Source organism: Neorhizobium sp. 05N33, from assembly GCF_056397445.1.
In genome coordinates, this window is sequence record NZ_JBFTNK010000010.1 from 54251 (window position 1) to 167170 (window position 112920).

Here is a 112920-nt window from a genome sequence, read left to right on the forward strand (position 1 = left end):
TCTCGGCATTTCCCACCGCGGAACTGTTCGGGGCCATATCCACCCTGGCTTACGCGTCATAGGATTTGAACGCAGTGCCGCCATAGCGCTCGTCGTCGAGAAGGACACGGTCAATATCCTGCGTATTCTTCCGCGGGGCATGGATTTTCCCTCTGACTGGTCCGCAGATGAGTGACGCGCCTTTTCAAACCGTCCGCGCCAGAACCGCAAAAGCCTCATAGGGCTTCAGCGTCAGGCTCTCGCCAAGCGCATCCACCAATTCGTAGTTCGAAATCAGGCCTTGCCCCGACAGCCTCAATTCTCCCGGCAGCTCGACGGTCAGGTCGCTGGCCGTGAAATTGGCCACCACCACCAACCGCTCCCCGTCGAGCGTTCGCGAATAGACGAACACGTCCGGATGGCTGTCGAGCCAGCTTTGGTAGGTGCCGTAGACGATCACGTCATGGGCTTTGCGCAGCGCGATCAGCTCGCGGTAATGGTTCCAGATCGACGTCTCGTCGGTCATCTCCCGTTCCGCATTGATCGTCGGGTAATTGGGATTGACCTCGATCCACGGCACGCCGGTCGAGAAGCCGCCATAGGGCGCGGCGCTCCATTGCATCGGGGTGCGGGCGTTGTCGCGGGCGTTTTCGTTGGCGCCCTTGATGAATTCCTCGGGCGACAGGCCGGCCTCGATATGGAGGCGGTGCATGTTGAGCGTCTCGATGTCGCGATACTGCTCGATCGTGGTGAACGGCACGTTGGTCATGCCGATCTCCTCACCCTGATAGATGAAGGGCGTGCCCTTCATCAGGTGCAGCACGGTTGCCAGCATCTTGGCCGATTCTACCGGATGACCGGTCGCATCGCCATATTTGGAGACGGCGCGTGGCAGGTCGTGATTGCCCCAGAACAGCGAGTTCCAGCCGTCGTCGGACAGCGCATATTGCCATTTGCCGAGCACCGATTTCAGCTTCACCAGGTCGAACGGTTTCGAGCGCCATTTGCCGAACACCTCGTCCCATTGCTGGGTGACGTGCTCGAACTGGAAGACCATCGACAGCTCGTGGCGGTTGCGGCCGGAATAGAGGAGAGCCGAACCGGGCGTCGCGCTCCAGGTTTCGCCGACGGTCAGGATATCGCGATTTCCGAATGTTCTGCGGTTCATTTCCTGCAGGTAGTCGTGCAGATGCGGACCGTCGTGGACGATTTCCTGGTCCACCTGCTTGCCGATATAGTCGATGACATCCATGCGGAAGCCGGCAATGCCGCGCTCCAGCCACCAGTTCATCATCTTGTAGATCTCGCCCCGAACCGCCGGGTTTTCCCAGTTGAGATCCGGCTGGCGGGTCGAAAACAGATGCAGGTAATATTCGCCGCTCAAGGGATCGAGCGTCCAGGCCGGCCCGCCGAAGGAGGATTTGAGGCTGTTCGGCGGCCCGCCATCCGCAGCGGGTTTGCGCCAAATGTAGAAATCGCGGAACGGGTTGCCCGGGCCCTTGCGGCTCTCGACGAACCACGGATGTTCATCCGACGTGTGGTTGACGACGAGATCGAGGACGATGCCGATACCCCGGTTCCGCGCCTCCGATACCAGCCTGTCGAAATCGGCGAGCGTGCCGAATTCCGGGGCGATGTCCTGGTAATCGGAAATGTCGTAGCCGTTGTCGTCCATCGGCGACTTGTAGATCGGCGACAGCCAGATCACGTCGATGCCGAGGGATTTCAGATAGTCGAGCTTCGAGGTGATGCCGGGAATATCGCCCACACCATCGCCGTTGAGATCGCAGAAACTGCGCGGATAGACCTGGTAGACGGTGGCGGTGTGCCACCATTTGCGTTCTATCGGCAATGCAGCCTGCTTGATCGCGTCGGCAAGCTGATCCTGAAAGTCGTTCATCGATGCCCTCCCGGCCTCTTTAACCTGTTCGAACGCGAGAGCGCGGGCGGGGTTCCTCACCCCGGCGGCAACAACGCGTCGGATGGAACATCGTGACTCGCTGCGGGTTAGACCAGTGGGAAACCGCAAGAAAAGGAGACCCTTCATGAGCAGCAAACTTCCCCCGACGCCCCCGGAAAACCTGAGCCACAAGGGCTCCGGCGAACAGGTCCATACGTCCGACATCAAGCCCGGCAAGCTCCAGGCGGCGAATGACCCCGGCAAGCAGGGCCAGCAAGGCAATACCAAGGTCAACACGACCCATCAGGGTTATCAGCAGGACCGATAGGGAGTTCATCATGTCGACATCGCAGAAGACACCCGCAAGCATCCGCCAGGGCGGGCCAGGCGCGTCCCATGAAAATGCCCCCAATGCGAAAAAGGGTGTGCCGCTGGATGTGAAGAAGCCGCCGGCCGATGACGATCTGCGTTCCACCAGCCGCGTTTCGGGCGGCGGCGGCGAACGCGACAGCCACCATACCCATGATGCGAAGAAGAAGGGTGGTCAGGCGAACACGACGCATTGATTGGTCGAACCGGATTGGACGACGAGCGCCCTTCCGGGGGCAATGCCGGGAGGGCGGTGTGTTTTCAGCGTCAGGAGATCAGGCGGAGGGAACCACGCCCCGGCAGGCCCAGGCGACGGAGACGAACGACCGCGGACCGTCCGGCCTGCCCGCCTCGTAGGCGGCCCTGACCGCGGCGTCGGTTTTCGCCCGAAGCGCCGGGTCGAGTGCGGCCACATATTTGCCGAGCGGTCCTTCGCCGGCGGCGATCGGCGCCCAATAGTCGTCGAAGGATTGAAAATCCATCCGGATCATCAGCGAAACTTCCGCCACATCGACGAGGCCCTGGCGGATGAAGCTGTCCTTCATCTCGCCCGGTTGCATCATCGGCTGGAAGAAATGATGGCTCCGCATCTGCCGGGCCTGGTCGTCCAGCATCGAGACCGTGTCCCACATCATCCGCATGGCGGGCATGCCGCCGAGATGATCCCAGACGGTGGCAGCCACCACGCCGCCCGGCCGCACTACGCGCCGCATTTCGGCGACGGCCTTGTCCGCTTCCGGCACGAAATGCAGGACGAGAAGCGCCATCGCCCGGTCGAAATATCCGTCCTCGAAGGGCAGCGCACAGGCATCCGCCTGGCTGATCCTGATCCTCGGATCGGTGTTGCGGCGGATTGCCTCCTCGACGAAGACGGGCGAATAGTCGATTGCCGCGATCTCGGAAAGATTGGCTGCCTTCGGCAGCGCGAATGTCAGGCTTCCGGTGCCGCAGCCGACGTCGAGAACCTTTTCTCCGTCTTCAAGACCGGCGAAATCGATCAGCTGGGGTGCCAGCCTCTGGCTCCAGCGCCCCATGAGTTGCTCGTAACCGCCCGCGTTGCGGACATTGAAACTCGATGTCATGTCGCCCTCCAAGCTTCCGAAACCAAGGCTATTCCTGGTTTCTCCGGTTGCCAAGACCGCTGAACGGGGTACGTGAGTTAAAGGATGACGCCGCCACGCCGCGCCATTAAGACTTTGTTGACACCTGTCAACTCCCCGCCGAGGGCTCCGCCGCATCGAGCCCGCCGCAGATCATCGGGGGTCAGTTCATACCGGGCCGGTTCAATGCGCCGGCTTGAAACCTTCGTCGGTCAGCATCATCGAGGCGAGGTCGAGCCCCATGCCGCGTGCACCTTCGGCGGCGGCACGACCGATCGCCTTGGTCTGAGCGGCATTGCCCTTGGCCTGTTCGAGCCCGACGCCGAGCAGCAGCGCCTGCATGAACAGGGCTTCCGACATGGACTGCTTGAGGCTGTCAGTCGCGTTGGCGAATTCGGGAACCGAAGCCATGGTGCGCATCACCTGCTGCTTGACGGCAGCCGTTGCCGCCTGGCTCGGATCGTCGGTCGAACCGCGCGTCGCCTGCCACGCGCCGATCCACCAGACCGTATAGGCGTCGGCCAGGTTGTCGATCCGCAACCCGTATTTGGCGAGCGGCGTCCGCATTTCCTCGATGATGTCGCGGGAGGCGACCAGCTGGGCGAGGTCGTCCGCACCCTTCGGATCTGCAGCCCGGCTCTTGGCGACGAAACCGGCGAGATTGGCCGTGCGGCGGGCTTTCGAGGGGACGTAGCGGAAACTGTCCGGCCGCACCGGCCGGGCAGTCTCTGGGGTGGCGGATGCCGGGCCCTGGTTGCCCTTGCGCTGCATCTGCCGGCGCAGCGTCTCGGCGATCGGCCCCATGTTCAGCGTCGCTTCGAAGGCGCCGGGGCTGAGCGGGCCTGAAAAATCGGCCCGTGCCGGGACGTTTCCGGCACCAAGGACGGTAAGGCCCCCCAGTAGAATTGCCAGATACCTTGCGTTTGCCCGCATCGCCGAATCCCCCGAAATACGATGGGCACTATATGCGCCGCGCTCGTATCGGCAAGCCGAATGGCAGATATCAGCCGGCGTACTTGCGCGTCCTGACGGCTTCGCCAAAGGCCTCGAACAGCGCATGGTTGATGGGATTGATCTGCGGGTCGTATTCCGCATGCCACTGGACGCCCAGCGCAAACCCTTCCGCCTCCTTGAACCGGATCGCCTCGATGGTGCCGTCTTCCGCCACGCCTTCAACGACGATGCGGTTTCCCAGTTCGTCTATCCCCTGGCCGTGGAGGGAATTGACCCGGATCGTCTCGCGGCCGAGCAGGCGCGCGAACGTGCCGTCCGGGGTCAGCCGGACGTCGTGCCGGTCGGCAAAGACGACGCTCAGATCCGGGTGGATCTCGCCGTTTTCCAGGCGCGGCATGCGGTGGTTCATGCGGCCGGGCAGTTCGCGGATCTCCGGATGCAGCGAGCCGCCGGCCGCGACGTTCATTTCCTGAAAGCCGCGACAGATGCCGAACACCGGTATGCCGGCGGCAACGCAGGCATTGATCAGCGGCAGGGCGACCGCATCGCGGTTCTGGTCATAGGGTTCGTGGCGGGCGTGCGGCTCGGTGTTGAAGTGGCTCGGATGGACATTGGCGCGGCCTCCGGTCAGGAGGATGCCGTCGACGGTGTCGAGCAAAGTCGGAATGTCGGTGATATTAGGATTGCCGGCAAACATCAGCGGCAGGGCGCCGGTAACGTCCGCGATCGCTCTGAGATTCTGCTCACCCACGAGCTGCGCGGAAAAGCGGTTTTCGACACTATGGGTATTGCCGATCACGCCGATCACCGGTCTGGACATTGCTCAAATCCACTATTCAGCCGCAGCGCTTCGATCAGCGGCCTGCCGGCAATTTCAAATTTCACTTCGAATTTCACCTGGGGAACGGATTTCACTTGCGGACTGCCCCCACCCTCGCAAGCACCTCGCTCGGGATTGCATACCGCTTGATGATGTCGCGATTGTTCCGAAGACCGCAGATTTCGCGCTGGATGAACAGTCCCCAGACGGCATCCGCCGCATCGTCGCGAAGCCTCTCCCGCAGCACTTCGCTGTCGCGCTCCGGGTTCCAGGCATTCAACGCGGCGAGCGCTTCCTCTACCTTCAGCCCCTGCCGCCCCAGCGCTGCCGCGCGCTCGGACATCAACTCGTATTCGAGGACGTTGAAGCCGGTATTGGCGAAACCTGGCTGATGGAACGACTGAGGAGGGCGGACGCTCATGGGAAATACCTGGAATTTCCGCCAATGTTAGCCGATTGCTGCGGCGCGTCAAATGAGGAATGGGGTGGGTGGTGTGGATGGTGGTGCACCGGAGGACGCCTCGCCAGGGAAGCGGACGAACACGCAGGTCTTTTCGGCGTAGTCCACGGCGAATGCCGGTTTCCCCCGCCGCAGGGCTTCGACGGGCTGGGATTGAAGACTGTTGCGACGCCCGGCGGCGATGCGTGCGGTGCCGATAATGGCGCCATGTTGGAGCTCGAGTGTTCATGAGGCCCGCAGCATTACAGGCCGAAAGCGAGTGGCGCCCACCCGTTTCATGCGCGTCGGCGCAAAGATCCGGTCGGCTGACAACAAAACGCCCCGCGGCAAGAATACCGAACAGGCGCGCCCGCCTCACGCGAGGATATCGATGTCCTCCAGTTCGCTTATATTGGCGGTGATGCGCTCGAACAGTGCCACGGCGACATGCATCTGGTCGGGGTCGATGTTGCTGAAGATCTGCTCGCGCATCCGGTCGGCAATCGAGCGGACGAGTTCCGCCTGCTCTTGGCCATGGGCCGTCAGGAACAGAAGCTTGACGCGGCGGTCGTTGGGGTCCGGCCGGCGTTCGATCAGGCCGTTCTCCTCCATCCGGTCGAGGAGGCGCACCATGGTCGCCTGTTCGAGCTCAAGCTCGCAGGCGAGCTCGCTCTGCGTCATGTTCTGCTTCTTGGCAAGGCGGAACAGGGCGCGGGCGCGCGGATAGGTCAGCCCATGCGCCGTGACCTGCTGGTTGAAGGCAGTACGGATCTTGCGGCTGACCTTGGTCAGCGCTTCGAAGAATTCGGATGCGATCGGGTCAGGTTTCATCGCGAGCTTGACGTTTACGGGCTAAAGTTTCTGGTGCGAGACGTGGCATGTCGGCCGGTGGGTTTCAAGAGATGCAATGTAAGGCGCTGGTTTCGGAGAGAGATAGTCGAAAGGCTTACTTAGGCACGGCGCGCCCTCCATCATTAACGTCGCGTTAACCATGGTTGGCTAGAAATATCGGTGCGCGAATGACCTGCGCGCCTAACCTCTATGGGATCAACATGTACGTTGTATCGGTGCTCGACAATGGCGACCAAAGGACATTCGTGTCCGAAAGCCTGAAAATATTAGACCGGATCGTCTACGCGACCATTTGTGGTTCTCCGAAGCAGTTCCTGCTCTCCGAGGTCGTCGATATCGTCCCGGTCGACGCAAAGCCGACCAAAGCTCCAACGACACGAAACGCCGCCTCCCTCGTCCAATAGTCCGCTCGCGGACCGAAGGATCGAAGAGAGGAAACGATCGCGTTTTCGCAAACCGCCTGCCCGCGCATCCGTAACTGGACTGCCCGGCCGAGGGCTCGTTCGCGCGTCTGCTCACGCCGGCTGCAACCGATCACAAAACGGGGTCGCAGCCGCGGAGGGCTCGCCGGCATAAGTCGGCGAGCTTTAAACACAAGCCATGTCCGCGTCACGCCGGCGGCCTCTTACTCCGCCGCGTCGGCCTGTTCGGCGGCGATCGGCTCTTCCTTCACCTTCTTGTTCCGGCCCGAAAGCACGTCGCCCGCCGTCTCGGACAGGCGGAAGAACGAGAAACACGAAGAGGCGGAAATGATCGCGATGATGACGAAGGACATCGCGAAGGCAAAGTTGGTGAGCGTCCCGGAGCCGCCGGAAAAATAATGCAAGAGCATGGCCGACATTGCGACGCCGGTGCTCTGGGCAATGCGTTGCGCCATCTGCGACAGCGATGTCGCGTGGCTCATCTCGGAATCTTCCGTCTCCGCAAATGTCAGCGTGTTCAGTGATGTGAACTGCAAGGCCCTGAAGAAGCCGCCGAGCAGGATGATGGCGACCATGATGGCCGGCGCCGTGGCGGGTGTGAACGTGGCCAGCAGCGCCATCGACACGCTGGCGATCAGCGCGTTCCATAAGAGGACGTTGCGGAAGCCAAAACGGCGCAGGATACGTCTCGTCATGGTTCGCATGCCGAAGGCGCCGATCGTCGACACGAAGGTGATCGCGCCGGATTGCAGCGGCGTGTAGTGGAAAACCTCCTGCATCAGCAGCGGCAGCATGAACGGCAGGGCGCCCATGCTGATCCTGAACAGCGAACCGCCGGTGACGCTCGAGCGGAATGTCGGATACCGGAAGAGTTTCAGGTCGAGGATCGCGTTCGGCGTGTTGCGCGCATGCCGGATGTAAAGGCCGAGCAGCGAGAAGCCGACCACAGCCAGGGCCAACGCGCTCGAATTCATGCCGCGGGCGAAGGAATCGAAGCCGAAAATGACCGCGCCGATGCCGGCGCCGGTGAAGACGAAGCCCGGAAAATCGAAAGAGGTGCGTTCGGTCGGCGGGATATTGTCGATCAGCGCGAGCGTCAGGATGATCGCCACGATGCCGACGGGCAGGTTGATCCAGAAGATCCAGTGCCATGAACTGACGCCGGTGATGAAGCCGCCGAGCAGCGGCCCGATCGCCGGGCCGACCACGGCCGGCATACTCATCAGCACCATGGCGGACACCAATTCCTCGCGCGGCACCGAGCGCACCAGGATCAGCCGCGCCGTCGGCAGCATCAGCGCACCGCCGAACCCCTGCAGGGCGCGCGCCGCGATCAGCATGGTGAGGCTGGTCGAGGCGGCGCAGAGCAGCGAGGCGAAGGTGAACAGCGCGATCGCCGAACAGAACACCCGCCGGGCGCCGAAACGATCCGCAAGCCAGCCGCTCAAGGGGAGGAACACGCCGAGCGACAGCACGTAGACGGTGATCGTCGAATGCAGCGCCAACGGCGGTTCGCCGAGCGCGTCGGCAATCGTCGGCAGAGCCGTGGCGATCGCCGTCGAATCGATCTGCTGCATGATGAGGGCCGATGCGACGATCAGCGGTACGGTCTTGCGGGTATCCAATTTGGCAGTCTTTCGGTTCAAGCCCTTGTTCGGTAAGCCCGGTTCCTGGCGGGCCACCAAGCCGCGCGGCCACCGATGGTGTTTCCGCTTGCTTTAGTCGTCGTCATGTGTTCTTCTATATGGAACGCCGGTCCATAAACAGAATATTCCCTTGGATAAGGGGCTGTCAACGGCGCTTTTGCGGTTGCGGCGTTGACCGCGCCTGTTGTCCGGATGCAGGCCGGCTGATCGTCACGGGAGCGGCAATCGAGATGAAGACGGTGGGGACATGAAGATCACGGGTGTGCAGGACGAGGACCAGCAAAAGGGCCGCCTTTCTTCGGTCTCGATGGCGATCCGCATCCTCAAGGCTTTCGAAGGCGACGACGCGGAGATCGGCGTCACCGAGCTCGCCCGCCGTCTCGGCATTGCCAAGAGCACCGTCCATCGCCTGGTGGTGACGCTGATGGCCGAAGATTTTCTCGAACAGAATCGCGAGACCGGCCGCTATCGGCTCGGGCTCGAGCTTTTCAGGCTCGGTTCGCTGGTGCGCAACCGCATGGATCTTTCCACCGAAGCGCGCACGCTGCTGATGGACCTGCGCAGCGAAACGGACGAGACGGTGCTGCTAGGCGTGCCGGCCGGGCCGGAGATCATGTATATCCGCGTCCAGCCTTCCCGGCAGGCGGTGCGCATCAGCGCCGAGATCGGCATGCGCGCGCCTTATCATGCGACGGCCGCCGGCCGCGCAATTCTCGCCTTCCAGCCGGAAAGCCGCATTGCGGCCCTTGTCGGCGCGCCCCTGCCGCTCCGAACCCCGAAAACCGTCACCGATCCCGATAAGCTGCGCAAACTGCTCGGCACTATCCGTCGCCTCGGTTACGCGGTGGAAGACGAGGAGAACGAACTCGGCATGCGCGCCATCGCCGCCCCCATCCATGACGCCCAGTCGGACGTGGTCGGCGCCGTCGCGATCGCTGGCCCGGTCCAGCGCCTGTCGCTGAAAAATTTGAACGGTTTTGCTGAACCGCTGCTCGTCGCGGCACGGGCAATTTCCGCCCGCCTCGGACATCGCGGTTCGCTCGGTGCCGGCGATTTCTGACGAGCGGCAGCCGTGACGATTTAATGTTCCAGAAGGGTTGCCGCGGATTGGACGCGCTCTAGGTAAATCATTGAACCGCTCGGTTCGATCTCATCGGCGCACGTCGTTTCGGCGCGTCACCGACCTTTTCTCTCCGGGGAGGTCCTCTATGGAAACCCACTGTCTTAAGCGCCCCACGCGGCGCCAATTCCTTTCTTCCGTTGCTTTTACCATTCTCGCCGGCGGTGCCGCGCCCGTGATGGCGCGCAGCATTTCCGGCAGCCTTCCCTGGGAGGCGCGCTCCGCCGATCCGCCGGTACAGGTCAAGCCCGGCGGCTGGCTGTTCTTCACGCTCGAAGAGGCGCAGACAATGGAGGCGGTCGCCGACCGGCTGGTGCCGGCGGACGATCTGTCGCTCGGCGGCAAGGATGCCGGCTGCGTTCTTTATCTCGACCGGCAGCTGGTGGGATCCTACGGCACGTCGAGCCGGCTCTATACCAAGGGCCCGTTCATGCCCGGCCTGCCGACGCAGGGGTATCAGGCGTCCGACACGCCGGCCCAGCGATACCGCGCCGGCATTGCCGCGCTCAACGCGTTCACCCGCGAAACCAAGGGCGGCAAGCGCTTCGCCGAACTTGCGCCCGGCGACCAGGACGCGGTCCTCAAGGATCTCGAAGCCGGAAAGATCACCCTGCCGAACAAGGTGGATGCCAAGTCCTTCTTCAACCTGATGCTCGCCAACGTGATGGAAGGTTTCTTCGCCGACCCGATCTATGGCGGCAACAAGGACATGGCCTCGTGGAAGATGCTGGGCTTTCCCGGCGCGCGATACGACTACCGCGACCACGTTTCCAAACACAACCAACCCTATCCCCTGCCTCCGGTTTCGATCGCAGGCTCGACGGAATGGATGACCAGGTAGGGACTGAAAAATATGACCACTATTCTACCTCGCAAGGACGCCGTGATTGTCGGCCTTGGCTGGACAGGCGCGATCCTTGCTCATGAACTGACGGAGGACGGGCTCGACGTCGTGGCGATCGAACGCGGTCCGTGGCGCGATACGGCCACCGATTTCAACATCGGTTATGCCCAGGACGAACTTCGCTACGGCATCCGCCGCGATCTCTTCCTGCAGCCGGTCGTCGAAGCGATGACGATGCGCAACAACACCTCGCAGACGGCGCTGCCGATGCGCGATTACGGCTCCTTCCTGCCCGGCAACGGAGTGGGCGGCGCCGGCGTTCACTGGAACGGCCATACCTGGCGGTTCTGGGACAGCGACTTCCAGATCGCCGACCACCTGAGGGACCGCTACGGCGCAGCACGGATCCAGGACCTGCAATTGCAGAACTGGGGCGTGACCGGTGCCGAGATGGAAAAATCCTTCGACCGCTTCGAATATCTCGCCGGCATTTCCGGCAAGGCGGGCAATATCAACGGCCAGATCCAGGAGGGCGGCAATCCGTTCGAGGACCCGCGCTCGCGCGATTATCCGCTGCCGCCGCTGCAGATGACCTATGCGCCGACGCTGTTTGCACAGGTGACCAAGTCGTTGAACCTGCACCCGTTCCCGACGCCGGCCGCCAACCTTTCCAAGGACTATATCAACCCGCTCGGCATCGCCATGGGCCAGTGCACCATGTGCGGTTTCTGCGAACGGTTCGGCTGCGCCAACTACTCGAAATCCTCGGCACAGACGACCATTCTGCCGGTGTTGATGAAAAAGAAGAACTTCGAGGTCCGCACCGAGTCGGAAGTCCTGCACGTGGATCTCGATCCCTCGAAGAAACACGCCCGCGGCGTCACTTATGTGAACACCTCGGGCGAGGAGTTCTTCCAGCCGGCCGACATCGTGCTGCTCTGCGCCTATGGTCTCCACAACGTCCGGCTGATGATGCTCTCCGGCATCGGCCAGATCTACGATCCGAATACCGGGGAGGGGACTGTCGGGCGGAACTACTGCTATCAGACCAATGCCGGCGCGCAGGTGTTCTTCGACGACAAGAACTTCAATCCGTTCGTCGCCGCCGGCGCGCTCGGCCAGACGGTGGACGATTTTAACGGCGATGCCTTCGACCACGGGCCGCTCGATTTCGTCGGCGGGGCGGGCATCAACTGCATTCCCTCGAACGGCCGGCCGATCCAGACCCGCCCGACCCCGCCCGGCACGCCGCGCTGGGGCAGCGACTGGAAGAAGGCCACCGTCAAATCCTACAAGTCGACGCTCGGCTTTTCCTCCCAAGGATCGAGCTACCCGACCCGCGGCAACTATCTCGATCTCGATCCGACCTATACGGATCGGTTCGGGCGGCCGCTGCTGCGCTTCACGTTCGATTTCCCGGACAACGACATCCGCATGTCGAACTGGGTCTCGGACCGGATGGAGGAGATCGCCAAGGCCTTCGGTGGCAAGCAATACACCAATACCCGCCGCAAGAAGGGCTGGGATTCGGTGCCCTACCAGAGCACCCACAATACCGGCGGGGCGATCATGGGCACGGACCCCAAGACCAGCGCCGTCAACAAGTACCTGCAGAGCTGGGACGTCGCCAACGTCTTCGTCATCGGCGCTTCCGCCTTCGCCCACAATGCCGGCAAGAACCCGACCGGCACCGTCGGGGCGCTCGCATTCCACGCGGCGGATGCCATACGCCAGCAATATCTCCGCAACCCCGGCCAACCTCTGGTGTCGGCATGAGCAGGATCGTCTTTTCCCTCACCCTTGCCGCAACGGCCTTCTCGGCAGGCCTGGCGCTCGCCCAGGCTCCCGACCAGGCAGACGAGATCATCCGCGGTCGTTACCAGGCGATCCTCGGCGATTGCTCCGCCTGTCACACCGCGCCGGGAGCAAAACCGCTCTCCGGCGGGCTGCCGCTCGAAACGCCCTTCGGCCAGATCATTCCGCCGAACATCACGCCCGACAAGGCGACGGGCATCGGCAACTGGACGGAGGCGGATTTCCGCAGCGCCCTGAAAAAGGGTATCGGCCATGACGGCAAGCGGCTCTACCCCGCCATGCCCTATCCGGCCTATACCAGGATGACCGACAGGGATATCGGCAACCTCTGGTCCTATCTCCGGACCGTCGATCCGGTCTTCAACCCGGTCGAATCCAACCAACTGCCGTTCCCGTTCAACATCCGGCTGTCGATGATGGGCTGGAACATGCTGAACTTCACGCCGGGCGAATTCCAGCCCGATCCGTCGAAATCGGCCGAATGGAACCGCGGCGCCTATATCGTCCAGGGGCCGGGCCATTGCGGCACCTGCCATTCGCCGAAAACCGCGCTCGGTGCGGACGAGACAAGCGAGGCGTTGCAGGGTGGTTCGCTGCAGGGATGGTATGCACCCAACATCACCGGCAACAGCTATATCGGCATTGGCAGCTGGAGCGAGGATCAGATCGTCCGGTACCTGAAGACCGGCACCAACGGGCATACGATCGCGTCCGGCCCGATGGCGGAAGCGATCCAGGCCTCGACCTCGCTGATGACCGACGAGGACGTGCACGCGATCGCCACTTACCTGAAGAGCACCGAAGGCGGCCCGACGCAGAAACCGCAGCCGATCCCGGCGAGCGATGCGCGCATGAAGGTGGGGGCGGCGATCTATCACGACACCTGTTCCGCCTGCCATGGCGGCGACGGCAAGGGGGCGAGCCAGCTCTTCCCGGCACTCGCCGGCAGCTCGATCGTCCAGCAGCCGAGCGCGGAGACGCTGACGCGCCTCGTGTTGCAGGGCAGCCAGGCGGTGCATACGCCCGCGGCGAAAACGACACCCGCCATGCCGTCGCTGGGCTGGAAGCTGTCGGATGAGCAGGTCGCGGCGGTGCTCACCTATGTCCGCAACAGCTGGGGCAATGCAGCACCTTCGGTCGGGGCTTCGGATATCGGGGCGCAGCGGTAGAGAAGCCGAGGGACGTCGCACGGAGGCAAACTCAGCTGCCGAAGCGACACCCCCCTCTGCCCTGCCGGGCATCTCCCCCTCAAGGGGGGAGATCGGCCAGATGAGTGCTCATCGCTTCACGCCGAACGGATTTGGGCATTTGTCGGTATAATTTGTGGCAAGACGTCAGCTCCATCCAATCTCCCCACCCGTGGGGGAGATGTCCGGCAGGACAGAGGGGGGCGTTCTGGCTGGACGCTTGATCACGTCCAACCGCACATCTTCATTTCCCGCCTTCACGCACCCTCATCCTCCCGCTACAACTCCATTTTTCCGTTCACAATTTTGGATTTTCCCCCATGGCCGATAGCGTTACCGATCGTTTCCTCCGTTACGTCGTCATCGACACCCAGTCGGATGCCAAGTCGCCCTCCCAGCCGTCGACGATGAAGCAGAAGGATCTCGGCCGGCTGCTGGTCGAGGAAATGCTGGCGATCGGCGTTACCGATGCGCATCTCGACGAGCACGGCTATATCTACGGGACGATCCCGGCGACGACGTCGAAGAACAACGTGCCGGTCATCTGTTTCTGCGCCCATATGGACACCGCGCCCGATTTTTCCGGCACCAACGTCAAGCCGCAGATCGTTAGGAATTATCAGGGCGGCGACATCCAACTCACCGGTGACAAAAACCAGGTGATCCGGGTGTCCGAACATCCGGTGCTGAAGGACCAGATCGGCAACGACATCATCACCTCCGACGGCACCACGCTTTTAGGCGCAGACGACAAGGCGGGCATTGCCGAGATCATGTCGGCCGCCGAATTCTTCATCAACAACCCCGACGTCAGGCACGGCGCGATCCGCATCCTCTTCACCACCGATGAGGAGATCGGCCGCGGCGTCGACAAGGTGGACCTCGCAAAGCTCGGCGCCGATTTCGGCTATACGCTGGACGGCGAGACGGCCGGCACGATCGAGGACGAGACGTTTTCGGCCGATGCGGTGGAGATCGCCATTAAGGGCGTCGCCATGCATCCGGGCTTCGCCTTCGGCAAGATGGAAAACGCCATCAAGATCGCCGGCGGTATCGTCGCAAGACTGCCGAAGGACATGACGCCCGAGACCACCAAGGGCCGCGGCGGCTTCATCCACCCGACCGGCATGTCCGGCGTGATGGAAAAGGCGAACCTCTCCTTCATCATCCGCGATTTTACCGAAGAGGGCCTGAAGACCAAGGAGACGCTGCTCGACGAGATCACCAGGCAGGTGATCGCCGACTATCCGGGCTCGACCTACACCTTCACCGTCAAGGAACAGTACCGCAACATGAAGGTGGTGCTCGACCAGCATCCGGGCATCGTCGATTACGCGGTCGAGGCGATCAGCCGGGCCGGCATGATCCCGGTGCGCGGCAGTATCCGCGGCGGCACGGACGGTTCGCGCCTCTCCTTCATGGGCCTGCCCTGCGCCAACCTCTTCGCCGGCGGCCACGCTTTCCACTCCCCGCTGGAATTCGTCAGCAGCCAGGACATGGAACTGGCCGTGAAGACGGTGGTGGAGCTTGCGAAACTCTGGGAGGAGCGGGCCTGAGGGATCGCTAAAACCCGGCACGGCACTATTGTCCTCGACGGATGGAAGACCATTTTCCGCCAGACTGGTGTAATCAAGTCGGCGTGGAATTCCCATGGATCGCCCCTCGAAAACATCGCAAGCGCGACCCCGGCGGCCCCATGCCGCGCTCGCGACACTTTGCCTTGCCGTGATCACGGCGCAATTGGATACATCCGTCGTCAATCTCGCCCTGGATCCGATCGGCAAAGATCTGGATGCCACGGTGTCTCAACTGCAATGGGTGGTCGACGCCTATAATCTCGTCTACGCGGTGCTGCTGCTGACCGGCGGGCTGCTGGCCGATCTCGCCGGCCGCCGCAGGATCCTGATCTCCGGCGCCGTGGTATTCGGCATCGCCAGCATCGGATGCGCGGTCGCTCCCACGGCCCCGCTATTGATCGCCGCACGTGCATTGACGGGCGTTGGCGCGGCCCTCTTGCTTCCCGCCTCACTTTCGATCATTCGGGTGATCTATCCAGACCAGCAGGCCAGGCAGCGGGCGCTCGGCATCTGGGCCGGGTGCAACGGACTGGCGCTCGCCATCGGGCCAACGCTCGGCGGGCTGCTGATCCATGCCTTCGGTTGGCGTTCCGTCTTTTACGTCGTCGTACCGTTTTCGCTTGTCGGCGCCGTCAGTGCGCGCGCGACGATTGAGGAAAGCGCCGATCCGGCAGGTCGATCTTTCGACATCAGCGGCCAGGTGCTGGCGATCCTGTCGTTGGCGACGGTGACACTCGCCGCGATCGAATCACCACATTCCACCATGTCTCTCACGGCCGCCTTCGGGGTTACGGGTTTCGTGTTGTTTGGCCTGTTTCTCGCGGTCGAGCATAGGCAAGGGCAGGCGGCGCTCGTGCCGCTGACGATGTTCCGTTCGAGATCCTTTACCGGCGCCATGGCTGGCACGGCGGCCATGACTTTCGGCATGTACGGGACGCTGTTTCTGTTTCCACTCGCGACGCAATCGCTCGGTCGGCTCGATGCTACTTCGACCGGACTGGCGCTGCTGCCCATGGCGCTGAGCTTCGTGCTGGTTTCGCCCTTTTCGGACGCCGTGGTGCAGCGTTTCGGACAGCGTGTCACGATTGCCCTCGGATTGGGAACGATCGGAGTCGGCAACGGCATCCTGAGCGTTGCCTTCATGCTCGACCTCTTCATGATGAGTGAAATCGGGTTGCTGCTGACCGGGATCGGCATGGGACTTGCGACCGGGCCGCTGACCGCGGTCGCCGTGTCGGCGGTCGGGAGCAATCGCGGCGGAACGGCGGGTGCCCTCATCAACGTTGCGCGCATGGTGGGTGCGACGATCGGCGTTGCGGCCCTCGGGGCGATCTTTGCGGCGGTGGCCGGCGCGGAAAACGGCTTTTTCGCCGCGATGATCGTTGGCGCCGTTGTGCAGGTGATGGGCGCGACCGTGGCACTATTGGCGATCGGCCGATGAACGACGTGCCGGGATCGCCAGTCTTGAACGCGCCGCATTTTCCGCCTAGAGAGCCGCCATCTGCAGCACCAACAGGACGGTGACCCATGGACCTCAGCCGAAACGCAACGCCGCTTTGCCTTGCCATTCGGGGAACCGTCCATGCCTTCCATTACGCTTGCCAATCTTTCGTGGTCCACGCCTGACGGCCGGCCGCTTTTTTCCAATCTGAACCTCAGCTTCGGGCCCGAACGCGCTGGCCTTGTCGGGCGCAACGGCGTCGGCAAGACGACGCTCTTGAAGCTGATCACTGGCGAACTATCGCCCGCATCCGGCACGGTCTCCGTCTCCGGCAGCCTCGGCGTGTTGCGCCAGAGCGTGCAGGTCGCGCCGGATGAGACCATCGCCGACCTTTTTGGCACACGCGCTGCCTTGGCCATTCTTGCCCGCGCAGAAACGGGCGAGGCGTCCGCCGAGGAACTGGCCAATGCCGACTGGATGCTGGAGGCGCGCATGGCCGAGGCGCTGGCGCGGGCGGGCCTTGAGGCAGACGCGAACACGCCACTCGAAACGCTGTCGGGCGGCCAGCGCACCCGCGCGGGGCTGGCCGCGCTGATCTTCACCGGGCCGGATTTCCTGATCCTCGACGAACCCACCAACAATCTCGACCGGGACGGCCGCCAGGCGGTGATCGATCTGCTCGCCGGCTGGCGCGGTGGGGCGATCATCGTCAGCCACGACCGCGAACTGCTCGAAACCGTCGACGCGATCGTCGAACTGACCTCGCTCGGTGCCACCCGTTATGGCGGTAACTGGAGCCGATACCTTGAGCGCAAGGCGCTGGAATTGGCCGCTGTCGAGCACGATCTCGCTGACGCCGAAAAACGGATGGCGGAGGTCAACCGCGTGGCGCAGGAAACCACCGAACGCAAGGCGCGCAAGGACAGCACCGGCAAGAAGAAGGCCGCGCGGGGCGACATGCCGCGCATCGTCGCCGGCGGCATGAAGCGGCGGGCGGAAAACACCAGCGGCGACAATGCCCGGCTTTCCGAGCGGCTGCGGACCCAGGCGGCCAACGATATCTCCGCCGCGCGTGAAAAGATCGAGATCCTGCAGCCGCTCTCCGTGACGCTGCCGCCGACCGGCCTGCCGGCGAGCCGGGTCGTGCTCAGGATCGACAACGTCACCGCCGGTTACGAGGTGGAAAAGCCGGTCCTGCGCGATCTTTCCTTCGAGATCACCGGGCCGGAACGGATCGCCGTCACCGGTCCGAACGGCTCGGGAAAAACGACGCTGCTGTCGCTGGTTTCCGGCAGCCTGTCGCCCTTCTCGGGCACGGTGCGGGTGCCGGTCAGATCCGCGATGCTCGACCAGCGGGTGAGCCTGCTTGATCCGGCGGTGTCGATCCGCGACAATTTTCGGCGTCTCAATCCGCAGGCGGACGAAAATGCCGGTCGGGCGGCGCTTGCCCGCTTCATGTTCCGCGCCGATGCGGCGCTGCAGATGGTCGGCACGCTGTCGGGCGGACAGATGCTGCGGGCGGGGCTTGCCTGCGTGCTCGGCGGACCGGAACCGCCGTCGCTGCTCATCCTCGACGAGCCCACCAACCATCTGGATATCGATTCCATCGCCGCGGTCGAGGCAGGACTGCGCGCCTATGACGGCGCGCTACTGGTGGTCAGCCACGACGAGGTATTTCTCGAGGCAGTCGGCATCACCCGCCGGCTGGAGCTGGGTTAGAACCGGTCAGGCGGCCGGGGAACCGGTCAGCGCCTCGGTCGTCACTAGATTGACGCCGGCCTCGGCGAACTGGGCATTGTAGCGGCGGATGATGGCGGCGGCGCTCTCCTGCGGCTGATCGAGCGTGCTGTGGGCGTCGGAAACCACCGTCACCTTCAGCCCGGCCGCAATCGCCCCCTGCACCGTGCCGGCGACGCAGAAATCCGTCTGGGCGCCGAGGATCACCACTTCGGGCGCACCCTGGTTCTCGATCCATTGGCCGAGTTCCGGGTTGCTGAACGAGTCGCGGACGGTCTTCGAGAAGGTCGGCTCGTCGTCCCGCTGGCCAAGTGCCGGCCAGACGGGCCAGCCCGGCTCTCCCGGCGCCAGCGGATCGCCCTCCGGCCCGTCATGGCGCACGAAGGCAATCGCCCGGCCTTCACGCCGCGCCCAGTCGATCACCTTGCGGGCGCGGTCGGTGAGGAGATCCGCATCATGGAGAGGCGGCTCGACAAGACCGTCGAACATGTTGGTCTGCAGGTCGATGACGATGACTGGCGCTTTTTCCGCTGATGTGCTGGACATGGGCTTGCCTCCATTTCAGGAGAGGGAAATTGCCGGATTTTTGTGGCATTGCAACCGAATTTTGCGGTTATGCGCACGATCGATCGCAGGCATATTGAGATCTTCCGACGGCGCCTGTCGCCCGGAAAAAGGCGATCCTGAACCTCCGGTACTCGCCCGAATGGTTTCCCGAAAGAGAGGGCGCCGGCCCGATCGCCGCCGCCCTCTCTCATTTGCGATCCGGCGATCAGCGGCAGACGCGGGTGGTCCTGACGACGATCCGGCCGTGGTAGCGGGTCTTCACCTTCTTGACCATGCAGTCACGGTGGCGGGGACGATACGGACGGTAGACTTCGCGCACGGTATGACGCGGAGCGACCCGCTCATGGGTGGTGACGGTGACACTCGCGGCGTCGGACGGGCCGGCGACCGAGAGAATGGAAGAAATGGCCAGGGCCGATGCGAGAAGCAGTTTTTTCATTGGGTGTTTCCTCAATCTTTTGCGCGACATGAACGCGGATTGAGGAAGGGGGTTCCACGAAAGGGATTGGGACTGAAGTCCTATGTCCGCCCTTCAGCCAACCGTTCCAGGGCACAACTTCAGCGACGCCGCTCAAAGCGGAAAGCAATCCTACCTCAGCAGCCCCTGGCCGCCGTCCACGTAGATCGGGGTGCCGGTCACGTGCCGGGAGCGGTCGGAGGCGAGGAAGGCGATGACTTCGGCGACGTCCGCGCTTTTTCCCGGTCGGCCGTCGCTGATCGGGACCTGGCCCTCCGGCCATTCCACCGGGATTGCGGTTTCCTGCTCGTGGCGAAGCCTGGTATTGTCGTGGATATTGGTCTCGATCTCGCCGGGGCAGACGGCGTTGACGCGGATGTGGTGCTTGCCGAGTTCCAGCGCCAGCTGCTGCACCATCGCCACCTGCGCGGCCTTAGTGGCCGTATAGGCGGTGGCGCCGGGCGTCGTGAAGGTGCGGTTGCCGTTGATCGAGGAGACGACGACGATCGAGCCTGCACCCTGCGCCTTCAGATGCGGCACGGTAAGATGAAGCGTCAGATAGGTGCCGCGCAGGTTGACGGCGATCGTCCTGTCGAACTCTTCCGGCTTCAGGTCGTCGATCGGCGCCCACACGCCGTTGATGCCGGCATTGGCGACGACGATGTCGAGCCGGCCGAATTTTTCCGCAAGCCGGTCGATCGCTTCGCGCATCCGGTTTTCGTCGGAAACGTCGGCTTCGAGCACCAGCGCCTCTCCGCCGGCCTTCTCTATTTCCCGGGCAGCCTTTTCGATCTCCGTTCTCGTATGACCGAGCAGGCCGATCTTTGCGCCCTCCGCCGCGAGTTTCATCGCCGCCGCCTTGCCGATGCCCGAGCCTGACCCGGTTACCAGAGCCACCTGATTCTTGAGTTCCATGAGTCCATCCTGTCGCTGGATCGCGGCTTCTGCCGTGCGAAAACGAACGGCAAGGGATGGCGCAAGGTTCCGCCCGTCAGGTTGGATATCTCAGGATGGATATCGCTCGTTGAGGATACGCAGGCCTTCGGCGAATTTCGAGCCGTCGCCGCCCATCTGGCGCATCTGGGCAAGATTATCGGTGAGATCGGCGCGCTTGACCGGTCGGGCGAGCGGATTTTCGATCGAGCGGCGGACGAAAGCGAAATATTCCTCGCCGTCGCGTTTGCTCATCGCGTCGACGGCATCGACGACCGCTTTGGAAAAGCCTTCTTCGCGCAGCCGCTCGAACGTCCAGCCGGGGCCTTTCTCGACCACGTCATGCAGCCAGGCGACCTGTTTTTCGTCCTCGCCGGCGACGTTTTCGGCGACGCGCCGGACATGGTCGATGAACGGACCGCCGGTTTTCGACGACTGTCCTTGATGCGCCTCGGTCGCGATGACAATTGCCTTGTCGATCAGTTCCGACATCTGTCTGTCTCCCGTCCGCTCGGAGGCACTTTATAGGGTCCTCGCCTGGCGACAATGCGTCAATTGCGATCTTCTTCGAATTGAGGGACGGCAAGCGGGCTCAGCCAGTTCTCCCGCCGCTTCACCCAGATCTCATAGACCGGTTCGAGGTCGGTCGGCGCCATGTCGAGCGATCCGACCCGGATCTCGATCTCGTCGCCGTCGCTCTCATTGAAGACGCGCGAGCCGCATTCGGGGCAGAAACCGCGCCCATGGAAATATTTGACCTCGCCTGTGCTTTCAAAGCCGTGCCGCGGCCAGATGCCGAACGTGACGAAGCTCGATCCGCTTTCCTTGCGGCAATCGGCGCAATGGCAAAGCCCGATCCTGACCGGCGCATCCTTCACCGAATACCGCACGCTTCCGCAAAGGCAGCTTCCAGACCGGATGATCATCCTTTCTCCTCCTTCTTCCCCGCCCGGAAAATTCAGTTAGGGCAGGGGAGGATGAAGGAAAGAGATCAGGCGGGTTCAGGTGCCGGGTCGATGGCGCTGACCACGCGCGAGACGATTTCGTTCATGGTCGCCTCGTCCAGCGTCTCGATATATTGCGCGGTTTTCTGCTGGATGCGGGCGGGAATGTCGAAGCTGCGGACCTGGTTGCAAACGGCGACACCGGTCGTGTCGTGCCCGGAAATCGCCACCGCAAGACCGATATCGCGGATAAAAGCCCCACCGTTGGTGATGGGCACCGTCATGCTGACTCCCAGCCTGTTGATCTCGATCGGCGTGATGACGACGAAACGATGCCGGTTCTTCATTTCCCGGCCGGCGACCGGGTTTGGGTCGATCCAGTAGACATCGCCGCGCCTCGGCACGTTGCTGCGGATCATCAGATCTCGTGTCCTATCGGATCGCCTTCCTGCGCATCGGCGACAGCGGCATTGAGCATCGCCATGGCATCGCTTCCCTTCAGCAATTCGTTAAGGGTATAGCGCTTGCGGCCGCTCTCGACGGGACGGGCGATCAATTCACCGTTGGCGACGTCGAGCGTCAGCTGATCGCCGACTTCGGTATGCATCAGCTTCAACAGGGCCGGGGGGATGGTAATCACCGCGGCACCGCCTTGGCGTCTGATTTTGGTGGTGACCGGCATGGTTCGCTCCTGAAAGTGCTATATATGTAGCATGTTCCCGGGCGGCAGCAAGGTTGAAGTGGATTTACGCGGTGCTGGGCCCGTCGACGGTGGCTCGCGATGCCGGATGGAACGGAATGGCTCAACCGGCGTTCGATGCGAGCGTTCAGATGGATCGTCGCCATGCGCTTGCTTCTTGCCGCTGCTGCGTTTATCGCCTCCGCTTCTTCGCCGGGCTTCGTTTTGGCCGCCGAAAGCGATTTCCTGAAAACACTTTCCGGCAACTGGAGCGGCGAGGGCACGGTTCTGACCCGCATCGGGGCAACGCCCATCAACGTCACCTGCAGCTTCACCTCGACGGCCGGGGCGACCACCCTGTCGATGCAGGGAATCTGCCGTGGCCTGCTGGTCATCCGGCGCAGCATATCGGCCGACCTGCAGGCTTCGGAAAACGGTTATAGCGGCACCTATGTCGGGCCCTCCGGGCAGCCTTCGATGCTTTCCGGCAACCGCCGCGGCAATGCGATCAATCTTGGCGTCCGCTGGGCGAGGGTGATCAACGGGGATCGCGTCGCCAACATGACGATCGAGAAGATCGGCAACGACCGCCTCCGGCTTCAAACGGTCGACAAGGATCTTTCGAGCGGCAAATCGGTGGTGACCAGCCGCATCGATCTCAGCCGGTGATCATCTAAGGGCTCTGTCCGCCCTTACTCCACCTGACCCAGCTTGCCGGGGTTCATGATGCCTTTCGGGTCGATCGCCGCCTTGATGGCGTTCATCATGTCGACGGCGTCGCCATGTTCGCGGCGGAGATATTTCAGCTTCGAGATGCCGATGCCGTGTTCGCCGCTGAAGGTGCCGCCCATGTCCATGGCGCGCTGGTAGAGCCGTTCGGCGAGGCGCTCGGCTTCGGCGAGCTCTTCGGGGATTTCCGGCTTGATCAGGTAGCCGACATGGAAATTGCCGTCTCCCACATGGCCGATGATCTTGCCCATCAGGAAGGAGCCATCGATGTCCTCGCGGGCGGCGAGGACGGCTTCGGCAAGCCGCGAGATCGGTACGCAGACATCCGTCGTAAACGCCTTGCAGCCAGGGCGCAGCGTCTGGTTGGAATAGATCGTCTCGTGGCGGGCCTTCCACAGCCGCTCGCGGTCCTCGGTGCGGGTCGACCATTCGAAGTCCGAGCCGCCGAACTCGTTGGCGATCTCGCGCACGGTGTTCGACTGTTCCTCCACCCAGCGCGGGCTGCCGTGGAATTCGAGAAACAGGGTCGGCGCGAGCTTGAGGGTCAGGCCGGCATGCCGGTTCGCCGCTTCGACCGCTACTTCATCGAGGAATTCGATGCGCGCGACCGGGATGCCGCTCTGGATGGTCGCAACCACGGTTTCGACCGCGCCGCGCATGGTCTCGAAGGCGCAGACGGCAGACGCGATGGTTTCCGGGATCGGGTGCAGCTTGACGGTCACCTCGGTGATGACGCCGAGCGTGCCTTCGGCGCCGACATAAAGCTTGGTCAGGTCGTAGCCGGTGGAAGACTTCTTCGTGCGGCGGCCGGTGGTGATGATCTTGCCCTGCGGCGTGACGACACGCAGCGCCAGCACGTTTTCGCGCATCGTGCCGTAGCGCACGGCCGTGGTGCCGGAGGCCCGGGTCGAGGCCATGCCGCCGAGCGAGGCGTCGGCGCCGGGATCGATGGGGAAGAACAGGCCGGTGTCGCGGATATGGGCGTTGAGCTGCTTGCGGGTGACGCCGGCTTCCACCTGCACGTCGAAATCCTCATGGTTGACCTGAACTATTCTGTTCATGCGGGTGAGATCGAGCGAGATCCCGCCCTTCAGCGGGATCGTGTGACCCTCCATCGACGAGCCAGCCGCAAACGGCGTCACCGATATGCCGGCCTCGAAGCAGGCGGAGACGACGCGCGCCACCTCGTCCTCGTTTTCGGCATAGACCACTGCGTCCGGCAGCCTTGTGGGCTGCCGGGACATGTCATGGCCGTGATGTTCGCGCACCGCTCCTGTGGTCGAAAGCCGGTCGCCGAAGTGGAGCTTCAGGGCGTCGATCGTGGATTGCAGAGAGGTCATTTTTTCTCACCCGTCAGCATGCGGTGGTAGCGGGAACGGGCGATTTCCTGTGTCGTGATGAATTCGAGGAGGACCGGCACGCCCTTTTGTGTCTGTTCGATGCCGCGCTTGATCGCCGGGATGATTTCGGCCGGGTCGGTGACCCGTTCGCCGTAACCGCCGAGCGCGCGGGCAAAGGCGGCATAGTCGCCGGAAATGTCGGTCGAGCGGTATTTTTCCGTCGACACCTTCATGATCGGCAGTTCCATCGCCATCGAGAAATTGTTGAGCAGGATGGAGAGGATCGGCAGGCGCTCGCGCACCGCGGTCTCGAAATCCATGCCAGTAAAGCCGATCGCCGCATCGCCCCAGACGTTGATGCAAAGCTTGTCGGGGTGCATCAGCTTGGCGCCCATGGCGAGGCCCAGACCGTAACCGAGCTGGGTCGTCTTGCCCCAGCCGATATAGGTGAGCGGCTTTACCGACTTCCAGAACGGCGAAAGCTGGTCGCGCGGGCTGCCGGCATCGTGGGTGATGATGGTGTTTTCGATATCGACCGCGTGCTGCAGGTCCCAGAGCACGCGATAGGGCGACAGTGGCTTGCTGTCGGAGGTGAGCTTCGGCATCCATTCGGAAAGCCATTCCTCCTGCACCTTGGCGATCTCGGCGGCGATTTCTGTACTCTCGCGCGGAGAAACCTTGCGGGCTTCGAGCTCGGCAAGCACCGCGTCGAGCGTCAGCGCCGCATCGCCGACCAGCGCCACCTTGGCCTCGATATCCTTGTTGACGTGATCGGGATCGAGCGTCGCGTGGATGACCGTCTTGTCGAGCGGCATCTGCACGCCGAAGGCGGTTTCGGTAAACGAGCAGCCGATACCGAAGATCAGGTCGGAACTGTCGAGGAAATGGCGCAGCGTCTTGGAAATTGCCGCCCCGCCGGCGCCGACCGACAGCGGATGGGTTTCCGGAAACGCGCTCTTGCCTTCGAGACTGGTGGAAACCGGGATCGCCAGCAGTTCGGCGAGCTGTTTCAGCTGCGGCCAGGCCTGCGCGTAATGAATGCCCTGGCCGGCATAGAGGATCGGCCGCTTGGCGGCGAGCAGCAGGTCGACGGCGTCGCGCACGGCAATCGGGTCCGGACCGTAACGGGTGGAAAGAACCGGCCGGTAGTTCAGCGGCTCCGGCACCTCGTCCTGCCACATGTCGTTCGGGATCTCGACCAGAACCGGGCCGCCGCGGCCGTTGCGCAACTTGGAGAAAGCGCGTCGGAAAATGTTCGGGATCTCGGCGGCCGAGGTGATCGGCTCGGCGGACTTGGTGATGTCGCGCATCGAGCGGGTCGCATTGTAGTTCGGGTCGACATGCGCGACGCGGCGCTCGTAGCCCATCGGCAGCACCAGCAGCGGCACCGATTCGGAATAGGCCTGGGCGATGCCGCCATAGGCGTTTTCGGTGCCCGGTCCGAGCTGCATGGCAAAGACGCCGATCGTCTTGCCGGAGCTTAAGCGCGACATGGCGTCGGCCATATGCAGGCCGTGGCGCTCCTGGCGCACGATGATCGGGCGGATATCGCCCATGGCCGCATGTTCGAGAACGTGGTTCACGGGGTAACCGCAGATGACTTCGATCCCCTCGCGCTTCAGAATTTCCACGATGGCGTCGGCAACTTTCATGGGTTTCTCCTCCCCGGAGACATGGTCGATTAGAGGTGCGGTTGGAAGTCCTGTGCGGTCCAGGCGCCGGGATGGCGCACGGATGCGCGACGGGCCTGGTCGGTATTCAAAAGCCCGCTCTGGCCGAGCGTGATGCGGTATTCCTCGATGAAGGCCTGCGCCATATGGGCGGCGCCATGGTCTCCGAGTGCGGCAAGGCCGAGCATGAACGCGCGGCCGGCAAAGGAGGAATGGGCGCCGCAGGCGACTGCGCGCACCATGTCGACGCCGGAGACGACGCCGCTGTCGAACAGGACCGTACCACGGGTGCCGACCGTGCGGGCGATTTCGGGCAGGACGTCGATCGTTGCCGGTGCCGCATCGAACTGGCGGCCGCCATGGTTGGAGACGATCACGCCGTCGAGGCCAAGTTCGAGCGCCTTTTCCGCATCCGCCGGGTGCATGACGCCTTTGACCATCATCGGCCCCGGCCATCTGTCGCGCAACCGGGCGATCTGCTCCCAGGGGAAGCCGCCACCGATATGCTTTTGCACGAAGGCGGAGGTGGTGACGCGGTCCGGCGCGCCGGCAAAGGCTGCCATGTTGGCGAAGGTCGGCATGCCCTTGCGGCGGATCGCGTCCAGCCAGAACGGCGCCATCGCCGCCGCGATCATCGTCTTCGGCGTCAGCTTGAAGGGCATGGTGAGGCCGTTGCGAAGATCGCGCGGGCGCTTGGCGCGCACCGGCACGTCGAGTGTCGCGACCAGAACCTTCGCGCCGGCGATGCGGGCGCGATCAGTCATTTCCAGGCTGTATTGGTGGTTGTTCGGCGCCATCGGGTAGAGCTGGAACCAGGTGACATCGGGCGCCCACTCCACCACCTTCTCGATGGTTGCGCAGGCAAGCGTGCCGACCAGATAGGGAATGTTGTGGGCCTGGGCGGCCCTGGCGAACTGTTCGGTGGCGCCCGGCCACATCATACCGTCGAAGCCTATCGGCGAGATGCCGATCGGGGCCGCGTAACGATGGCCGAAGAGCTCGACCGAGGTGTCGACCTTGGACACGTCGATGCCATAGCGCGGCACGACCTCGACCGCCTGCAGCGCAGTTCGGTTTCGGTTGAGGCCGGTCTCGTCGCCGGCGCCGCCCTGGAGAAATTCGTAGGCAAAACGCGGTATGCGCCATTTCGCCCGTTTTTCCAGGTCGCCGACCATCGGATAACGCCGGCGGAGCTCCGCCAGCGTCTCGATCGTCCTTGCGTCGTTCCCGGCTCCCCCCATGACCGACGCCTCTTAGTACGAAACCATGACTTCGAGCATGGCCTGCTGCCCGCTCCTGGTCGCGGCCAATGCCCGCTGCAGCGCCGCCGGCAGATCGGCGCCGGTCTCGACGCGTTCGGCATGGGCGCCATGGGCGCGGGCGACGGCGGCATAGTCCGGAGCCGGATCGAGCGCGGTGATCGGCATGGTGTTGACGGTCGCCGCACTTCCATCCGGATACATGTAGAGCGTCGAGCGGCGCACCGCATTCCAGATGCCGTTGTTGAAAACGACCGTCAGCAGCGGCAGTTTCAGCGCGGTCGCGGTCTGGTGGCAAGCGACCGGGTTGGCGAACATGTAGGAACCGTCACCGATCGTGGCGATCACCTGGCGGCTGCGGTCGCCGAGCTGGGCGCCGAGCGCGGCGGTGAGGCCGAAGCCGAGGCCGCCGGACAGCGGGGTCGAGAAATAGGATTTTGGATATTTGAAGCTCATCACCGACGGATCGATGCCGAGTTCGTTCACGACAGTCGTCCTGTCGTCCAGGATATCGGAAATGCAGCGGCTGACATAGGCCGGTGTCATCGGCGAACCGTTGCCCATGGCGGCGCGCTTGTCGGCGGCCTCGACCTGGGCGGCCTTGATCTTCGCCCACTTTTCGCGGCGTTCGGAGAAGGTTTCGGATGCCGGCACGCGCTCGGCCATCGCAGTGGCAAGCGCTGCGATCGTCTTGTTGACGCCGCCCGCAAGCGCGATGTCGATCGGAAAACTGCGGATCGGTACGCGGCTATGCTGCGGGTCCGGACCGATGGCGATGACCTTGGCGCCGGCTGAAAGCTCCGTATGGTCTGAAATCCACGGAACCGCGGCATTGATCACGACCACGACATCGGCTTCCTTCAGGACCTGGGTCGAGTCGCGGCCGATCATCATTGGGTGGCCGCTCGGCAGTGCCAGGCGGGTTGCCCACATCTCGATTGTCGGCAGCGCGAACTTTTCGACGAAACCGGCGAGCGGCTCGAAATCCGCAGCGAGCTCCGGGCTCTGGGTAATGATCAGCGGATTTTTGGCCTTGGCGAGCAGGTCGGCAGCCTGAGCGACCAATTCCGGATCGGCCGGGCCGTAGGTGGTCGGGGTGACTGTCGAGCGGTGACTGATCTCGACCTTAGCACCTTCGGCCAGCGCCTCGCGCGGCAGGCTCAGATAAACGGGACCGCGGGGCTCGCTCATGGCGATGCTCATGGCGCGGTCGATGACGATGCCCGCCTGTTCCGGATAACGCAGTTCATAGTCCCACTTGACCACTTCGCGGACCATGCCGCCCTGGTCGAACATTTCCTGGCCCCAATGGATCGGCGAGGAACGCGAGCCGAAACGGCCGTGTTCGGTGATCGGCGTGCGGCCGGAAAACATCATGACAGGCACGTTTTCGGACCGGGCGTTGATCAGGCCCATGACCGAGTTGGCAAGTCCGACATTGACGTGAACGATGACGCCGGCCGGTTTTGACGTCATCAGATAATAGCCGTGCGCCATGCCGACAGCGACGCCCTCATGCGGGATGACCAGCGCTTCCGGCATTTTCAGACCGGTTTCCGGCTGGCGGGCAAACGCCTCGATGATCGACGGGAAGTCGGTGCCGCCATTGGCGAACAGGACATCGATGCCTGCGGCCTTCATGTGGGTCAGCACAGCTTCGGCGGCGAACGTGCCGGTGGGTTTTTCGTGTTTCATTCTCTTGTCCTCTTGGAAGCTCTCTGGACCCGAAGCTCTCAGGTGATGCTGACCGTCTTTGTGACCATGTAGGCATCGACGCCCTCGATCCCGACTTCGGATCCGTGGCCGCTCGCTTTCACCCCGCCGAACGGCGTTTCCGGCATGGAAATGTTGAAGGAATTGATGCCGACCATGCCCGCTTCCAGCGCGTCGGAAAGTTTTGCGATGGTCTTGTGCGAATTGGAGAAGGCATAGGCCGCAAGGCCGTAGGGCAGTTCGTTCGCCTTGGTGACCCCATCGTCGAAATCCGAGAAGCGGTTGAGCACGGCGACCGGGCCGAACGGTTCCTCGCTCATGATCCGCGCATCGCTCGGCACGTCGGCGAGAACGGTCGGGGCATAGAAAAAGCCTTCGTTGTAAACGCGATGGCCGCCGGCGAGCAGCTTGGCGCCCTTGGAGGTGGCGTCCTGCACCAGCGCCTCGATCGCATCGCGGCGGCGGCCGTGGACCAGCGGTCCCATGCCGGTCGCCGGATCGAGGCCGTCGCCGAGTTTGATTTTGGACGCGCGCTCGGCAAAACCGGCGCAGAAGGCGTCGTAGGACTTGTCCTGGACATAGAAGCGGGTCGGCGAAACGCAGACCTGGCCACCGTTGCGATACTTGCGCTGCACCGACATGTCGAGCGCCGCGGTCTGGTCGGCATCATCGAAGACGAGCACCGGCGCATGGCCGCCGAGCTCCATCGTGGTGCGCTTCAGGGTTTCCGAGGCAAGCCGGATGAGGTGCTGACCGACCGGGACCGAGCCGGTAAACGAGATCTTGCGGATGATCGGCGAGGCGAGCAGGTGGCGGGAGATGAAATCCGGCACGCCGTAGACGACGGCGATGACGCCGGCCGGAACGCCCGCATCGAGAAGGCATTGGGCGACAGCCGCGGCAGACGCCGGGGCCTCTTCGCCGGGCTTGTAGATCATCGTGCAGCCGGCGGCGAGCGCCGAGCCCATCTTGCGGGCGGCATTGCCGACCGGGAAGTTCCACGCCGAAAAACCGGCGGTCGGGCCGACCGGTTCCTTGACGACCTGAAAGCGGGTTTCGCCGATGCGGCCGGGAATGACGCGGCCATAAGTGCGGCGGCCTTCCTCGGCGAACCACTCCATTTCTTCGGTGGCGAAATGGGTTTCCAGCCGCGCTTCGGCGATCGGCTTGCCCATTTCGAGAGTGGCAAGGGTGGCGATCTCTTCCTGCCGGTCGTGCATCAACTGGGCTGCGCGCTTCAGGATGCGGCCACGCTCGCGCGGGCTCGTCGCGCGCCATAGCGGGAAGGCTCGGCTTGCGGCTTCGAGCGCCCGGTCGAGATCTTGCGCCGTCGCATGCGGCACAACGCCGATCGCTTTTTCGGTGGCCGGATTGATGAGAGGCTGCGTCTTGCGGTCGCCATTCTCCAGCCAGACCCCATCGATCAGGAGACGCGCGGACTGGTAAGCGTCGGACGAGCGGTCTGGGTTGGTCGCGATGTTCATGGTCGTCTCCTCCGTTTTCATCAGACGAGTGCGTCTGGCATTCGTCAATTTCGGGCTTTTCTCAGACCCGGCTTCCTCGTCCACTTCAAGGGGATAAAGCAGGGAGCCTGATATTGTCAATTCCGACATTCACGTCGGCTCAAATAGCGACCGTACCGCCGTCGATCGGGATTACCGCGCCAGTCATGAAACTCGAGGCCTTCGATGCCAAAAGCAGGGCGAGGCCCATGATCTCGTCCGTCTCGGCAATGCGGCCGAGCGGCACCGTGTCGGCAAAGGCCTTTTCCACCTCCGGTTCGCGGATGCGGCCGCCGGCGATATTGGTGCGGAAGGGGCCGGGGGCGATGCCGTTGACGAGGACGTTATAGGGCGCCAGCTCCCACGAGGCCTGCTTGACGAGGTTGACGACGGCGCCCTTGCTGGATGCATAGGCGTAACCGGTCATCGGATCGCCGCGCATGCCGGCGATCGAGGCGATTGCGACAATACGGCCTTGTCTCTGTTTCTTCATATGCCTGGCGGCGGACTGGATGGCGACGAAAGTGGCGGTGAGGTTCACATCCACCACCCGGTTCCACAGCTCGTCGCTGACATTTTCGATCGCGCCGGCTTCCGTGCGGGAATTCGGCCCACCGCTGATGCCGGCATTGGCGACGAGGATATCGAGATGCCCGTGTTTTTCGGCAATGCCATCGATGGTGTTGCGCAGGCTCGCGCTATCGGAGACGTCGACCTGATGGCTTTCGGCGGAAAAGCCCTGGCCGTTCAGCCATTGGTAAGCGGCGGCAAGCGTCTCGGGGTTGAGATCGAGCAGCGCCACATGCGCGCCATTGGCCGCCAGCGTCTTGGTGATGGCAAGGCCAAGGCCGCTCGCCGCACCGGTGACGACGGCGATTTGGCCTTTGAGATCAAACAGTTTTTCCGCCTGCATTTTTTTTCCTCCCTTAGTCTCCTGGGCGCCGTGACAGCCCCTCACCCCGCCTCCGCGACGCTCGGCGACCCTCTCCCCGCACGCGGGGCGAGGGGGAGCAGCGACGGTGCGGCATATCCCTTCTCCCCGTCAAGAACGGGGAGAAGGTGGCGGTAGCCGGATGAGGGGCGGACGGTGGACGCCCACGCCTGATCAAGCGAAATCACCCACCCAAGTGGCTCCAACCTTGTATGCAATTGCTGAAGATGCAAGTTAGAAATTTGCTATTATCAATCAAAATTTGACAGAGTCATATTGACCCTCCCCGAAAGGTTATACAGATTGCCGCCATTCGCGGGTGCCGAGGAGCGCCTGCCTTAACGGTCGTCAGGTCCCGGGGAGGGTGAAACACCGATGAGCTTTACCGAAAGCTTTGAAACCGTCACCGGAACGAAGATCCGGCTGATGCGGGGAGGCAAGGGCGCTCCGCTGCTCTTCCTGCACGGTGCGAGCGGCGCCTCGCGCTGGCTGCCCTTCATGGAGCAGCTTTCCGAAACCCACGAGGTGATCGTGCCGGAACATCCCGGTTTCGGCGCCTCCGACGATCCGGAATGGCTGGACAATATTTCCGACCTTGCCTTCTTTTATCTGGATGTCCTCGACCATCTCGGCCTGGAGAAGGTCAACCTGGTCGGCCAATCGATCGGCGGTTGGCTGGCGGCGGAGATCGCCGTCCGCAATGCGACGAAACTCGGCTCCCTGACTGTCGTGGCGCCGGCCGGTATCCGGGTGAAGGGCGTGCGCAAGGGCGACGTCTTCATGTGGAACCCGGAGGAGACCGCCCGCAACCTCTTCCACGACCAGGCGTTTGCGGAAGCGATGCTGGCGGCCCCGCCGCCGTCGAAGGAAGGGATGGAAATCCTTCTCAGGAACAAGCTCACTTCGGCCAAGCTCGCCTGGGAGCCGCGTTTCCTCAATCCGCACCTGCACAAGTGGCTGCATCGGATCCCGGTGCCGACACTGATCGTCTGGGGGGACGACGACAAGGCGATGCCGGTCGGTTACGCTCCGGCCTGGCGCGACCTCATTCCCAATTCGCGGCTTGAGATCATCAAGAACTGCGGACACGTGCCGCAGATCGAAAAGGCCGACCGTTTCGTCGAACTGGTCAATGGTTTCATTGGGGAGGTTACGCGATGAAATTCTACTTCATGCACCTGATGCCCTATGCGGATCTCGATCTTTCTTATGACGAGAAGCACAATTCCGCCTGGGTCACCCTGCCGAACACCTATTACGATCCGAAGAAGGGTCACCAACTCTACAATCGTTATCTGGACGAGCTCGAATATGCCGACCAGCTCGGCTTCGACGGCATCTGCGTCAACGAGCACCATTCGAACGCCTATGGCCTGATGCCGATCCCGGGCGTCATGGCCGGGGCGCTCGCCCGCCGCACCAAGAACGTCAAGATCGCCATTCTCGGCCGGGCGCTGCCGCTCTTGAACAACCCGCTGACCGTGGCGGAAGAATTCGCGATGGTCGACAACATTACTGGCGGCCGGCTGATCGCCGGCATGGTGCGCGGCATCGGTGCCGAATACCATTCCTGGGGCGTCAACCCGGCCTTTTCACACGAGCGGTTCCAGGAGGCCCATGATCTGATCCTGCAGGCCTGGACGCAACCCGGCCCGAGCGTCTTCGAAGGCAAGCACTACAATTTCGAATACGTGAACGTCTGGCCGCGGGTCTACCAGGACAATCCGCACCCGCCGATCTGGATCCCGAGCCAGGGTTCCAGCGAGACGATCGAATGGGCGGCCCATCCAGACCGCAAATACACCTATCTCCAGACCTTCGCCTCGGTCTCCACCGTCGCCCGCTACATGAAGATGTATAAGGACGTTGCGGCCGGCTACGGCTACGAGGCGACCGAAGATCAGCTCGGCTGGTCGCTGCCGCTTTATGTCGCCGAGACCGACGAGATCGCCCGCCGCGAAGCCAAGGAGCATATCGAGGCCTTCCTGCAGAAGTTCCTGCGCATGCCGATGGAGATGCTGCTGCCGCCGGGCTACACCTCAGTAAAGTCGATGGTCGGGGCGATGTCGGCCAAGGCCGGCCATGCCATGAAGCAGACGATCGACAGCGTCATCGAAGAGGGCAAATTCATCTGCGGCAGCCCGGCGACGGTGCGCGAGAAGCTGGAAGAGTACCAGGCCCAGATCGGCTTCGGTCATCTTTTGACGCTCCTGCAGTTCGGCACCCTACCGGCCGAGCTAACCCGTAAGAACATGGAGATCTATTCCAGGGAGGTCATGCCGTATCTGCGCAACGCGACATCCAGGACGGCGGCTTGAGGGGGGCGCCGATTTGATGAGTTTGGTAACGCTATGAAGCCTTTGGGCGTAGCCATATCACCCAAGGTTCAGCTTGATGTGCGGTTGTGAATGCCGTCATTTGAGGCGTAGGACCGCGCAATTGTCACCCCCCAGTCGATGCGGTCTCAGCGGCCGGCGCCCCAAAAAAGCCGGCCGCTACCCCCTCGGGGCTATACCCCTTGCGCTAGGTCCTTTGGACGAGTTGAGGACTTCGCAGTCGGGAGTACAATGACTGCATCCTAAGCCGAACGTAGAAGAGGTACCGGCTTAGGAGAGGCCCGCGCAGGGGGAAAAAGGCGCGGGCCTTTTTATTTTTGCAATACGACATCGAAAAGATGATGCTATTTGCCAAATTCCATGCATGTTCGCCGCGGGCTGGGGCGAGACATGATTCCAAAAAACGACGACGCGTGCTCGGATGATTTTCCGAACGGAGACGGTTATCCGGAGCTTACCGATGACGAACTTGAAAAGTTCGTCCCCGTGCTGATCGAGGCACTTACATTTCCACCTCCGCCGATCGGCTGGAAGCCGGGCGACGGAGGCTGAACGACCTCCCTTCAACGTGTCCATAGGCTCGATTTCCCTTTGGCTGTCCATTCGACGATGACCGAATGCATAGCTGTGTTTTTCGCATGAGGTCTGTGTTAGGAGGCCTCACGCAAGACAATGAGACATGCCGATGCTTCCCTGGATCCAGCTCGACCGTGCAACCATTCCCGGTGAGGGCGGCGAATTGCGCCTTAAGCAGCGCGGCGCCGAATTTTCGATCATGCTCGGCTCGACGGAGTTGATGAACAGCCGGCTGAGCGGTTCGGAAGAGGCGCTGGCGACACTCTCCTGCGAGCGGATTGCCGGGCGGAAGAATGCCCGGATGCTGATCGGGGGCCTCGGCATGGGGTTCACGCTGCGGGCAGCCCTGGGCGCTTTGCCGGAGGATACCAGGGTCACCGTTGCGGAACTCGTGCCGGCGGTGGTCGACTGGGCGCGCGGGCCGATGGCGGAATTTCACAAGGGCACGCTCGATGATCCGCGTGTCGATATTCATGTCGGCGATGTCGGGGCGCTGATCCGGTCGCGCAACGGCGCCTACGATGCGATCCTGCTCGATGTCGACAACGGCCCCGACGGGCTAACGCGGGCCTCCAACGACAGCCTTTATAATCACGCCGGGCTCCGGGCCGCCAAGGCTGCACTGCGCGAAAATGGCGTCCTGGCCGTCTGGTCGTCGGCGCCGGATGCCGCCTTTACCCGCCGGCTGCGGGATGCGGGTTTTGCCGCCGAGGAAATCTTTGTGCGCGCCAACGGCAAGCGCGGCGGCCGCCACGTCCTGTGGATGGCGACCAACCGGTAGCAGGTCGGCAACGGCCAGTCGGCGGGAGCTTCGAAGAGAGCGGCACTACCGCACTCATTTTGCCCCGTCTTCATGCTCAAGCGAGCCGGAGGCGGACGGCAAAAGCGAAAAGAGGTGGGCGTTCATCGCCGCCTGCGCCCATTCGGGGTTGCGGGCCTTGAGCGCCGCGAGGATTTCCCGGTGCTGGGCATGGGTGCGGCGGGTGCGCACCTCGACCGGCTCCGAGTAACGGTTGAAGATCGAGGCCGGCAGTTCCAGCGAAGAGGCCAGGATCTTTTCGAGCCGCGGGCTTTCGGCGGCGGCGGCGATCACCGCATGGAATTCGGCGTTGAGCCTGTCGAAACCTTCGAGATGTTCGTTCCAGCCGAGTTCCTCGAACTGGGTCTCCATCAGCCGTTCCAACTCCTGCAGCCGCTGCAGGTCGGCTTCCGAAATGCGTGTGGCGGCGCGGCTGGTCGCATGGCCTTCGAGAATGGCGCGTAACCGAAAGATCTCGATCGCGTCGTCGAGCGAGAAATCCGCGACGATCCCCCGCCGGTAACGTTCCAGCACCACCAGGCCCTCAGCGCTCAGCCGGTTCAACGCCTCGCGGATCGGCGTGCGGGACACCCCGATCGCGGCGGCAAGCTGGTTTTCGAGCAGCTTGTCGCCGGAGCGCATCTCGCCGGTGAGGATCAGATGCCGGATACGGTGATAGGCAGTTTCGACAGCGCTCTGCGTTGCCCCGTCCTTGGCATCGTCTCTGGTTATCTCCTTGGTCAAGCGGCCACCTTTTCCTTGTCGTGATGATGATGCGGGAAAATATGACAATCGTCTATCGTCAAAAAGTGTATACCAGACTAGCGTGGCAAGCTCTTATACGATGGTTATGCCTTGACTCTCGCATAAAAGGTATACAAGTATTTCTTCAGGAGGCCTGACAAGGCAATCGGCTACGGCCGAGGGAGGAGACCACCATGACTCAAGCCCGCAAACCTTTTATCGTCGGTATCGGCGGAACCCAGCGCCCCGGCTCGAGCTCCGAGCTCGCCCTGCGCCATTGCCTCGCCGCGGCCGAAAAGGCCGGCGCGGAAACCGACCTCATCTGCGGCACGGCGCTCGAACTGCCGCTCTTCGATCCGGGCGTGACGGACCGCACGCCGGCCGCCCTTAATCTTCTTCAGTCCCTTCGTCGCGCCGACGGCATCGTCATCGCAACGCCGAGCTATCACGGCGGCATGTCCGGCATGATCAAGAACGTCATCGACTATACGGAAGACATGCGCGAGGACGCCCGCTCCTATTTCGAGGGCCGCGCCGTTGGCTGCATTATCTGCGCTGCCGGCGACCAGGCGCTTGGCTCGACGCTGATCGGGCTGCGCTCGATCGTGCATGCGCTGCGCGGTTGGCCGACCCCTTACGCGGCGACTATCAAGTCCAACGAAAAACCTTTCGTCGACGGTAAACCGGCCCGCCGCGAGGTCGCCCAGCCGCTCGAAATCGTCGCCTCGCAGGTTGTCAGCTTTGCCGAAATGATGATGGCAAGCCGCGTCGGAGATGCCGCGCCGCGCCTCGTCGCCAGCAACTGATCCAATTTTCAATCCCCATCGTCGGATCCGTTGCCCTCATCCGGCGGCGGTCCCAGCGGAGCTTTCCATGAAGTTCAACTTCTTCCACCTGATGCCTTATCCCGATTACAACAAGCTGCCGCATGAATGGCCGGTCAGCACCCACGGGATCGACAGCACCCGAATCCAGGCGCTCTACAACGAATATATCGACGAGATGGTCGATGCCGAGAATTACGGTTTCGACTGGGTGGGCTGCAACGAGCACCATTTCAGCCCTTACGGCCTGATGTCGAACCCGAACCTGATCGCCGGCGCGCTCGCCCGCCAGACGTCCAAGGCGAAGATCGCCATCGTCGGTAACCTGCTGCCGCTGCTGAACCCGGTCCGCGTCGCTGAAGAATATGCGATGATCGACGTGATGTCGGGCGGCCGCCTCGTCGCCGGCTTCCTGCGCGGCATCCCGCACGAATACATCGCCTACAACATCCCCCCGAGCGAATCCCGCAGCCGGCTGCGGGAGGCGACCGAGCTGATCATCAAGTGCTGGACCGAGGACGAGCCCTTCGGCTGGGAAGGCGAGCACTATCAGTTCCCGGCTATCTCGATCTGGCCGAAGCCGATCCAGAAGCCGCATCCGCGCATCCTGATGTCCGCCAGCAACGCGGAATCGGCCGAATTCGTCGCCAAGATGCGCGCCATCATGGGCATCACGCTGATCCAGGACCTGTCGATCGCCAAGGCTGCTGTCGAGAATTTCAAGAAGACCGCCCGTTCCTACGGCTGGGAACCGACGCCGGACGATATCCTGGTCGGCCAGCAGATCTGCATTGCCGATACGGACGAGGCGGCCAGGCACCACATGGCCGCCGCCCAGACCTATTTCCACCAGACGCTGATGCGCCCGCAGCGCTCCGCCCAGCAGCTCGTGCTCGGGCAGAGCCGCTACTATACCGAGGCCGATGCCGGCGAGAATTTCCAGAAGCGCCTCGCAACGCTGCGCGGCCGCACGGTGGAAGAACAGATCGAAGCCGGTTCGATCATCTGCGGCAGCCCCCAATCGGTCATCAGGCAGATCAAGCGCCTGCGCCAGGAACTCGATTGCGGCCTGCTGAACCTGACGATCAAGGTCGGCAACATGCCGGGCAGCGTCGTTCGCCGCGGCATGGAACTGTTCCGCGACCGCGTCGCCCCCGAAGTCGCTGGCCTGTAAGAGGAGTTTGATCCATGAGCTTTGAATTGAAGACGATCGAGCTTTCCCGCGGCAGGCTCTCCTACCATGTCGGCGGCACGGGGCAGCCGGTTGTCTACCTGCATGCCGCCGGCGGCGTGATGCTGACCGAGCCGCTGAAGGCGCTGACCAGCAACCACACGGTCTATGCGCCGATCTGCCCGGGCTTCGACGGCACCGAGGGCAACGAAAGCCTGAAGACGGTGAGGGACTGGGCGGCCATGGTCGCCGAGTTCGCCGAAAAGCTGGTCGGCCCGCGGTTCGACGTGATCGGTTCCTCCTTCGGCAGCTGGTCGGCTTTGTGGCTTGCAGCCGAGCACCCGAAAATGGTCGACCACCTGATCCTCGGCGTGCCGGCCGGGTTCCGCTTCGGGGGCAAGGGCGGTTTGCCCGCCGATCCGGAAGATCGTTTCAAGGCGCTTTACGCCCATCCGCAGAAGATCAAGTCGACGCCGAAATCGCCTGAGGTCATGGCCAACAACGGCAAAACCTATGAGCGCCTCGCGAATGACATTCAGGTCGACGAGGCACTCAGTGCGCGCTTGCCCTCGATCGAGGCGGTGACGCTGATCCTGCTCGGCACCGAAGACAAGGTCGTGCCGGCGGAGGCCGGTGCGCACCTGAAGCGCAACATCCCGACCTCGCAGCGCGCCTTCATCTTCGACGCCGCCCATTCGATCGAGGTCGATCAGCCGGAACGTACACTGCGGCTCTGGACAGACTTCCTGAAGCGTGGCCCTGGCTACGTGCTCAACCAGGGACCGGAGGCCGCCTGACGCTATTCCCTTCCCAGGGGAAGCTTGGCCCAGACCTCGGTCTGGGCCTTTTTTCTTGTAGGGACATTGCGTTTTCCCTCATTCCGGTGGGCGCTCGGCTGTCGTCGAAAGAGAAAGGCTTTACAGGTCAATTTTCGCAAGCTGTAATTTTCAACATTGACGGATATAATGTGTCTATTATGAATTGATTTGCGTTTCGCTTCAGGAAGGCCCAAGAGCCGCATGCGGAATGCCATCGTCCGGGATATGTGGGACGATGTGAATGGGAGGAATGGCATGATCGGTGAAGACGTCAGGCGCAAGGAAGACAACCGGTTGATCACCGGCAAGGGCCAGTATGCCGACGACCTCAAATTCGAAAACACGGCCTATGCCGCCTTCGTCCGTTCGCCGCATGCTCATGCGAGCATCCGCAGCATCGACACGTCGGCCGCCCTCGACATGCCGGGCGTGCTCGCCGTGCTGACCGGCGAGGATATCGTTGCAGCAGGCATCGCGCCGATCCCGCATGCGATCGGCAGTTCGCAGTTCGGCTCCGACATCCGCATCAAGAACCATGACGGCACCGAGCGTGCCCGCACCCATCACCAGGCGCTGCCGACCGACCGTGCCCGTTTCGTCGGCGAGGCGGTGGCCATGGTGATCGCCGAAAGCACCAATCTCGCCAAGGATGCCGCCGAGGCAATCGAGATCGACTGGGAGGAGCTACCCTCCGTCGTGCGCGGCGTCGACGCTCTGGAAGAAGGTGCGCCGCAGCTCTGGGACCATGTGCCGGGCAACAAGGCGATGGATGGCGAAGTCGGCGACAGGGCCGGCACCGCAGAGGCTTTCGCCAAGGCAGCTCATGTCCTCGAATTTACCAGCTGGGCGCAGCGCGTCACCGGTGTCCACATGGAGCCGCGCTCCTCCGCCGCCGAATACGACCCGGAGACCGGCAGGTTCACCATCCACGCGTCCGGCGGCCATGGCGTGGTGATGATGCGCGAACAGATCGCTGCGTCTCTCGGCGTCGACATGGCCTTCGTGCGGGTCGTCGCGCCCCGCGATGTCGGCGGCAATTTCGGCACCCGCAACGCCACCTATCCGGAATTCGTGCTGTTGCCTTATGCCGCCAAGCTCACCGGCCGGCCGGTCAAACACCAGGCTGAGCGCATCGAGGCGTTCCTATCGGATTTCCAGGGCCGCGACCTGCATGTGAAGGCAAAGCTTGCGCTCGACGAAAACGGCAAATTCCTCGCTTTCCACTCGGTCAATACCAGCAATATCGGCGCCCATACGGTGTCCTATACGCCCCTCAACAAGGGCATCCAGCTGATGACCAGCCTTTACCGCGTGCCGGTCGCGCATGTGGAATTCCGCGCGGCGATGTCGAATACCGTGCCAACCATCCCCTATCGCAGCGCCGGCCGCCCCGAAGCCATGTACATCATCGAGCGGATGATCGACCTTGCCGCCCGCAAGTTCGGTTTCGACCGGGTGGAGCTACGGCGCATCAACATGATCCCGGAAGAGGCCTCTCCCTATTCCAACCCGATGGGCGTCACCTATGACAACGGCGACTATATCGGTTGTATGGACAAGGTACTCGAGATGGCCGACTGGAAGGGTTTTGAGGCGCGCCGCGCAGAAGCCCGCAGGCGCGGCATGTATCGTGGCATCGGCCTTTCCAACTATATCGAGGGCACCAGCGGCGTGCCGCGCGAGCGCGCCGAAATCACCATCGATCCGACCGCCGGCATCGTCGATGTCGTGATCGGCACCCAGAATACGGGGCAGGGGCATGAAACGGCATTCGCCCAGCTGGTCGGCTCCTTCCTCGGCATCTCCCACGAGGTCGTTCAGATCCGCGCCAGCGATACGGATTTCGTCTCGGCCGGCGGCGGTTCGCATTCCGGCCGGTCGCTGCGCTTTGCGAGCATCGTCATGCACAAGGCGACTGCCGAGATCATCGAGCGCGGCCGCAGGATCGCGGCCTTCATGCTGAATGTCGCCCCGGAAGAGATCGACTTCACCGACGGCCATTTTCGCGCCCGCGGATCGAATGGCGTCGTCAGCCTGTTCGAAGCGGCCCACGCTGCGGAAAACGATCTCGGCCTGCCGGACGAGCTGCGGGGCACGCTTGCGGCGATTTCCGACGAGACCACCCACGGGCTCGCCTATCCCTACGGTGCCGCGGTCTGCGAAATCGAGATCGATCCGGAAACCGGGTTCTTCCATATCCCGCGTTATTCGACGGTCGACGATGTCGGCAAGGCGCTGAACCCGATGATCGTCGATGGTCAGACCCATGGCGGCATCGTCCAGGGCGTCGGCCAGGCACTTTTCGAATGGTCGCATTACGACCAGGAGACAGGCCAGAACCTGTCGGCCACCTTCATGGACTATCAGGTGGCACGTGCTTCCGATTTCCCGAGCTTCGACACCCATATCAGCGAAGTGCCGGCCAAAAGCCATCCGCTCGGTTTCCGTCCGGGCGGCGAGGGTGGTACGACACCGTCGCTCGGCGTGACGATCAACTCCATCACCGATGCGCTCGCCGATCTCGGCGTCACCCATATCGAAATGCCGGCAACGCCCTCCCGTATCTGGGGAGCGATCCGGGCGGCAAAAGCCAAACAAGAAGCGTGAGGAGAAAACATTGTCCGACGTCCTGATCAATACCCGGGGGAACGTCCTCGAGATCACTCTCAACCGTCCCGACAAGGGCAATGCGCTGACGCCCGAGATGGCGCAGGCCATCACCGCTGCGCTGAAATCCCTGTCGCCGGAAACACGCGTCGTGCTGATGAACGCCAAGGGCGGCGATTTCTGCACCGGCCGCAGCGCCGCCATGCCGGCTGCCGGCAGTCGTGCCACGGCGCTCGACCTGCGCACCGCGATCTCCGATCCGGTCCTCGATTTTTATGAAGTGCTGCGCGAAATCCCGGTTCCGTTCATCACCGCCATCCGCGGCAGGGCCGCCGGCGTCGGCTGCGCCATCGCCGCGCTTGCGGACGTCGCGATCGCTGCCGAAAGCGCCACCTTCCAGGTGCCGGAAATGAACCACGACATCGCCCCGACGCTGGTCCTCAACGCGCTCGCTGACCGGGTTTCCCGCGCCACGCTGGCCCGGATGGTGTTCAGCCGCGACGTGATCCCCGCGACCGAAGCCAAGCTGCTCAGCATCGTCGGCATCACGGTCGCCGATGCCGGTATCGACGCCGAAGTCGAACGCGTGGTCGGCCAGCTCGAGAAGAACTCGGTGCCGACCGTGCGCGGCATCAAGGCATTTCTCTCGATGAGCCCGGAAACCTCCTTCGCCTCCCGCAAGGAACTGGCCGCACTGATCAACTGCGTTGCGACGGCGGAAAAGTTCCGCTGACATAGATCCGTAGCCAGGATCCCTTTCATCCACATGCCGGCACCTTCTCCCGTTGGGGAGAAGGGATGCGGAATAATGCTGTCATGTCTCGGGGAGTTAAGCCTTCTGATCGGCCACCTAGTCCGAATGCTTCATTGACCGGGTGCGGACCCGGCGTAGGATCGCTTTGGGTAAAACCCATTGGGCTGGGGGCTGACGGTATCTATGGAGGGTGCCATGCAGGAACCTGATATGCAGAAACTCGATGCACTTGTCGGTCGGCTGGTGGGCGATCTCGGCGCTGGCGTGTCCGGTGTTCTCGTCGTGCTCGGCGACCATCTCGGCCTGTTCCGGGCAATGATGGACGGACGGCTGCGATCCTCGATGGAAATAGCGGAAACGACGGGGCTGACCGAGCGCAATGTGCGCGAATGGCTCGCTGCCATGGCTGCGGCCGACTACGTCACGTTTGATGAAAAATCGAACAAGTTCGGCATGACGCCCGAGCAGGCGATGGTTTTTTCCAATGAGGACAGCCCGGCCTTTTTCGGGGGCGCTTTCGAAATCGTCCAGTCGATGTGGATGGACGAGCCGAAGGTGGAGGAAGCCTTCCGCACTGGCCGCGGGCTCGGATGGCACGAACACAGCACCTGCCTCTTCCGGGGCACCGAGCGCTTCTTCCGGCCCGGCTACAACAGCCATCTGGTCGACGAATGGATTCCGGCGCTTCAAGGCGTCAGGGAAAAGCTGGAGCGAGGGGCGGAGGTCGCCGACGTCGGCTGTGGCCATGGCGCCTCGACGATCCTCATGGCCAAGGCCTTTCCGAAGTCGCATTTCCACGGGTTCGACTACCACGCCCCTTCCATTGAGCGGGCGAAGCGCGCAGCACAGGAGGCTGGCGTCGACGACCGGGTGACGTTCCGCCAGGCGTCGGCGAAGGAATTCCCGGCGGGCAACTACGATCTCGTCGCCATGTTCGATTGCCTGCACGATATGGGCGATCCGGTCGGAGCGGGCCGTCATATCCGCGAGACGATGGCGAAGGGTGGCACCTGGATGATCGTCGAACCTTTCGCGCATGACGGTTTGAAGGACAATCTCAACCCGGTCGGGCGCGTTTATTACGGCGCCTCGACGATGATCTGCACCCCCGCCTCCATGGCGCAGGAGGTAGGCCTTGGCCTTGGAGCGCAGGCTGGGGAGATGAAGCTTCGCAAGGTGGTGCTCGACGCCGGCTATTCGCACTTCCGACGGTCGAGCGAAACTCCATTCAACATGATCTTCGAGGTGCGAGCCTGATTGCTTTGAAACTACGGTTCCGCACGCACAAGCGGATTGAAGCCCTGACGCCAGGAATTGCCGGCGGTGTCAGGGCTGCCGGCTAGTCTAAAGCGCCAGCCCTTCGGTCACCAGCGGAGCCAGCGCCTCCGTGGCCGCCGGCGAGATCTGCACGATCGCCCGCGCATCGAGATCGAACACGACGGCAACCGACTGCATCGTGCCGAATACCCGGCCGGTGAAGGGATCGACCATCCAGAAGATCAGCGACATGACCCGCTGGTCGGTTTTCTGCAACCCGCCCCAGATCTCGAAACAGTCGCCAAGACGCGGGGTTTCGCCATAAAGGATGCGGAATTCCAGCACCGCGCCGCCGACCTTGCCGGGCGGCGTTTCGGCATGTTTGCTGACGACTTCGCGGATCGGGCCGGTGAGCTGCTTCACCCCGCCGCCGACCGCGCCGATGAATTTCTGCGGGCCGAGGCGGTTGAAGGCGTCGCAGGCCTCCGGTTCGATCAGGCTCATCGCGGTGCGTTTCAGGCCGAGCGTGATTGCCCGGTCGCGGGAGGCGCTGATCGTCACCGGCTCATTGCCGGTGCCACGGGCGAGCGCTTCCTTGGGCGCCTCGACCAACGAGGCGGATGCGTTTTCGCGGAACGCCCATGGCCAGGGAAGGGGCGTCTTGAGGTCGGCCGTATCCACATGGGTCAGCCGCACCCTGAAGCTCGCGGCCAGCTGGCCGGAATGGCTGTTGTAAAGCATCAGCACCGCAAACGCCGTTCTCTCGCCGATCTCGAGGAAGCCGCCTGTCATATGCAGAGACGTACCGGCATGCGCTTCGCGATGGAAACGGATATGATGTTCGTTATAGGCGATCGTTGTGGCCGACGTCGGCGAGAACAGGCCCGTCAGGCCGTTGAGGCCGAACAGAACCGCCACGCCCTCATTGGCGCGGGCGACGTAATACTGGGTGTTCCAGTGGGCGTTCTCGTCCACTTCCCATTGGCGCACGCTGCCGCGCCAAACCTCGATCATTGGGGCTTCGGTCATTTCGCCCTCCCGTGCACTCACGCCGGCTCCTCCTGGAGAACGATGCGTCCCTTGACAGCGCCCTTGGAGAGCCGGCTCATCGCGTCGTTGATCGATGCTTTCGGGACGGCCTCATAGGGGATGGCGTCGAGCCTTCCGCTTTTGGCGAGTTCCACCAGATCCCGCAATTCCTGCAGCGAACCGGTGATGCTGCCGATCAGGCTCAGGCCCCCCTGCGCCATGCGCATGGTCGGGATGGTGAGCTGGCCGCCGAACATGCCGACCATGATGATGCGGCCGCCGCGCGCCAGCGCCGGGAAACAAAAGGCCGCCGTCTGGCTGTTGTTGACGAAATCGATGATGGTGCGCACCGGCCGGCCGACCGTATCGACGATCTTCTTCGTCACGTCGTCGCCGGTCGAAAGCACGGTTTTGTGGGCGCCGGCATCCGAGGCGATCTTCAGCTTCTCTTCGGAAACGTCGACCACGACGATGTTCTGGTGCCCGAGCGCCTTGAGGATGACGATGCCGCTGAGGCCGAGCCCGCCGGCCCCAACCACGACGATCGCCTCGTCTGGGCGAACCGGCATCGCCTTGCGGATGGCGGAATAGGCGGTGAGGCCGGAGCAGGCATAGGTGGCGGCAAGCGCCGGGTCGAGATCTCCGGTATCGATCAGGTAACGGCTGTGCGGCACCACTACATGGCTTCCGAACCCGCCGGGCCTGCGCATGCCGAGCGGCCGGCCTTGCATGCAGAGGTTCTCCTGTCCGGCACGGCAGGTTTCGCACGCGCCGCAACCGAGCCACGGATAAACGAGCCTGACATCGCCGACCTTCACGTCCGTCGCATCGGGGCCGATGGCGGTGACAGTGCCGAGGATTTCGTGGCCGAGGGTGAGCGGGCGCTTCATCCCGATACTGTCGATCGACACCTGTTTGTCGCCCATGTCGAAAATGCCCTTCCACAGGGTCAGGTCCGAATGGCAAAGCCCGCAATGGGATACCGAAACGACGACTTCCGAGCCCACCGGCTGCGGGTTCGCCTCCTCGACCTCCCGGAGCACTTCCGATGCTTCGAATACCTGCCATGACCGCATGATCCAGCTCCTCCCAGAGGTATGGAACATATCAGGGTGCCTGTTATGTGGCAATTGGGAAATGGCGTGATTGGTGGCTGGATGACGGAGGGGCCGGAGACCGCTACTCCACGTTCTCCTGCCCCTCGATCGCCGCCTCAGCGCCGGCAATCGCCTTGTCGAGCAGTTCCAGAAACGCTTGCCGCTCCTCGACGGACAAAAACCGCAGCAGGTCGGCCTCGTGCTGCGGCAGCGAGGTTTCCACCAGTGCGGCGGCGTCCAGCCCGGCCTTGGTGAGCCGCAGTTCGGAGACGCGGCCGTCATCGGCGGCGCGGTCGCGTTCGACGAGTTTGTGTTTGATGAGGGGACTAAGCGTCTGGACCAGGGTCGGCGGTTCGATGCGCAGCCGCCTTGCGAGCGCGATCTGGCTGATGCCGGGGTAACGGCGGATCAAGAGCAGCACACCGCCCTGGACCGGCGTGACGGCGAGCGAGCGGGCGCGAAACCAGTTCTGCCAGTGGATGCCGAACAGCGCCTGCAGGCGGCGGATGCGGATGCCGACGACACCGTCGAGAAGGACGGCATGGCCGTCCCTCTCTGCCGATGGGTTCGGCTCCGAACTCATGTCTTGTCCCAGTTGCCGTAGACCTTCACGTCCATCGCGCCGATGCCTTCGAACGCGCCGTGCAGCACGTCGCCGGGAGCGATCGGGGCTACACCTTCCGGCGTGCCGGTCATGATGATGTCGCCCGGATAAAGCGTGTAGGCCTTGCTGGCGAATTCGATCAGCTTCTGGACATTGAAGATCAGCATGTTGGTGTTCGATTTCTGCCGGCTCTCGCCGCCGATCGTCAGTTCGAAATCGAGATCGTTCGGGTTCGGGATCTCGTCGGCGGTCACCACATAAGGGCCGAGCACGCTGAACGTGTCGAGCGACTTGCGGTAGCTGCGCTCTTCCGGGCCGCGGATGGTGATGTCGTAACAGATCGCATAACCGGCGACGTAATCCAGCGCATCGGCTTCCGACACGCGAAAACCTTTTTTGCCGATGATCACGGCAAGTTCGATCTCGTGGTCGGTGCGCCGGTCCGCCCAGTCGACGACGACGCCTTCCGAGGGGCCGACCAGCGAGCTCACCGCCTTCAGGAATACGCCGGCCTCGGCGATCGGCTTGATCTTCATGCCGTGATGCAACTGGTCGCTGTCCAGCACTTCGTCGAGATGGAGCCGGTAGTTAACCGGCGCGCCGACGATCTTGCCGGGATTGGCGATCGGGCTGAGAAGCGCGACTTCGGACAGCGGCTTCGAAGCCGCGGTCTTCGCCATCTCCTCCATGACGGGGCGCAGCTCGGCGAAATGGGCCATGAACTGGTCGCCATGGGGAAAGGGGTAACGGTAATTCGGCAGGCGATCGAGGACGCTGGTGACATCCTTCACCTGATCGCCGACGACCACGCCGAGACGATTATCGTCGTAGCGGCAAAAACGCATGATTTCTCTCCCTGATCTCGTTCGCTCAGACGCGGGTGCGGTCTTCGCGGAAATAGCCCAGCTTCTCCTGCGCCACGCGGTCGGAGAAGCAGAATACGACGACGTCCTCGTTGGCTTTGAACGAGCGCCACGACCAGCCCGGCACGACGATCACGTCCTTGGGGCCGAAGTCGAAGGTTTTGGCGCCTATCGTGATCGAGCCGGTGCCTTCGGCGATGCACATGACGATGTGGTCCGTGGAGCGGATTTTCGCCGTTTCCATGCCCTTCGGGAAATGGCTGAGCCATGCGGACATGGTCGGCATCGTCCAGCCGCCGTCGATCGGGTTGGCATAGCGCAGCGTCGTGCCGATATGGGCGTCGATTTCTTCGCCACGCGAGGCGCGGTAGAGGGCTTCGCGGCTGCGCTCATAGGGATAGTTGAAGATCGGCGTCGTCTGGCCATAGGGGCTTGTGTCGCCAATCGGCATCATGCCGGAACCGAAACGGGCAAGCGAGTCGCCTTCGGGCCGAAGCAGTTCCTGTTCGGTGTCGTCGGAATCCTCGCGGAACACCGCCTCGAAAAAGGCGATCATCGGCACGTCGAGACCGTCCAGCCAGGCGGCCGGATCGGAACCGTCATTGCCGTGGTCGTGCCAGGCCCAGACGGGCGTGATGACGAAATCGCCAAACGCCATGCGGGTGCGCTCGCCGCCGACGGTCGTATAGGCGCCCGAACCTTCCAGCATGAAGCGCAGCGCCGACGGCGTGTGGCGATGAGCCGGCGCCACTTCGCCCGGCATGATGATCTGGATGCCGGCGTAAAGCGTCGAGGTGGCCCGCGACTGGGCCGGGAAGGCGGGGTTCTCGAGGATCAGCACCCGGCGCTCCGCCTCTTCGGCGGTCAGCAGACTGCCGGATTCGAGGATCAGGGGGCGGATGTCGTCATAACGCCAGCGATGCGCCTGTGCCTTCGAAGTCGGCTCGGGCGGCAGCATGCCCTTCATCACTTCCCAGAGGGGCGCCATGTTGTGCGGCTTGAGCCGCGCATAAAATTCTTCCCGCTTCGCAACGGTGGTGGCATCGATCTCGCGCATGAAATCCTCCTCCTTGGCTCCTCCAGCCGAAGATCGTAAGGTATACTAATTAATTTGAGGAGGTCAATTGGGATGGGGGCCTCTAGTCTTCATACCGCAGTCGCGAAACGCTCTTGCTTACGTAACACTATTTCAGCATGCTACCTTAACGCGTGAAGGGACGACGATGCGATCGATATTGCTGGCGGTGCTATGCGCCTCAGTCGCGGGTTGCAATAACGCCACGACATCTGAGCAATGGCGTGAGGTTGAGCCGACGACAAAGAATAGCAGATTTGAGAAAGCCAAAGCTATCTGTAATGGGCGTGCCGGCCAGACGCAGATCATAGCTGGAAGGTTATGGATCGCTGGGGCAATTGCTGCAGATAGTACGTTCAAGGGCTGTATGGCTGAGCAGGGGTTTGTGCAATGAGGGGAAAGCCGGTCCTCATAGCGAATGTCCCATATTATCAACTACAGGATCTTTCGGAGATTCTGGTGCGATTTGGTGGTTCGTACTCTATGGCGCCGCCTACTGCAGGAGCATTTAACGGAGTGGACGTGCGTTGCACTTTCTCCGACGCTTCTCAAAAACCGGCCTTCAAAAAAGCTTGGTCTCAATTCTTGGGCGATACCAGCAAGGACTTATAGCCTAACGCTTGTAGGGCGAAGTCCTAAACACCGCCCTCTAAACAAAATCACCGTCCCGCCGTGCTCTTCGCCCGGGTCGGCTTCGGCGGCGCGGGAGGCTTGATCTTGTCCTCGCCCTTTGCCCCGCGGCCGGGCGCGCCGAGCCGTTCGGAAAGCCGGTGGGCGGCGGCCATCAGGGCGTCGATCGTCGGTTTCTTGCGGGGGCCGGCGAGCTGTTTGTCGGAGCCGAGCACGGTCATGGTCGCGACGATCCGGCCGCTATAATCGAAGACCGGCGCGGCGATGGCGGCGAAGCTCGAATTTATGCTGTTGACCGTCATCGCGTAACCTTGGTGGCGCACGGTCTCGATGATCTTCTGGATTTCCTTGGTGCTGGTAACGCGCGGCGAGAGCGAGGCCGCGTCATCCGACGAATCCCGCTTGGCCGCGGCAATTTCGTCCTGCCGCACCGCCATGGTCTCGCTCTCGTCGAGATAGGTGAGGAAGACCTGGCCGGTCGCCGAGGTCAGGAGCGGCAGCACGTAGCCGAGGCGCACGGCAAGCGATCCCTGCCGCTCGCCGTCCACCTTGGAAACGATGCCCGGGCCGCGATCGCCCCAGAGCGAAAGATAGGTGGCGAAACCGGCGCTGCGCTGCAGCGCTGCGAGTTCTTCGCGGGCGAATTCCACCACGTCGAGCTGGCGGATGGCCGACAGGCCGAGCTGGATCGCGAAACGGCCAAGCCCGTAATGCCCGGTGACCGGATCCTGGAAGGCGACGCCCTCCTTGACGAAGCTGACGAGGTAGAGATGCGCCTTGCTTGGCGGCATGCCGGCGGCGGCGGCGATATCGCGCAGCGGCAGCGGGCCGTTCGCCGCCTCCATGGCGCGAATGACCTGGAAGCCGACCTCGATCGATTGAATGCGGCGCTGGGTCCATTCCACCGGCGCCTTGGTCTTATCTGACGGCATCCTAAATCCCCTGTGTTCCCAGTTGATTATATTTATATCTGTAGCAGGTCGAGCCCGCTTTAAACGTAGTTTTCCACAGCACGGAAGGCGGCGGCCAGATCATTCGCATCGAGCATCCGTTCCTGGTTGACCAGGAATGGGCTTTTCGCGCAGGCTGCGCCAAGATTTTCGATCGCCGTATCGCCGATATCGGGCATGCCGAGGTCGACAAGCCGGCGCGGCATGCCGATCTCGTCATAGAAGCCGAACAGCGTCGTCAGTTCGTCCTCGGGGCGGCCTTCCGCCATCGCCTGCACCAGCGTGCCGTAAGCGGCATGTTCGCCATGCAGCGACTGTTTTCGCACCGGCTCGATCGCGCCGAGTTCGGTCGCGACCGCATGGGCAATGGAGAGACCGGTATTTTCAAACGCAACGGCGCTGAGCCAGAGGATGGCCTCGACGACGGCTTCGAGATCCGGCGTCACCTCGCCGGTGCCGGCCACCCGCATGGCACCCGGTCCGTGTTCGAGCAGCATCCGGTAACAGACGTCGCCGAGCATCACGCCGGTCTTCAAGGGCCGCGTGCCCTGCTTGGAAAGGCCGGTGCCCTTCCAGGCGCCTTCCGTCTCGAACTTTGCGGTCAGCGCATCGCCGATGCCGCCGAGCAGCAGCCGGGCAGGGGCCTTGGCGATGATCGCGGTGTCGACGATCACGAAAGCCGGGTTCTGGTCCATCTGCTCGACGGCAATCATCCGGTGGTGGTCGTCATAGATGACGATGCCGCGGGTCGAGGGCGCATCGGTGGACGCGACCGTCGGTACGCTGACGAAGGGCAGGCCGGTGCGGCGAGAAACACCCTTGGCAACGTCGAGCGTGCGCCCGCCGCCGATGCCGACAACCACTTCGCCGCCCCTGGCGCGCACCATTTCGGCCAGGCGGTCCATTTCCCTGTGGGTGACGTCCGCGTCGAAGGGGATCACGGTTGGCGTGATGTCCTGCCGGTTCAGGGTCTCGGTGAGATCCGCCTCGATATGCGGAAGCACCACGGCGTCGCAGATCGCCACGACCGAACGGCCGAGCGTCGCGGCCTTTTCGCCGAGCTGGCTCAGGGCTCCCGGGCCTTGAATATAAAAGGCCAGCGCCCGGAATATACGTGTCATGCCTCCCCCCGGAATGCTGTAACGCCGAATGCTATACAACATTATCAAAGGAAATGGGAGCTTGGCTAAGGTCGTATTGACTTGGGGTCGATTACTCCGGTCGGCCTGGAGTTCACACGAGATCGGCGAGGTAGGTGTTTTCCGCCCGCGACCGGGTGTAGGCCGCCGGATCGACCTCGGCGATGATCAGGGCTTCGCCCTCGGCGGGTGCTTCGGCAATCAGCTTGCCGTCGGGCGCCGCGATCCGCGAAAGGCCGGCATAGGCGAACAGGGCGTCTGAACCAGAGTGGTTGATATAGGCGACAAAAACCTGGTTCTCGAAGGCGCGGACCTGGATCATGTGCTCGGCGATGAACTGACCGGACCAGCCGGTCGGCAGCGCCGTCGGCACGACCACGAGATCGGCGCCGCCTTTCGCGAGCTGGCGGATGTTTTCCGGAAATTCCACATCGTAGCAGATCAGGAAACCGAGCCTAATGCCGCCGAGCGTCACCAGAACCTGGCGGCGGTCCTCTTGGGCGAACCATTTGCGCTCATAGGGGCCGTAGAGATTGCATTTGCGGTAGACCGCCGTCTGCCCCATGCCGTCGGTGAAGAAGGCGCTGTTGAAGGTGTTTTCGAAGGTCTTTTCGGCAAAGCCGGCGACGATCGCCAGGCCATGTTTTGAAGCGATCTCCGACAGCCGGTCGGTCACCGGGCCATGGGCGGGCGTGGCGAGATCGGGGAATTTCTCCGCCGCGCCATATCCGGTCAGCGCCAGCTCCGGCGCGATCAGCAGCGCGGCGCCCATGGCGGCAGCTTCGTCAGCTGCCGCTTCGATCTTGGCGAGGTTCGCCTCGATGTCGCCGACGACGGGCTGCATCTGGAAACCGGCGATCTTCATGGGCTTTCCCCTTTAGCGCTCGTCCGACATGGCGCCGAGCAGTTTCGGCAGGTCGCCGAACCGGGCCACCAGACCGAAGACGACTGCCGCGATGACCAGGAACAGCACCGTCACGGCGGCCATGGTCGGCGTGTAGCCGTAGCGCAGCGCGTTGAAGATCTTGATCGGCAGGGTTTCCATGGTGAAGCCGACGGTCATGTAGGCGACGATATACTCGTTCAGCGACAGAACGAAGGCGAAGGCGTAACCGGAGACGAGATAGGGCAGGATCAGCGGCAGCACGACGGTGCGGAAAATCTTGCCGTCATCGGCGCCCATGGTGGCAGCGGCCTCCACCAGCGAACGGTCGATGGCCGAAAAGCCGAGCGACAGCGTGACAAGCGGCAGGGTGACGAAAAAGATGCCGTGGCTGATCACCGCCGTCCATGCCTGGCCGTAGAAACCGGTGGTCGCCCAGAAGGTGAGGAGGCCCAGCGCGGTAATGACCGGCGGCAGGGTGAAGGGTGCGACACCGAGAAGCTGGAAGATGTTGGCCCAGGGGGCGACCCGCCGCCACAGGAACCAGGCAAGCGGCAGGGCGATCAGCAGCGCCAGCAAAGCCGAGGAGGCGGCAAGCGTCAGCGAGGCGATCAGCGCATTGCGCCATTCGGCATTGCTGAAGATCTGGCCGTACCAGGAGAGCGAAAAGCCCTGCGGCGGAAAGGCGAGCGTCTGGCGCGCGTTGATCGAGACGCCGGCAACGACGATCAGCGGCAGGGCCAGGAACAGGCCGACGGCGAAGAAGAACAGGCGGCGCAGCGCGGTCATTTTGCCTCCCTCTGCTTTCCGGCGTAAAGCGCAAGGCCCACCAGCGCCAGCGACACGAGCACGAGGAAAACGGCCATGGCGGCGGCAAACGGCATGTTCGACTGGTAGATCGCCTGGTCAGTGATCAGCACCGACAGCGTCCACTGCTGCGGCCTTCCGAGCAGCTGGGGCAGCAGGTAGGAGCCGAGCGCAAAGATGAAGACCATGATCAGCGTTGCCAGAATGGTATTGCGCAGCGCCGGCACCACGACGGTGAAGAAGGCCTTGACCGGCGAGGCGCCGAGCGTGCGGGCCGCTTCCGTCAGCGTCGGGTCGAGCCGTACCAGCGCCGGATAGAGGACCAGGACCGTATAGGGGAAGGCCTGATAGGTCATGGCGGTCATGACCGCCCCGAAACTCGGGGTCAGCGCCTGGGCCTGGGCCATCAGCCCCAGCCAGGCGAACAGGTTGGTGATGCCGGCCGTGCGCGAAAACAGCGTCGACCAGGCAAAGCCGATCATCACTTCCGAGAGCGACAGGATGGACAAGAGCGCCACCAGCCAGACGATCTGGATTCTTCGAGGCGAGCGGGAGAGCAGATAGGTGAAGGGAATGCCGATCACCACGCAGGTGGCCGCAACTGCGATCGCCAGGAACAGCGAAAAGCCGAGGACCTTGCCGAAGAACAGGCTGAGGAAACGGGCGTAATTGTCGAACACGAAGGCCGGCGTATAAAAGCCGCCCTGTTCGCGCTGGAAAAAGGACACGGCGATCATCGTGGCGAACGGCACCACGAAGAACACGATCAGCATGCCCGCCGGGAAAAGGAGCGGTCCGTAATCGGCAAGACGCTGCGGCGGTTCGCGTCTCATCGGGCGAGCACCACGCTGGTGGCCGGATCGAGCCTGATGCCGACGCTCTGGCCGACCGAGACGTCCGGCCGGTTGCGCGGCGAAGATACCGCGATCACCTGGGTGCCGGCCGCTTCCACGAAAGTTTCGATGGCGCCGCCGAGATCGCGGATGAAGGTGACCGTGCCGGCGATCGCGCCGTGGCCGGGGGCGGTGAGCTGCACGTCTTCCGGCCGCACCGACAGCATGCCTTTTGCAGCGCCTGCGGGGAGCGCGATGCCCTCGACCAATTCGCCGAGCACGCTGGCGCGTCCGGCGCTGTCGGCTTCCAGGGGCAGGAGGTTGGTCTGGCCTATGAAGTCGGCGACGAAACTGTCGGCCGGGCGGCGGTAGATATCGACCGGGGCGGCCGCCTGGCGGATCTCGCCGCCATTCATGACGACGACCGTGTCGGCCATGGTCATCGCTTCGCGCTGGTCGTGGGTGACGACGATGGTGGTGATGCCGAGCCGCTGCTGCAGCTGGCGCAGTTCCACCTGCATCGCCTCGCGTAGTTTCGCATCGAGCGCCGACAGCGGTTCGTCGAGCAGGAAGAGCTTTGGCGAGATGGCCAGGGCGCGGGCGATCGCCACACGCTGCCTCTGGCCGCCGGAAAGTTTTGCCACGGAGCGATCCGCGAAGCCCGGCAGATGGATCATCGCCAAGAGCTCGTCGACGCGTTTCTTCTGCACATCCTTGGCCACGCCGCGGATGCGCAGCGAATAGGCGATGTTCTCGCCGACCGTCAGGTGCGGAAACAGCGCCAGCGACTGGAAGACCATGCCGAGATCGCGCTTGTGGGTGGGTACCGCAGTGATGTCGGCGCCGCCAAGCTCGATGGAGCCATTGGTCGGAAGATCCAGCCCGGCGATCATCCGCATCAGCGTGGTCTTGCCGCAGCCGGACGGCCCGAGCAGGCAGACGAACGTACCGTCCGGAACCGAAAGGCTCACGTCGTTGATGGCCGTGAAGTTGCCGAACTGCTTCGTCACATGGTTGAGGTTCAATCCGGACATTCGGTCTCCGTACGTCTTGGCAGGGCTAGTGCCCCTCATCCGGCTGCCGCCACCTTCTCCCCGCTCGCGGGGAGAAGGAATATGCCGCACCGCCTCGGCTATCGCAAACTTGAGCGTTGGGCACGTCCCCTCTCCCCGCAAGCGGGGAGAGGGCTAGGGTGAGGGGCTGCCCTGGAACGCGAGGCTGTGATCACCCTGCGATCATCTCCGTCCACTTCTGGTTCAGGAAGTCGGACTTGGTCTGGTAGAGATCGTAACGCGGGATGATCGGCTCGATATCGGAGGAGACCGAGGCGAATTCGGCGGCGGTGAGGTCGAGCAGGTCGCGCTTGACGGTCGGCGAGGTGCCGACTTTGCGCGACAGGGTCGCTTGGATCGCCGGCTGGCACATGTAGTTGATGAACGTATGTGCTTCCTCGGTCTTCTTCGAGGCACGCGACAGCGCCCAGCAGCCGCTGTCCTGGATGCCGCCTTCCTTCGGGAAGGTCGAGCGGACCGGGCTCCCTTGCGAGGCGGCAAGGCCGGTGACGTCGTGGTAATACTGACCCATCGGGATTTCGCCCGACTTCAGCGCCTGTTCGAACTGCGCCTCGTCGCGATACCAGAGGCGGACGTTCGGCTTCACTTCCGAGAGCTTCTCGAGCGCCTTGAGGATGCCCTCGTCGGTATCCAGCGCCTTGGTGCCGCCCATGAAGGTCTTCGCCGTCACTTCGAGCAGGAAGGAGTTGGAGACGAGCGCGAGCAGGCCGAGCTTGTCGGCATTCGCCTTGTCCCACAGGGCAGCCCAGGAGGTCGGGGCTTCCTTATAGGCCTGCGTATTGGTCACCAGCGTGATGTACCAGGAGACGGCGCCGATGCCGGCGATTTTGCCGTCCGGGTACTTGTTGACGAAGTGGTCGATGAGGTTCTTGGAATTCGGCAGCTTGGCAGCGTCGAGGGGCGCCCAGAGCTTGGTCGTCTGGCCCTTCAGCATCGCGACCTGCGACATCATCGAGACGTCGGCCGGAGCCGCACCCGCTTTGGCGGCCTGTTCAAGCTGAACCAGCCAGGCTTCGCCGGTCGGCTCGGCGACGGATTCAATCGCGATGCCGGTCGCCTTGGTGAAGTCCGGAAAGATGTTCTTGTCGAACGAATCCTTGAAGAAGCCGCCATAGACGCCGACCTTCAGCGACTTGTCCTGGGCGCGCAGCACCGAGGGCATGGCCAGCATGGAGGCGCCGGCGAGACCGGCACCGAGCACGCCGCGGCGTCCGAGTTTGGCGTTCAGAATGTCACGCATGATGTTCTCCTTTGTTTTTTGGGCCTGCCGGTGCTTTGCCGGCTGGCGAGTTCCCTTGTTGTCAGCAGTTTATGTCAGGCGCGGCCCTTCACGGAAGGGCTGAACACCATCAGGCTCAGGATTTCGAACAATATCTGGGCGCCTGCATGGGCGGTGTTGTTGGTCGCGTCATATTGCGGCGCCACCTCGACGACGTCGCCGCCGACGATATTGATGCCCTTGAGACCGCGGACGAGTTCCAGCACTTCGCGAGTGGTGAGCCCGCCGATTTCGGGCGTGCCGGTGCCGGGCGCAAAGCTCGGGTCGAGGCTGTCGATATCGAAGGAGAGATAGGTCGGGCCATCGCCGACGATTGTCTTGGCCTTTTCGATGATCGCCGGCAGCCCCATGCCGGTCACTTCCTCTGCGTGGATGACGGTCATGCCGGACTCGTAGGAGAACTCCCAGAGATATTCGGCTGCCCCGCGGATGCCGATCTGGATCGTCCGGGTGGGGTCGAGCACTCCGTCGAGCACCGCGTTGCGGAACGGGCCGCCGTGGTGAAACTTGGTCTCGTCGAAAAAGCCGCTCGTATCGCAATGGGCGTCGATATGGATCATGCCGACCGGCGCCTTTTTGCCGACCGCCTTCAGAATCGGATGGGTGATCGAATGATCGCCGCCGACCGAGAGCGGCAATACTCCGGCATCGACGATCTGGCCCACGCGCTTTTCGATGTCGTCGTGGCTCATTTCCAGCCGATAGCGGCTGCGGAAGGGCACGTCGCCGATATCGGCGACGTTCAGTTCATAGATCGGTGCGCATTCCAGCACGTGGTTATAGGGTCCGACGCGCTCGATCGTGCGTAATGCCCGAGGCCCGAAACGCGAGCCCGGCCGGTTGGTGACCCCGAGATCCATCGGCATGCCGAGCATCGCCACCTGCAGGTCGCCGAAATCGGGGTTCTCCGCATCGAGCGGCCTGTAGGGCGCATCGAGAAGCGTGGGAATACCCGCATAGGGCGCGACGCGAGTGCCGGCCTTGTCGAAGATCTTCTCTCCGACCTTTTTGAATTTCGGGTCAAATATCTCGCCACCCCGGCTGTCGAGGTATTTTGCGCGCAATTCGCCGAGCTTCTTCGCGTCGAATGTCATGATCGCCTCGCCTGTCTGCAGGGCCGCTTGTGCGCAGCCTAATTTTTGTTCCACCGGGCTTGCCGCCCTTGTTTTCATCATTATCCGTCAGGTGCGGGTGGAAAAGCAATTGAGATTGTTCTAGCAGTCAGTGTGAGAAAAACTAACACTTAGGTTCAATCCAAGGAATGAAATGACCAACCGGCTGCCGCCCCTCAACCCGCTGCGCGCCTTTGAGGCGACCGCCCGCCGCGGTTCGGTTTCGGCGGCGGCGCGCGAGCTCAACGTCACCCATGGGGCGGTCAGCCACCAGATCAAGGCGCTGGAAAGCTCGCTGCAGGTCTCGCTGTTCGAACGCGGCGCCAAGCGTCTGAAGCTCACCTCGGAGGGCGCTCTCTTGCTGCCCGCGGTGAGCCAGGCGTTCGGCGAGATCGCTGCCGCGACGGCGCTGATGAAGCGGCCGGCGACATCAGGCGAACTGTCGATCACCTGCGTGCCGGCGCTGCTGTCCTTCTGGATCGTGCCGCGCCTCAATTCCTTCACCGAGCAGTTTCCGGGCGTTAGGCTGAAGCTTGCCGCCTCCAACGACCCGGCCGTGCTGCATTCCTCGGATGTCGACGTCGCCGTCCTATATGGCGACGGCAACTGGCCGGACGCCTGGACGCGGCTCTGGAGCAACCTGCAGCTCTTTCCGGTCGCCAGCCCGACCCTGCTCAACAGCCGGCCGCTGCGTTCGATGCGTGATCTCGAAGATCATGTCCTGCTGCATGGCGATGCGGACGGGCGCGAATGGAACACCTGGCTTTCGGCCGCTGATGCCGTCGATCTGCCGCGCCGGCAGCAATATTTCATGGGCGACGCCCGGTTTTCGACGGAGGCCGCGCTGCACGGCCAGGGGATTGCGCTCGGCGACACGATCACTGCCAGCAAGCTGATTGCCCGCGGCGAACTGGTCGTACCTTTCGACTTGAGTGTGCCGGCCAACGACGCCTTCTACGTCGCCTGCCGGCCGGCCATGCGTTCGGCGCCGATCGTGCGGGTCTTTATCGACTGGCTGTTCGCCTCGCTGGAGGCCGATCAGCTCGCCGAACCGCATACCTCGGCCCGCACGCTGTTGCGCAGCCGCCGCGCCTGATATCTATCCCGCATCTATTGTCCGGGCGATCAGGCGAGCGGAGTTTACCTCGTCGGCGAACCCGGCTAAGCGGGTTTCAAAAACTTGCCCTTGTTGCTCATCTATCGATTTCAGAGTGTCCGATGCTTCGCCGTTTTTTCTCATATTACCGGCCCTATCGCGGCCTTTTCATCCTCGATTTCGGCTGTGCGATCATTTCCGGCGTGCTGGAACTGGGTTTTCCGATGGCGGTAAAGCTGTTCGTCGACCGGCTTCTTCTCAGCCAGGAATGGCTGCTGATCCTGCTCGCCTCGGCGGCGCTGCTGGTGATCTATGCGATCAATACCGGCCTGATGGCGATCGTCACCTATTGGGGCCACATGCTCGGCATTAATATCGAGACCGACATGCGCCGCGCCGCCTTCAATCATCTGCAGAAACTCTCGTTCAGCTATTTCGACAACCAGAAGACCGGCCATATCGTCGGGCGTCTCACCAAGGACCTGGAAGAGATCGGCGAGGTTGCCCATCACGGACCGGAAGACCTGTTCATCGCCATCATGACCTTTGCCGGCGCTCTCGCGCTGATGTTCTCGGTCAACCCGCAGCTGGCGATGATCACCGCTTTCGTCGTGCCGCTGACCGCCTGGGTCACCAGCCATTTCGGCGGCCGCATGACCCATAATTTTCGTAGGCTGTTTCAACGTGTGGGTGATTTTAATGCCCGCATCGAGGAGAATGTCGGCGGCATCCGCGTCGTGCAGGCCTTCGCCAACGAGCAACACGAACGGAAACTGTTCGAACAGGACAATCAGAATTACCGGCGCGTCAAGCTCGATGCCTATAAGCTGATGGCGGCGAGCAGCTCGCTCAGCTACATGAGCATGCGGCTGACCCAGATGGTGGTGATGATCGCCGGCGCCTATTTCGTGCTGTCGGGCGAACTGACCGCCGGCGGCTTCATCGGTTTCCTGCTGCTGGTGGGCGTGTTCTTCCGGCCGGTCGAGAAGATCAATTCGGTGATCGAGACCTATCCGAAGGGCATTGCCGGTTTCCGCCGCTTCACCGAACTGATCGATACCGAACCGGATATTGCCGATGCGCCCGATGCGGTCGATGTCGACCATCTCAAGGGCGAAATCGCCTATCAGAACGTCTCCTTCGGCTACAGCCCGCACAAGCCGGTGCTCGAAAACGTCAATCTTTCGATCCGCGCCGGCGAGACGATCGCCTTCGTCGGCCCTTCGGGCGCGGGCAAGACGACGATCTGCTCGCTGCTGCCACGCTTCTACGAGATTGGCGGCGGCAGCATCACCATCGACGGCATGGACATCCGCGCGATGACGAAAGTGTCGCTGCGCCAGCAGATCGGCATCGTCCAGCAGGACGTCTTCCTGTTCGGCGGGACGATCCGCGAAAACATCGCCTATGGCCGCCTCGGCGCCAGCGAAGCGGATATTATCGAGGCGGCGCGGCAGGCGCGGCTGGAAGAAATGCTCGCGGGCCTGCCGCAGGGGCTCGATACGGTGATCGGCGAGCGCGGCGTGAAACTCTCGGGCGGCCAGAAGCAGCGCGTCGCGATCGCCCGCATGTTCTTGAAAAACCCGCCGATCCTGATCCTCGACGAGGCCACCTCGGCGCTCGACACGGAGACGGAGCGCGCCATCCAGCGCTCGCTCGCCGAGCTCTCGCAAGGCCGCACGACGCTCATCATCGCCCACCGCCTCGCCACCATCCAGGGCGCCGACCGCATCGTCGTCATCGACGGCAACGGCATCCTCGAACAAGGCACGCACCAGGACCTGATCGCCAAACGCGGTGCCTACACCCGGCTGCATGCGGCTCAGGTGGGGATGATGTAACGCGCAGGACTGATAGTCGGTCCTTTCAACCGCATTGCAGGAATATCCGTTTTATCTATAATGGATAAAACGGAGCCATAAAATGAAAGTTACGTCCACCGAATTTCAGCAAAATGTCGGCCGCTATCAGGATGCGGCCCAGCGCTCGCCCGTTGCTATAACCAAGAACGGCCGGACCCATACGGTCCTGGTATCCGCAGAATTCTTCGATCTGGCGATCAAGGGCCGCATTGCTCGCAATGTGGAAGATCTGGATGAAGATACGCTGAAGGCCATCGCAAACAGCAGCGTGTCCGTCGACCATGCAGACCTCGATGATCTGCTGAAAGACTGGAAAGCGTGAGCCTTCCTGTCCCGCGACCAGGCCTCGTTATTTGTTACTCTTATCTTTGGGCAGTTGAAAGTCGACGCGGACTTGAGGAGGGCGCCAAGAACCGGCCCTGTGCCATCGTCGCGGCGCGCCAAGAACCGGCCCTGTGCCATCGTCGCGGCGCGCCAAGTCATCGAAGGTCGGGAAGTGGTGACGGTAGTACCGGTCACTCACGCTCCTCCGCACGATCCGGCCGATGCAGTCGAAATCCCGGTGGCACTCAAGGCGCATCTGGGGTTGGACGATATCCCATCTTGGATCGTGGTGACGGAAGCGAACGATTTTATCTGGCCAGGCCCGGACTTGAGGCCGGTGCCCGGTTCAAAACCTGCTCGCTACGAATTCGGAATTTTGCCACCGCGCTTCTTTGCACATCTCCGCGACAAGATTCTGGAAGCTCACCGGCGCCGTCGTTTCGGCCAGGTTGGGCGCACTGAGTAGTGCTATCGTATACAGACTGATTCACCGCCGCCGGACCGCATGGAAACTTCGCTTTATCTCCCCGTCAAAACCTTTCTCGAAAGCTTCGGATACGAGGTGAAGGGGGAAGTGGGCGGCTGCGATCTGGTGGGGTTGAGCGAGGCGGATCCGCCGGTTGTGGTGATCTGCGAGCTGAAGCTCACCTTCAATCTCGAACTGATCCTGCAGGCGGTCGACCGGGCAGGTGTTTCGGACGAGGTCTGGATCGCTGCGCGGATTTCCGCCAAGGGCCGGGGCCGGGAGGCGGACAAGCGGTATCGCGATCTCTGCCGCCGGCTGGGCATCGGCATGCTTGGTGTCTCCGATCAGGGCGAGGTCAGCGTGCTGGTCAGTTCGGTCTCGCCGATGCCGCGCACCAATCCGAAACGGCGCACGCGGCTCGTCAGGGAACATCGCAAGCGCCGCGGCGATCCGGCCGTCGGCGGCAGCACCAAGGTGCCGGTGATGACCGCCTATCGCCAGCAGGCGCTCGCCTGCGCTTCGGCGCTGAGCGGCGGACCGCTCCGCCCGCGCGACCTGAAGCAAGCGGCATCCACTGCCGGCGCGATCCTGCGCGCCAATTATTATGGCTGGTTCGAACGGATCGACAAGGGCGTCTACGGACTGACGGAGGTCGGGCGGCAGGCGCTGCAGCGGTGGCCGCAGGCGGTGCCTGGCGACGTCGAATTTTAATTGCACCAACGGAAAAGCCGCCCGCTTCGAACGCGGGCGGCTTTGATAATCTCTCGTGCGGGAGGCTTAAGGCCGTGTGCCGGTGCCGCCCGTTGCGCCGCCAGCCGGCGGAGTTGCCGGAGTGGCATTGTTAGCCGGCGGGGCTGCCGGGGTCATCGGAGCCGGTGCGGGAGACGACTTGGAGTTGTCGGTTACCGGCGGGTTGGTCGAAGACGTGGTCTGCTGGTCGGTCGAGGAGCCGCCCATCTGCGACCATACGAATGCGCCGACCAGAATGACGGCGATCACCGCCACCCACGGTACCCACGAAGAACTGCTGCTCCGAACTTCAGTGGTCCGGAGGTCCGGATCACGGGTCTCGAACTTTCTGTCATTGGGATCATAAGTCATGCTTGCTTCCTCCTTCTGCAGCCGGATAATGCCTCGATACGCCTTTGGTTCCCGATTTCGTGAACCGGGAAATCCAGGCTGTGCCGAATTAACGCGCAAATCTCTTGGCGCCCGCCACGCAGGCAACCACCGCAAGCGTCGCTGCGAACATGCCGAGATTGACCTTTTCGCCGAGGAGTGCGGCGGCCAGGACCAGGCCGAAAAAGGGTTGCAGAAGCTGCAGCTGGCTCACTCCGGCAATGCCGCCGAGCGCCAGGCCGCGATACCAGAAGATGAAGCCGATCAGCATGCTGAACAGCGACACATAGGCAAGACCGAACCAGGACGTGCTGTCGAGATCTGGCAGCGAGACCGGCATCACCGCAATCGACAGGGCCAGCATCACAGGCAGGGAAAGCGCCAGCGCCCAGGAGATGACCTGCCAGCCGCCGAGTTTGCGCGACAGGCTGGCGCCTTCCGCATAGCCGAGCCCGCAGGCGAGGATCGCTCCGAGCATCAGGAGATCGCCGACCGAGGAGGCGGCCTCTTCCTGAAACAGCGCGAAACCGGCAACGATGGCGCTGCCGAGGCAGGAGAACAACCAGAAGACGGCCTTCGGGCGCTCGCCGCCCCGGAGCACCCCAAAGATCGCCGTCGACAGCGGCAGCAGGCCGACGAACACGATGGAATGGGCCGAGGTGATGTGTTTCAGCGCCAGCGCCGTCAGCAGCGGGAAACCGATGACGACGCCCAACGAGACGATGGCGAGCGGCAGGAGATCGGAGCGCGCCGGGCGTCTTTCGCGAAAGGCGAGCAGCAGGCATATGGCGAGCAACCCGGCGATCGTGGCGCGGGCCACGGTCAGGAACAGCGGATCGAAATCCGCAACGGCAATGCGGGTCGCGGGAAGCGACCCGCTGAAGATCAGAACGCCAACGAAACCGCTGATCCAGCCGCTTGTCGTGTTGTTCATCGAAAGTCTCCTGTATTGGGCGAAGCATCGCCCTTGAACGTCTCCCTTGGACGTTCTTCGCAGACATTCCTTGGGTATTTTCCCGCTATCGGCCGGAAGCCATGGTGGCGCCAGAGACAATGCGATACAATTTCCAGAAACTGTTATGGTTTGTGGAGCAGTACGGTGGATGCAAGGGCGGATCAGAAGGGCGGTGGCCAGCGTATAGGCGCCGTCATGGCGGAGATCCGCAGTCGCATCGCCGGGCGCGGGCTGGTGCCCGGCGCGCGGCTTCCTTCGGTACGGGCCTTCGCCAAGGCGATGCATGTCTCCGCCTCGACGGTGGTGGAGGCGTATGAGCGGCTGGCCGCCGAGGGGCTGATCCGCTCGCGACCCGGATCGGGTTTCTACGTGTCGACGCCGCTGGCGCCGCTGTCGCTCTCCGAGATCGGCCCGAAGCTCGACAGGGCTGTCGATCCGTTCTGGGTGTCACGCCAGGCGCTGGAGGAGGGTGACCTGTTGAAGCCCGGCTGCGGCTGGCTGCCGTCCTCCTGGATGCCGGAGGCGGCGATCCGGAAGGCTTTGCGCAGCCTGTCGCGCAGCGAGGGCCGGGTCCTGTCCGACTACGGTACGCCGCTCGGCTCGCCGCAATTGCGGCAGCTCCTCTCCCGGCGAATGGGCGAACACGGCATACCGGCCGCTCCGGACCAGATCATCCTCACTGAATCCGGCACCCAGGCGATCGACCTTCTCTGCCGTTTCCTGATCGAGCCGGGCGATGCGGTCCTGGTCGACGATCCCTGTTATTTCAATTTCCATGCCCTGCTGCGTGCGCATCGCGCAAAAGTCGTCGGCGTGCCGATGACGTCGGCCGGGCCGGATGTCGAGGCTTTCGGAAACGCGATCGAGGAGCACAAGCCGCGGCTCTACATCACCAATTCGGCAATCCACAATCCGACCGGCGCCACGCTTTCGCCGGTCGTGGCGCACCGGCTGCTGAAACTCGCCGACCGCGCCGGCCTGACGATCATCGAGGACGATATCTTCGCCGACCTGGAACACGAGCCGGCGCCGCGGCTCGCGGCCTTCGACGGGCTCGACCGGGTGGTGCATATCGGCAGCTTTTCGAAGACGCTGTCGGCTTCGGTGCGCTGCGGCTTCATCGCCGCCAGGCCGGAATGGATCGAGGGCCTGGTCGACCTGAAGATCGCCACCAGCTTCGCGGCGGGCCGGTTGTCCTCGGAGCTCGTCTTGCTGCTGCTGACCGACGGCAGCTACCGGAAACATCTGGAAGAACTGCGTGTCCGGCTGTCGCGGGCAATGGACGCGACGACGGGCCGGCTGGCAACGCTCGGCATCACCCCCTGGCTTCAGCCGCGCGCCGGTCTGTTTCTCTGGTGCAGGCTTCCGAACGGGATAGAGGCCGCGGATGTGGCGCGCGCCTGCCTTGCCGACAATATCGTGCTCGCCCCCGGCAACGCATTCAGCCTCTCCCAGAATGCCGGAAGTTTCCTGCGCTTCAACGTCGCGCAGTCGGAGGATGAGAGGATATTCCGGAGTCTCGGACGGGCGCTCGGCCGTTGTGGTTAACAATGAGTTGACAGCTGTCAACCGGGCTCAGGGGGCCGCCTGCCGTCGTGCTCAGTTCTGCGCCAGCGTCGTGCGCGGCCCGATCCAGCTGTGCCACTGCTCTTCCGAGCCATGGAAGACGTTGAGGTCGATCTTGCCGGCGACGCCGTGCGACAGGCCGGAGCCGGAATATTGCCAGAATAGCCATTTGCGGCCCGGATAGACCTTGGAGGGATGCTGCGCAACGGCACGCAGCCAGAAGGGATAGTTGAGAAGCTCGCCCGACAGGTTGTCCTCGTAGAAATCCGGCGCCGTATAGATGATCGGCCGCTGGCCGTAATAGCGCTCCAGCTTGTCCATGAAGACCTGCATCTTGTCGAGCACCCGGGCGCGCGAAAGCTTTGCCTTGCAGTTCGACTCGCCATTCCATTCGACGTCGATGACCGGCGGCAGCGCGTCCGGATCGCGCGGCACGTTTCGGATGAACCAGTCGGCCTGTTCGCCGGCGGTGCGGCACCAGTAGAAGAAGTGGTAGGCGCCGCGCTTGATGCCGGCTTCCTTGGCCCCGCGCCAATTGGTCTTGAACATCGGATCGAGATGGTCGCCGCCGTCGGTCGCCTTGATATAGGCGAAGTTGGCCCCTTGCGTCCTCAGCTTCGCCCAGTCGATATCGCCCTGCCAGCGCGACACGTCGACGCCGTGGACGGCATAACTTCTCGGCGACACTCTGCCGAAATTGATCGGCTTGGCATCGCGGAACTGGCGGCTGTAGATCTGCATGCGACCGCGGCGGGGGGCGGGTTCCGCCTCCGGACTGTCGGGCATCAGCATGGCGACCGGTCGCTCGGCGGGAAGCGGCATGCCGACCGTCGTTTCCCGCACGAAGGCTTGCGGCTCCGGCATCGGACCGGTCCAGGCGATATCCTGCTGTGGCGGTGCCTGCCGCTGGGGTGTTTGCGGTGGGCTGATCCGGGAGGTCTTGCCTACACCGACCGATGGAACGGGGGCGGCGGGCAGGTCGACGGAGCCTGTCTTCTCCTGCGTCGCGACGCCGGCCACCAGCTCTTCCGGTCCGGATGTCGAGGCGCAGCCCGCCAAGGCGAAGCAGGTGACGAGGAGTGCTGGCACAGCCGATAAACGCATTTGATAACCCGTACGCAAAACAACGAAGACGGCCGCCCCTTGCCGTCAAAAACCCCTGACAGGAATTGCTAACGGAAAATTACCAAAAAATGCTGAATCCAATCTTTACGCGCGGCGATGTTCTGAAATCAGACGCGCGGCGTGATCAACCGGGCTGGATTTCCCGCAACCGTGGCGCCCGCCGGCACGTCCCGCGTCACCACCGAGCCGGCGCCGACGATCGCCCCGTCGCCGATCGTGATGCCGCCGAGGATGATCGCGCTGCCGCCGATCCAGACGTCGGCGCCGATGTCGATCGGACGGGCAATCTCGTGGCCCTCGGCGCGCAGGGTGGGGTCGCGGTGGTGATCGGCGCAATAGATCTGCACGCCAGGTCCCAGCATCGAGCGGGCACCGATCCTGACCGGTGCGCTATCGAGGATCGTGCAGCCGGCATTCAGATAGACGCCTTGCCCAAGAAAGACGTTGAAGCCGTAGGCGCAGTGGAAGGGGGCTTCCAGAAAAGCGTCCGGGGCTGCGCCGAACAGCGCCCGCAGGGCAGGCGCCATCGCGCCGCGTTCAGTGGGCGGCATGGTGTTGTGCGCATGGACGGCAATACGCGCCTTGTTCCTCAACCCGTCGAGTTCCGGGTCCAAACAGCAATACCACTCGCCGGCCGCCATCTTTTCGCGCTCGCTCGCCATACCGTCTTCCCCGCTGGCTTCTCGTGCTTCACCGTTCCGCGCCGGCCTTGATCCGGGCCGTCTCACGCCGCGCGACGCTTTCCGCCGGCCACATCGCCTTGGAGCTGTAATAGTTCTCGAACACATTGGCGCCTTCCGGCAGGCCCACCCAGGCGACTTTCGAACGCGTGAAGATATGCACGTCCGGTGAGAATTCGTCGCGCCTTTCGAGCGTCTGGACCCGGATGAACAACATCCATCTGCGTCGGCCATAATCGCTCCAGACCGCTGTCTGGCACTCTGGGCAGCGGTAGATGTCGTGGGGCAGGCCGCTATCGGTCTTCATGGCGATAGCAACCGGCTCCGTGCCGGTCACCTCCACGCGATCGGCCTCGATGAGGGCGTTGATCGCAAAGGCGCCGCCCGTCTGCTGCTGACAGTCGGTGCAATGGCAGCAATGGATGAACATCGGCCGCCCATGCATGCGATAACGCACGTTGCCGCAGAAGCAGCCGCCCTTGAATAGTTCGCTCATCTTCCGTCCGGGCTCCCTTCGGATTACGCATGCCGAATATGAAATATTCTTCAGCCCTCCCGCAATGCAAAATGAAGAAGACGAGACCGGCATGTTCTGCTTTAACTCCGGCAGCAACGACATGAGCAGGATCAACGCATGACGAAAGAGCGGGTTGGTATCGTCGGCCTCGGCCGGATGGGCAGTGCCATGGCCGAGCGCCTTGCAACGCAGGGCTTTTCGGTGACGGGCTGGACACGCAGCGGGCTTTCCGGAGAAAAGGCCTCGGCGCTCGGGATTGCTGCCTCGGCCGGCCTGGCTTCGCTTTTCGACGCCTCGGATATCGTCATCCTTGCCCTGCTCGACGATGCCGCCGTGCACGCCGTGCTCGATGAACTGGCCGCCGCCGCGCCGGCTGGCAAGCTGGTCGTCGATACCAGCACCGTCAGCCCCGAGACGCTGCGTGTCCATCAAGATGCGATGGGCAAGGCAGGTGCGGCACTTCTCGACGCACCGATTTCCGGCGGGCCGGAAATGCTCCTGGCAGGCACGGCCGGTCTTTATATCGGAGGCGCGGAAAAGGACTTTCAGCGGTTCCTGCCGGTGGCCGAGGTGCTTTCGAACCGTATCCATCACGTCGGCGGACTGGGCGACGGGGCATCGGCGAAACTCGTCAACAACATGATGCTGATGGGGCTGTGGCAGATCATGAAGGAAGCCGTCGAGCTCGGCGGCAAGGCTGGGCTCGGGCGCGGCAAGATGATCGAGATCCTGTCCGGCAGTCCGGCTGCAAGCCCGGCCATGCGGTCGCGGCTTCCGGTCATCCTCGGCGAGACCGAGGCGGTCGGGTTTCCGGTCTCCGGCGTGCTGAAGGATATGGGCGTGGTTCTTGATCTTGCCCGCGGTCTTGGCGTCGCGACACCGGCCATCGAGGCGGCGCGCGCCAGTTTCGAGAATGCCGCGGCGCTCGGATATGGCGACGCCGATCTCGCCACCGTGGTGCGGCTGGCACTCGAAGGCAAAGGCTGAGCCCGGGGCGGCCCAGCCTTTCCTGAAGTTCAGAGCGTCCGGCCGAGGCGGGCGTCGACCGAGTGGCTATTGCCGCCGCGCAGAGCGAAGAACAGGAAGATCGCTGCCCAGAGGATAGACTTTTCGGCGCCGGCGAGACCCTGGTTCTGGACGATGCCGTGGAAATAGACGGTGACCAGAAGCACGATCATCGCCGCGAAGGAGGCGGGACGGGTGAAGAGGCCGATGGTGACGAGAATGCCGCCGAAGAATTCCGTGGCGGAAAGCAGCGGCGACCAGAAGACGCCCGGATAAAAACCGAGGCTTTCGACCATGCCGACCGCGCCGAACGGGTTGGTGATCTTGCCGAAACCGTGGGTGACCAGCAGCACGCCGGCTGCGACGCGCAGGATCGTCTCGACGATCTCGTGGCCGGAGGTATAGACAGGAGCGAGCGCCGGAATGATCAGCCGGGAGCGGGTGGTGGATTGAAGAGCCATGGGACCTCTTTCTTTGAAAACGACGCGACCGTCGTCGCAGGAGCTTCAAATTGACGTTCGCACCCTTTCTGTCGAGGTCCGCGCGTTCAAAAACTTGACCGTTCCGGTTGACAATATCGTGAGACCGAATTGACTTGGGTAGAAGGCGAAACATCATGGAAAAACCGCGCATTACGATTCTTTATTGCACCCAGTGCAACTGGCTGCTGCGGGCCGGCTGGATGGCGCAGGAGCTTTTGCAGACCTTTGGCGATGCGCTCGGCGAGGTGGCGCTGATCCCCGGCACCGGCGGCAATTTCGAGATCCAGGTGAACGGGACGCTCATCTGGGAGCGCAAGCGCGACGGCGGGTTTCCTGGCCCCAAGGAATTGAAGCAGCGGGTGCGCGATATGATCGACCCCGACCGCGATCTCGGCCACCTGGACCGCAAGGCGACCGAAGACGGCGGCAGTTGAGACCGCCCGTGACAGATCCGTGAAGGTTTTTTGGCGACGGGCGCGGAAACTTCAAAAAGCCAGTTGACAGGGGAAGGTCACACCCGTACATGGCTCTCCGTCGCCCAGATGGCGGAATTGGTAGACGCGCCAGCTTCAGGTGCTGGTACCCGAAAGGGTGTGGAGGTTCGAGTCCTCTTCTGGGCACCATTCCGATTTGATCCCTACCAAGATCAAATACTTAAGCCTTTCCAAACTATTGCGCATTGGCTGCCTTGTAACAAAGGCCTGTAACAATGCGCTTCAGGCTCGTCCGCCCGATGGTTACGAAAGGCTCATCGAATCCGCATTTCGTAAAGCGGATATCCGTCAGATATCCGAGACGTCCTCGTCGGCCGAAAGCTGGTCATTCCGCTGGGCGAGGAGGTTGTGGAATTCGCCGTTACCGCCTTTGCCTATGCTCGGATTTGCAACGGAGGGGCAGTATTAGGAACGGCTCCTCGCCCTCATAGAAGGCGACAATCCGATGCTTTGCTCGCCATTTTTCTATGTGGTCGCGCCCAGGGTCTCGCACTGTGCTCATGCTTGATTTTGCCGTCGTCCTCCTGCGCGGGACAAAACCACCCGCGTGAAACCTATCCTTCGGTATGGGCATGTCCCATCCTTGGCTTGATCGATCCCAACCCTGCCATCCCTTAGGTTGTGCTGCATTGCTGACCGATTTTGGGCTTGTTCCGCGCCCATGGAGGATCTCATGTCGCATACCGAAATAGGCCTACAAGCCCAAAAAGGCTTTCCACCTTCTGTTGCCGGTGCCGCGGCTACGGGTCGCCTGCCGGATTCCATGCCTGGCACGGTTCATGATCTGGGCAATCTCATACAGGTTGCGGTATCCGCATTGAACATCCTCTCCCGCAACGCTCATCTGGCAGCGGACCCGAGTCTGCCGCCCATCGTTGCCAGTGCGAGAATGTCTCTCGGACGCGCCGGAGCGCTTGTGGAGCAGACCCTCCGCCGGGCACGCGAGGGAGAGACCTCGGTGGAAGCCGTCAGCGTCGCTGGCTGCCTGACGGAGCTTAGGGAGTTGGTCGAAACCATCTGGCAGCCCGAAATCCGGCTCGACCTGCAGGTGGAGCCGAATCTGCCGCCCCTGACCTGCAGTCGGATCAACTTGCAGGGCGCCGTCATGAACCTGCTGACGAATGCGCGCGATGCCATGCCGGATGGAGGGACTATCGCACTTGCCGCGCGAAGCGCGGGAAAAGGCGGATATGCGGCGGCCGTCGAGATAGAGATCGTGGACAACGGCCTCGGCATGAGCCCGGATACGCTGCTGCGTGCCTTCGAGCCCTTCTTCACAACAAGAGCGACGGGGCTTGGCGGCTTCGGCTTGCCGGTGGTCAAGCGGTTCGTCGAGGACGTGGGAGGACATATCGCCGTCGAAAGCAAACTCAATGCCGGCACGCAAGTCACCCTGTATCTGCCGATTGCCGAACGCCGATGACGGCTTAAGCGGAAGTGAAAGACGTTACCGTCTCCGGCGGCGGCTGATTTCCGTGCAGCGAATGTTGCGCTTCGCCGGCCAGTTCAAATTAGTGCTTGCCAGCCATAACGCGGACAACTATAGTCCGAGTTATGGCGCATATGACGGCAGGTGTGGAATACGGACTGCATTGTCTCCTGTGGTTGGCGAGTTCGCCCGGAACGCCGCTCAGCAGCCGCGACCTGGCGGATTTTCAGGGAGTTTCCCGGAGTTTTCTGGCGAAGGTATTTCCGAAGCTGGAAAAGGCGGGGATCGTGTCCGCCTCCGAGGGCATCAACGGGGGATATCTGCTCGCAAGGCAGCCCGGAGATATCACGGTTCTGGAGGTTGTCGATGCGATCGAAGGTAAGAAACCCTTGTTCGACTGCCAGGAGATCCGCGGCCGCTGCGCCGTATATCGGGAGCGGCCGCCGTCATGGGCAACGAAAGGCGTATGCGCAATCCACGCGGTGATGTTGCGCGCGGAGAAGGCGATGCGGGATTCGCTTGCGAGCCAGACGCTGGCCGATATTGCCGGCGACCTCGGTGGAAAGGCGCCGCCGGAATTCTCTGACGACGTCCGCAAATGGCTTGCGGATAGAACAAAGGGCCGGACCCGAAGCGGTGCAACAGAAGACAGAGCGTTGTCCTGACGGGCTGGGGACGCGTGACATGGATTGCGGCTGGCAATTGCAGCCAGGCGGAGTTGAGATGCTGCCGCTCCGGCAGATAGGGGACCCAGATTGATGAAGGATATATTTATCTTGGCCGGCAACGGCGCCCTTCACTTGTCGGGGTGCGTTCGGTCGCAGGGCGGTAAGGCGAGCGCGCTGCGCATAGTAGCACCTATAATCTGCCTTCTCGGGAGATGATCAGATGGCAACCTCAGCTGTCGTTGCAGATAATCCGCTGGTTCTCGTCGTCGATGATGATGAAGACGTTCGTAACTCCCTTCAGGAACTCATGGAATCTGTCGGGCTTGATGTCGCCTGTTTCCCGTCGCCCAGGGAACTGTTGAGCGCCGGTCTCCCCGATCGGCCCGGCTGCCTGGTGCTGGATGTCAGAATGCCCGGCGCGAGTGGTCTTGACTTGCAGCATCAACTCTCGGCGCGCGGAATTACGAAACCCATCGTCTTTCTCACGGGATACGGCGACATTCCGATGACGGTGCAAGCCATGAAGGCCGGCGCCGTCGATTTCCTGACGAAACCGGTGCGCGACCAGACGTTGTTGGACGCCGTGATTGCAGGCATTCAGCGGGACGTGGAGCAGAGGGCGCAGGCGGAGAACATCCATCAGCATTCCAGCCGGTTCGCGACGCTGACGCCGCGCGAACGTCAGGTACTTCGTGAAGTTGCGCGCGGCCGCCTCAACAAACAGATCGCTTTCGAACTCGGGATCAGCGAGATCACCGTTAAACTCCACCGCAGCAATGTAATGCGCAAGATGCGGGCTATTTCCATCGGCGAACTCATTCGCGCCTGGGATTCATTGCCCTCCAGTCTTCGCGAGACGCCGCAGGCTTGAGTCTGCGCAATACTATCCTCACAACCAAAAGCTGCCCCCCGAAGCGACTAGTCTTGGCGCATAAGCGCCGGACGCCTCTTCCTTCGCCACAGGGCCCTGAAGGCTGGGGAATGTCTTCGAGCTTTAGCCGCCGATCATCGGCGAAGCATGAGCCCCTCGCTCGCCGCGGGAGCGATTGCCCTGAGTTCAGGCAGGATAATCTAATCACCCGATCTATCCTACCTGTACTCTGGGACTAGATGGTCGATGCCTCTGTTCGATAGGCTGGCGGCCCGCCGTGACGCATTCTCCTGACCGGTCGAAGAGGCTCTAACAGGAGACATAAGATGCGCGATATCATCAAAACTCTGACGCTCGCCGCAACGGTGGGCACGGCAGTTGCGGCATTCGCACAGGCCGCGGAACCGCGAGCCAAGCCGACGATCGTGCTGGTGCACGGCGCATTCGCCGAGTCGTCGAGCTGGAACGGCGTGATCGGTGCGCTCGCCAAGGACGGCTATACGGCGATCGCCGCTGCCAATCCGCTCCGCAGCGTTGCCAGCGATGCCGCGACTGTCGCAAGCGTCCTCCGCTCGATTTCGGGACCGGTCGTGCTGGTCGGTCATTCCTACGGTGGCCCGGTCATCACCGAAGCGGCGAACGGAAATTCGAATGTGAAGGCCTTGGTCTACGTCGCCGCCTTTGCTCCGGAGACCGGTGAATCCAGCGCGAGCCTTTCGGGAAAATTTCCCGGCAGCACGCTGGGGGACGCGTTGACGACGACTGCGCTGCCGGGCGGCGGCCAAGATCTTTACATCCGGCCGGACCGGTTCCACGATCAGTTTGCCGCCGACGTGCCCGAAGACGCGGCGCGGCTGATGGCGGCCACCCAGCGCCCAATCGCGCAGGCCGCATTGGCCGAACCGTCGGGCGCCGCCTCTTGGAAGACGCTGCCTTCCTACGCGATTTACGGTTCCGCCGATCGCAACATCCCGCCAGCCGTGATGAGCTTCATGGCGAAGCGAGCGCATGCGGTGAAGACCATCGTCATCGAGGGCGGTTCGCATGCCCTGACGGTCTCGCATCCCAAGGAAATAGCCTCTCTGATCGAGGAAGCAGCCTCGGCGGAATAACGCCGGCAGCAGACCCGCAACTCAATATCAAACTTGAAACCAGGAGATAGGACATGAAGATCGTCGTTATTGGAGGCACGGGCCTCATTGGTTCGAAAACCGTCGAACGGCTTCGCAAGAAGGGACATGAGGTGCTTGCTGCATCTCCAAATTCGGGCGTGAACACAGTGACTGGAGAAGGTCTTGCTGGAGCTCTGACCGGTGCCGAGGTGGTTATCGACCTGGCGAACTCGCCGTCCTTCGACGAGAAAGCCGCCATGGAATTTTTCGATGCAGCTGGTCGCAACCTCTTTGCGGCGGAAAAGACCGCAGGCGTTCGTCATCATGTCGCGTTGTCAGTCGTCGGCACGGACCGTATGCAGGCGATGGGATATTTCCGCGCCAAGCTGCGTCAGGAAGAGCATATCCGCAGCTCAGGAGTGCCTTACACAATCGTCCATGCCACCCAGTTCTTCGAGTTCGTGGGTGCCATCGCCCAGTCGGCAACCGAAGGAACGAATGTTCGCGTGCCGACGGGCGCTTTTCAGCCGATCGCAGCAGACAACGTTGCCGACGCCATGGCTGATGCCGCTCTAGCCGAACCGGCGAACGGTATGATCGAGATCGCCGGCCCCGAGCGCGCACCGATGAATGAATTCATCGGGCGTTACCTCAAGGCCACCCACGATCCGCGTACCATCCTCGCCGATCCGCATGCCCGTTATTTCGAGGTCGAGATCGACGACCGGACACTGGTTCCGGATGCCGGCGCCCGCCTTGGCGCGATTCGCTTCGAGGACTGGCTCCAGTCCCCTGCCGCCCAGAAAAAGTAAGCGACTCCCTCGCAAATTCCTCCCGGCTTCACCGGTCTTTCGGGTTGGCAAGCCTTATTTACCAGGAGACGAAGATGATCAGGATACTTCTTTGCGCGGCGGCTCTCGTATTTGCCTCCGCGGCTGCGGTTTCGGCGGATGATGACCACAGCGATGAAAAGGTAACGGTGGTCTACGACCAGCCACTGCCCAACGTGCCCGGTAAGAGCATGAAGGGCGTGCTCGTCGAATATGCGCCTGGCGGCACCTCGCCCGCTCACACGCATCCCAAATCCGCCTTCATTTATGCGACGGTTCTGGAAGGAGCGATAACCAGCAAGGTCAATGGCGGGCCGGTGACCGTCTACCATGTCGGCGAGAACTTTTCCGAGTTTCCCGGCGACCATCACGCCGTGAGCGAAAATGCAAGCAAGACGGAGCGCGCTCGCCTCCTTGCCGTGTTCGTGGTCGACACGAATGAAACCAATCTGACGACCTACGAAAAGTAAGCTCGAACGGGAAAGGCGGTTCTCGCCTGACATCAATGACGGAATGGCGCCCTCTGGCCGGCGCCATTCCGGTTCCGATTGCAATCAATACCGACATGCCCGGCCGTGCCCGCGAGCGCCGTCAGGAGGAAAACCATGCGCATCGAAAAACTCTATCCCATGACATCGGCCCGCCTGATGGTGATCGATGTCGCCGCTACACTGCAGGCCGCCGCCCTAACACTTTCCAATCCGGGCATTGGACTTGTCGTCGTCAGCGAGCGACACGGAAAGGCAGCCGGGGTACTCAGCAAATCCGATCTTATTCGCCATCTGGCTGACCGCGAGGCGAATGCAAGCGTCGAGGCGCTGATGAGCCGCAACATCATTTCCTGCAGCCCGGCAGATGAACTACAGGCGACATGGCAGGTCATGGTGGAAAACCGCATCCAGAACATGCCGGTCCTCGGCGCGGATGCAAAGCCTCTCGGCGTTCTCGATATCCGCGACGCCCTAAAGGTTCTCTTCGAGCAGGAGCAGTTGCAGGAACACATGCTGGCGAACTACGTCGCCGGCATCGGCTACTGACCTCCGAACACCGGGACGATCATCATGTTTCAGGCATATCTGGGTGAAATCGCCGCCGAACCGCTCGCATGGCTGATCATTCTAGGTTTGACCGGGATGGCCGTTTGGAAGCTCATCGGCCCATTGCGCTCCAATCTGCGGCTCGTGGTGCAGATCGTCTTTTTCACGGCCATGACCTCCGTCCTCGTTTTCGAAGATATTCCGCTCGGTCAATCCCAAGGCCTGCGGATCGGCGACGAGCGTGCCGTATTCATCGTCTTCGGCCAATTGTTGTGGTGGCTCCATCTCTCCTGGGCCGTCATCGGGTTCGTGCGTATCTATCTGGTTTTGGAAGGTAGGCCTCGCGAGGCCCGCCTGCTGCAGGATATTGTCGTCGGCGTCGTCTATATGTGCGTCACGCTCGCCGCCCTGGCTTTCGTTTTCGGCGCTCCTGTCGGAACGCTGATCGCGACGTCCGGCGTCATCGCCATTGCGCTTGGTCTTGCCCTTCAGAATACACTCGGCGACGTCTTCTCCGGTGTCGCCCTCAATCTCGGGCATACTTATGCGCTAGGCGACTGGATTCTCCTTGAGGACGGCACGGAAGGACGAGTTACCGCAAGCACCTGGCGTTCGACGCAAATTCTGACGGGCGCCAACAATATCGTCGTGCTGCCTAACAGTGTCCTTGCCAAGCTGAAGCTGACCAATGTCAGCCGGCCCGACGAAACGCATCTCCTGAAGATGACGGTACGGCTGGTCCCGACGCACGCACCCTCGATTGTCGAGGAGGCCATGTTGACGGTTCTGGCCGGCTGCAATTCGATCATGCGCGAGCCACCGCCACTGGTCTCGTTCAGCGGCCTCGATGCCACCGCGCTGGAAATCCGTCTGTTTTTCCGCGTGAGCAATCCACTGCTGAGAATAACGGCTCAGAACGAGGTGATCGATCGATTCTACCGTCATTGCCGATCGTCCGGGCTGCACCTTGCGATGCCACCCTCGGCGATCGCCATCGCGGACGGAACTTACTTGAAAGAAACACCTCGACCGCCTGAAGCGATGCTGCAGGAGGTTATCGATGAGAACCCGATCCTCTCCGGGCTGACGCAATCCGAAAGAGAAAAATTGGCTCAGTCTGGCATCGAGCGCGAATATCGCAAGGGTGACGTCATCGTCGCCCAGGGGCAGGCGCTACCTTGGATGATGATCATCCGCACCGGCGTCGTATCGATGCAGCACGACGAACAGGAAAAAAGACGCCTTTCCTCGGGCGACTTCTTTGGGGGAACCGGCCTTCTGGCGGGAATGGAGGAAGCCTACACGCTGCAAGCCCTGACGCGAGTCACTGCTTACGAGATCGACCAGAAAAGTTTTGCGCAGCTGATCGCCGAACGACCGGCAATAGCCGAGGAGATCGCGGCAATGCTGTCCTCGGGCTCTGGCGACATCCGCGATCTACGACTTGCAGAAGAGAAACACGAGCGGACTGCCACCGCTTTTCTGAAGTCGATCCGGACGATCTTCAGCAGCTGAATATGGAGGGCAAAGCGAGCCGCACGATCCCGGCATTGCCTCTTTGCGCCGCGCTTGGATCGGATATCTGCTGGCACTTGCTACGATCGAAAGCTGAATTGCCTCGCGAATCTTCGCCCTATCCTTCGGAACAGGTGTTTTTGTCGCAAGCTCCCGTATACCGTCTTTTGTGGAGAGGCCGTGGCGTAGTTTCGATTTAAGCGCACCATGGCGATCTCAAATGAAATGGGATCGGGTTGAGGCATGTCGAAGTCCGCCGGAGCTTCGGGGATGGGTAGTGGTGGGGGATCGGTAAGGTCACCCGATATTGATGCCGTACAGGCGGCAAAGGTCGTCGAGCGGATCACCGGCAATGGCTGGGCAACCGATGCGGGCGGCAATTTTATCTATGTGACGCCGGCCGCACTCGCCTTTTTCGGTCTCGCTTTGGAAGACCTCAACTCGCCACTGGACGACAATACTTTGGGCTGGAGCCGGGTCGTCCATCCGGAGGACTACGAAGGCGCGGCCGCCATGTGGCAGCGTTGCCTGCAGACTGGCGAACATTACAACGTGGAACATCGCATGCTGCGTGCGGACGGTATGTGGGGCTGGACGCGCAGCACCGGGCATCCGGTACGCAACGACGACGGTACCATTACCGGGTGGTATGGTACGGTGATCGATACCGATACCCCGTCGCCGCGGCGCGACCGTATTGTCGGCGTCGCCCGCGCGCTCAACAACACCACACCCGAAGCGTTCTTGTCGATGGACGCCGTTCACCCGCACGACCGACCCACCGTGGAGCAGGCAACTGCGCGGGCGTTCTTTCACGGCGTTCCTCAGGTCAGCAGCTACCGGCAGCTTCAAGCCGATGGGAACTACCGCTGGGTCGAGTTTCGGGTGGAACCCGAATACGGCATCAGCGTCGATGTGGATCCGGCGGTGGCAAGGCAGGATAAGCGGTGGACGACCGCGAGCTCTTTCGGTGAGACCGGTGAAGCGGTGCGGGCTGCGCTTGCCATCGAGAACCTCTATGGCGGCGCATGGGCGATGGACGCGTCCGGGCAGTTCACCTACGCAACGCCGACTGCGCAGACCTCTATAGCGATGACGCTCGAGGACCTGAACGAGCTGCTGGAGGGCAAACCATTCCTGGAAGGCGGCGAGCAGGGTTGGCAGCGAGGTACGCATCCGGAGGATCGCAAACGGGTCGGCGAGTCGTTGCGCCAGGCCCTGAGGACGGGTGAACACTGGAATGTCGAATATCGGGTATTACGCGCCAATGGAGCCTATGTCTGGCATCGCGCCGCGGCCCGGCCGACACGCGACAGTCAGGAACGCATCACAGGATGGTACGGTGCGACACTGGATATCGACGTCTACAAAAGAACGGAAGCGGCCCTACGCGAGCGTGAAAGGCAACTGCAACAACTTATTGACACCGTGCCCGCGCTGATCTGGAGCACAACGGCCGACGGAACGCCGACTTATGTCAACAAACCTTTTACCGAAGTGACGGGCGCTACTCTCAAGGATATCACAGCACCGGATGGGTCGCCTTCACTGAGCGTCGTACACCCGGATAGTCGGGAATTGGTGCGCCAGGCCGTCCGGCATTCATTCGCCACGGGCGCTCCGTATATCCAGAGATATCGTCAGCGCCGTGCCGATGGCAGTTATCGCTGGACGGAGACCCGGGCGGAACCCTTACGGGACGAGACCGGCATCATCCTCCAATGGTACGGCGTGAGTTCCGACATCCACGATCTGGTGATGGCCGAGGAGGCGGTGCGCGTGAGCGAACGGCATCTTCAACAGCTCGTCGAAACGCTGCCCGCATTGATTTATTGCGCCATGCCGGACGGCAAACCGATATATCGCAGTCAAAAACTTCGCGAATACCTCGGATTCAATCTCGAAGACAAGGATGAGGCAGGAAAGCCTCGGCTGGATGGCACACTCGAAGCCGTAATCCACCCCGATGACCTGCCGACCATCAAAGAACGATATGGCCATTCGCTATCGACCGGCGAACCCTATGCACAGAGGCATCGCCTGAGGCGGTTCGACGGCGTGTATCGCTGGGTGGAAACGCGCGCAGCGGCGATGCGCAACGGTGAGGGCACGATCGTGCAGTGGAATGGCATTTGCTTCGATATCGAGGATCAAGTGCGTGCGCAGGAGGAACTGCGCCTGGCCCAGGAGAACCTTGCGCGCGCAAGCCAGGCTGCCAGTCTTGCCGAGCTTTCGGCATCCATTGCCCACGAGGTCAATCAACCTCTGTCGGCGGTGATGAACTATTCGAGTGCCTGCCAGCGCTGGCTCAATGCTGAACCGCCGAATATCGAAAGGGCGCAGAAAACGCTGGATCGTATCGTCCATAGCGCGAACTCTGCTGCCGACGTCGTCGGCCGCATCCGTGCCCTGTTCAAGCAAACCCCTGCCAAGAGGGATTGCGTGGCGCTTGGCGGCGTCGTGTTCGAGGCCCGCGATCTGCTTGCCGAAGAGGCATCGCGGCGCCGCATCCGCATTGATGTCGAGGGCGAAAGCGGCATTAGGCTCGTCCCGTTCGATCGGGTCCAGATCCAGCAGGTCCTGGTCAATCTCATGCGCAATGGCATGGACGCCATGGCTTCCGTTCCGAAAGACAGGATCCTTCAGGTTCGGGCCCATCGAATGGGCGACATGGCTCGCATCGAGGTTAGCGACCGGGGACGCGGCATCCAGTTCCCCGACAAGATATTCGAGCCTTTCTTCACGACAAAAGATCAGGGAATGGGCATGGGGCTCGCGATCTCGCGCTCGATCGTCGAGGCACATGGGGGGCAGCTTTGGGCGGAAGGGAACGAACCGCGAGGCACCAAGTTCATATTCACGCTACCGGCGGATGGAGGTGCAGGTTCATGATCGCGGGTTGTCGGATATGTCGGAAACTAACTCGCACCGGCCAGGAGGAAGCATAACATGAGCAAGCCCGTGGTGGCGGTTGTCGATGACGATCCAAGGGTTCTTGCATCACTGGAAGAATTGCTGGAGTCGGCCGGATATTTGATCCGCAGCTTCTCTTCCGCAGAATTGCTGCTCGCCCGCGGGCTTGCGGGCGTCGATGTGTTGATCACCGATATCGGCATGCCTGGGGTCGATGGGTTTGAGCTTCGCGACCTTGCCAGGCGGGAGAACCCGCAACTTCCCGTATTCCTGATCACCGGGCGGCATGAGATAGCCGATCAGGACCGAGCCCGTGGCGCCGGCGGTTTTCTGCGAAAACCCTTTGACGGACATGCTCTGCTTGCGGCCGTTCGTGATGCGCTAGGCAAGCGGCAAGACTGAGCGCCCCTGAGTTTCCATCGCTTTTCCTGGTCACGAGATCACGGCTGTTTCATCGCAGACGTGGCCGGTTCGATTGGCCAAGCATCGGCTTGGAGCGCCTGTATTGATGAACCAGCGATTCACCGCTCGTCCAGGACCTATCCTCAAGATATCAGCGTCTCCATCCTCAATAATGGCGGGGCCATAACTTAATCCTCGTTCTCGTAAACGAACGGGAGAACCTACCTGTTCTTGGGTGTAGCCCTCCCTCTCCCTCGGCCCAATCGACCGCCAAAAAGCGCGCCAATACACTCCGTCGCATGGTTCGTGCCCCGCACGTTCCAATCCCGCAGAACAGGAGCGCGTTATGACGCAGGCAGAAGCAAATCCCCCCATGATGGGTCAGCAGGAGACAAAAATGAATATCGAGAACACTTCACGCTCCGGCAGGCCGGCAACTGAAGAACTGGTTCCGTCGCGTTATGCGGTGAACATTGGCGAGATCGAAGTGTTGGTAATCAGCGATGGCGTGCTGCCCCTTCCGACCAAGATGTTGGGCCACAATGCCGATGCGGCAGAACGTGCCACCTGGCTGGACAGTATGTTCCTGCCGCAGGAAGCTTTCGACTGGGCGCTGAACGCGGTTGTTGTGCGTAGCGGCGCACAGGTTATCCTGATCGACGCCGGTCTGGGGCTGGATCCGGAATTGAACCTCCCGCGGGCCGGCCAGCTGGTCAAGCGATTGGAGAGCGCCGGCATCGATCTCGGATCGGTGACCGACGTGGTGCTGACCCATATGCACATGGACCACGTCGGCGGGCTGATCGTCGATGGCGTGAAGGAGCGGCTACGTCCCGACCTGCGGATTCACGTTGCCGCAGCCGAGGTTAAATTCTGGGAAGCGCCTGATTTCACGCGTGTAAACATGCCTCCCGGTTTCCCGGATGCGCTTCGGGCGGCGGCCAAACGGTTCGCCGAGGAATACCACAACCAGCTGCGCCTTTTCGACGAGGAACAAGAGGTGGCTCCGGGCGTCGTCGTCTCCCGCACCGGTGGCCATACGCCCGGACATAGCGTGGTCCGCGTCGCTTCCGGAAAAGACCGGCTGATGTTTGCAGGCGACGCCGTCTTTGCGGTCGGCTTCGAGCATCCCGGCTGGTTCAATGGTTTTGAGCATGACCCCGAGGAAGCTGCCCGCGTTCGGGTTCGGCTTTTGCGGGAGCTGGCGGCGACAGGCGAACTGCTGGTCGCCACCCACATGCCGTTCCCTTCGGTCGGGCATGTCGCAGTCGACGGCGACGCCTTCCGTTGGGTTCCGGTTTTCTGGGACTACTGACGATCTATAGGCGACTGCATGCGGTCTGACATTCAGAAGATCGCATGCAGTTTTTTCGCGGCAATTTCGCGTCAGCGGATTTCTGCTCGCGCGATCGACAATACTAGCGCTAAAGCCCCAGAAAAGGTGATGACATGACTGCGACGGAAATGCGCATAGTCGCCGGTATTTCGGTTCCTCACAACCGGCTCATAGACCGCGCGATAGAGCACGCGCACCATGCCTACGAGCCCTATCTCTTCAATCATGTCATGCGTTCCTGGCTTTTTGCGGTAAAGCTCGCTGAGCTGCAGAACATAGCCCATGACGCCGAAGTGCTTGCCATCGGCGCGCTGCTGCATGACATAACCCTCAACGATCGATTTGCGGGGCCTCGCCGCTTCGAAGTGGAAGCAGCCGACCTTGCCCGAGATTTCGCGACGGAAGCGGGGCTCAACGGACGGCGCGCCCAGTTGATCTGGGACAGCGTTGCGCTCAATTCGACGCCGTCGATCGGGCTCTACAAGGAGGCTGAAGTGGCCCTTTGTACTACCGGCATTTGTTTTGATGTGGTCGGTCTGAAATATAGCTTCATCCCATCATCTGACGTGCGGGCGATCGTTGCCGAATTCCCGCGGCTCGGAATGAAGCGAGAAATGACCTCGTGTTTCTGCCATATCGCGAAAACGCAGCCGGAAACCACCTATGACAATTTCGTGCGGGACTTCGGCGAGCGTTTCGTTCCGGGCTATACGGTTCCTTCCTCGGTCGATCTCGTTGCCGCCGCTCCCTTCGACGAATGATGGGCATACTTTACGGCCTGGTGCAGAACGGTACCTCGCCCATCTGGGACGGCGACGAAGAACCAGGCAGGATATCGGTTGTCACCCACCCAAGTTACAGGTCGGCGAGGGTTCTGGCCTCGCCGGCCATGTAATCGCAAAATAGTCTTACACGTGCCGGAACAGTCCGCCCATAAGCATGCAGTATATTAAGGGGGAGCTTCGGAAGTGCGATTTCCGGCGCGAGATCGACGAGCGTGCCGGCTCGCACGTCGTCTGCGACGAGGCATCGCAGAAGAAAGGCCGCGCCAAGCCCGCTCAATGCAGCCTGGATCAGGGCCGAGCCCGTGTCGCAATCGACCCGTCCCCTCGGAATGAACGTCGTGCCGTCCGCAAGCCTGACAGGTTGTACGGCACCATCCATGGTGTAGCGCGCAAAAGGTAAACCTGGGAGGTCATCCACTGATCTTAGACGTCCGGTTAATTCAAGAAGAGCCGGGGAGGCGACGATCGCCATCGGTAGATCCGCCAGGCGGCGGACGATCAGATCCTCCTGCATTGGCGAGCCGGCGCGCAGGACGACGTCATAGTCCTCACGAACTAGATTGACGAAACGATCGGTCAGCCCGATATCGAGCTGGAGGTCCGGATAATCCTTCGCAAACGTACCGAACAGGCGGGGGAGTAGCAGCGGTGCAAGCTCGCCGGGCATGCTGATCCGCAGCCTGCCGGAGGGAGCCGCTTCTGGCCGGATGGCTTCATCGCTCGCATCGAGTTCGCGCAGCAGCGGAGCGACGCGCTCGAAAAATGCCTGCCCGTCCTGCGTCAGGGTCAGCGCTCGAGTCGAGCGCAGGAAAAGCCGTGTACCGATCTTCTTCTCCAGCCGTGCCACGCTTTTCGAAACCGCCGATGGTGTCGTGCTGAGATCGCGCGCCGCCGCCGTGAACGATCCCGCTTCCACGGTCCTCACGAACGCCATCAAACCTGACGTTTCATCCAGCAGGTTCGGCATTTACATCTCCATGGCACAGATCATGTGCCCGACAGGGGGCTAATAGCTCGCACCGCTAGCATTTATCTCATCCTCGAAAGAAAAGGAGATAAACAAAATGCAGCATCTTGCAGACAAGGTCGCCGTAATCACAGGCGGCAATAGCGGTATCGGTAAGGCAACCGCCCGACTGTTCGCAGAGGAAGGCGCTCAGGTCGTTATCACCGGCCGGCGTCAGGACATCGTTGATCGGGCGGTTAGCGAGATCGGCCATGGCGCACTTGGCCTCGTCGGCGACGTCGCCGATCCGGAGCATCATCAAAAGCTTGCGGACGTGGTGAAGACGCGCTTTGGCGGGCTGGACATCTATCTGGCTAATGCCGGCGTCATCAACCTTACCGCCTCTGACACCGTTACACTGGAGGACTACGACCGGCACTTTGCCACCAATACCCGCGGTGTTTTCCTTGGCGTGCAGGCGATCGCCCCGCTGATCCGGGTCGGCGGCAACATCATCGTTACGAGCTCGCTCGCCGCCACCAAGGTCCTGCCAAATCACATCGTTTATGCCGGCTCCAAAGCGGCTGTTGCCGCGTTCGCGAAGAACTGGGCGATCGAGTTCAAGCCGCGGAAGATCCGCGTCAATATCCTCAGCCCCGGACCGGTGGAAACCGCCATCCTCGGCAAGCTGGGCGTTTCGGAGGCCGATCGCCCGGCGTTCGAGGACTACATGGCATCCCTTATCCCTGCTGGGCGGATGGGGCGTCCGGAGGAAGTCGCCCGCGCGGCCCTGTTTCTTGCTTCGGCAGCGGGAAGCTTCGTCAACGGTGTCGAATTGCATGTCGATGGCGGCATGACGCTGGCCTAAAGGATCGAAGCAGCCAACCCCTACGGGTTGGCTGCTTCGGACGAATATACTTCGTCAGTTTGGACGCTGGATTCCTTCATAGTAATCGCCGCTATCGATGGCCTTCTCATCCAGGAGACGGCCGTACGCGGGAGCTGTGTGCGACACCGAACCGGTATAGTCCCGGCTAACCGGCGGGCGGGACTGTTGCCTGACGGTATTCTTCTGGGCACCTTCGTAATAATCTCCCTCTGCATAGGTAACGCTGGCAGAGCCTGCTGCGGCAATCAGTACGAGAGCGAAAGCGGTCTTGATGTTTGTCATGGTTGATCTCCTTCAGAGTTGTCCGAGGTGCTGGGTTGCGACCTCACCTGCGGAATGTTTCGGTGGATTGCATGAACTGCGGGACGGAGTTAGTTGATGTCTTCGTCGCCCGGTTTTCGGTTGTCGCGAGACGTGCGAGGACGAATTACGTCTGGTTTTCCAGAGTTATAAGCGACTGCAGCGGTCGTGAGCGCCGACCGTCCAGAAGGTTCACGATGCTCCTTTCCGAAATCGACCGGCGTTCCGACGAGAGCCGACGAAACAAGCAGTCCGGACAGAGCGTAGAGAGTGGCTTCTCTCAGCATGTCATTCTCCTTATGGGTTTACATTCGTATTCCAGTGACGGGGTCCATTCCTGATCATGATGTTACATCGGTAATAGAAGTAACGTCTGATCACTTTCTGAAATAAATAGCATAGACGCCTTCACGAAAGGTATATCATTGACTTAAACAATCGCTACTGGGTCACTAACGTTTCTTGATCATTGCTTCTCCTTAACTTTGACTGTCGATTTTCAAAGAATATCGCAAAGGAGACGCTGAAGACATTTCAGAGTTGCTCGGAATGTTGAGGGATTGCGGTCTATAGGGCCGCCCGCCGCCATTCGCCGGGGGTCAGGCCCGTATGGCGCTTGAAGGCCACACAGAAGGCGGTGAGGGTCCCGTAGCCCAGCACGCCTGCGATATCCGTGATCTGCATCATGGGATCCCGCAGCATGGCCATGGCCTGTTCCATCCGCCTCTGGCGCAACCATTCGTAGGGTGTCATGCCGGTGCTTTTCTTAAACGCGCGGCAGAAGTGAAAGCGGGAAAGGTTGGCCGCTTCGGCGAGCGCGCCGAGCGAAAGATCCTCCTCCTTTTCAGACGACAGCCGCTCGAGCGACATCCGCAAAATCCCCGGCGCCAGGCCGCCCGAGGCTTTTTCTAACGCCTCGCAAACGCCGGCATGGGTTTTCACCAGATGGATGGCGATCAGGCTTGCAAGCTGCTGGCGATAGAGCCCGTCCAGGCTGCTGATACCATTGGACGACTGATGCGCCATCGTAAGCAGGGTCGCCATCACGTTGTCCTGTTGCGCTGTACTCTCGACCAACGATCGACCTTCCCCGGGGCATTCCCGGGCAACCCGATCCAGGAGATCCGGGGAGAGATAGAGTTGCACGATGTCCATCGGGCCGTGAATATCCCAACGTGACGTCGATCCTGCCGGGATGAAGGTTATGCTGCCTTGGCGTCCCATACCTGTCGCATATGCCTTCCCGGACCGGCGCTCCAGCCGCTGCATAGCGCCGAGATAGGTCATGATCACGTGATCCGACATGGGGTGCACGACGTCGTGGAACGGGTTGTGTTTCCATCGGGCGAGCCGGGTATCAAAGGGATCGTCGATACGAAAGGATTCCACCGGGGCAGTGCGCAGGACGCGCTCCATTTCGCGGTCCGGTGACACATGTCCCTCCTGCGGTCTGGCATTTGCCATCACATCAGGAGGAAGCGCCTGAAATTTGAGAGGAGCCATGCTTCAATCCCTCCAGCGAACTCGTCGTCGAGAACGTGAAAGGAAGATAGAATGCAGCTACCGCTGACGATATTGGCCACTGGAGTATGCCGATCTGTTCCGGCGAATGGACAGTCCTTAGCAAATGCCGTGCTTAACGCCGACTATCTGAGGAAACATCCTGTGCTCAGGGATAGCGTTCACAATCAAAGCATTTGCTGGCGCCAATATCGGCATTGGCCGCGTCAGCTCGGGAATTATAATGTCACTCTTTCAACTGGAGTCGCTGCCCGCTTGCTTTTGAAAATGTCATAAAAGAACCGGGAAGCGGCGCTGGCGGCGGATAGCACCGCTTCCCAGCCGACTACCGCTCGATGAAGGCGAGCAGGTCGGCGTTGATGATTTCGGCATGCGTCGTGCACATCCCGTGCGGCAGGTTGGGATAGATCTTAAGGGTGGAGTCCTTTAGAAGCTTGGCCGAGAGCGGCGCGGAGTCGGCGATCGGCACGATCTGGTCGTCATCGCCATGCATCACAAGCGTCGGCACGGTGATCTTTTTGAGATCTTCGGTGAAATCCGTTTCCGAAAACGCCCTGATGCCGAGATATTGCGCGTTGGCACCACCCATCATCGACTGGCGCCACCAGTTCTGGACGATCGTTTCGATCTTTTTGGTGCCTTCCCGATTGAAGCCATAGAAGGGACCGCTTGCGAGATCATGGTAAAATTGTCCGCGGTTTGCGGCAAGTTGTGAGCGCAGGCCGTCGAAGACTTCGATCGGCAATCCGCCGGGATTTGCCTTGGTCTTGACCATGATCGGCGGCACGGCGCCGATCAGTACCAGCTTTGCGACGCGTCCGTCAGGCTGGCCGTGCCTGGCGACATAGCGCGTGGCCTCACCGCCACCGGTCGAGTGCCCGATATGAATGGCGTTGCGAAGATCGAGGTGCTTGGCGACTGCAGCAAAATCGGCCGCATAATGATCCATATCGTGGCCGTCGCTGACCTGGCTCGAGCGGCCGTGGCCCCGCCGGTCGTGAGCGATCACGCGATATCCCTTACCGAGGAAGAAAAGCATCTGGGTGTCCCAGTCGTCGGCGGAAAGCGGCCAGCCATGATGAAAGACGAGCGGCTGAGCGGTCTTTGGGCCCCAGTCCTTGTAGAAGATCTCGACGCCATCGGGAGTGGTTACGTAGTTCATGTCACTGCTTTCCTTGTCGGTCTGACGGCTTTTGGAGGCGGTGCTCTTGGCTGCGGCGCCGGCGGGCATTGCCGCCAGAACCGAAGCGGAAAGACCGGCAATCAGCACGTTGCGCCGGAACGCTTGCGGTGGCGCGAGAAGATGTTCGCTTGTATTCGATGAGTCTGGGAAAGAGTTTCCGATCATGATTTTCTCCGTGTTTAATGCATCCACGAGAGAGGTTTTACCCAATTGCGAAAACCCATGACCTTTCAGAATTGCGCTGCGTGTAGCGGAGTTGCTGTCCTTTTCACGGCGCGGCTCCAGAAGGTTTTGAACTCTCTTCGGGCGACGTGACGCATCCCAAGCCAAGGCCAGTTGATGCCTCTTCTCGATGATGTCCCGGGGCGGCCGATATGGACGGACGACGTGCTCTCGTGCTTGATCCTCAACCGGCCGACGTTCAGAATCGCGATCGTGCTATCCCGGTTCTGCGACGGTCTCGGAAGATCTTACCGTTCGTGGCATCCTATCTTGCGACCTATCCTCTCGACCGCTATACTGTTTTTGAAAAACAGTATAACATCGGAGTCGCGCTTATGAAGTCTATCGACCTCATGTATCAGACGATGCTCGCCGAGCTAGGTCAGCGCTCGCTCGACGCCGCTTGGACGGCCGATTTCCCTCCGGAGGGTCGGTTCACCCCGGCGAACATCAAGGGGCGCAAATACTGGTACTTCGACATTCCAGATGGACATGGTGGTACGAAACGTCGTTACGTCGGTTCTGCTGATGATCCGGATATCGCGCAGCGCGTAGCTGATCATAAGCGGGACAAGGACGATCTACGCGCTCGCAGGCGTTTGGTAAATACCCTGACCCGCGAAGGCGGGATGGTCGCCCCTGACGCCATGTCGGGCGACATCGTTGAGGCTCTTGCCGATGGCGGTCTCTTCCGGCTCCGGGGTATTCTCATCGGCACGGTGGCCTTTCAGTGCTATTCAGGACTGCTGGGCGTCCGCCTTCCTATGGCTGCGATTCTGACCGGCGATGCGGACATCGCCCAGGACTATGCCATCAGTCAGGAGGTTGAAGACAGTCTGCCTCCGATCGTTGAGCTGTTGCAGGGCGTCGACGCCAGCTTCCGGCCAATTCCACATCGATCGGGATCCGCGGCCTCGTCGGCGTTTCAGAATGCCGACGGCTACAGGGTTGAATTCCTGACGTCGAACCGCGGTTCGGATGACTACGTCGACCAGCCGGCGAAGATGCCCGCCCTTGGTGGCGCCAGCGCGGATCCATTACGCTTTCTCGACTTCCTCATAAGGGAACCCGTCAGGACAATGCTGCTCCACCGAAGCGGCGTCCCAGTCGTCGTCCCCGATCCGTCCCGGTATGCGGTCCACAAGCTCATAGTCGCTAGCCGCCGACACACTGACGGGCAGGGCCCGGCGAAGCGAGAGAAGGACGTTCGTCAAGCTGCGCTGCTCCTTGAGGCTCTGCAGCAGACAAGGCGATCTGCCGACTTGGCGCTCGTCTACAACGAAGCATGGGAGCGCGGGCCTGCGTGGCAAGAAGCTATTCGAACCGGGGCGGGAATGCTGCTTCCACAAGATGCCGAGCGGCTCCGCACCGTCCTGATCGAGGGCGCGAAAAAGAACCGCGAAGAAATTGAACTTCCGTTTGGAGAGTAGGCTGTCTTCCACCTCGAAAGCCAAGCAGTTGATTTAATTCGAAAGTGGCGAAGACAAATATGGCGTCGAGAGTTCATATCCACTCAATAGCACCGACTTCCACTGATCGACCGCCCCAAGCATACTTCATCTGGTATTGTTGATAGCACACATCATATCCTGCATCCGCCTTACGATGTCGTCCAGCACTGCAATGCGCTGCCCGCCTGATGGACGGATGGCGAAATAGGAGACTTCGATCTTCGGCTCGAACGGAATGGCGATGATGTCGGCGCTGGCGGACCGAAGGCTGGTGTGATCGACGATGCCGACACCCATTCCCGATGCCGCGAAATAGCAGCAGTTCAGCATCGAGGTTTCCATCGTGCTGATCGGTTGATGGTCTTCATTCGAAAAGGCGCGGTCCAGCGCCAGCCTGAGCGGCGAATTGCGGCCCGGGATCAGGACGCGCTCGTCCAGAAGGTCGGCGGGCGTGATAACCTTGCGAGACGCCAGCCGGTGGCCGGGCGCCATGGCGGCGACCGCATGCGAACCGTGCAGCAGGACGGCATTCTTGTCGGCCATGCGCGGCGAGCTGAAGACGAAGCCGAGATCATAGCGGTTTTTCTCGACCATGTCCCAGATATGGCGGCTGTTTTCGACATCGATCACCAGTGGGATGTCCAAACGTTTGCCGACAACATCGATGATCGCCTGATGCAGGTAGGGCCGGACCAGTGAGGTGACGCTGGCGATCCTCAGCACGATGTTCTTGTGCCGGCGGATATCGTCGGCGGCCTGGGCGATCTGGTCGAGGCCGAGATAAAGCCGCTCGACCTCCCGGAAGAGCTGCGTCGCCTCGGCTGTCGGCATCAACCGGGTTCCGACCCGTTCGAACAGCCTGATCTCAACGATTTCCTCCAAGTCGCGGATGAGGCGGCTGACGGCAGGCTGAGTGACGTTCATCGCCTCGGCGGCGGCGGTAATGCCGCCCGTCATCATCACGCTTCTGAAGGCTTCGACCTGCCGTGGTTTCAATCGCATGCGCTTGGCTCTCCCATAACATTAGGACATGAACGGAATACCAAATGCAATTTTTCTTTTCTGGCCCGAGGCTTTAATGCCATCTCTAATCCGCTGGGAGAGCGCGGATTTCGGAAACCCCGGAGGAGCTCCATCATGAAATTCCTTACGATCGCAGCCGCACTGGCAGCGTCAGTTTTTGCCGCACCGCTCGCAGCCCATGCGAAGGATCTCACCGTTGGTCTGGCCGCCTCGACCACATCTATGGATCCGCAGTTCTATGTCGTCGGCCCGAACAGCGCCATGGCGCGCAACATCTTCGACGGTCTCGTCAATCAGGATGCCAAGCAGCAGATTCAGCCGGCACTCGCCGCGTCTTGGAAGACGATCGACGATACGACCTGGGAGTTCAAGCTGCGGCCGAACGTCAAGTTTCACGACGGCAGCGACTTCACGGCTGACGACGTCGTAGCCAGCATCAAACGCGTGCCGCTCGCCTCGAAGAACAGTCCAAGCTCGTTCGCAGCCTATGTGAAGGCGATCACCGATGTCACCGCCGTCGATCCGCTCACGGTGCGCATCAAAACGGATGGTCCGACGCCGCTCCTTCTGAACAACCTCAGCCGCATTGCCATCCTGCCGGCCGAGATGGAAAAGACGACCACCGAAGACATGAACTCGGGCAAGGGCGTCATCGGCACCGGTCCGTTCAAGTTCGTCTCCTGGACGCCGGACGATAACGTTGTCGTCGCGCGCAACGACGGTTACTGGGGCGAGAAGGCTGCCTGGGACAAGGTGACGTTCCGGGTGTTCAAGAACAGCAGCGCCCGTGTCGCCGCCATGCTTTCCGGCGATGTCGACATGATCGAGAGCATTCCGACTGCCGACACGCGCAAGCTCCAGGCGTCCGACAAGCTGAAGGTCGTCAACGTTGCGGGCAACCGCATCATGTATCTGCACATGGATCAGGGCCGCGAGGAATCGCCCTTCACCAAGGGTCCGGACGGCAAGAACCCGCTGCTGAAGCTGGAAGTACGTCGCGCGCTTTCTCTCTCGATCAACCGTGAGGCGCTCGTCGACCGCATCATGGACGGCCAGGGCGTGCCGGCCGGGCAGGTCGTTCCGGAAGGTTATTTCGGTTATGACCCGGCCATCAAGGTCGATGCCTACGACCCGAACAAGGCTAAGGAAATGCTGGCCAAGGCGGGTTATCCAGACGGTTTCTCGTTGACCTTCCACGCATCGAACGACCGTTATCCGAACGACTCCAAGGTGGCGCAGGCGATTGGCCAGTTCTTCAGCCGCATCGGCATCAAGACGGAGGTCGTGACGCTGCCGGGCAGCGTCTACTTCACCCGCGCTTCCAATCTGGAGTTCAGCTTCATCATGGGCGGTGCCGCTGTCGAAACCGGCGAAGCCTCCGGCGTGCTTGGCCCCATCCTCGAGACTTATGGTGAGAAGGCAGGGCAGGGCAATCGCGGCCGCTACTCCAATCCGGAGTTCGACAAGGCGCTGAGCGAAGCCCGTGGTACGCTCGATGATGCCAAGCGTGAGGCGCTCCTGAAGAAGGCGACCGAGATCGCCATGACCGATCTCGGTGTCATCCCGGTCTTTTACCTCGCCAACACCTGGGCTCTCAAGAACGGCCTTTCCTATGAAGGCCGGTCGGATGCCTACACGCTTCCCTACTATGTGAAGCCGAACTGATCCGGAAAGCGGTGATCCGTCATGTCTTTCAGCGGTGTTTTCCCCTACCTTGTTTCGCCGATCGACCAGTCGGGCGCGGTCATGGAAGGCGTGCTGACGGATCTCGTGGATCACCTGATCGACGCCGGCGTCCATGGATTGACGCCGCTCGGCAGCACCGGTGAATTTGCCTATCTCTCCCAAGAGCAGCGGCGTCACGTCGTCGACACCGTAATCTCGGCCAATCGTGGCCGGGTGCCCGTTGTCGCCGGCGTGGCGTCTACGTCGACCAGCGATGCCGTTGCTCAGACGGAATACATGGTCGAGGCGGGAGCCGACGGCATATTGGCTATTCTTGAGGCCTATTTCCCGGTCAGCGATGAGGGCGTCGAAGCCTATTTCACGGCGATCGCCAGGGCGGCCAGGGGGCGGCCGGTCGTTCTCTACACCAATCCGCAGTTCCAGCGTTCCGATCTCACTCTCCCCGTGATCGAGCGTCTGAGCCATGTCGAGAACATCCGCTACATCAAGGATGCCTCGACCAATACCGGGCGGCTGCTCTCCATCATCGAGCGGACCCGCGGCCGGATGGAGGTGTTCGCCGCCTCCGCGCATATTCCGGTCTGCGTGATGATGATCGGCGGGGTCGGCTGGATGGCAGGTCCGGCCTGCATCGTGCCGCGCCAGAGCATTTCCCTTTACGAAGCGGCGAAGGCGGGCGACTGGGCAAAGGCGATGGAACTGCAGCGTCCGCTTTGGCGCGTCAACGAGATCTTCGCGAAATATTCGATCGCCGCCTGCATCAAGACGGCGCTCGAGCTTCAGGGCTTTCCGGTCGGCGCGCCGATGGCGCCGCAGGCGCCGCTCGCAGACGCGGCTCGTGCCGAGATCGGTGCGGTTCTGCGTGATGTCGGCGCGCTCTGAGCGCCGGCATTCAACCGACAATTCAAGGGCAAATTCGAAATGATACCAATTCCGATCATCGTGGATTGCGATCCGGGGATAGACGACACGATCGCGCTTCTGACTGCTTTCGTTTCGCCGGAACTCGACATCCTCGGCATCACGCCCGTCTGCGGCAACCAGCCGCTCGAACGCACGGTGCGCAATGCCCTGCAGATCTGCGAACTGGGCCGGAGAACGGATATTCCGGTCTATGCCGGCTGCTTCCGGCCGATGCTGCGCGAGCCGATCTATGGCCAGTTCCATGGCAAGACCGGGCTGGGCAATACGGTGCTGCCGGAACCGGTGAAGACGGTCGAGCCCAAGTCCGCAGTCGATTTCCTGATCGACACCTTGACCGCCGCAGCTCTGGAAAAAAAACCAATCACCGTCTGTTGCCTCGGTCCGATGACCAATCTCGCTGTGGCGCTGCGGATGAACCCGCAGGTCGCCGAGGGCATCGAGCGTATCGTGATGATGGGTGGCGCCTATCGCGAGCCCGGCAACCGGACGATGACCGCGGAATTCAACGTGCTGGCCGATCCGCATGCCGCGCATGTCGTGTTTTCAAGCGGCATCCCGATCGTCGCACTGGCACTCGATGCGACGCATCAGGTCATGCTGAAGCCGGAGCACGTCGCGGAGTTTTCGAATGTCAGCGGCCGCATTTCGCAGACGCTTGCCGAACTCATGGCTTTCTGGGATCGCAACGACGTGCGCCGCTACGGTTCGCGCGGCGGGCCTCTCCATGATCCACTGGTGATCGCGTACCTTCTGGCGCCGCATCTCTTTACGACCGAGCGCGCCCGGGTGTTCGTCGAGCACGAGAGCGAACTTTGCATGGGCCAGACCGTCGCCGACTGGTACGGAAAGAGCGGCCTCGAACCCAATGCGGATATCGTGACCAAGGTGGATGCGGAGGGCATTATCGCCTTCTTCCTCGATCGCCTTTCGCGTTACGCCGAAAAGGTCGTCGCATGAGCCGCCAACGGGTCATCATCGATGCGGACCCTGGCTTGGATGACGCGGCGGCCATCCTCATGGCTCTGGCATCGCCGGAGCTCGACGTGCTCGGCCTGTCGATCGTCGCTGGAAATGTCCCTTTGCAGGATACGGTGGCGAACGCCTGCAAGATCGTCGGCGTCTCAGGCCGCACCGATGTGCCCGTCTACGCGGGCGCGGCCGGACCGCTGGTCCGGGAGCAGGTGTTCGGAAAATATGCGAGGATCGGCGCGTTCAGCGATGACCTCGTCGCACGCAGCGGCATTGAGCCGTCGGAAGAACATGCTGTGCGGTTCATCGTGAGGTCGGCGCGCGAAGCAGCCAGGGCCGGTGAGCCGGTGACCATCTGCGCCATCGGGCCGATGACCAATCTTGCGCTTGCCCTCATCCAGCACCCTGATGTGGCGCGCGGCATACGGCAGATCGTGTCGATGGGCGGCGCCTTCACTGCGCTCGGCCATCGCACCCCCTGGGCCGAGTTCAACGTGCTTGCGGACCCGCACGCGGCAGAGATCGTCTATCGTTCCGGCGTCCCGATCGTGGTGATGCCGCTCGACATGACCTTCCAGGCACTGTTCACGGCGGAACACTTCAAGAGCTTTAGCGCTCGCGGCGGGGCCGCGGGCGGCGCGCTCTACAATCTCTTCTCGACCTTCGATCGCAGCGACGTGGCGCGCTTCGGACGGCCGGGCGGGCCGATCCACGACGCGACGACGATCGCGTGGCTGATCAGGCCGGAGCTTTTCACCAGCCGCAAAGCAACCGTCGGCACGCAGGTCACCGGGCTCACGATGGGCTATACCTATGCCGACTTCTACCAAAAGATGGACCGCACCCCAAACGCCACCGTGGTGACCGATGTGGACGAGGCGGGGTTCATCAATCTGTTGATCGAGCGCATTTCGCTTTACGGAAGCGCTGCGCCCGGTCCCAAAACGCCGGGAGGCTGAAATCTATGAGCGGTTATCTCTTAAGCCGGTCGATCCAGACGGTTCTGACGCTATTCGTGATGTCGGTTCTGGTTTTCGTGGGCCTTTATCTCGTCGGCAATCCGGTCGATGTGCTCTTGAGCTCCACGGCGACGCCGACCGAACGCCTGCAGGTCATCCAGGCCTTCGGGCTCGATAGGCCTGTGTGGGAGCAATATTGGTTGTTCCTCACCCGCGCCTTGTCTGGCGACCTCGGCAATTCCTTCGTCTTTAACCAGCCGGCGCTGACGCTGATCCTCAAACGCATGCCGGCGACACTTGAACTTGCCTTCGTGGCGCTCGTCCTCGGTCTCGTCTTCGGAATTCCGCTCGGCGTCTACGCGGGCCTGAAGCCGAAGAGCCTAATCTCGAAGTCGGTGATGACCTTCTCGATCCTCGGCTTCAGCCTGCCGACCTTCTGGATCGGCCTGGTGATGGTCATGCTGTTCAGCGTCCAGCTGGGATGGCTGCCGGCATCCGGGCGAGGTGATACAGTGCCGGTTTTCGGCGTGCCCATCAGCCTCTTCACGCTGGATGGCCTGTCTCATCTTCTTTTGCCGGCGCTGAACCTGGCGCTGTTCAAGATTTCCCTCATCATCCGTCTCACGCGGGCGGGTGTGCTCGAAACAATGCAGCTCGATTTCGTTCGTTTCGCGCGTGCCAAGGGCCTGCCGGAAAGCCGGATCGTCACCGTACATGTGCTGAAGAACACGCTCATTCCGCTGATCACGGTCATCGGCCTCGAACTCGGTTCGCTGATCGCGTTCGCGGTCGTCACCGAAACGATCTTCGCCTGGCCGGGAATGGGCAAGCTCATCATCGACGCCATCGCCGTTCTCGATCGCCCGCTAATCCTCGCATACCTGATGATCACCGTCGTGATGTTCAGCGTCATCAACCTCCTCGTCGATATCCTCTACTCGATCGTCGACCCGCGCGTTCGTCTTGAAGGGAATTCGTGATGAGCCAGGACACCAATGCTGCCGGTTCAGTCCATGTCCGCAACGCCGACGGTCAGGCACGCCGCTCGCGCTCGCCGTTCCGTCAGATGATTGTCGCCCTCCTGCACGACAAGCTGGCGCTTGTCGGCATCTTTCTGGTGCTGGTCTTCATTCTGGCTGCCGTTCTTGCGCCCCTGATCGCGCCGCAGAACCCGTATGATCTGTCGCAGCTTGACATCCTCGACGGGCGGCTGCCTCCCGGCTCGCAGAGCATGAACGGGATGGTATACCTGATCGGCACCGACGACCAGGGCCGTGACCTCCTGAGCGCCATCCTTTACGGGCTGAGGACCAGTATCCTGGTCGGTATATCGAGTGCGGCGATCGCATTGGTGATCGGCGCCTCCCTCGGTCTCGTCAGCGCCTATGCCGGGGGCCGGCTGGATTCGTTCCTGATGCGCGTCGTCGACATCCAGCTCAGCTTCCCGGCGATCCTGATCGCGCTGATCTTCCTCGCCGTCCTGGGGCAAGGGGTCGACAAGATCATCCTGGCGCTGATCGTCACCCAATGGGCCTATTACGCCCGCACGATTCGAGGCTCGGCACTGGTGGAGCGCAAACGCGCCTACGTGGATGCGGCCCGGTCCATGGCACTTCCCGGCCGGCACATCCTCTTCAGGCACATCCTGCCGAACTGCCTGCCGCCACTGATCGTCGTCGCGACCATGCGCGTCGCCTATGCGATCATGCTGGAGGCGACGCTTTCTTTCCTTGGCATCGGCCTGCCGGTGACCGAGCCGTCGCTCGGCCTGCTGATCTCGAACGGGTTCGAATACCTGCTCTCAGGCGACTACTGGATCAGCTTCTTCCCCGGTCTGGTCCTTCTGTTGCTCATCGTCGGCATCAACCTGATCGGTGATAGCCTGCGCGACATTCTTAATCCCCGGCGGGAAGGCTGAGACATGACCCATCCGATCCTTTCGATTTCAAACCTCAACACTGCATTCCGTGTCGGCGGCGAATGGCGCAATGTCGTGAACGACGTCAGCTTCGACATAGGCGCGAAGGAGACCGTCGCCGTGGTCGGCGAATCCGGCTCCGGCAAGAGCGTCACGGCCATGTCGATCATGCGGCTTCTGTCGCCCGGCAATTCGCGCGTCACCGGTCGCATCGATTTCGAGGGCAGGAACCTGCTCGACCTGCCACTCGACGAAATGCAGTCCATCCGGGGCAACCGCATCGGCATGATCTTTCAGGAGCCGATGACCAGCCTCAATCCGGTGCTGAAAATCGGTCAGCAGATCACCGAAGTCCTCGTCCATCATCGCGGCATGTCGAATACGCAGGCCGAGGCGGAGGCCGTCCGGCTCCTGGATAAGGTGCGTATCCCATCGGCGAGGTCACGCCTCAACGAATATCCCATGAACTTCTCCGGTGGCATGCGGCAGCGCGTCGTCATCGCCATTGCGCTTGCCTGCGATCCGAAGCTCTTGATCGCCGACGAGCCGACGACGGCGCTGGACGTCACCATCCAGGCGCAGATCCTGGAACTCATCAAGGCCCTGCAGGAAGAGGAAGGCATGTCCGTCCTCTTCATCACCCATGACATGGGCGTGGTGGCGGAAATCTCCGACCGCACCGTGGTCATGTATCGCGGCGATGCTGTCGAGACCGGCACGACGCGTGAGATTTTCGCCGGGGCAAAGCATCCTTATACGCGGGCGCTTCTCGCCGCCGTGCCGCAGCTCGGTTCCATGACCGGGCTTGACCGGCCGCTGCGTTTTCCCCAGGTCGATATGGTGACCGGCGATATCCAGCCCCCCGAACCCACAGCGGATACGGTGAGGCGCGATGCCACGCCGATCCTGAAGGTCAACGACCTGGTGACCCGGTTCGACATCAAGAAGGGCTTCCTGCGCAAGACAGTCGGCCGCATTCACGCCGTCGAAGGTGTTTCACTGCAGTTGCAGCAGGGCGAGACGCTTTCGCTCGTCGGCGAATCCGGCTGCGGCAAGTCCACAACCGGCCGTTCGATCATCCGGCTGACGGATGCGAAGTCCGGCATGATCGAGATCGACGGCCAGAACGTCCTGGGAGCCGGAAAATCCCAACTGGCGGACATCCGCCGGGAAGCGCAGATGATCTTCCAGGATCCGTTCGAAAGCCTCAATCCGCGCATCCGCATCGGCAATGCGATCGCCGAGCCGATCGTCACCCATGGGCTGGCCGGTGCGGCTGAAGCGAAGGAACGGGTGGCCGAGCTGCTCGAACGCGTCGGCCTTTCAGCATCGATGGCAGACCGCTTCCCGCATGAATTCTCCGGCGGCCAGCGTCAGCGCGTCTGCATCGCCCGCGCCCTTGCTCTGGAGCCGAAGCTGATCATCGCGGACGAATCCGTTTCTGCACTCGACGTTTCAGTCAAGGCGCAGGTGATCAACCTGATGCTCGACCTGCAGGAGAAATACGGTCTCGGCTACCTGTTCATCAGCCACGACATGGCGGTGGTGGAGCGGATCAGTCACCGCGTCGCGGTCATGTATCTGGGCGAGATCGTCGAGATCGGCCCGCGCCAGGCCGTGTTCGAAAACCCGCAGCATGAATATACGAAACGGCTGATGGCGGCGGTCCCGATCGCAGATCCGTCGCGTCGTCAGACGCGCCGGATATCGAACGACGAGATCAAGAGCCCGTTCCGTGCTGCGGATTACGTGCCGCCGAAGCGGTCCTACAGCCAGGCCGGCGAAGGCCACTTCGTACAGGTCGCATAAGGTCAGGCCTGATAAGGCACTTTGAAACCGTTCCGCCAAGCTATGATGATCGGTTCCAGGTCGGTGGCGGCGTGCTCAGGCGGTTTATTTAATGGGCAGGGATGCACTTCCTAGGCCCACTCAACCTGCTTCTCGACCTGACCGGATTGATATGCCCGGTCCGCCGCCAGCAGTTTCTGCGAGGCTGCCGTTATGGCGGAGAGCACCTTGGCGTCGGTGATATTCTCCAGGAACGGCAGCATCGGGCCGGTATCCGCAATGCCGGCTGTCGCAACCGCTTCATGCAGGACGCGGAGCGGCGATACGCCGTCGCGCAGGTCTTCCAGCCCCATGAAGAAGGCCCGCAGCCGTTCCGCCTCGGCGACGTTGCCGGCCTTCAGTGCTTTCAGGATACCGGTGGACATGGCGGGTGCGACGCAGACGGAGCCAGACGTGAAGCCCTGCAGACCGAAATCCATCAGGTGGCTGATCGCCGGCCGCTCGCCGATGCCGGAGATGATGATCTTGCGTTCGACCTTCTGGACGAGTTCGGAGAGGTAGGTATCTTCCTTCGGGTTCTGCCGGACGACCGCGTATTTGATCGTGCAGATCGCCCCATCCGCAACGACGGCCGCGAGATCGGCCGCCGAAATGTAGTCGAGCGATTTCACATAGGCGATGATCGGCCGCCCGTAGGCGTCGGCGATACGGCGAAGGCCGGTTGCGACGCCAGCCGAAGTCACCGGGAAATTCAGGGGCAGGACCATCGCTGTCGGCAGGTCGTGGCCCTTGAGAATTGCGATCTGGTCCAGCGACTTGCCGTAGTCCGGACCGACCGAAGGGATAAGCCAGGTGCCGGAGGGGGCGATCTCCTTCAGCATGTCGACCATCTCCGCGAATTCGCGGACGGAGATGTTGTAGAGGTTGGCGTTGCCGCCATAAAGCGCTGTCGTCACGCCGCCTTGCGCCAGATGCGCCAGAATCTGGCGGTTGCCTTCGCGGTCGAGCGTGTAGTCGGCCTTGCGTGCCAGGGGCGGCACGGAGAGGACCGATTTCGCAAGCATTTCTGGTGTCACGGAAAAATTGGGCATGGCTTCAGGCTCCCGGTTCAGGGGTGAGTGGAAAAGCATTGAGGAACGGTCTTGCCCAGCGTCCAGGCGCTGGGCGCTCGTTGGAATCAGGCCGAGTTCATGACCTCGACCGGGCGCATTTCCTGCTTGCCGTAAGCGCGGCTGGCGGAAAGAAGCCGTTGGGAATAGGGATGCTGGACATGGCCCGAGCGGATCTGCTCGATGCCGGTTTCCTCGACGATCTCGCCGCCGTTCATGATCGCGACGCGGCTGCAGAGATGCGCGATGACGGCCATGTCGTGGCTCACCAGCAGGTAGGTCAACCCGCGTTCCTTCTGCAGGTCGGCGAGCAGGTTGAGGATCTCCGCCTGCACGGAAACGTCGAGCGCCGAGGTCGGCTCGTCGAGCAGCAGAACAGGCGGGTCGAGGATCAATGCGCGGGCGATCGCGACGCGCTGCCGCTGGCCGCCGGAAAGCTGATGCGGGAACCGATAGCCGAGGCCGGGATCGAGACCGACTGCTTTCAGCACGTCGGAAACAGCGTTTTCCTTGATCGGCAGGTTCTGATTGCGCAGTGGTTCGATCAACTGCGAGCGAACTGTCTTGCGCGGATGCAGCGAGCCGTAGGGGTCCTGGAAGACCATCTGGACGTCGCGGAAGAAGGCTTTGCTCCGTTCCGGCTCCAGCGGCTTGCCATCCAGCGAAATCCGTCCGCCGTAATTGCGGTTGAGGCCGGAAATCGCCCGGAGCACGGTGGATTTGCCGCAGCCGGATTCGCCGACGAGGCCGAAGGATTTCCCGCGTTCGACGGTGAAGCTGATGCCCTTCACAACGAGCGGCGTGCGCGGGCCAAACCGGACGGTGAGATTTTCGACGTCGATCATGACGGCACTCCGATCGTGGGTTGCGTCAGCCAGGACGGATCGCGCGTCAGCGTCGGCAGGCGTGCCGGCGGGTTTTCGATGGACGGCAGCGAGGCGAGCAGCCCTTGGGTATAGGGGTGCTGGGCATTGTCGAGTTCGGACGCCTTCAGCACTTCGACGACGCGTCCCGCATACATGATCAGCACCCGGTCGCAGAATTTACGGATCAGGTTCAAATCGTGGCTGATGAAGATCAGGCCGAGGTTGCGCCGGGCGATCAGTTCGTCGAGCAGCGCCAGAACGTCGAGGCGCACGGTCACGTCGAGCGCCGACGTGGGTTCGTCGGCGATCAGCACTTCCGGCTCGGCGATCAGCATCATGGCGATCATGATGCGCTGACCCATGCCGCCGGAGACTTCGTGCGGATAGAGCCGGAAGACGCGCTGCGGATCGCGGATCTTTACCGCTTCCAGCATTTCCAGCACCTTCTTCTCAGCGGCTTTCCTGCCGGCTTTCGGATAATGCAGGCGATAGGTCTCGGCGATCTGCTCGCCGACGCGCATCACCGGGTTTAGCGAATATTTCGGATCCTGCAGGATGAGGCCGATCTGCTTGCCGCGGATATCCATCATCTGCTTTTCACTGGCGGCCAGAATATCGGTGCCTTTGAACGTCATCCGGTCGGCGGTGACCGTTGCGGTCGGCGGCAGGAGCCGCATGATGGCCCGGCCGACGGTCGATTTGCCGGAGCCGGATTCGCCGACGATGCCGAGCTTTTCGCGGCCGAGTTGGAAGCTCACGCCGCGCACGGCTTTCACGAAGCCGTGGGCGAAGGAGATTTCCATATTTCTGACATCGATGAGCGGTTCGGTCATTCGCCACCTCTGGGGTCGAGTACGTCGCGCAGGGCATCGCCGACGAGATTGAAGGCAAGGCTGACGACCGCGATTGCAATGCCGGGTGCGGCGATAACCCATGGGCTGTCGAGCATGAACTCGCGGCCGGTGGCGGCCATCGCGCCCCATTCCGGCCATGGCGGCTGGGCGCCAAGGCCGAGGAAGCCGAGGCCGGCGGCGGTCAGGATGATGCCGGCCATGTTGAGCGTCACGCGGACGATGACCGAGGGTACGCACATCGGCAGGATATGGCGCGTGATCACGGCGGCCGAGGATGCGCCTTGCAGCCGCACCGCGGCGATATAGTCCATTTGCCTGAGGCTCAGCGTTTCGGCGCGGGCGAGGCGGGCGATCGGCGGCCAGGCAGTCAGCGAGATCGCGATGATCGCATTGGTGATGCCGGGGCCGAGAGCTGCCGCAAAGCCGAGCGCCAATACGAGACCGGGGAAGGAGAGGAAGATATCCGTGATGCGCATCAGCACCTCATCGACAATGCCGCCGAAATAACCGGAGCAGGTGCCGATCAAGAGCCCGATCGGTGCGACGATGATCGTCACGAGGATGATGATGTCGAGCGTCGTGCGTGCGCCGTAAATGATGCGGGCGAAGACGTCGCGACCGAAATTGTCGGTTCCGAGAATGTGGTCCCAGGAGGGGGGCGACAGGCGGATCGCCATGTTCTGAGCGATCGGATCGTATTGCGTCAGAAGCGGTGCGCCGGCCGCGGTGAAGATCAGGATCAGGATAACCACCAGGCCGACGACGCCGAGCGGATGTTCCCGGAATTTCAGCCAGCCCTGGTAGAATTGCTGCAGAGACGCATGCAGCGTGCCCTTGGGTTCAGGGGCGAGAAGCCAGCCGCGAATGCCCGGAGGCGTGGGGCGAGATTGGGAAACGGGTATCGCCATATCTGTCACCGTGTTCTCGGGTCGAGGATGCGGTAGAGCACATCCGACGTGATGTTGATGATCAGGAAGACGATCCCGATGGTGAGAACCGCGCCCATGACGACATTCATGTCGTTCATCTGTAGGCCGCGGGTGAGATACTGGCCGAGCCCCGGCCAGGCGAAGACGGTCTCGATCAGCACCGCGCCCTCAAGCAGGCCGCCGAGCGTCAGCGCTATGATGGTCAGGAGCTGGACGCGGATGTTGCGGAAGGCATGGCGCCAGATCACCTGGCGGGAGGCCAGCCCCTTGGCGCGCGCCGTGATGATGTATTCCTGGCTGAGCTGCTCCAGCATGAAGCTGCGCGACATGCGGCTGATATAGGCGACGGAATAATAACCGAGGATCGAGCCGGGCAGGATGATGTGGCCGAGCGCATTCTGGAAGACGTCCCAATTGGCTTCCATGGCGGAGTCGAGCAGCAGGAAGCCGGTCACCGGCGTGACGATGCCTTCGTAATAGACATCGACGCGCCCCGATGCGCCGACCCATTGCAGCTTGGCATAGAAGATGAAGAGCGCCATCAGACCCATCCAGAAGGTCGGGATCGAATGGCCTGCAAGACCGACGATACGGGCGACATGGTCGATCGGCTTGCCGCGATGAACCGCAGCCGTGATGCCGAGTGGCACGCCAACGATAGTGCCGACGATCATCGCCACCAGGGTCAGTTCGATCGTCGCCGGAAAGATCGACAGCAGATCGGTGACGATGGGCTGGCCGGTGATCGCGGAGACGCCGAGATCGCCGGTCAGCACTCTTTTCACATAGCTGAGGAACTGGATGTAGACGGGCTGGTCGAGCCCGAGTTGCTTGAAAACCCGGTCGTAGACTTCCTTGCTGACCTCGGGTCCGGTGATCGCCAGAACCGGATCGGCCGGCAGCAGGCGTCCCATCGAGAAGGTCAGGAAGAGCAGCCCCAGCAGCGTCGTCACCACAGCGACGACGCGACCGATGAAGTGACGGACGGCAAGCTTGATGCCATCGTCCGGCATGTCATCGACCGGGCCATTGGTGGCGGGACCAGTCGTGGTCGGTACGGGCGAGTTGTCTCGTGTCGTCATGTCCACGCTGGCCACGTCAATCCTACTCCTTGGTTTTCGTCACGTCGTGCCAACGGGTCGACCAGGTCGTATGCCCCTGATAACCCTTGACATTGGCGCGAATGACATAGGGGTCGGTGCGCTGGAAGAAGACGATCAGCGGCGGGTTCATGCCCTTGTAGATCGCATCGATCTTCTTGAATATTTCCGTGCGCTTGGTCGTATCGTGTTCCTTCATCGACTGATCGACAAGGGTGTTCAGCTCTGGAACCTGCATGGCGGTGCGCCACAGGTAATAGCTGCCGAGACGGGCCTCGTCGCGATTGTCCGGGTTGTAGGCATATTGGGTGGCGACCGCGAACGGATCGGGCAGGCGGGCACCGGAATTGCCGAGCAGGATTTCGTATTTGCGCTCGCGGAAGGCTGGTGTGTATTCGCCGGGCACGAGGTTAAGGTCGAAGCCGGCCGCACGGGCGCTTGCCTGCAGGGCCTCAGTGAACGGCAATGTTGCGGCACCCGACGGGTTCAGCACCTTCTTGAGGCCATTCGGATAACCGGCCTGCGCCAGCAAGGCCTTGGCCTTGGCCGGGTCATAGTCGTAACGGGATGTAGTGTCGGTCGGTGCACCGATCATGCCCTTCGGCACGACGGACTGCCACGGGAAGCCGGTATAGCGCATGATATTGCCGGAGATCGCCTTCCAGTCGAAAGCATGCTGGAATGCTTCGCGGACCAGAGGCTTCTGCAGATCGGGGTCCTTCTGGTTCAGCGCGATATAATAGAAGCCGAGACCCGGAACATTGTCGATCACCATCTTCTTGTCGTTCGCCAGCGCGTCGAGATCGCCGCTTGCGAGATACTGGCCGACATCCACGTCGCCGGCCTGCAGCTGAAGACGCAGGTTACCGGATTCGGGAATATGCCGAGTGATGACGCGGACCATGGCCGGGACACCGCCCCAGTATTTCTTGTTGGCTTCGAAGACGGCGATGTCGTTCGGGCGCCATTGCGAAAGCGTGAAAGGACCGCTGCCGGCCGAGTTGGCGGCAAGCCAGGCGGCGCCGAAATCGCCGTTCGCCTCATGCGACATGGCGGTCTTCTTGTCGACGATGCCAAGCGAGGAGCTGGCGAGCGAATAAAGCACGAGATCGGTGCTGACCTGGATCGGCAGCTCGATTTCCAGCGTCTGCGCATCCTTGGCGCGCACCAGCTTTTCGACATTGTCGGCTGTAAAGCCCCAGAGGGCGATATCGGTCGAGCCGACCTGACCACGCTTGATGACGCGCTGGATCGACCAGGCGGCATCTTCGGCGGTCACCGGATTGCCGCTCTGGAACGTGGCGTCGCTGCGCAGCGTGATGGTGATCAGCTTGCCGTCGGCCGAGGCGCTCCACTTGGTCGCGAGCATCGGCTGCAGCTTCTGCAGATCGTTCTGCGGCAGCTGGACGAGGTTGTCGTAGATATTGGAAATCAGCTCCGAAACCGTGCGGGCATTGTTGTCCGCCGGGTCCAGAGTACGGATGCCGGTCAGGTTCGTGCCGATCACCAGCATGTTCGGCGGCGATGCGGCGAGCGCTGCGCCCTGCGGGACCGTCAGCGCTGCAGCGACCAGAAATGTCGCCGCCATAAGATGTTTCATCATGTTCAACCTCCCAATTGAAATCTTCGAGCTCTTCAGTTCGTTCTGCTTGTCGTGTTCAGCATCAGGAATTCGATCCGTCGCGGGTCCTCGCCTTTGATCTGTTCGTAGAAATATTCGAGGATGTGCGGCAATGTTCCTCTGTCGGAAAAGGCATGAATGAGCCAGCCGACGCGCTGGCGTGCCGGGCTTGAAGAAATGTACTGTCGACCGATGCCTGAAGCGGGCAAAAACTCGCTGTTGCCGAAGCTTCGTGGCTTACGGCCCGGGGTGCGACAGAAATGACGTTGAAGTTTGGCTTTGCGACCTCAGCTGCGTTTCCCGCGGCAGCGATGATGGTCGATTCGCGCCGTGTGCTGCATCTGAATATCTCCTCCCTGAGACGCCGAATGCACTTCGACAATTTCGAATACGCTAACACGGTCACCTAAGTTGTCAACTCTCATTTCAAATTTTGTAAAAAAAGCCGCAAAAGAAGTAATTTTTGATGACATCTTTGAAATTGCGCCTATCGATAGATATGCAGGCCCGCGCCATGGTCGGGACTGCCATATCGCGCGCCGGGAGGGCCGCCGGGACGAGAGTTTTGGGAGCTAGGGGGAGATGTTGAATGGCGGAACTGCAATTGACGCCGCCGCGCAAGGAGAGGCTGGCGGACAAACTATACGGCCAGATCCTGGAGCAGATTCTGAACGGCGCCTTCAAGGAAGGCGATCGGCTGCCGGCGGAGAACGATATCTGCTCTGCTTTCTCCGTATCGCGCCCGGTGGTTCGCCAGGCCTTGATCCGGTTGCAGGCTGATGGCCTTGTCTATTCGCGGCGCGGTTCAGGCACATTCGTGCGCGCCGTGCCGCCCTCGGCCATCACCCGCTTCGTGCTGCCGTCCAATGTCGCGGGTTATCTGAAGTCCTTTGAGGTTCGTTTCGCGCTGGAGGCTGCGGCAGCGTCGCTGGCGGCGGAGCGCCGCTCCAGCCAGAACCTTCACAATCTCGACGAAGCCAACGAGCTGCTGCGCGAAAAAATCATGAACGGCCAGTCTCCCAGCGAGGCGGATTTCAATTTTCACCGCGAGGTCGCCGTCGCGAGCGGCAACGACCTGTTCGTATCGCTCTTCGAGCACCTGCGCGGAGAGATCAGCGGCTCCATGGGCGTGGCGCTCAACCTGACGAAACTGGGCTCGGACGAGCGACGCATCGCCGTGCTGCGCGAGCACCAGCAGATCGTCGAAGCGATCCGGGCGAGAAACGGGGAGCACGCGGCGCTCTATATGCGCTACCATCTGGTGCGCGCCCGCGAGCGGATTACCGACGCGCAACGCGATCCCTGACGAGGGCGATATGTTGCCACGACAGCGGGAGGAGAGCGACGTCGTTGAAGGGAAGGAACGTGACCATTCGGAAATCGGCATAAGACACTGCCTCGCCGGATATGGTCGGCGTGGACAGTTTTCTAGGTGGACATGATGTATGTCGGCTTTCCGGTGATTTCGCTGCCGGGCCTTCTTTTCTCTTATCTTCTCGAGGCCTGCGAGAGACTTTTGGTACCTTGCCGGCAGACATTTCGCGGGTCAAAGCTATTCATCCGTTTTCATTGATTGTCCCGAAGCATCGCGACGCCACCGCAGATCTTCAAAATCAGCCCTCAATCCTTACTTTGGCATCCTTAAACCGTTAAATTGTCATTAGGAGCCAGCGTATCCGTCAGTGCGGTTTGTTCGATTCGCATCCCAGCGCTATCGAAAAAGCGCAGGTGCGGGCCGTCCCACGAAAAATGGACGGTATCGCCGGCGTCAACAGGAACCGGTGACCGGTGTTCTGCGATGATGGCCTGCCCTTCGTCCGTCTGGCAGTAAAGAAATTGGGTCCCGCCTAGATATTCCGAGAAATCCACCCTGGCCTGCAGCATCGCTTCGCCGGCGGTCGACACGAACAGATGTTCGGGGCGAATGCCCAGCGTGATCTTTTCGCCCGGCGACAATGCCTGTGCGTCCAGCGATACCGGAATCCGGCTGCCGCCGAGCGATACCGATCCATCTTCCGCCCATTTCGCTTCCAGAAAGTTCATGCGCGGCGAGCCGATGAACCCGGCAACGAAAATGTTGGCCGGTTTTTCGTAGACCTCACGCGGGCTGCCGGTCTGCTCTATCCGCCCGTCGCGAAGGACCACTATCATGTCGGCCAGCGTCATCGCTTCCGTCTGGTCGTGGGTGACGTAGATCATCGTATTGCGCAGTTCCCGGTGCAGCCTTGCGATCTCGATGCGCATCGACACCCGCAATTCAGCATCGAGATTGGACAACGGCTCGTCGAAGAGAAACACCTCGGGTTTGCGCACGATTGCGCGGCCGATCGCCACCCGCTGGCGTTGGCCGCCGGACAGCTGGCCGGGGCGGCGATCCAGCAGCGGATCGATTTTCAGGATCGCAGAGGCTGCCCTCACCCGCGCTTCGATTTCCGCCTCTGGCGTCCGCGCCATTTTCAGACCGAACGCCAGATTGTCGCGCACGCTCATATGCGGGTACAGCGCATAGGACTGGAACACCATAGCGATGCCGCGCTCGGACGGATCGAGATCGGTGACATCGCGCCCCTTGATCTCGATTTCGCCGTCAGTGACCTCTTCGAGCCCGGCAATCATCCGCAGCAGCGTCGATTTTCCGCAGCCGGACGGACCGACGAAGACGACAAAGGATCCTTCGGTGATCTGGAGGTTGATGCCATGAATGACCTCCAGGTTGCCGAAACTCTTGCGGATATCGGTAAGCACGACCCCGGTTCTGGCTATCTCATCACGCATCGTTGCGTTCGCCCGCTCTGACCCAGACCAGCATTTCACCTGGCGACCTGTTGTCCCAGAAAGGATAGGGTACGAACCGTACCGTCGCTTCCTCCGTCTCAGGCGGCCTGGTGCGATAGAGCGCGTCACCCCAATCAGCCTTGTCGCGGCTTGCGGGAACATCGAGCGCCACGGCGCCGCCGAGATCTTTTAAGTCAGCCGTCGTTGCCTGCGAAACGCCGCTTGTGAGCCTGATGCCGTTCAAACCGTCGCCATTGTCGGTCGCCTCGACGCAATAGACCATCGGCCCGCGCATCAGCGCCGTGCGGCCGGCGTCGTGTCGCACCAGCGGATTGGCAAACAGCGCGCGCGGCGCCAAGGGAATATCGAGATCGATATGATCGCCGCTCGTCCAGTCACGATCGATGCGGGCATAGCCGTCGATCGTGACCGAGGCAAGATCGATCGTTTCGCCATTGACCTTCAGCGTTACGCCATCCGCCCATTCGGGGATGCGCAGTGAGATCGCAAAGCGTGTCGTCCTGTCCGTCGTCACATCGAATCCGATCGCGCCGTCCCAGGGATAATGCGTCTTTTCGGCCAGCCGCACCTTGGCCCCACCGATATCGAATCGGGCCTGGCTTTCGCCGTAAAGATGGACGGCGATCTCGTCGTCCGACACCGCATACATATACGAGCCGATCGACGCGAGCAGACGGGCGATATTGGGTGGGCAGCAGGGGCAGGGATGCCAGATCCAGCGGTGATGCCTGCCGGCGCTTTCCAGAGGGTTTTCATAGAAGAAGGTCTTGCCGTCGAGCGACAGGCCGGACATGGCGCCATTGTAGAGCGCCTGTTCCATGATGTCGGCATAGCGCCGGTTCGGACCGCGCCCGAGCATGCGGCTCGCCCAGAAGACGAGACCGACTGAAGCGCAGGTTTCGGCATAGGCGCTTTCGTTCGGCAGGTCGTAATAGTCGGTGAACCCTTCATTGGAAACGGCAGGCCCGATGCCGCCGGTGAGATACATCTGCTTGGTGATCAGATCGTCCCAAAGCGTATCGAGCGCCGCCGTCAGGCTGTCATCATTGTATTCGGTGGCGATATCGGCCATGCCGCAATAAAGATACATGGCGCGCACGGCATGACCGACGACCTTTGTCTGTTCGCGCACCGGCTGATGCGACTGGCTGTATTCATAGGTTTTCTGGATGAAATTGGCGGGATCGCGGCCGTCGCGGATCGCTTCCTCCGTGAAATAATGCGGTTCGGTGCCGCGCTCGTCGATGAAGAATTTGCAGAGGTGGAGATATTTCTTTTGTCCCGTCACACGCGCCAGCTTCACTAGTGCCAGCTCGATTTCCTCATGGCCGCAGTAGCCCCGCAGTTGGCCCTCGCCACGGCCGAAGGTCTTGATCAGGTAATCGGCATAACGGCACATGATATCGAGAAGCTTGCGCTTGCCGGTTGCCTGAAAATAAGCGACCGCTCCTTCAATCAAATGCCCAGCGCAATAGAGTTCATGATGGTCGCGCAGGTTGGTCCATCGGCGATCCGGCTGGATGCGCTGGAACCAGGCGTTCAGGTAACCGTCCTTGTCCTGCATCTTCCCGTACATGTCGATGATCTCGTCGACACGGGCTTCGAGCTTCGGGTTCTTCCGCCGATAGAGCGAATAGGCCACCGTCTCGATCGACTTGCCGAGATCCGAGTCCCAGAACATCTGCGTGGTGCCGCCCCAGGGTTGGATCGGGATGACGATGCCGGGGCTCGGCTTGCTGGTGTCGATGGCATCGAGCATGCCAGCCTCGACGCAGCGGTCGAGCAGCATCTCGGCCGTGGTGTCGCAGATCGCTTCCTGGCGGTCGCCGAATAGGCCGTGGATATCGACGCTGGGTACGGGCAGCGGGCGGAACTGGCGGTCTCTTTTCATGGTGTTCATCGCGTCATCCGTTTCTTCAGATCATTTCACCGCACCGGCCATCAGCCCGCGCATGTAATAGCGTTGCAAAAGCAGGAAGACGATCAGGCAGGGGATCGTCATGACCGCGACGCCGGCCTGTACCGCGCCCCAGTTGACCGCGCCGAGACGGCCGGCGCGCACTGCCATCATCAGGACGGGCAGGGTGTATTTCTCGTTGCTGGCCAGGAGGATCAGCGCTGCGAGAAATTCGTTCCAGGCATTGAGGAAGGCGAAGATCGCCACCGTTGCGACGCCCGGCAGCACCAGTGGCAGCAGGACGCGCACCAGCAATCGCAGGTCCCGCGCGCCGTCGATGCGCGCCGCCTCCTCGATCTCCTTCGGCACGGCGTCGAAGGCGTTTCGCATCATGAAGACCGAGAAGGGCAGCTGCAGCGTGACGTAGATAAGCGTCAGCCCGAACAGCGAGTTGTTCAGCCCGAGCTTTGCAAGAATGATGAACAGCGGGGTCAGGATCGATTGGAACGGGATCATCAGCGTGGCAATGATCAAAACGAACAGCACGTTCTTTAGCGGAAACCGGTAGCGGGAGAAGCCGTAACCAGCAAGCAGGCTGACCGCTACGGTCAGCACGACGGTTGCGAGCGACACCAGCAGCGAATTGATCGTGTGCTGCCAGATTCCGGCGCCGAAACCGTCCAGCGATCCATAGGCATCGAGGCTGAAACCATTGGCCGGCCATGGCGGCAGAGGCGGCAGGCGGGCTTCCGCGCCATGGCGAAACGAGGCCAGAAACGCAATGGCGAAGGGCGCCAAGAAGAACAGCGAAATGGCGATGCCGGTAGCATGATAGGCGCCGTTTGATCGGACGGCCTTGCGCGCACGGCGCTGCTTGGCGGGTGTCGTATTTACAGGTGTCACGGTTTTTCCTCCCGGACGCGAAGCAGCCAGAGTTGGATGATGCTGATGGCAACCAGAATGGCGAGAAGTGCTATCGACAAAGCTGCGCCATAGCCGAGATTGAAGGACACGAAGGATTGGTTGAAGATGTAGTAGACCACCGAGATCATCCGGTTCTGCGGCCCACCCGACGTCATGATGTAGAACTGGTCGAAGGCGAGGATCGAGCCGGTCACGGAGATGATCAGCGCCAGGGCGATGGTTTTGCGCATCAAGGGTAGCGTCAGGTGCCGGAAACGCTGCCAGCGGCTTGCGCCATCGATCCGGGCCGCCTCAGTCAGTTCGGCCGGAATGGCCTGAAGACCCGTGAGCAGAATGATCATCGTAAAGCCGGCGATCTTCCAGACGACCATGACGATAATAGTGAGGAAGGCGCTGTCGAAGGTGGCGAGCAGGTTCGGGCTCTTGTCCACCCATCCGAGTGCTTTCAGCGCCGGACCGATGAAGCCGCTGTCGACATTGGCAAGCCACACCCAGAGCAGCGAAGCCGTGGCAAGACCAACGACAACCGGCAGGAAGATGATGGTGCGGTAGGCGCTGACGAAGCGCCGCTGCTTCTCAACGAAGATCGCCAGCGGAAAGGCGACGGCGAAGATCGCGATGGTGACGATGAGGGTATAGTAGGCGGTGAACTGCAGCGCAGACATGAAGCGGGCGTCGTGGAACATGCGGACGTAGTTCCTGAACCCGATCCAGCGCGTGCCACCCATCAGCGGCCAGTTGTGCAGGCTCATCCAGCCGGTGAAGATCACCGGGATGATGAAGAAGGCGATGACGAGTGCCATCGCCGGCGCGATGTAGACCAGCCCGCGCAAGCCGGTTCTGCGGGCGCGCCGGCGTCTGGGCAACAGGGTCTTTGAGCCGGAAACAGTCATCCAGGTGCTCCGCAGAGACGGTGGAAAGGTGACCGGAAGGTGGGCTTTCGCCTTCCGGTCGCAGCAGCCTTGGGGAGGTTACTGGCCGCTGTCGATGATCGACTGCATTTCGCTTTGCGCATTGGCAAAGGCGCCATCGACGTCGTCACCGAAAATGGCGGCGTTGGTGAAGCTCGCCCAGGGGCCGTTCGCGCTGTTGATCAGGTCGTTGAATTGCAGCGTGTAAGGGGTCTTTGCGACCGCGATCGCGTCTATGCCAACCTGCAGGCGTGGATCGAGACCTTGCAGGACCTTTTCGGCAATATCGCCCCGTGTCGGCAGGCTTCCGTATTTGGCCATGATCTTCTGGCCGTCCTCGGAATAGATATATTCCAGAAATTTCTTGACGGCGGCGATCTTCGGCGTCCCCTTGGTGACGACAAAATTGTCACCGCCGGCAAAGGACGACGTACCGCCTGTCGCGCCGGGGATCAGCGTTACGCCGAAATTGATGTCCGGATGCTCGGTCACCAGCGAGCCGATGGCAAAGGCACCAAGGCTCTGCTGGCCGATCTTGCCGTTGGTGAACGAGAGGAAGTTCACCCCATTGTCGCTGGCGGCGCCCGCCGGCACGAGATCCTTCTTGACCATGTTGCGGTAGATATTGATGGCCTGGCGCATTTCCGGCGTATCGAGTGTCGCCGCCTTGCCATCGGCTGACAGGATGTCGGCCCCCGAGCCCCAGACAAGCGGGGTGAAGGTGAAGATCATGCAGCCGCCGCAACCGCCGCCGGAAAAGTAGAAGCCATAGGTATCGTCACCCAAGGCGCGGATTTTTTCGGCATTGGCGGTAATTTCGTCCCAGCTTGCCGGCGCCTTTTCCGGGTTGAGACCGGCCTTCTTGTAGAGGTCCTTGTTCCAGGCGAAGACCGAGGTCTCGACCGACAATGGCAGCCCGTAGATGCGACCATGGTAGCTGCCGAGCTTGACATGGGACGGCGACAGCGAGTTGAAATAGGGCAGGGACTTCGCCCAGTCCGTCAGGTCTTCGAGCTGGCCTGCCGCCGCAAAGGCGGGATTGTAGATCAGGTCCATCGACAGCGCGTCAGGCGCCTGTCCGCCTGCAATCGCCGTCGCATATTTCTGTACCAGTTCGGAGAACGGCACCTCGGTCATCGCGACCTGGCTCTCGTGACTGGAATTATAGGCTTCTACGGTCTTCTTGAAGGCATCGCCGACACCGGTGCGAACCCACATTTCGACCTTTTCGGCCGCCGATGCGCTGGCTACCAGGCACAGGGTTGCGACGCTGGTCGCAGCCAATAAACGCTTGATCATGATACTCCTCCCAATTTGACGCCATTCTCCCTGGCGCTTTGTTCATTCCCTTGGGGTTTGACCCCCGCACGATTGCCGGACGACCAGCCGGCATGGCAGTTTCCGCACGCCCGGCTCGACGGACCGTCCTTCGGCGAGCGCCAGGACGGTCAATCCCGCCTGCCGCCCCAGTTCCTTCAGTTCCATGTCCACCGTCGTCAGCGGTGGCCGGGTCTGGGCCGCGACAATCTCCCAATTGTCGAAGCCGATCACCGAAACATCTTCCGGCACCTTGATGCCGCGTTCGCGCAGGGCATCCACCGTGCCGCGGGCGATCTGGTCGTTGCCGCAGAACAAGGCGTCCGGCTTGTCGCCGGCGCGCTCCCAGAGCAGGCCGACCGCCTCATGGCCCCAGCTTTCCGACCAGACGCCATAAAGAATCTGTTGGCATTCGCCCGCTGCGATGCTGTAGGCATCGGCGCGTTCGCGCACCGAGAAAAAGTCCTTCGGGCCGGTGACATGGACGATCCGGCGCCGCCCGATCGACTGCAGCCACCCGACCGCAAGGGTTGCGCCATGCGCATCGTCCGACCGGAAGATGACGCTGTTCGGCGTCCCTTCGGTGAAGGCATAGACGACCGGAACCGACAGGTTCGAGAGATCGACCGGCAAACTCCTGTCCATCCGCTTGCCGGTGGCGATGATGCCGTCCACCTGCTTGTCGAGCATTGCCTCGACATGGATCTGCCCAAGCGCCGGGTCGTCTTCGATGGCGCAGAGGAAAACCGAAACGCCGTGATCGACCAGTGCCTCCGATACGCCAGCCATTACCGGCAAGGTGAATCGGCCGTAGGTGTCGTTGGTGAGAAGCCCGATCGTGAAGCTGCGCTTGCTGAGCAGGCCGCGCGCAAGGGCGTTCGGACGAAAACCGATATCGGTGGCCACCCGTTTGACCCGTTCGCGTGTCTCGTCTCCCATGCGGCCGGTGTTGTTCAGAGCTTTCGATGCAGTCGAAATGCTGACGGCCGCTGCGGCTGCAACGTCATGAATCGTAATGCGTTTCTTATTCCTCCCCTTATCCAGCCTCTTGTCCTCCTGTTGTGGTGAGAAAACCTTTTACCAGGGAAATTGTCAAGTGAGAAAAGGTTTTCTCAATTCAATGGGCTGAGGTTTCAAGATTCCGCGAATCCCTCAGGCAAAAATGGAATTTTGCCTTCTCGCCCCACATAACTGGGCGAAAGCATGGAAAGGAGAGATCATGACAATGACTTCGGAAGACGTCGCCGCCGTACTCGACCCAGTCGACTGGACACTCGTGACCGAGGTGATAGCAACCGGGGCGACCCAGGCTGAGTTGGCCATCGTCTTTGCGATCGATGACGTCGACCACGACATGGCCGGCCCGGGCGGCGGTTGGCAACGTTGGCCGAACCGGTGCCGATCGAGGCGGTATGGATTACCTCCAGCACGTCTATGGCCCACTCGTTGATCGCAAATTGGCCGAGCATGGCATACCGCATCCAGCTAGCTCGGCACATGAGCGAAAAGAGCGGATGGAAACGTTAGGGGTGGGCCCGCAAAGACCCACCCCTTGGCAAATGCTCGGCTCAGAAGAACCCAAGTTTGTTTGGGTTGTAGCTGACCAGCATGTTCTTGGTCTGCTGATAGTGGTCGAGCATCATCTTGTGCGTCTCGCGCCCAAAGCCCGACTGCTTGTATCCACCGAACGCGGCGTGGGCCGGGTAGGCGTGATAATTGTTGATCCAGACGCGGCCGGCCTGGATTGAGCGACCGAAGCGGTAGCAGCGGTTGGCGTCACGGCTCCACACGCCGGCCCCAAGGCCGTATATGGTGTCATTAGCGATTTGCAGCGCCTCCGCCTCATTCTTGAACGTCGTGACAGAAACCACTGGGCCGAAGATCTCTTCCTGGAAGACCCGCATCTTGTTGTGGCCCTTCAGGATCGTTGGTTGAACGTAAAAGCCGCTGGAAAGGTCCCCGTCAAGGCGCGCGGCATCCCCTCCGATCAGTACCTCTGCGCCTTCTTCCACGCCGATCGTCAGATAGGACAGGATCTTGTT

108 protein-coding genes, 1 tRNA gene and 7 pseudogenes (1 of these 116 running past the window's edge) are annotated in these 112920 nt (G+C 61.9%); 57 read left to right on the top strand and 59 right to left on the bottom strand.

Annotated features, from left to right (window positions below; genetic code table 11):
* Positions 1-184: 184 nt before the first annotated feature.
* Positions 185-1879 (bottom strand): glycoside hydrolase family 13 protein, encoded by a 1695-nt coding sequence (locus AC1DLT_RS22315; protein ID WP_477488206.1) that lies wholly within the window; start codon positions 1877-1879, stop codon positions 185-187.
* A 145-nt stretch (positions 1880-2024) separates the two neighbouring features.
* Between AC1DLT_RS22315 and AC1DLT_RS22320 the strand changes: the two genes are divergently transcribed.
* Together AC1DLT_RS22320 and AC1DLT_RS22325 are read left to right on the top strand one after the other, a co-directional pair.
* On the top strand, positions 2025-2207 hold the full coding sequence (locus tag AC1DLT_RS22320) for a hypothetical protein (RefSeq protein ID WP_477488207.1): 183 nt from the start codon (positions 2025-2027) through the stop codon (positions 2205-2207).
* Positions 2208-2217: 10 nt separating this feature from the next.
* Positions 2218-2445, top strand: coding sequence for a hypothetical protein (locus tag AC1DLT_RS22325; protein ID WP_040124026.1), 228 nt, complete (start codon positions 2218-2220; stop codon positions 2443-2445).
* A 78-nt stretch (positions 2446-2523) separates the two neighbouring features.
* Here the strand turns inward: AC1DLT_RS22325 and AC1DLT_RS22330 are convergent, their stop codons facing one another.
* The 5 genes from AC1DLT_RS22330 to AC1DLT_RS22350 all read right to left on the bottom strand — a co-directional run bounded on the left by AC1DLT_RS22330 (position 2524) and on the right by AC1DLT_RS22350 (position 6392).
* Positions 2524-3330 carry a class I SAM-dependent methyltransferase gene (locus tag AC1DLT_RS22330; protein WP_477488208.1) on the bottom strand — a complete coding sequence of 269 codons (807 nt, stop codon included), beginning with the start codon at positions 3328-3330 and terminating at the stop codon, positions 2524-2526.
* Positions 3331-3531: 201 nt separating this feature from the next.
* Complete coding sequence (locus tag AC1DLT_RS22335) at positions 3532-4281, bottom strand: DUF6683 family protein (RefSeq protein ID WP_477488209.1); 750 nt, start codon at positions 4279-4281, stop codon at positions 3532-3534.
* Between the two features lie 70 nt (positions 4282-4351).
* Complete coding sequence (locus AC1DLT_RS22340) at positions 4352-5122, bottom strand: gamma-glutamyl-gamma-aminobutyrate hydrolase family protein (protein WP_477488210.1); 771 nt, start codon at positions 5120-5122, stop codon at positions 4352-4354.
* 91 nt (positions 5123-5213) lie between these two features.
* Entirely contained in the window at positions 5214-5543 is a 330-nt protein-coding gene (locus AC1DLT_RS22345) for a DUF6665 family protein (protein WP_477488211.1), read from the bottom strand.
* Positions 5544-5936: 393 nt separating this feature from the next.
* Complete coding sequence (locus AC1DLT_RS22350) at positions 5937-6392, bottom strand: MarR family winged helix-turn-helix transcriptional regulator (protein ID WP_477481721.1); 456 nt, start codon at positions 6390-6392, stop codon at positions 5937-5939.
* A gap of 221 nt (positions 6393-6613) precedes the next feature.
* On the opposite strand from AC1DLT_RS22350, the gene AC1DLT_RS22355 reads away from it, so the two are divergent.
* The gene (locus tag AC1DLT_RS22355) at positions 6614-6817 is read left to right on the top strand and encodes a hypothetical protein (protein WP_157885278.1); all 204 of its coding nucleotides are present in this window, start codon (positions 6614-6616) and stop codon (positions 6815-6817) included.
* 221 nt (positions 6818-7038) lie between these two features.
* Here AC1DLT_RS22355 and AC1DLT_RS22360 read toward each other — a convergent pair whose 3' ends face one another.
* Positions 7039-8481 carry a DHA2 family efflux MFS transporter permease subunit gene (locus tag AC1DLT_RS22360; RefSeq protein ID WP_477488212.1) on the bottom strand — a complete coding sequence of 481 codons (1443 nt, stop codon included), beginning with the start codon at positions 8479-8481 and terminating at the stop codon, positions 7039-7041.
* Between the two features lie 247 nt (positions 8482-8728).
* Here AC1DLT_RS22360 and AC1DLT_RS22365 point away from each other — a divergent pair, with 247 nt between their 5' ends.
* From AC1DLT_RS22365 to AC1DLT_RS22405, 9 genes and pseudogenes are all read left to right on the top strand, one after another.
* The gene (locus AC1DLT_RS22365; protein WP_477488213.1) at positions 8729-9541 is read left to right on the top strand and encodes an IclR family transcriptional regulator; all 813 of its coding nucleotides are present in this window, start codon (positions 8729-8731) and stop codon (positions 9539-9541) included.
* A gap of 148 nt (positions 9542-9689) precedes the next feature.
* On the top strand, positions 9690-10442 hold the full coding sequence (locus AC1DLT_RS22370; protein ID WP_247138681.1) for a gluconate 2-dehydrogenase subunit 3 family protein: 753 nt from the start codon (positions 9690-9692) through the stop codon (positions 10440-10442).
* A 720-nt stretch (positions 10443-11162) separates the two neighbouring features.
* Positions 11163-11474, top strand: a pseudogene (locus AC1DLT_RS22375) (GMC family oxidoreductase N-terminal domain-containing protein); the annotation flags it as partial.
* A 164-nt stretch (positions 11475-11638) separates the two neighbouring features.
* A pseudogene (locus tag AC1DLT_RS22380) lies at positions 11639-11902 on the top strand (hypothetical protein); the annotation flags it as partial.
* Positions 11790-12221, top strand: a pseudogene (locus tag AC1DLT_RS22385) (GMC oxidoreductase); the annotation flags it as partial. The pseudogenes AC1DLT_RS22380 and AC1DLT_RS22385, both read left to right, overlap by 113 nt.
* Positions 12218-13429, top strand: coding sequence for a c-type cytochrome (locus AC1DLT_RS22390; RefSeq protein WP_477488214.1), 1212 nt, complete (start codon positions 12218-12220; stop codon positions 13427-13429). The pseudogene AC1DLT_RS22385 and the gene AC1DLT_RS22390, both read left to right, overlap by 4 nt.
* 338 nt (positions 13430-13767) lie before the next feature.
* Positions 13768-15003: a peptidase T gene (gene pepT, locus AC1DLT_RS22395; RefSeq protein ID WP_477488215.1), complete on the top strand. Its 1236-nt coding sequence runs from the start codon at positions 13768-13770 to the stop codon at positions 15001-15003.
* Positions 15004-15097: 94 nt separating this feature from the next.
* Positions 15098-16465: an MFS transporter gene (locus tag AC1DLT_RS22400; RefSeq protein WP_040124045.1), complete on the top strand. Its 1368-nt coding sequence runs from the start codon at positions 15098-15100 to the stop codon at positions 16463-16465.
* Between the two features lie 141 nt (positions 16466-16606).
* Positions 16607-18184: an ABC-F family ATP-binding cassette domain-containing protein gene (locus AC1DLT_RS22405; protein ID WP_477481729.1), complete on the top strand. Its 1578-nt coding sequence runs from the start codon at positions 16607-16609 to the stop codon at positions 18182-18184.
* A gap of 6 nt (positions 18185-18190) precedes the next feature.
* Here the strand turns inward: AC1DLT_RS22405 and AC1DLT_RS22410 are convergent, their stop codons facing one another.
* From AC1DLT_RS22410 to mazE, 7 genes are all read right to left on the bottom strand, one after another.
* A complete protein-coding gene (locus AC1DLT_RS22410; protein WP_477481730.1) occupies positions 18191-18748 on the bottom strand; it encodes an isochorismatase family protein in 558 nt (185 codons plus the stop codon).
* Between the two features lie 226 nt (positions 18749-18974).
* On the bottom strand, positions 18975-19208 hold the full coding sequence (locus tag AC1DLT_RS22415; protein WP_040124049.1) for a hypothetical protein: 234 nt from the start codon (positions 19206-19208) through the stop codon (positions 18975-18977).
* Between the two features lie 150 nt (positions 19209-19358).
* Positions 19359-20141: an SDR family oxidoreductase gene (locus tag AC1DLT_RS22420; RefSeq protein WP_040124050.1), complete on the bottom strand. Its 783-nt coding sequence runs from the start codon at positions 20139-20141 to the stop codon at positions 19359-19361.
* 90 nt (positions 20142-20231) lie between these two features.
* The gene (locus AC1DLT_RS22425) at positions 20232-20651 is read right to left on the bottom strand and encodes an HD domain-containing protein (protein WP_247035993.1); all 420 of its coding nucleotides are present in this window, start codon (positions 20649-20651) and stop codon (positions 20232-20234) included.
* A gap of 59 nt (positions 20652-20710) precedes the next feature.
* Positions 20711-21085, bottom strand: coding sequence for a GFA family protein (locus AC1DLT_RS22430; protein WP_477481731.1), 375 nt, complete (start codon positions 21083-21085; stop codon positions 20711-20713).
* 65 nt (positions 21086-21150) lie between these two features.
* Positions 21151-21522 carry a type II toxin-antitoxin system toxin MazF gene (gene mazF / locus AC1DLT_RS22435; protein WP_477481732.1) on the bottom strand — a complete coding sequence of 124 codons (372 nt, stop codon included), beginning with the start codon at positions 21520-21522 and terminating at the stop codon, positions 21151-21153.
* Entirely contained in the window at positions 21522-21785 is a 264-nt protein-coding gene (gene mazE, locus AC1DLT_RS22440) for a type II toxin-antitoxin system antitoxin MazE (protein ID WP_477481733.1), read from the bottom strand. The genes mazF and mazE overlap by 1 nt, the downstream gene beginning before the upstream one ends.
* Before the next feature lie 162 nt (positions 21786-21947).
* Between mazE and AC1DLT_RS22445 the strand changes: the two genes are divergently transcribed.
* Positions 21948-22451, top strand: coding sequence for a hypothetical protein (locus tag AC1DLT_RS22445; RefSeq protein WP_477481734.1), 504 nt, complete (start codon positions 21948-21950; stop codon positions 22449-22451).
* Between the two features lie 23 nt (positions 22452-22474).
* On the opposite strand, the gene AC1DLT_RS22450 is transcribed toward AC1DLT_RS22445, so the two are convergent.
* From AC1DLT_RS22450 to AC1DLT_RS22475, 6 genes are all read right to left on the bottom strand, one after another.
* Positions 22475-23851 carry an FAD-binding oxidoreductase gene (locus AC1DLT_RS22450; protein ID WP_477488216.1) on the bottom strand — a complete coding sequence of 459 codons (1377 nt, stop codon included), beginning with the start codon at positions 23849-23851 and terminating at the stop codon, positions 22475-22477.
* Positions 23848-25644: a thiamine pyrophosphate-requiring protein gene (locus AC1DLT_RS22455; RefSeq protein WP_477488286.1), complete on the bottom strand. Its 1797-nt coding sequence runs from the start codon at positions 25642-25644 to the stop codon at positions 23848-23850. The genes AC1DLT_RS22450 and AC1DLT_RS22455 overlap by 4 nt, the downstream gene beginning before the upstream one ends.
* Positions 25533-26762 carry an alpha-hydroxy acid oxidase gene (locus AC1DLT_RS22460; protein WP_477488217.1) on the bottom strand — a complete coding sequence of 410 codons (1230 nt, stop codon included), beginning with the start codon at positions 26760-26762 and terminating at the stop codon, positions 25533-25535. Before AC1DLT_RS22460 ends, AC1DLT_RS22455 begins: the two co-directional genes overlap by 112 nt.
* A gap of 12 nt (positions 26763-26774) precedes the next feature.
* Complete coding sequence (locus tag AC1DLT_RS22465; RefSeq protein ID WP_477488218.1) at positions 26775-28475, bottom strand: thiamine pyrophosphate-requiring protein; 1701 nt, start codon at positions 28473-28475, stop codon at positions 26775-26777.
* A gap of 38 nt (positions 28476-28513) precedes the next feature.
* Positions 28514-29977 carry an NAD-dependent succinate-semialdehyde dehydrogenase gene (locus tag AC1DLT_RS22470; protein WP_477488219.1) on the bottom strand — a complete coding sequence of 488 codons (1464 nt, stop codon included), beginning with the start codon at positions 29975-29977 and terminating at the stop codon, positions 28514-28516.
* A 139-nt stretch (positions 29978-30116) separates the two neighbouring features.
* Positions 30117-30908 carry an SDR family NAD(P)-dependent oxidoreductase gene (locus AC1DLT_RS22475; protein ID WP_477481739.1) on the bottom strand — a complete coding sequence of 264 codons (792 nt, stop codon included), beginning with the start codon at positions 30906-30908 and terminating at the stop codon, positions 30117-30119.
* 393 nt (positions 30909-31301) lie between these two features.
* On the opposite strand from AC1DLT_RS22475, the gene AC1DLT_RS22480 reads away from it, so the two are divergent.
* The 4 genes from AC1DLT_RS22480 (at position 31302) to AC1DLT_RS22495 (ending at position 34619) form a co-directional block, all read left to right on the top strand.
* Positions 31302-32087 (top strand): alpha/beta fold hydrolase, encoded by a 786-nt coding sequence (locus AC1DLT_RS22480; protein WP_477488220.1) that lies wholly within the window; start codon positions 31302-31304, stop codon positions 32085-32087.
* The gene (locus AC1DLT_RS22485; protein ID WP_040124067.1) at positions 32084-33244 is read left to right on the top strand and encodes an LLM class flavin-dependent oxidoreductase; all 1161 of its coding nucleotides are present in this window, start codon (positions 32084-32086) and stop codon (positions 33242-33244) included. Before AC1DLT_RS22480 ends, AC1DLT_RS22485 begins: the two co-directional genes overlap by 4 nt.
* Positions 33245-33652: 408 nt before the next feature.
* Positions 33653-33814 (top strand): hypothetical protein, encoded by a 162-nt coding sequence (locus tag AC1DLT_RS22490; RefSeq protein ID WP_157885280.1) that lies wholly within the window; start codon positions 33653-33655, stop codon positions 33812-33814.
* Positions 33815-33947: 133 nt separating this feature from the next.
* On the top strand, positions 33948-34619 hold the full coding sequence (locus AC1DLT_RS22495; RefSeq protein ID WP_477488221.1) for a spermidine synthase: 672 nt from the start codon (positions 33948-33950) through the stop codon (positions 34617-34619).
* Between the two features lie 54 nt (positions 34620-34673).
* Here the strand turns inward: AC1DLT_RS22495 and AC1DLT_RS22500 are convergent, their stop codons facing one another.
* Complete coding sequence (locus AC1DLT_RS22500) at positions 34674-35381, bottom strand: GntR family transcriptional regulator (RefSeq protein ID WP_477488222.1); 708 nt, start codon at positions 35379-35381, stop codon at positions 34674-34676.
* On the opposite strand from AC1DLT_RS22500, the gene AC1DLT_RS22505 reads away from it, so the two are divergent.
* The 7 genes from AC1DLT_RS22505 (at position 35339) to AC1DLT_RS22535 (ending at position 42812) form a co-directional block, all read left to right on the top strand.
* Entirely contained in the window at positions 35339-35539 is a 201-nt protein-coding gene (locus tag AC1DLT_RS22505) for a hypothetical protein (RefSeq protein ID WP_477488223.1), read from the top strand. The genes AC1DLT_RS22500 and AC1DLT_RS22505 overlap by 43 nt on opposite strands.
* A gap of 36 nt (positions 35540-35575) precedes the next feature.
* Complete coding sequence (locus AC1DLT_RS22510) at positions 35576-36187, top strand: NADPH-dependent FMN reductase (RefSeq protein WP_477481744.1); 612 nt, start codon at positions 35576-35578, stop codon at positions 36185-36187.
* 67 nt (positions 36188-36254) lie between these two features.
* Positions 36255-37379, top strand: a complete 1125-nt coding sequence (locus AC1DLT_RS22515; protein WP_477488224.1) for an LLM class flavin-dependent oxidoreductase — start codon at positions 36255-36257, stop codon at positions 37377-37379.
* 14 nt (positions 37380-37393) lie between these two features.
* A complete protein-coding gene (locus AC1DLT_RS22520) occupies positions 37394-38173 on the top strand; it encodes an alpha/beta fold hydrolase (protein WP_477488225.1) in 780 nt (259 codons plus the stop codon).
* A 276-nt stretch (positions 38174-38449) separates the two neighbouring features.
* Positions 38450-40801, top strand: a complete 2352-nt coding sequence (locus tag AC1DLT_RS22525; RefSeq protein ID WP_477488226.1) for a xanthine dehydrogenase family protein molybdopterin-binding subunit — start codon at positions 38450-38452, stop codon at positions 40799-40801.
* 10 nt (positions 40802-40811) lie between these two features.
* Positions 40812-41534, top strand: coding sequence for an enoyl-CoA hydratase/isomerase family protein (locus tag AC1DLT_RS22530; RefSeq protein WP_477488227.1), 723 nt, complete (start codon positions 40812-40814; stop codon positions 41532-41534).
* 216 nt (positions 41535-41750) lie between these two features.
* Positions 41751-42812, top strand: a complete 1062-nt coding sequence (locus AC1DLT_RS22535) for a class I SAM-dependent methyltransferase (RefSeq protein ID WP_477488228.1) — start codon at positions 41751-41753, stop codon at positions 42810-42812.
* 87 nt (positions 42813-42899) lie between these two features.
* Here the strand turns inward: AC1DLT_RS22535 and AC1DLT_RS22540 are convergent, their stop codons facing one another.
* The 13 genes from AC1DLT_RS22540 to speB form a co-directional block, all read right to left on the bottom strand.
* Positions 42900-43841: a thioesterase family protein gene (locus AC1DLT_RS22540; protein ID WP_477488229.1), complete on the bottom strand. Its 942-nt coding sequence runs from the start codon at positions 43839-43841 to the stop codon at positions 42900-42902.
* A 17-nt stretch (positions 43842-43858) separates the two neighbouring features.
* Positions 43859-44917: an alcohol dehydrogenase gene (locus AC1DLT_RS22545; RefSeq protein ID WP_477488230.1), complete on the bottom strand. Its 1059-nt coding sequence runs from the start codon at positions 44915-44917 to the stop codon at positions 43859-43861.
* A gap of 103 nt (positions 44918-45020) precedes the next feature.
* On the bottom strand, positions 45021-45521 hold the full coding sequence (locus tag AC1DLT_RS22550; protein WP_477488231.1) for a MarR family winged helix-turn-helix transcriptional regulator: 501 nt from the start codon (positions 45519-45521) through the stop codon (positions 45021-45023).
* Positions 45518-46387 (bottom strand): fumarylacetoacetate hydrolase family protein, encoded by an 870-nt coding sequence (locus tag AC1DLT_RS22555; RefSeq protein ID WP_477488232.1) that lies wholly within the window; start codon positions 46385-46387, stop codon positions 45518-45520. Before AC1DLT_RS22555 ends, AC1DLT_RS22550 begins: the two co-directional genes overlap by 4 nt.
* Before the next feature lie 25 nt (positions 46388-46412).
* Entirely contained in the window at positions 46413-47462 is a 1050-nt protein-coding gene (gene gtdA / locus AC1DLT_RS22560) for a gentisate 1,2-dioxygenase (protein WP_477488233.1), read from the bottom strand.
* A 677-nt stretch (positions 47463-48139) separates the two neighbouring features.
* The gene (locus AC1DLT_RS22565; protein ID WP_477488234.1) at positions 48140-49042 is read right to left on the bottom strand and encodes an IclR family transcriptional regulator; all 903 of its coding nucleotides are present in this window, start codon (positions 49040-49042) and stop codon (positions 48140-48142) included.
* 59 nt (positions 49043-49101) lie between these two features.
* The gene (locus AC1DLT_RS22570; protein ID WP_477488235.1) at positions 49102-50181 is read right to left on the bottom strand and encodes an iron-containing alcohol dehydrogenase; all 1080 of its coding nucleotides are present in this window, start codon (positions 50179-50181) and stop codon (positions 49102-49104) included.
* Positions 50182-50293: 112 nt separating this feature from the next.
* Entirely contained in the window at positions 50294-51064 is a 771-nt protein-coding gene (locus tag AC1DLT_RS22575; protein ID WP_477488236.1) for a carbon-nitrogen hydrolase family protein, read from the bottom strand.
* Between the two features lie 12 nt (positions 51065-51076).
* Positions 51077-51871, bottom strand: a complete 795-nt coding sequence (locus tag AC1DLT_RS22580; protein WP_477488237.1) for an ABC transporter permease — start codon at positions 51869-51871, stop codon at positions 51077-51079.
* The gene (locus AC1DLT_RS22585; protein WP_477488238.1) at positions 51868-52722 is read right to left on the bottom strand and encodes an ABC transporter permease; all 855 of its coding nucleotides are present in this window, start codon (positions 52720-52722) and stop codon (positions 51868-51870) included. Before AC1DLT_RS22585 ends, AC1DLT_RS22580 begins: the two co-directional genes overlap by 4 nt.
* Positions 52719-53756 (bottom strand): ABC transporter ATP-binding protein, encoded by a 1038-nt coding sequence (locus AC1DLT_RS22590; protein ID WP_477488239.1) that lies wholly within the window; start codon positions 53754-53756, stop codon positions 52719-52721. Before AC1DLT_RS22590 ends, AC1DLT_RS22585 begins: the two co-directional genes overlap by 4 nt.
* Before the next feature lie 190 nt (positions 53757-53946).
* Positions 53947-55035: an ABC transporter substrate-binding protein gene (locus AC1DLT_RS22595; RefSeq protein ID WP_040124093.1), complete on the bottom strand. Its 1089-nt coding sequence runs from the start codon at positions 55033-55035 to the stop codon at positions 53947-53949.
* A gap of 74 nt (positions 55036-55109) precedes the next feature.
* On the bottom strand, positions 55110-56168 hold the full coding sequence (gene speB / locus AC1DLT_RS22600) for an agmatinase (RefSeq protein ID WP_477488240.1): 1059 nt from the start codon (positions 56166-56168) through the stop codon (positions 55110-55112).
* Between the two features lie 172 nt (positions 56169-56340).
* Here speB and AC1DLT_RS22605 point away from each other — a divergent pair, with 172 nt between their 5' ends.
* From AC1DLT_RS22605 to AC1DLT_RS22625, 5 genes are all read left to right on the top strand, one after another.
* Positions 56341-57282: a LysR substrate-binding domain-containing protein gene (locus tag AC1DLT_RS22605; protein ID WP_041364027.1), complete on the top strand. Its 942-nt coding sequence runs from the start codon at positions 56341-56343 to the stop codon at positions 57280-57282.
* Positions 57283-57404: 122 nt separating this feature from the next.
* The gene (locus AC1DLT_RS22610; RefSeq protein WP_477488241.1) at positions 57405-59123 is read left to right on the top strand and encodes an ABC transporter ATP-binding protein; all 1719 of its coding nucleotides are present in this window, start codon (positions 57405-57407) and stop codon (positions 59121-59123) included.
* Between the two features lie 82 nt (positions 59124-59205).
* Positions 59206-59466, top strand: coding sequence for a type II toxin-antitoxin system prevent-host-death family antitoxin (locus AC1DLT_RS22615; RefSeq protein WP_247035913.1), 261 nt, complete (start codon positions 59206-59208; stop codon positions 59464-59466).
* 99 nt (positions 59467-59565) lie between these two features.
* A complete protein-coding gene (locus tag AC1DLT_RS22620; RefSeq protein WP_477488242.1) occupies positions 59566-59934 on the top strand; it encodes a hypothetical protein in 369 nt (122 codons plus the stop codon).
* A gap of 39 nt (positions 59935-59973) precedes the next feature.
* Positions 59974-60645 carry a DUF2161 domain-containing phosphodiesterase gene (locus AC1DLT_RS22625; RefSeq protein WP_477488243.1) on the top strand — a complete coding sequence of 224 codons (672 nt, stop codon included), beginning with the start codon at positions 59974-59976 and terminating at the stop codon, positions 60643-60645.
* A gap of 66 nt (positions 60646-60711) precedes the next feature.
* Here AC1DLT_RS22625 and AC1DLT_RS22630 read toward each other — a convergent pair whose 3' ends face one another.
* Both AC1DLT_RS22630 and AC1DLT_RS22635 read right to left on the bottom strand, forming a co-directional pair.
* Positions 60712-61035 carry a hypothetical protein gene (locus tag AC1DLT_RS22630; protein WP_247035905.1) on the bottom strand — a complete coding sequence of 108 codons (324 nt, stop codon included), beginning with the start codon at positions 61033-61035 and terminating at the stop codon, positions 60712-60714.
* Positions 61036-61123: 88 nt separating this feature from the next.
* On the bottom strand, positions 61124-61987 hold the full coding sequence (locus AC1DLT_RS22635) for a DMT family transporter (protein ID WP_040124100.1): 864 nt from the start codon (positions 61985-61987) through the stop codon (positions 61124-61126).
* Positions 61988-62203: 216 nt separating this feature from the next.
* On the opposite strand from AC1DLT_RS22635, the gene AC1DLT_RS22640 reads away from it, so the two are divergent.
* Positions 62204-63556 carry an aminotransferase-like domain-containing protein gene (locus AC1DLT_RS22640; RefSeq protein WP_477488287.1) on the top strand — a complete coding sequence of 451 codons (1353 nt, stop codon included), beginning with the start codon at positions 62204-62206 and terminating at the stop codon, positions 63554-63556.
* A 51-nt stretch (positions 63557-63607) separates the two neighbouring features.
* Here the strand turns inward: AC1DLT_RS22640 and AC1DLT_RS22645 are convergent, their stop codons facing one another.
* From AC1DLT_RS22645 to AC1DLT_RS22655, 3 genes are all read right to left on the bottom strand, one after another.
* Positions 63608-64678 (bottom strand): glycoside hydrolase family 25 protein, encoded by a 1071-nt coding sequence (locus AC1DLT_RS22645; RefSeq protein WP_477488244.1) that lies wholly within the window; start codon positions 64676-64678, stop codon positions 63608-63610.
* 128 nt (positions 64679-64806) lie between these two features.
* Entirely contained in the window at positions 64807-65361 is a 555-nt protein-coding gene (locus tag AC1DLT_RS22650) for a sugar O-acetyltransferase (RefSeq protein ID WP_477488245.1), read from the bottom strand.
* A 28-nt stretch (positions 65362-65389) separates the two neighbouring features.
* On the bottom strand, positions 65390-65875 hold the full coding sequence (locus AC1DLT_RS22655) for a GFA family protein (RefSeq protein ID WP_477488246.1): 486 nt from the start codon (positions 65873-65875) through the stop codon (positions 65390-65392).
* A gap of 138 nt (positions 65876-66013) precedes the next feature.
* On the opposite strand from AC1DLT_RS22655, the gene AC1DLT_RS22660 reads away from it, so the two are divergent.
* Positions 66014-66883, top strand: coding sequence for an NAD(P)-dependent oxidoreductase (locus AC1DLT_RS22660; RefSeq protein ID WP_477488247.1), 870 nt, complete (start codon positions 66014-66016; stop codon positions 66881-66883).
* A gap of 29 nt (positions 66884-66912) precedes the next feature.
* Here the strand turns inward: AC1DLT_RS22660 and AC1DLT_RS22665 are convergent, their stop codons facing one another.
* The gene (locus AC1DLT_RS22665; RefSeq protein WP_477488248.1) at positions 66913-67362 is read right to left on the bottom strand and encodes a DoxX family protein; all 450 of its coding nucleotides are present in this window, start codon (positions 67360-67362) and stop codon (positions 66913-66915) included.
* A gap of 152 nt (positions 67363-67514) precedes the next feature.
* On the opposite strand from AC1DLT_RS22665, the gene AC1DLT_RS22670 reads away from it, so the two are divergent.
* The 15 genes and pseudogenes from AC1DLT_RS22670 (at position 67515) to AC1DLT_RS22740 (ending at position 80751) form a co-directional block, all read left to right on the top strand.
* Complete coding sequence (locus tag AC1DLT_RS22670; protein ID WP_040125684.1) at positions 67515-67817, top strand: Rdx family protein; 303 nt, start codon at positions 67515-67517, stop codon at positions 67815-67817.
* Positions 67818-67919: 102 nt separating this feature from the next.
* Positions 67920-68006 (top strand) — tRNA-Leu (locus AC1DLT_RS22675).
* 544 nt (positions 68007-68550) lie between these two features.
* Positions 68551-69300 (top strand): sensor histidine kinase, encoded by a 750-nt coding sequence (locus AC1DLT_RS22680; protein ID WP_477488249.1) that lies wholly within the window; start codon positions 68551-68553, stop codon positions 69298-69300.
* A gap of 131 nt (positions 69301-69431) precedes the next feature.
* The gene (locus AC1DLT_RS22685; protein ID WP_477488250.1) at positions 69432-69971 is read left to right on the top strand and encodes an RrF2 family transcriptional regulator; all 540 of its coding nucleotides are present in this window, start codon (positions 69432-69434) and stop codon (positions 69969-69971) included.
* A 223-nt stretch (positions 69972-70194) separates the two neighbouring features.
* Positions 70195-70845: a response regulator transcription factor gene (locus AC1DLT_RS22690; RefSeq protein WP_247033831.1), complete on the top strand. Its 651-nt coding sequence runs from the start codon at positions 70195-70197 to the stop codon at positions 70843-70845.
* Between the two features lie 326 nt (positions 70846-71171).
* Entirely contained in the window at positions 71172-71957 is a 786-nt protein-coding gene (locus tag AC1DLT_RS22695) for an alpha/beta fold hydrolase (protein WP_477488251.1), read from the top strand.
* 53 nt (positions 71958-72010) lie between these two features.
* Positions 72011-72769, top strand: coding sequence for an SDR family oxidoreductase (locus AC1DLT_RS22700; RefSeq protein WP_247136559.1), 759 nt, complete (start codon positions 72011-72013; stop codon positions 72767-72769).
* A gap of 74 nt (positions 72770-72843) precedes the next feature.
* On the top strand, positions 72844-73257 hold the full coding sequence (locus tag AC1DLT_RS22705) for a cupin domain-containing protein (RefSeq protein ID WP_477488252.1): 414 nt from the start codon (positions 72844-72846) through the stop codon (positions 73255-73257).
* Positions 73258-73392: 135 nt separating this feature from the next.
* A complete protein-coding gene (locus AC1DLT_RS22710; RefSeq protein WP_247136560.1) occupies positions 73393-73824 on the top strand; it encodes a CBS domain-containing protein in 432 nt (143 codons plus the stop codon).
* Between the two features lie 24 nt (positions 73825-73848).
* Positions 73849-75339 carry a mechanosensitive ion channel family protein gene (locus tag AC1DLT_RS22715; protein ID WP_477488253.1) on the top strand — a complete coding sequence of 497 codons (1491 nt, stop codon included), beginning with the start codon at positions 73849-73851 and terminating at the stop codon, positions 75337-75339.
* A 270-nt stretch (positions 75340-75609) separates the two neighbouring features.
* Positions 75610-76173 (top strand): annotated as a pseudogene (locus tag AC1DLT_RS22720) (PAS domain-containing protein); the annotation flags it as partial.
* A 339-nt stretch (positions 76174-76512) separates the two neighbouring features.
* Positions 76513-78231: pseudogene (locus AC1DLT_RS22725) on the top strand (PAS domain-containing protein); the annotation flags it as partial.
* Between the two features lie 57 nt (positions 78232-78288).
* Complete coding sequence (locus AC1DLT_RS22730; protein ID WP_040124136.1) at positions 78289-78654, top strand: response regulator transcription factor; 366 nt, start codon at positions 78289-78291, stop codon at positions 78652-78654.
* 397 nt (positions 78655-79051) lie between these two features.
* Complete coding sequence (locus AC1DLT_RS22735) at positions 79052-79969, top strand: MBL fold metallo-hydrolase (protein ID WP_437179070.1); 918 nt, start codon at positions 79052-79054, stop codon at positions 79967-79969.
* A 134-nt stretch (positions 79970-80103) separates the two neighbouring features.
* Positions 80104-80751, top strand: coding sequence for an HD domain-containing protein (locus AC1DLT_RS22740; RefSeq protein ID WP_477488254.1), 648 nt, complete (start codon positions 80104-80106; stop codon positions 80749-80751).
* A gap of 94 nt (positions 80752-80845) precedes the next feature.
* Here AC1DLT_RS22740 and AC1DLT_RS22745 read toward each other — a convergent pair whose 3' ends face one another.
* Complete coding sequence (locus AC1DLT_RS22745) at positions 80846-81742, bottom strand: LysR family transcriptional regulator (protein ID WP_477488255.1); 897 nt, start codon at positions 81740-81742, stop codon at positions 80846-80848.
* Positions 81743-81839: 97 nt separating this feature from the next.
* Here AC1DLT_RS22745 and AC1DLT_RS22750 point away from each other — a divergent pair, with 97 nt between their 5' ends.
* Positions 81840-82589, top strand: a complete 750-nt coding sequence (locus AC1DLT_RS22750) for an SDR family NAD(P)-dependent oxidoreductase (protein ID WP_477488256.1) — start codon at positions 81840-81842, stop codon at positions 82587-82589.
* 54 nt (positions 82590-82643) lie between these two features.
* Here the strand turns inward: AC1DLT_RS22750 and AC1DLT_RS22755 are convergent, their stop codons facing one another.
* From AC1DLT_RS22755 to AC1DLT_RS22765, 3 genes are all read right to left on the bottom strand, one after another.
* On the bottom strand, positions 82644-82892 hold the full coding sequence (locus AC1DLT_RS22755) for a hypothetical protein (RefSeq protein WP_040124144.1): 249 nt from the start codon (positions 82890-82892) through the stop codon (positions 82644-82646).
* Between the two features lie 585 nt (positions 82893-83477).
* Positions 83478-84413 carry an AraC family transcriptional regulator gene (locus tag AC1DLT_RS22760; protein WP_477488257.1) on the bottom strand — a complete coding sequence of 312 codons (936 nt, stop codon included), beginning with the start codon at positions 84411-84413 and terminating at the stop codon, positions 83478-83480.
* A 343-nt stretch (positions 84414-84756) separates the two neighbouring features.
* The gene (locus AC1DLT_RS22765; RefSeq protein WP_247136590.1) at positions 84757-85593 is read right to left on the bottom strand and encodes an alpha/beta fold hydrolase; all 837 of its coding nucleotides are present in this window, start codon (positions 85591-85593) and stop codon (positions 84757-84759) included.
* 392 nt (positions 85594-85985) lie between these two features.
* On the opposite strand from AC1DLT_RS22765, the pseudogene AC1DLT_RS22770 reads away from it, so the two are divergent.
* Positions 85986-86111: pseudogene (locus AC1DLT_RS22770) on the top strand (IS5/IS1182 family transposase); the annotation flags it as partial.
* Between the two features lie 60 nt (positions 86112-86171).
* Positions 86172-87266, top strand: a complete 1095-nt coding sequence (locus AC1DLT_RS22775) for a nucleotidyltransferase family protein (protein WP_477488288.1) — start codon at positions 86172-86174, stop codon at positions 87264-87266.
* Between the two features lie 126 nt (positions 87267-87392).
* Here the strand turns inward: AC1DLT_RS22775 and AC1DLT_RS22780 are convergent, their stop codons facing one another.
* The gene (locus AC1DLT_RS22780) at positions 87393-88289 is read right to left on the bottom strand and encodes a LysR family transcriptional regulator (RefSeq protein WP_040124146.1); all 897 of its coding nucleotides are present in this window, start codon (positions 88287-88289) and stop codon (positions 87393-87395) included.
* A 135-nt stretch (positions 88290-88424) separates the two neighbouring features.
* Between AC1DLT_RS22780 and AC1DLT_RS22785 the strand changes: the two genes are divergently transcribed.
* Genes AC1DLT_RS22785 through AC1DLT_RS22815 form a run of 7 tightly spaced genes read left to right on the top strand, consistent with a single transcriptional unit; the run spans position 88425 to position 96575 of the window.
* A complete protein-coding gene (locus AC1DLT_RS22785) occupies positions 88425-89975 on the top strand; it encodes an ABC transporter substrate-binding protein (RefSeq protein WP_477488258.1) in 1551 nt (516 codons plus the stop codon).
* Between the two features lie 21 nt (positions 89976-89996).
* Positions 89997-90878 carry a dihydrodipicolinate synthase family protein gene (locus AC1DLT_RS22790; protein ID WP_477488259.1) on the top strand — a complete coding sequence of 294 codons (882 nt, stop codon included), beginning with the start codon at positions 89997-89999 and terminating at the stop codon, positions 90876-90878.
* 39 nt (positions 90879-90917) lie between these two features.
* Positions 90918-91877, top strand: a complete 960-nt coding sequence (locus AC1DLT_RS22795) for a nucleoside hydrolase (protein ID WP_477488260.1) — start codon at positions 90918-90920, stop codon at positions 91875-91877.
* Positions 91874-92848, top strand: coding sequence for a nucleoside hydrolase (locus tag AC1DLT_RS22800; RefSeq protein ID WP_477488261.1), 975 nt, complete (start codon positions 91874-91876; stop codon positions 92846-92848). The genes AC1DLT_RS22795 and AC1DLT_RS22800 overlap by 4 nt, the downstream gene beginning before the upstream one ends.
* 5 nt (positions 92849-92853) lie before the next feature.
* Positions 92854-93828, top strand: coding sequence for an ABC transporter permease (locus AC1DLT_RS22805; RefSeq protein ID WP_477488262.1), 975 nt, complete (start codon positions 92854-92856; stop codon positions 93826-93828).
* On the top strand, positions 93828-94766 hold the full coding sequence (locus AC1DLT_RS22810; protein WP_477488263.1) for an ABC transporter permease: 939 nt from the start codon (positions 93828-93830) through the stop codon (positions 94764-94766). The genes AC1DLT_RS22805 and AC1DLT_RS22810 overlap by 1 nt, the downstream gene beginning before the upstream one ends.
* A 3-nt stretch (positions 94767-94769) precedes the next feature.
* Positions 94770-96575: an ABC transporter ATP-binding protein gene (locus AC1DLT_RS22815; protein ID WP_477488264.1), complete on the top strand. Its 1806-nt coding sequence runs from the start codon at positions 94770-94772 to the stop codon at positions 96573-96575.
* A 110-nt stretch (positions 96576-96685) separates the two neighbouring features.
* Here AC1DLT_RS22815 and AC1DLT_RS22820 read toward each other — a convergent pair whose 3' ends face one another.
* The 6 genes from AC1DLT_RS22820 to AC1DLT_RS22845 all read right to left on the bottom strand — a co-directional run bounded on the left by AC1DLT_RS22820 (position 96686) and on the right by AC1DLT_RS22845 (position 103000).
* On the bottom strand, positions 96686-97645 hold the full coding sequence (locus tag AC1DLT_RS22820) for a dihydrodipicolinate synthase family protein (protein ID WP_477488265.1): 960 nt from the start codon (positions 97643-97645) through the stop codon (positions 96686-96688).
* A gap of 86 nt (positions 97646-97731) precedes the next feature.
* Positions 97732-98508 (bottom strand): ABC transporter ATP-binding protein, encoded by a 777-nt coding sequence (locus tag AC1DLT_RS22825; RefSeq protein WP_247135713.1) that lies wholly within the window; start codon positions 98506-98508, stop codon positions 97732-97734.
* Positions 98505-99362 (bottom strand): ABC transporter ATP-binding protein, encoded by an 858-nt coding sequence (locus AC1DLT_RS22830; protein ID WP_040124157.1) that lies wholly within the window; start codon positions 99360-99362, stop codon positions 98505-98507. The genes AC1DLT_RS22825 and AC1DLT_RS22830 overlap by 4 nt, the downstream gene beginning before the upstream one ends.
* Complete coding sequence (locus AC1DLT_RS22835) at positions 99359-100291, bottom strand: ABC transporter permease (protein ID WP_247033857.1); 933 nt, start codon at positions 100289-100291, stop codon at positions 99359-99361. Before AC1DLT_RS22835 ends, AC1DLT_RS22830 begins: the two co-directional genes overlap by 4 nt.
* Positions 100292-100296: 5 nt before the next feature.
* A complete protein-coding gene (locus AC1DLT_RS22840) occupies positions 100297-101409 on the bottom strand; it encodes an ABC transporter permease (protein WP_477488266.1) in 1113 nt (370 codons plus the stop codon).
* A 7-nt stretch (positions 101410-101416) separates the two neighbouring features.
* Positions 101417-103000 carry an ABC transporter substrate-binding protein gene (locus AC1DLT_RS22845; protein WP_247033914.1) on the bottom strand — a complete coding sequence of 528 codons (1584 nt, stop codon included), beginning with the start codon at positions 102998-103000 and terminating at the stop codon, positions 101417-101419.
* A 622-nt stretch (positions 103001-103622) separates the two neighbouring features.
* Here AC1DLT_RS22845 and AC1DLT_RS22850 point away from each other — a divergent pair.
* Positions 103623-104339: a FadR/GntR family transcriptional regulator gene (locus AC1DLT_RS22850; protein WP_040124163.1), complete on the top strand. Its 717-nt coding sequence runs from the start codon at positions 103623-103625 to the stop codon at positions 104337-104339.
* On the opposite strand, the pseudogene AC1DLT_RS22855 reads toward AC1DLT_RS22850, so the two are convergent.
* The 8 genes and pseudogenes from AC1DLT_RS22855 to adh form a co-directional block, all read right to left on the bottom strand.
* Positions 104326-104436, bottom strand: a pseudogene (locus AC1DLT_RS22855) (glutathione S-transferase family protein); the annotation flags it as partial. The gene AC1DLT_RS22850 and the pseudogene AC1DLT_RS22855 overlap by 14 nt on opposite strands.
* Before the next feature lie 238 nt (positions 104437-104674).
* Positions 104675-105808, bottom strand: coding sequence for an ABC transporter ATP-binding protein (locus AC1DLT_RS22860; protein ID WP_477488289.1), 1134 nt, complete (start codon positions 105806-105808; stop codon positions 104675-104677).
* On the bottom strand, positions 105801-107729 hold the full coding sequence (locus AC1DLT_RS22865) for a glycoside hydrolase family 127 protein (RefSeq protein WP_477488267.1): 1929 nt from the start codon (positions 107727-107729) through the stop codon (positions 105801-105803). The genes AC1DLT_RS22860 and AC1DLT_RS22865 overlap by 8 nt, the downstream gene beginning before the upstream one ends.
* 21 nt (positions 107730-107750) lie before the next feature.
* A complete protein-coding gene (locus AC1DLT_RS22870; RefSeq protein WP_477488268.1) occupies positions 107751-108629 on the bottom strand; it encodes a carbohydrate ABC transporter permease in 879 nt (292 codons plus the stop codon).
* Positions 108626-109543 carry a carbohydrate ABC transporter permease gene (locus AC1DLT_RS22875; RefSeq protein ID WP_477488269.1) on the bottom strand — a complete coding sequence of 306 codons (918 nt, stop codon included), beginning with the start codon at positions 109541-109543 and terminating at the stop codon, positions 108626-108628. The genes AC1DLT_RS22870 and AC1DLT_RS22875 overlap by 4 nt, the downstream gene beginning before the upstream one ends.
* A gap of 78 nt (positions 109544-109621) precedes the next feature.
* The gene (locus AC1DLT_RS22880; RefSeq protein ID WP_247033864.1) at positions 109622-110860 is read right to left on the bottom strand and encodes an ABC transporter substrate-binding protein; all 1239 of its coding nucleotides are present in this window, start codon (positions 110858-110860) and stop codon (positions 109622-109624) included.
* 42 nt (positions 110861-110902) lie between these two features.
* A complete protein-coding gene (locus AC1DLT_RS22885; RefSeq protein ID WP_477488290.1) occupies positions 110903-111889 on the bottom strand; it encodes a LacI family DNA-binding transcriptional regulator in 987 nt (328 codons plus the stop codon).
* Positions 111890-112446: 557 nt separating this feature from the next.
* A protein-coding gene (gene adh, locus AC1DLT_RS22890) for an aldehyde dehydrogenase (protein WP_477488291.1) crosses the window boundary here: on the bottom strand, positions 112447-112920 show its 3' portion. It continues 1038 nt past the right edge of the window; only the last 474 of its 1512 coding nucleotides appear in the window; its start codon lies beyond the right edge, outside the window; its stop codon occupies positions 112447-112449.

Coding starts and splice junctions, on each gene's coding strand:
- AC1DLT_RS22765 (WP_247136590.1), bottom strand. CDS start 85,593: ATGAACTACGTAACCACTCCCGATGGCGTCGAGATCTTCTACAAGGAC.
- AC1DLT_RS22400 (WP_040124045.1), top strand. CDS start 15,098: ATGGATCGCCCCTCGAAAACATCGCAAGCGCGACCCCGGCGGCCCCAT.
- AC1DLT_RS22470 (WP_477488219.1), bottom strand. CDS start 29,977: ATGAACATCGCGACCAACCCAGACCGCTCGTCCGACGCTTACCAGTCC.
- AC1DLT_RS22640 (WP_477488287.1), top strand. CDS start 62,204: ATGGCGGAGATCCGCAGTCGCATCGCCGGGCGCGGGCTGGTGCCCGGC.
- mazF (WP_477481732.1), bottom strand. CDS start 21,522: ATGATCCGCAGCAACGTGCCGAGGCGCGGCGATGTCTACTGGATCGAC.
- AC1DLT_RS22410 (WP_477481730.1), bottom strand. CDS start 18,748: ATGTCCAGCACATCAGCGGAAAAAGCGCCAGTCATCGTCATCGACCTG.
- AC1DLT_RS22830 (WP_040124157.1), bottom strand. CDS start 99,362: ATGACCGAACCGCTCATCGATGTCAGAAATATGGAAATCTCCTTCGCC.
- AC1DLT_RS22445 (WP_477481734.1), top strand. CDS start 21,948: ATGCGCTTGCTTCTTGCCGCTGCTGCGTTTATCGCCTCCGCTTCTTCG.
- AC1DLT_RS22795 (WP_477488260.1), top strand. CDS start 90,918: ATGATACCAATTCCGATCATCGTGGATTGCGATCCGGGGATAGACGAC.
- AC1DLT_RS22635 (WP_040124100.1), bottom strand. CDS start 61,987: ATGAACAACACGACAAGCGGCTGGATCAGCGGTTTCGTTGGCGTTCTG.
- AC1DLT_RS22705 (WP_477488252.1), top strand. CDS start 72,844: ATGATCAGGATACTTCTTTGCGCGGCGGCTCTCGTATTTGCCTCCGCG.
- AC1DLT_RS22690 (WP_247033831.1), top strand. CDS start 70,195: ATGGCAACCTCAGCTGTCGTTGCAGATAATCCGCTGGTTCTCGTCGTC.
- AC1DLT_RS22865 (WP_477488267.1), bottom strand. CDS start 107,729: ATGAACACCATGAAAAGAGACCGCCAGTTCCGCCCGCTGCCCGTACCC.
- AC1DLT_RS22485 (WP_040124067.1), top strand. CDS start 32,084: ATGAAATTCTACTTCATGCACCTGATGCCCTATGCGGATCTCGATCTT.
- AC1DLT_RS22490 (WP_157885280.1), top strand. CDS start 33,653: ATGATTCCAAAAAACGACGACGCGTGCTCGGATGATTTTCCGAACGGA.
- AC1DLT_RS22370 (WP_247138681.1), top strand. CDS start 9,690: ATGGAAACCCACTGTCTTAAGCGCCCCACGCGGCGCCAATTCCTTTCT.
- AC1DLT_RS22785 (WP_477488258.1), top strand. CDS start 88,425: ATGAAATTCCTTACGATCGCAGCCGCACTGGCAGCGTCAGTTTTTGCC.
- AC1DLT_RS22350 (WP_477481721.1), bottom strand. CDS start 6,392: ATGAAACCTGACCCGATCGCATCCGAATTCTTCGAAGCGCTGACCAAG.
- AC1DLT_RS22680 (WP_477488249.1), top strand. CDS start 68,551: ATGTCGCATACCGAAATAGGCCTACAAGCCCAAAAAGGCTTTCCACCT.
- AC1DLT_RS22575 (WP_477488236.1), bottom strand. CDS start 51,064: ATGAAGATCGCCGGTTTCCAGATGCAGCCCGTCGTCGGCGACATCGAG.
- AC1DLT_RS22390 (WP_477488214.1), top strand. CDS start 12,218: ATGAGCAGGATCGTCTTTTCCCTCACCCTTGCCGCAACGGCCTTCTCG.
- AC1DLT_RS22860 (WP_477488289.1), bottom strand. CDS start 105,808: ATGCGTGATGAGATAGCCAGAACCGGGGTCGTGCTTACCGATATCCGC.
- AC1DLT_RS22820 (WP_477488265.1), bottom strand. CDS start 97,645: ATGCCCAATTTTTCCGTGACACCAGAAATGCTTGCGAAATCGGTCCTC.
- AC1DLT_RS22625 (WP_477488243.1), top strand. CDS start 59,974: ATGGAAACTTCGCTTTATCTCCCCGTCAAAACCTTTCTCGAAAGCTTC.
- AC1DLT_RS22605 (WP_041364027.1), top strand. CDS start 56,341: ATGACCAACCGGCTGCCGCCCCTCAACCCGCTGCGCGCCTTTGAGGCG.
- AC1DLT_RS22520 (WP_477488225.1), top strand. CDS start 37,394: ATGAGCTTTGAATTGAAGACGATCGAGCTTTCCCGCGGCAGGCTCTCC.
- AC1DLT_RS22750 (WP_477488256.1), top strand. CDS start 81,840: ATGCAGCATCTTGCAGACAAGGTCGCCGTAATCACAGGCGGCAATAGC.
- AC1DLT_RS22430 (WP_477481731.1), bottom strand. CDS start 21,085: ATGATCATCCGGTCTGGAAGCTGCCTTTGCGGAAGCGTGCGGTATTCG.
- AC1DLT_RS22715 (WP_477488253.1), top strand. CDS start 73,849: ATGTTTCAGGCATATCTGGGTGAAATCGCCGCCGAACCGCTCGCATGG.
- speB (WP_477488240.1), bottom strand. CDS start 56,168: ATGACATTCGACGCGAAGAAGCTCGGCGAATTGCGCGCAAAATACCTC.
- AC1DLT_RS22780 (WP_040124146.1), bottom strand. CDS start 88,289: ATGCGATTGAAACCACGGCAGGTCGAAGCCTTCAGAAGCGTGATGATG.
- AC1DLT_RS22450 (WP_477488216.1), bottom strand. CDS start 23,851: ATGACCTCTCTGCAATCCACGATCGACGCCCTGAAGCTCCACTTCGGC.
- AC1DLT_RS22550 (WP_477488231.1), bottom strand. CDS start 45,521: ATGAGTTCGGAGCCGAACCCATCGGCAGAGAGGGACGGCCATGCCGTC.
- AC1DLT_RS22480 (WP_477488220.1), top strand. CDS start 31,302: ATGAGCTTTACCGAAAGCTTTGAAACCGTCACCGGAACGAAGATCCGG.
- AC1DLT_RS22655 (WP_477488246.1), bottom strand. CDS start 65,875: ATGAGCGAACTATTCAAGGGCGGCTGCTTCTGCGGCAACGTGCGTTAT.
- AC1DLT_RS22315 (WP_477488206.1), bottom strand. CDS start 1,879: ATGAACGACTTTCAGGATCAGCTTGCCGACGCGATCAAGCAGGCTGCA.
- AC1DLT_RS22535 (WP_477488228.1), top strand. CDS start 41,751: ATGCAGGAACCTGATATGCAGAAACTCGATGCACTTGTCGGTCGGCTG.
- AC1DLT_RS22580 (WP_477488237.1), bottom strand. CDS start 51,871: ATGACCGCGCTGCGCCGCCTGTTCTTCTTCGCCGTCGGCCTGTTCCTG.
- AC1DLT_RS22835 (WP_247033857.1), bottom strand. CDS start 100,291: ATGGCGATACCCGTTTCCCAATCTCGCCCCACGCCTCCGGGCATTCGC.
- AC1DLT_RS22630 (WP_247035905.1), bottom strand. CDS start 61,035: ATGACTTATGATCCCAATGACAGAAAGTTCGAGACCCGTGATCCGGAC.
- AC1DLT_RS22730 (WP_040124136.1), top strand. CDS start 78,289: ATGAGCAAGCCCGTGGTGGCGGTTGTCGATGACGATCCAAGGGTTCTT.
- pepT (WP_477488215.1), top strand. CDS start 13,768: ATGGCCGATAGCGTTACCGATCGTTTCCTCCGTTACGTCGTCATCGAC.
- AC1DLT_RS22525 (WP_477488226.1), top strand. CDS start 38,450: ATGATCGGTGAAGACGTCAGGCGCAAGGAAGACAACCGGTTGATCACC.
- AC1DLT_RS22415 (WP_040124049.1), bottom strand. CDS start 19,208: ATGAAAAAACTGCTTCTCGCATCGGCCCTGGCCATTTCTTCCATTCTC.
- AC1DLT_RS22545 (WP_477488230.1), bottom strand. CDS start 44,917: ATGCGGTCATGGCAGGTATTCGAAGCATCGGAAGTGCTCCGGGAGGTC.
- AC1DLT_RS22805 (WP_477488262.1), top strand. CDS start 92,854: ATGAGCGGTTATCTCTTAAGCCGGTCGATCCAGACGGTTCTGACGCTA.
- AC1DLT_RS22465 (WP_477488218.1), bottom strand. CDS start 28,475: ATGAAACACGAAAAACCCACCGGCACGTTCGCCGCCGAAGCTGTGCTG.
- AC1DLT_RS22880 (WP_247033864.1), bottom strand. CDS start 110,860: ATGATCAAGCGTTTATTGGCTGCGACCAGCGTCGCAACCCTGTGCCTG.
- AC1DLT_RS22760 (WP_477488257.1), bottom strand. CDS start 84,413: ATGGCTCCTCTCAAATTTCAGGCGCTTCCTCCTGATGTGATGGCAAAT.
- AC1DLT_RS22345 (WP_477488211.1), bottom strand. CDS start 5,543: ATGAGCGTCCGCCCTCCTCAGTCGTTCCATCAGCCAGGTTTCGCCAAT.
- AC1DLT_RS22325 (WP_040124026.1), top strand. CDS start 2,218: ATGTCGACATCGCAGAAGACACCCGCAAGCATCCGCCAGGGCGGGCCA.
- AC1DLT_RS22845 (WP_247033914.1), bottom strand. CDS start 103,000: ATGGCGGCGACATTTCTGGTCGCTGCAGCGCTGACGGTCCCGCAGGGC.
- AC1DLT_RS22460 (WP_477488217.1), bottom strand. CDS start 26,762: ATGGGGGGAGCCGGGAACGACGCAAGGACGATCGAGACGCTGGCGGAG.
- AC1DLT_RS22335 (WP_477488209.1), bottom strand. CDS start 4,281: ATGCGGGCAAACGCAAGGTATCTGGCAATTCTACTGGGGGGCCTTACC.
- AC1DLT_RS22420 (WP_040124050.1), bottom strand. CDS start 20,141: ATGGAACTCAAGAATCAGGTGGCTCTGGTAACCGGGTCAGGCTCGGGC.
- AC1DLT_RS22650 (WP_477488245.1), bottom strand. CDS start 65,361: ATGGCGAGCGAGCGCGAAAAGATGGCGGCCGGCGAGTGGTATTGCTGT.
- AC1DLT_RS22585 (WP_477488238.1), bottom strand. CDS start 52,722: ATGAGACGCGAACCGCCGCAGCGTCTTGCCGATTACGGACCGCTCCTT.
- AC1DLT_RS22755 (WP_040124144.1), bottom strand. CDS start 82,892: ATGACAAACATCAAGACCGCTTTCGCTCTCGTACTGATTGCCGCAGCA.
- AC1DLT_RS22790 (WP_477488259.1), top strand. CDS start 89,997: ATGTCTTTCAGCGGTGTTTTCCCCTACCTTGTTTCGCCGATCGACCAG.
- gtdA (WP_477488233.1), bottom strand. CDS start 47,462: ATGCGCGAGATCGATGCCACCACCGTTGCGAAGCGGGAAGAATTTTAT.
- AC1DLT_RS22685 (WP_477488250.1), top strand. CDS start 69,432: ATGGCGCATATGACGGCAGGTGTGGAATACGGACTGCATTGTCTCCTG.
- AC1DLT_RS22665 (WP_477488248.1), bottom strand. CDS start 67,362: ATGGCTCTTCAATCCACCACCCGCTCCCGGCTGATCATTCCGGCGCTC.
- AC1DLT_RS22515 (WP_477488224.1), top strand. CDS start 36,255: ATGAAGTTCAACTTCTTCCACCTGATGCCTTATCCCGATTACAACAAG.
- AC1DLT_RS22540 (WP_477488229.1), bottom strand. CDS start 43,841: ATGACCGAAGCCCCAATGATCGAGGTTTGGCGCGGCAGCGTGCGCCAA.
- AC1DLT_RS22775 (WP_477488288.1), top strand. CDS start 86,172: ATGAAGTCTATCGACCTCATGTATCAGACGATGCTCGCCGAGCTAGGT.
- AC1DLT_RS22425 (WP_247035993.1), bottom strand. CDS start 20,651: ATGTCGGAACTGATCGACAAGGCAATTGTCATCGCGACCGAGGCGCAT.
- AC1DLT_RS22615 (WP_247035913.1), top strand. CDS start 59,206: ATGAAAGTTACGTCCACCGAATTTCAGCAAAATGTCGGCCGCTATCAG.
- AC1DLT_RS22555 (WP_477488232.1), bottom strand. CDS start 46,387: ATGCGTTTTTGCCGCTACGACGATAATCGTCTCGGCGTGGTCGTCGGC.
- AC1DLT_RS22695 (WP_477488251.1), top strand. CDS start 71,172: ATGCGCGATATCATCAAAACTCTGACGCTCGCCGCAACGGTGGGCACG.
- AC1DLT_RS22740 (WP_477488254.1), top strand. CDS start 80,104: ATGACTGCGACGGAAATGCGCATAGTCGCCGGTATTTCGGTTCCTCAC.
- AC1DLT_RS22645 (WP_477488244.1), bottom strand. CDS start 64,678: ATGCGTTTATCGGCTGTGCCAGCACTCCTCGTCACCTGCTTCGCCTTG.
- AC1DLT_RS22825 (WP_247135713.1), bottom strand. CDS start 98,508: ATGATCGACGTCGAAAATCTCACCGTCCGGTTTGGCCCGCGCACGCCG.
- AC1DLT_RS22850 (WP_040124163.1), top strand. CDS start 103,623: ATGGCGGAACTGCAATTGACGCCGCCGCGCAAGGAGAGGCTGGCGGAC.
- AC1DLT_RS22875 (WP_477488269.1), bottom strand. CDS start 109,543: ATGACTGTTTCCGGCTCAAAGACCCTGTTGCCCAGACGCCGGCGCGCC.
- AC1DLT_RS22365 (WP_477488213.1), top strand. CDS start 8,729: ATGAAGATCACGGGTGTGCAGGACGAGGACCAGCAAAAGGGCCGCCTT.
- AC1DLT_RS22320 (WP_477488207.1), top strand. CDS start 2,025: ATGAGCAGCAAACTTCCCCCGACGCCCCCGGAAAACCTGAGCCACAAG.
- AC1DLT_RS22800 (WP_477488261.1), top strand. CDS start 91,874: ATGAGCCGCCAACGGGTCATCATCGATGCGGACCCTGGCTTGGATGAC.
- AC1DLT_RS22745 (WP_477488255.1), bottom strand. CDS start 81,742: ATGCCGAACCTGCTGGATGAAACGTCAGGTTTGATGGCGTTCGTGAGG.
- AC1DLT_RS22660 (WP_477488247.1), top strand. CDS start 66,014: ATGACGAAAGAGCGGGTTGGTATCGTCGGCCTCGGCCGGATGGGCAGT.
- AC1DLT_RS22710 (WP_247136560.1), top strand. CDS start 73,393: ATGCGCATCGAAAAACTCTATCCCATGACATCGGCCCGCCTGATGGTG.
- AC1DLT_RS22590 (WP_477488239.1), bottom strand. CDS start 53,756: ATGTCCGGATTGAACCTCAACCATGTGACGAAGCAGTTCGGCAACTTC.
- AC1DLT_RS22565 (WP_477488234.1), bottom strand. CDS start 49,042: ATGCCGTCAGATAAGACCAAGGCGCCGGTGGAATGGACCCAGCGCCGC.
- AC1DLT_RS22595 (WP_040124093.1), bottom strand. CDS start 55,035: ATGCGTGACATTCTGAACGCCAAACTCGGACGCCGCGGCGTGCTCGGT.
- AC1DLT_RS22570 (WP_477488235.1), bottom strand. CDS start 50,181: ATGACACGTATATTCCGGGCGCTGGCCTTTTATATTCAAGGCCCGGGA.
- AC1DLT_RS22810 (WP_477488263.1), top strand. CDS start 93,828: ATGAGCCAGGACACCAATGCTGCCGGTTCAGTCCATGTCCGCAACGCC.
- AC1DLT_RS22815 (WP_477488264.1), top strand. CDS start 94,770: ATGACCCATCCGATCCTTTCGATTTCAAACCTCAACACTGCATTCCGT.
- AC1DLT_RS22330 (WP_477488208.1), bottom strand. CDS start 3,330: ATGACATCGAGTTTCAATGTCCGCAACGCGGGCGGTTACGAGCAACTC.
- AC1DLT_RS22340 (WP_477488210.1), bottom strand. CDS start 5,122: ATGTCCAGACCGGTGATCGGCGTGATCGGCAATACCCATAGTGTCGAA.
- AC1DLT_RS22495 (WP_477488221.1), top strand. CDS start 33,948: ATGCTTCCCTGGATCCAGCTCGACCGTGCAACCATTCCCGGTGAGGGC.
- AC1DLT_RS22510 (WP_477481744.1), top strand. CDS start 35,576: ATGACTCAAGCCCGCAAACCTTTTATCGTCGGTATCGGCGGAACCCAG.
- AC1DLT_RS22735 (WP_437179070.1), top strand. CDS start 79,052: ATGAATATCGAGAACACTTCACGCTCCGGCAGGCCGGCAACTGAAGAA.
- AC1DLT_RS22355 (WP_157885278.1), top strand. CDS start 6,614: ATGTACGTTGTATCGGTGCTCGACAATGGCGACCAAAGGACATTCGTG.
- AC1DLT_RS22405 (WP_477481729.1), top strand. CDS start 16,607: ATGCCTTCCATTACGCTTGCCAATCTTTCGTGGTCCACGCCTGACGGC.
- mazE (WP_477481733.1), bottom strand. CDS start 21,785: ATGCCGGTCACCACCAAAATCAGACGCCAAGGCGGTGCCGCGGTGATT.
- AC1DLT_RS22610 (WP_477488241.1), top strand. CDS start 57,405: ATGCTTCGCCGTTTTTTCTCATATTACCGGCCCTATCGCGGCCTTTTC.
- AC1DLT_RS22475 (WP_477481739.1), bottom strand. CDS start 30,908: ATGCAGGCGGAAAAACTGTTTGATCTCAAAGGCCAAATCGCCGTCGTC.
- AC1DLT_RS22700 (WP_247136559.1), top strand. CDS start 72,011: ATGAAGATCGTCGTTATTGGAGGCACGGGCCTCATTGGTTCGAAAACC.